This window comes from Roseococcus thiosulfatophilus, assembly GCF_017311575.1.
Taxonomy (GTDB): Bacteria; Pseudomonadota; Alphaproteobacteria; order Acetobacterales; family Acetobacteraceae; genus Roseococcus; species Roseococcus thiosulfatophilus.
On sequence record NZ_JAFFQY010000003.1, the window covers coordinates 1 to 110,932 of the forward strand.

The window sequence follows — 110,932 nt, forward strand, 5'->3', positions numbered from 1 at the left end:
ACCTGTTCCGCGAGCTGGGCGACAAGGTGGAGGTGTTCGACTTCGAGAAGTACAACTTCGTCACCCCCATCATGAAGCCCGACGCGATGGACCGCGCCACGCTGCTGGACCGCGTGATGCACAACTACCGCCGCTTCTACATGCGCAAATCCTTCCTCAGCTACCCCTGGGTGCGCGACAAGGTGCGGCGCAACTACCTGCTGGGCTGCCTGAAGGCCTTCCTGAAATCGGGCTTCGAGCGGAAGTTCTATGACCTTGGCCGCGTGGGCTACTGGGGCCCGCAGTCAAAGAAGAAGGTGGATTTCCACTTCGACGCCACCCGGCAGATGACCGAGGAGGCGCGCGACTGGAAGCAGGCGCCCAGCCGCCGGCGCGCGGCACCCGCGGACATCAAGGCCTGCGGTGGCGGCGCCGAGCAGATGACCGAAGCCCAGATGGAGGGCACGGCCCCGCCGCGCATGAAGCTGTGAACGGCCAGGTCGGGCCCAACGCGATCACGCGCGTCGCCGAGGCGCTGCGCGCGCACCGTGGCGAACGTGTCTGCCGTGAGGTCTTTGCCCGCGCCGGGCTGACACATCACCTGGAGCATCCGCCCTCGCGCATGGTGGACGAGGCGGATGTCGCGGCGCTGCAAGCCGCGCTGCGCGAGGCCCTGGGCGACGCCCACGCCGCCCGCATCGCGCGCGAGGCCGGCAGGCTGACCGGCGACTACCTGCTGGCGCATCGCATCCCCCGCCCGGTGCAATGGCTGATCCGTGCCTTGCCCGCGCGCCTGGGCGCGCGGCTGCTGCTGGCCAGCATCGCGCGCCACGGCTGGACCTTCGCGGGCTCGGGACGGATGCGCGTCACGCCGGGCAATCCGGCGCGGCTGGAGATCGCGGGCTGCCCGCTCTGCCGCGGCGCGCGCAGCGCGCATCCGGTGTGCGACCTCTATGCCGTCACCCTCGAACGGCTGTTCCACCGCCTGGTGGACCCGGGCACGGTGGTGCGCGAAACCGAGTGCGAGGCCATGGGCGCCCCGGGCTGCCGCTTCATTATTGCCTGGACGGCGGAGCGCGCCGTCGCGAGCTACCACGGGCCAGGGCTGGAGGCAGGCTAGGGCGCCCGGCGCCGCCTCAGCTGTTCGGCCCGCGGCCCAGGTTCACCGGCTGCCAGCGTTGCAGCTTGGTGGTCTGCAGCACGGCGGGGTTCACGCAGCTCATCGGCCACTTGTTCTGCGCGACGAGGGCGAGTTCCGCGCCCACGCGGCGCTTGCGTGCCTCGTCGAAGCGGGCGCTGGCCGAGGCGGTGTGCGCCGAGAGAATGACGTTCTCCATCTTCAGCAGCGGGTTGTTGTGGCTGGGGGGCTCGACCTCCAGCACGTCGAGGCCGGCATAGGCGATCCAGCCCTGTTCCAGCGCCTTGATCAGCGCGGCCTCGTCCACGGTCGGCCCGCGGCCGACATTGAGGAAGATGGCGCTGGGCTTCATCTGCTTGAAATGGCGCTCCGTCAGCATGCCGGTGCATTCGGGGCGTGCCGGGGCGTGCATCGAGACGAAGTCCGAGCGCGACATCACCTCATCGAGCGTCGCGGGCACAACGCCGTTCTCGATCATCACCGTCTCGTCCAGGAACGGGTCATAGGCGATCATGTTCAGGCCGAAGGGCTTCGCGCGCTTGGCGACCGCACGTGCCACGCGGCCGAAGCTGACGAAGCCCAGCGTCTGGCCCATCAGGCGCGGGATCTGCAGCAGGGCCGGGCGCCCTTCCTTCCAGCGATGCTCGCGCACCATGCGATCCTGCTCGATGGTGCGGCGGAAGGTGGAGAGCAGCAGCATCATGCAATGGTCGGCCACCTCCTCGATGAAGGTGTCGGGCACGTTGGTGACCGGGATGCCGCGGGCGGTGGCGGCCTTCACGTCCACGCTGTCCACGCCGACCGAGCCCAGCGAGATCACCTTGCACTTGTCCAGCGCGTTGATGATCTCGGCGGTGAAGGGAATGCCCTTGGCGTAGATGGCGTCCGCGTCGCGGGCGGCGGCGATGAAGGCCGCGGTGTCGGTGGGGGCCTCCACGATCTCGGCGTCGATGTTGGCGAGGTTCAGCGCCTCCATCTCATAGTCGTAGCCGCCGCCGGCCACGGTGAAGCTGGCGCCGGCCGGCGTCACGATGCGGAACTTTGCCATGTCGTTTCCTCCTGATGGGCGAAGCGAAGCATGCGGCCGCACGGCTCACAAGCCGGGTTGCCGCGGCAGCCCGTTCCGTCAGACTGCCGCCCAAGGTTCCACAGCAAAGGGAGAGGAACGATGGCGCAGCTCAAGGGAAAGATCGCCTGGGTCACGGGTGCCGGCACCGGCATTGGCGAGGCGGGCGCGCATGCGCTGGCGGCCGAAGGGGCCGTGGTGGTGCTGACGGGGCGCACCGCCTCCAAGCTGGAAGCCGTGGCCAAGGCCATCGCGGCCAAGGGCGGCACGGCCGAGGTCAGGGCCTGTGACATGGCCGATGCGGCGGCCGTGCAGGCGGTGGCGGATGCCGTCCTGGCCGCGCATGGACGCATCGACATCCTGGTGAACAATGCCGGGCTGAACATCACGGAACGCGCCTGGTCGCGGCTGACGCCGGCGGGCGTGAAGGAGCTGGTGGACGGCAACCTGATGTCGGCCTTCCACGGCACGCTGGCCGTGCTGCCCGCCATGCGCAAGCAGCAGGATGGCTTGATCATCCACACCGCCTCCATGGCCGGCCGCTTCGTGAGCCCCTTGAGCGGCCCGGGCTACACCGCCTGCAAGCATGGTGTGGTGGCGATGAGCCACAGCATCAACATGGAGGAATGCGCCAACGGCATCCGCAGCACCGTGGTCTGCCCGGGCGAGGTGCGGACGCCCATCATGGACAAGCGCCCCAACAAGCTGTCGGAGCAGGAGCTGTCCGAGATGGTGCAGCCGGAGGATTGCGGACGCCTCATCGCCTTCATCGCCGCCACGCCCCCGCATGTCTGCCTGAACGAGATCCTGATCACGCCCACCCGCAACCGCGGCTACCTGGCGGCGATGCAGCGCAAGCTGTGATGGCACGGTCCATGCATTGACGCGCCCTGTCGGCAGGAGGGCCGGGTTTTCCGCCCCTCCTGCCCAGGCGCGCGGCAGCCACCGCCCATGCGGGCGGCAACGCCGCGCCAGAACAGGGAGAGTGGGCATGGACCGCAGACAATTCCTCCAGACCGGGGCCGCCTTGGCGGGCAGCGCCGGCTTCGCCGCGCCGGCACTCAGCCAGGGCGCCGCCGCGCGCACGCTGCGCTTCGTGCCGCAGGCGAACCTCGCGAATTTCGACCCGATCTGGGGCACGCAATATGTCGTGCGCAACGCCTCCGCCATGGTGTGGGACACGCTCTATGGCGTGGACGACACGCTGACGCCGCGGCCGCAGATGGTGGAGGGCCACACCACCTCGCAGGATGGGCTGACCTGGACCTTCACCCTGCGCCCCAACCTGCGCTTCCATGACAATGAGCCGGTGCTGGCGCGCGACGTGGTGGCCTCCATCACGCGCTGGATGCCGCGCGACCCGATGGGCCAGATGATCCGCGCCATCCAGAACGAGCTGGTGGCGGTGGATGACCGCACCTTCCGCTGGGTGCTGCGCAGCCCCTATCCGAAGCTGCTCTATGCGCTGGGCAAGACCAACACGCCCATCTGCTTCATCATGCCCGAGCGCATCGCGCGCACGGACCCCTTCCAGCAGATCGGCGAATATGTGGGCTCCGGCCCCATGCGCTTCATCCGCAATGAATGGGTGCCCGGCGCGCGCTCGGTGTTCCAGAAGTTCGACGGCTATGTGCCGCGCGACAATGGCGGCACCTGGCTCTCGGCGTCGAAGCGCATGATGGTGGACCGCGTCGAGTGGATCGTGATGCCCGACCCGGCGACGGCGGCCTCGGCGTTGCAGAACAACGAGATCGATTGGTGGGAAAACCCCATCACCGACCTGGTGCCGCTGCTGCGCCGCAACCGCCGCGTGCAGGTGGATATCGCGGACCCGCTGGGCAATATCGGCTCCTTCCGGATGAACCACCTGCACAAGCCCTTCAACTCGCAGAAGGTGCGCCAGGCCATCCTGATGGCGATGAGCCAGGAGGACTACATGACCGCGCTGGTCGGCAGTGACAGCGCCCTGTGGAAGCCGCTGCCCGGCTTCTTCACCCCCGGCACCCCCGGCTACACCGAGGCGGGCGGCGACATCCTGAAGGGTCGGCGCGACATTGACGCCGCCAAACGGCTGCTGGCCGAGGGCGGCTATGCCGGCGAGCCGGTCACCTGCATCGTGGCGCAGGACCAGCCCATCACGAAGGCGCAGGGCGACGTGACCGCCGACCTGCTGCGGCGCCTGGGCATGAACGTGGATTTCGTGGCAACCGACTGGGGCACCACCGGCCAGCGCCGCGCCATGCGCAACCCGCCCGGCCAGGGCGGCTGGAGCATGTTCCACACCTGGCATGCGGGCGCCGATTGCGTGAACCCCGCCGCCTACAACGCGCTGCGCGCCACGGGTGAGCGCGCCTGGTTCGGCTGGCCCGACTCGGCCGAGGTCGAGGCGGGTGTGGACGAGTGGTTCGCCGCCCCTGACGCGGCCGCCGAGAAGGCCGCGATGGACAAGGTGAACGCGGCCGCCATCCGTGACGTGGTCTATGCGCCGACCGGCTTCTTCCTGGGCTACACCGCCTGGCGGAGCAACGTCACCGGCATCCAGAAGGGCCCGCTGCCCTTCTTCTGGGGCGTGTCGAAGAGCTGATGGGGGAGGGGGAGGGGCCTCGGCTCCTCCCCGCGAACCTCAGCGCCCGACAGCGTAACCCTGCATCCCGCGCGGATTGGCGCCGGCGAAGATCTGGCCATCCGCCTCCAGCCGCGCGCCGGTGAGGCGCCCCTCGCTCCATTCGCCACCCATCTCAGCCGCGTGGCCGCGGGCCTTCAGCGCGTCCAGGACCTCCGGCGCGAAGCGGCCTTCCAGCACCAGCTTCCCGGGCTTGGCGCCGCGCGGCCAGAAGCTGCTGACCCAATGCTCGGAGTGGAAGGAGGGCAGATCAATGGCCTCCTGGATGTTGAAGCCATGCGCCAGCATCCGCGCCAGCATGATGGGCTGCCACTGGTCCTGCTGCTCGCCGCCCGGGGTGCCGAAGCTCATCCAGGGCTTGCCATCGCGCAGCACCATGGAGGGCGAGAGGGTGGTGCGCGGCCGCTTGCCGGGCTTGAGGCCGTTGGGCAGCTCCGCATCCAGCCAGAACATCTGGCAGCGCGTACCGAGGCAGAAACCGAGCTCCGGCACGGCCGGCGAGGATTGCAGCCAGCCGGCGGAGGGCGTGGCGCTCACGAAATTGCCCCAGCGGTCAATGATGTCCACATGGCAGGTGTCCCCGCCCGAGGCGCCGAGGCGGGAGACGGTGGGCTCGCCCGTGCCGGCGGCGGCGGTCATCTCCGCGGCGCGGCGGATGGCGGCGGCGTAGTCCACGCCCTGTGCGGCGCGGCCATCGGGCGTGCCGGGGCGGAACTCCATCGAGGCCTCGCGGCCGATCAGCTTGCGGCGCTCGGCGGCATAGGCGTCGGACAGCAGGGTGGCGAGCGGCACGTCCACGAAGGCCGGGTCGCCGTAGAAGCCTTCCCGGTCGGCGAAGGCGAGCTTCATGGCCTCGGTGACGGTGTGGACGAATTCCTCGCCCACCGGGTCCATGGCCGAAAGGTCATAGCCGTCCAGCAGGGCCAGCGTCTGGAGCATGGCCGGGCCCTGGCTCCAGGGGCCGCATTTCAGCACGGTGTGGCCGCGGAACTCGCGGGTGGTGGGGGCCTCCACGCCCGCGCGCCAGTTCGCCATGTCCTGCCCGGTCAGCACGCCGGCATGGCGCTCGCCCGAGGTGTCCATCATGGGCGTGCGGACGAAGCGGTCGATGGCCTCGGCGACGAAGCCGCCATACCAGGCGTCGCGGGCGGCCTCGATCTCCTGCTCGCGGGTGCGGCCGGGGGCCTCGGCCTCGCGCACCAGCCGGGCATAGGTCTCGGCCAGCACGGGGTTGGACCAGAGCTTGCCGGGCTGCGGCCCGCCATCGCGCAGCCACAGCGCGGCGGAGGTCTTCCATTCCGCCTCGAAGAGCGGCTTCACGGTGGCCAGCGTCTGGATCACGCGCGGGACCATATGCGCGCCGCGCGCGGCGTAGCCGATGGCATACTCCAGCACGTCGCGCAGGCGCCAGGTGCCGTGTTCCAGCAGCATGCGCGCCCAGGCGTCGAAGGCGCCGGGGACGGGGGCGGCGAGGAAGCCCGTGCCCGGCATGATGGGCTGGCCAAGCTGGTCGCGCATCAGCGCCACGTTCAGCCCGCCGGGGGCGGGGCCCTGGCCGCAGATCACCTGCTGCGCGCCCAGCTTCGCGCTGTGCAGGATGATGGGGCAGTCGCCGCCCGGCCCGTTCAGATGTGGCTCCACGATCTGCAAGGTGAAGCCGGCGGCGGCGGCGGCGTCGAAGGCGTTGCCGCCGCGTTCCAGCACGCTCATCCCCACCTGCGAGGCGATCCAGTGGGTGCTGGCCACCGCACCGAAGGTGGCGGCGATTTCCGGGCGGGTGGTGAACATGGCTGGCCTCCTTGGCGTTGTGGGGATAGGGACGCCTGCGGCGCAATTCGTCAATCCGGGGACGGTCTGATGTGGGTGGCGGTGGTGGGGCCCTCCGGGGCGGGCAAGGACACCTTGCTGGCGGCGGCGCGGGCGACGCTGGCGGGCGATACGCGGTTCCATTTCGCGCGCCGCGTCATCTCCCGCCCCGAGGGGCTGGGGGAGGAGGGGCATGAGGCGCTGGACGAGGCGGGCTTCGCCACGGCCGACCTCGCGGTGCGCTGGCGCGCGCACGGGCTGCACTACGGCATCCGCACCGAGGAGACCCGCCGCGCGCCGGTGACGGTGATGAGCCTCTCGCGTGCCGTGCTGGAGGAGGTGGCGTCCCGCGCGCCGCTCACCGTCATCGAGGTGACGGCGCCGGCCGCCGTGCTGGCCGCGCGCCTCGCGGCCCGGGGGCGGGAGGGCGAGGCCGAGATCGCGGCCCGCCTCGCGCGGGAGGTGCCGCTGCCGCCGGGGCTCAGGGTGGTGCGCGTGGTCAATGACGGCAGCGTGAAACAGGGCGCCGACAGGCTGGTTTCAGCCCTGGAGGCTTGCGTTCCGGCGGGAATTCGGCCATGAGCCCCGCGCCGGTGGAATGGTTCCGCCGGTAATCCACACGCGGCGCCCCTTCCGGAATGGTGTTCCCACCATGGCAGGGTCCGGTCCCGGAGCGATCCGGGGTTCGCGCCGCGGAGGCCCAACCGGACTGAACAGGAAGGAGATCGCCATGGCGATGCCCGAAGTTTCCCTGCGCCAACTGCTCGAAGCGGGCGTGCATTTCGGCCACCACACGCGGCGCTGGAACCCGCGGATGGCCCCCTACATCTTCGGCGTGCGCAACCAGGTCCATATCCTGGACCTTCAGCAGACCGTCCCGATGCTGGAGCGTGCGCTCCGCGTGGTGCGCGACACGGTGGCCGGCGGCGGCCGCGTGCTCTTCGTGGGTACCAAGAAGAGTGCGGCGGAATACGTGGCCGAGGCCGCGACGCGCTGCGGCCAGTACTACGTGAACCACCGCTGGCTGGGCGGCATGCTCACCAACTGGAAGACGATCACGGGCAGCATCAAGCGCCTGAAGGAATTGGACGGCCGCCTCTCCGGCGACATCCAGGGTCTCACCAAGAAGGAGATCCTGATGCTGACCCGCGACAAGGAGAAGCTGGACCGCGCACTGGGCGGCATCCGCGAGATGGGCGGCCTGCCGGACCTCATCTTCGTCATTGACGTGGTGAAGGAGAAGCTGGCCATCGAGGAAGCCAACACGCTTGGCATCCCGGTCGTCGGCGTGGTGGACAGCAACGCGGACCCCGTGGGCGTGACCTACCCCATTCCGGGCAATGACGACGCGATCCGCGCGATCAACCTCTATTGCGACCTGGTGGCGGGCGCGGTGTTCGACGGCATCTCGGCCGAGATGCAGGCCTCGGGCGCCGACCTGGGCGCCATGGCGGCCCCGATGCCCGAAGAGGTGGCGGTGCCGGCCGAGGAAGCCCCGGCGGCCCAGGCCTGATCCAGCAAGATCAAGGAACCTAATCATGGCTGAAATCACCGCCGCGATGGTGCGGGAACTGCGCGACGCCACCGGCGCCGGCATGATGGATTGCAAGAAGGCCCTGGTCGAGGCGGGCGGCGACATGGAAGCCGCCATCGACTGGCTGCGGAAGAAGGGTCTCTCGGCCGCCGCCAAGAAGTCCGGCCGCGTCGCCGCCGAAGGGCTGGTGGGCGTGGCCTCGGACGGCCAGGTGGCCGCCATGGTCGAGGTGAATGCCGAGACCGACTTCGTGGCGCGCAACGAGGCTTTCCAGGCCTTCGTGGAGAACGTGGCCAAGCTGGCGCTGACGGTCGGCGAGGATGTGGCGGCGCTGCAGGCGGCGCCCTATCCCGGCACCGGCCACACCACCCAGGACGAGCTGACCAAGATGATCGCCACCATCGGCGAGAACATGACCATCCGCCGCGCGCGGGTGCTCAAGGTCGGCCAGGGCGCGGTCGCGACCTATGTCCACAACGCAGTGAAGCCGGGTCTGGGCAAGATCGGCGTGCTGGTGGCGCTGGAGGGTGCCGGCGAGGCCGATGCCATCCTGACGCTGGGCCGCCAGATGGGCATGCATGTGGCCGCCACCCGGCCGGATGCGCTGGACATCTCCGCCGTGGACCCCGCCGCGCTGGAGCGCGAGAAGGCGGTGCTGACCGAGCAGGCCCAGGCCTCCGGCAAGCCCCCCGCTGTCATCGAGAAGATGGTCGAAGGCCGCATCCGCAAGTTCTACGAGGAAGTGGTGCTGCTCGAGCAGGTCTGGGTGCATGACGGCGAGAGCCGCGTGAAGGCCGTGGTCCAGAAGGCCGGCCTGACCTGCACGGGCTTCGCCCGCTTCCAGCTCGGCGAGGGCATCGAGAAGCAGGTGACGGACTTCGCGGCCGAGGTCGCGGCCCAGGCGGGCGTCTGACACCCGCCATATGGTGAGGGCGGGGCGCGCGGCTTGCCGCGCCCCTGACCCCTGCTAAACTCCGCCGGCCTGCACGGCCGGCGGGCCGTTCACGGCCGGCCCACCCGCGCCGCTTCCCACTGCGCCTTCAACAAGAGCGGAACACCCATGAGCGAAACGCCCGTCTACAAGCGTGTGCTGCTGAAGGTGTCCGGCGAGGCGCTGATGGGGGACCGCAACTACGGCCTCGACACCGGCACGCTGAAGGCCATCGCGAACGACATCAAGGGCGTGGTGGAGCTGGGCGTGCAGGTCGCGCTGGTCATCGGCGGCGGCAATATCTTCCGCGGCATCGCGGGTGCCGCGACGGGCATGGACCGCGCCCAGGCCGATTACATGGGCATGCTGGCGACGGTCATGAACGCGCTGGGCATGCAGTCGGCGCTGGAGCAGATCGGCGTGCAGACGCGGGTGCAGAGCGCCATCCCCATGGCCTCCATCTGCGAGCCCTATATCCGCCGGCGTGCCATCCGGCACATGGAGAAGGGAAGGGTGGTGATCTTCGCCGCCGGCACGGGCAACCCCTTCTTCACCACCGACACCGCGGCGGCCCTGCGCGCGGCCGAGATGGGCTGCAACGCCCTTCTGAAGGGCACGCAGGTGGACGGCGTCTATGACAGCGACCCGCGCCGCAACCCGGACGCCCAGCGCTTCACCACGCTGAGCTACCTGGAGATGCTCTCCCGCGACCTGGCCGTGATGGACGCGGCCGCGATTTCCGTGGCGCGGGAGAACCATCTTCCCATCGTCGTCTTCAACATCCATGAACCCGGTGCCTTCACCGAGGTGATGCTCGGCCACGGCCGCTTCACCACCGTGACCGACACCCCCTGACCGCGAGGCGAACCCATGGCGGCCCCACCCCCCGACCTCAAGACGCTCAAGGCTGATCTCGTCCGCCGCATGGACGGCGCGATGGAGACGCTCAAGAAGGAATTCACCGGGCTGCGCACCGGCCGTGCCTCGCCCTCGCTGCTGGAGCCCATCCGCATCGAGGCCTACGGCAGCAACCAGCCGCTGAGCCAGCTCGGCACCGTTTCGGTGGGCGGGCCCTCCATGCTGTCGGTCCAGGTCTGGGACCGTTCGGTGGTGAAGGCGGTCGAGATCGGCATCCGCGATTCGGGCCTGGGCCTGAACCCGCAGACCGAAGGCCAGACCATCCGCGTGAACCTGCCTCCGCTGACGGAACAGCGCCGCAACGAACTGGCCAAGACCGCGGCCAAGTATGCGGAAGGCGCGAAAGTGGCCGTGCGCGGCGTGCGCCGCGACGGCATGGAGCAGATCCAGGGCTGGAAGAAGAAGTCCGAGATCGGCGAGGATGACGCCAAGCGCTGGTCCGACGAGGTCCAGAAGCTGACCGACGAATATGTGAAGAAGATCGAGCAGGTCACCGCCGAGAAGGAAAAGGACATCAAGACCGTCTGATGTCCTCCTTGCCCGCCACCGCGGCGGGCGTGGGCGCCCCGCCGCCCCGCCACGTCGCCGTCATCATGGACGGCAACCGGCGCTGGGCCCAGGCACGGGGGCTGCCCGTCGCGCTCGGCCACCGGGCGGGCGCGGACGCGGCACGGCGCACCATCGAGGCGGCCATCCGCTCGGGCGTGTCCTGGCTGACCCTTTTCGCCTTCTCCTCCGAGAACTGGGCGCGGCCGGCCGATGAGGTGCAGGAACTGACCGGCCTGCTGCGCCACTATCTGCGGGCCGAGGTGGGGCACCTCACCAAGGAAGGCGTGCGCCTGCGCGTGATCGGCGACCGCGAGCGATTCGGTGCCGAGACCCGCGCCGCCATTCTCCAGGCCGAGGAACGCACGGCGGGCGGCGCGCGGCTGAACCTGACGGTGGCCCTTTCCTATGGCGCGCGGGCCGAGATCCTGGCCGCAGCGCGGGCGGTGGCGGCCGCCGCCCAAGCGGGCCAGCTGGACCCCGCCACGCTGGATGAGACGGGCTTCGGCGCCAGGCTCTTCACGGCGGGCATGCCCGACCCCGACCTCATCATCCGCACCTCGGGCGAGCAGCGCATCTCGAACTTCCTGCTGTGGCAGGCCGCCTATGCGGAACTGGTCTTCCTGCCCGTGCTCTGGCCCGATTTCGGCGCGGAGCATTTCGACGCGGCCCTGGCCGATTTCGCCGCCCGGGAGCGCCGGTTCGGCGCCAGGGTGGGCTGAGGCCATGGGCAAGGCGCACCGGCCAGGCTGACAGGAATGCAACGCTGGGGAGATCTGCGGAAGCGGGCGCTGACGGCGGCGCTGCTCGGGCCTGCCGCGCTGGCCTGCATGTGGCTGGGCGCCGAGTGGTGGGCCGGCCTCATGGCCATCTGCGTGGCCGGCATGGCCTGGGAGTGGGTGCGGCTCTGCGGGGGCTCCACCCGCGTCATGCCGGGCATGCTGGTGCCGGGCGTGGTTCTGCTGGCCGGGCTATTGGCCGTGCTGGGCCTTTCGCTCTGGGGGCTGCTGGTGCTGGCGGCCGGCGCCTATGGGGCGCAATGGGTTGCCCGGCACCCGCTCGGGCGCGTGCCGCCGCTCTGGCTCGGCTTCGGGGTGGTCTATATCGGTCTGGCGGGCATCGCGCTGATCGAGCTGCGGGCCGATGACCGGGTGGGCCGCGACAACGTCATCTTCCTCTTCCTGGTGGTCTGGGCCTCGGACATCTCGGCCTATCTGGCGGGGCGGGCCTTTGGCGGGCCGCGCCTTGTGCCGTCCATCTCGCCGAACAAGACCTGGTCCGGGGCGCTGGGGGGGCTCGGTGGCGCCATGCTGGTGGGGCTGCTGGCGGCCATGGTCTTCACCTCCGAGTTCTCGGTGGCGCATGTGCTTCTGGTGGCGGCGGTGCTGGGCCTCGCCGCCCAGGCGGGGGATCTTTTGGAAAGCTGGATCAAGCGCCGATTTGGGGTAAAGGATTCCTCGGGCCTGATCCCCGGCCATGGCGGGCTGCTGGACAGGCTGGACGGCGTGCTGGCCGCGGCCCCGGTGGGCGCCCTGATCGGGGTGCTGCTGGGCGCCGGCGTGCATCTTTGGAGGTAGTCTTGGGTCCATCGCGCCGCATCACCGTGCTGGGGAGCACCGGCTCCATCGGGCGCAGCACCATGGCCTTGCTGGAGGCCGCCCCCCCGGGCCGCTTCGCCGTGGAGGCGCTGGTCGCGGGCCGGGACGTGGCCACGCTCGCCGCCCAGGCGCGCCGGCATGGCGCGCGGCTGGCCGTGGTGGCGGACCCCGAGTGCGGCCCCGCCCTGGCCGAGGCGCTGGCCGGCAGTGGAATCGAGACCGTGTGCGGCCCGGAGGCGGTGATTGATGCCGCCGCCCGCCCGGCCGACTGGACCATGGCCGCCATCGTGGGCGCGGTGGGGCTGGGCAGCACCATGGCCGCGCTGGCCCGGGGCGGCACGCTGGCCCTGGCCAACAAGGAGAGCCTGGTCTGCGCCGGCCCCCTGGTGCTGGAGGCGGCGCGGGCCGGCGGCGCCACCCTGCTGCCCGTGGATTCCGAGCACAACGCCATCTTCCAGGCGCTGATGAGCCGTGGCGGGGATGGCTTTGCCGCCGTCGAGAAGATCATCCTGACCGCCTCGGGCGGCCCCTTCCGCCAGGCGAGCCTCGCGCAGATGGCCCAGGCCACGCCCGAGCAGGCGGTGCGCCACCCCGTCTGGTCCATGGGCGCCAAGATCAGCGTGGACAGCGCCACCATGTTCAACAAGGGGCTGGAGCTGATCGAGGCCGCGCGCCTGTTCCCGGTGCGCCCGGAGCAGCTGGAGGTGCTGGTCCACCCGCAATCGGCCGTGCATGGGCTGGTGCAATACGCCGATGGCTCGCTCATCGCGCAGCTCGGCACGCCCGACATGCGCACCCCCATCGCCCATTGCCTGGCCTGGCCCGACCGGATGGCAGTGGATGTGGGTCGGCTCGACCTCGCGGCGCTGTCCAGGCTGGAATTCGAGGCGCCGGACCCGGTGCGCTTTCCCGCCCTGCGCCTCGCCCGCGCGGCGCTGGCCGCCGGCGGGGGCGCGCCCTGCGTGCTGAACGCGGCCAATGAGGTGGGGGTGGCGCTGTTCCTGGCGCGACGCCTGGGCTTCCTCGACATCGCGGCCGTGGTGGAGGAGACGCTGTCCGCGCTGGGCGGGCAGCCCGTGGATGATTTGGCCTCCGTGCTGGAACTGGATGCGGCGGCGCGCGCCCGCGCGACCGACATCGCCGCCCACCGCGCGGCCGCCTGAGGAACCGAAATGTTGGATTTCCTGCCCGAGACGCTGCGGACCATCCTGGCCTTCCTGGTGGTGCTGGGCGTGCTGATCTTCTTCCACGAACTGGGCCATTACCTCGCCGCGCGCTGGCGGAAGGTGCATGTGGACGTGTTCAGCATCGGCTTCGGCCGGGCGCTGGCCCGCTGGACCGACCGGCAGGGGACCGAATGGCGCCTGGCCTGGATTCCGCTGGGTGGCTACGTGAAGCTGCATGGGCATATTCCCTCCGAGGAACTGCCGCCCGAGTCGCGCATTGCCGAGCGCCCGGGCCAGACCTTCCATGACAAGCCCGTTCGGGACCGCGCCATCATCGTCGCCGCCGGGCCGGTGGCGAACTTCGTGCTGGCCGCCGTGCTCTTCGCGGGGCTCTACGCCACCTTCGGGGCGCCGCGCGACATGACGACGGTGGCCGCGGTAGGCCCCGGCTCGCCCGCCGAAATCGCCGGCCTGCAGCCCGGCGACGCCATCATCGCCCTGGATGGCGAGCGGGTGGTCCGCTTCGACCAGGTGCAGCGCCACATCCAGCCGCGGGCGGGCCAGCAGGTCCGCGTGACGGTGCAGCGTGACGGGCGTGAGCTGGACCTCGTCGCCACGCCCGTGCCGCGACCCGGGAGCGAGGCCGAACCCGTGGGCATCTTGGGCGTGCAGGGCGGGCAGGGGCGCTTCGAGCGCCTGGACCCGCTGAGCGCCCTGGGCGCCGGGGTGGTCCAGACCTACGACATGAGTGTCGCGACGCTGACCGGCATCTGGGAGATGATCACCGGCACCCGCAGCGCGCGCGACATGGGCGGGCCCATCCGCATCGCGGAGGTTTCGGGCCAGGCGGCCACGCTCGGAATCGTGCCGTTGATCAACCTGATGGCGCTCCTGTCCATCAGCCTCGCGCTGCTGAACCTTTTCCCCATTCCGCTGCTGGATGGCGGGCACCTCATGTTCTATGCCGCCGAGGCCATCCGCGGCCGACCGCTGCCGGCCCGGGCCCAGGAATATGGCTTCCGGCTGGGCTTCGCCCTGCTCATCTCGCTGTTCGTCTTCGTCACCTTCAACGACATCGCCCACGGCTCCATCGGCCGCTGGATCGGTGGCCTGCTGGGGTGAGGGGGGCGGATTTCCCCCTGGGGTGGCGGCACGCCGCCGCCCCGTCTATGTTCGCGCCTGTTCCGTTCCAGAACGAAGGGATGGCTTTTCCTTGAGCCTCACGCTCCGCGTCCTGCTTCTCGCCAGCGCCACGCTCGTGGCCCTGCCGCAACCCTTCGCGGAGGCCCAGCCGCGCGCGGGCGCGCCGCGCGCCGCCCAGTCCGGGGATGTCGTCACCTCCGTGGTGGTCCGCGGCAACCAGCGCATCGAGGCGGACACCATCCGCAGCTACATGCTGGTCCAGCCCGGCGACGTCTATGAGGCCGACCGGGCGGACCGCAGCCTGCGGGCGCTGTTCGCCACGGGCCTGTTCCGAGACGTCCGCATCGGCCGCGACGGCGCGACGCTGGTGGTGGAGGTGGTCGAGAACCCCATCGTCAACCGCGTCGCCTTCGAGGGCAACCGCCGCATCTCCGACGACGTGCTGCGCCAGGCGACCCAGCTGCGTGAGCGCGCGGTGCTGACGCCCCAGCTGGTTCAGCTCGACCGCCAGGCGATCCTGGACACCTATGCCCGGCGCGGCCGCTTCGGCGCGGTGGTGGAGCCGAAGCTGATCGAGCTCGACCAGAACCGGGTGAACCTGGTCTTCGAGATCACGGAGGGCCCGACGGCGCTGGTCGCGCGTGTCAACTTCGTGGGGAACACGGGCTTCTCGGACGCGCGGCTGCGCGACGTGGTGGCAACGAAGGAGCAGGCCTTCTACCGCATCCTTTCCACCTCCGACAGCTTCGACCCTGAGCGCCTGGCCTTTGACCGGGAGCTGCTGCGCCGCTACTACCTGCGCAACGGCTACCCCGACGTGCAGATCGGCCCCGCGACGGCGGAGCTGGCACCGGACCGCAGCGGCTTCTTCATCACCTTCACCATCAATGAAGGGCCGCGCTACACCTTCGGCGACATCGACATCACCTCCGCCTTCCCGGACCTTGATCCGGCCACGCTGCGCCGCTTCCTGGAGGTGGCGCCCGGCGGCACCTATGACGGCGACGCGGTGGAACGGACCTCGCAGGCGCTGTCGGACGCGGCCAATCTGCGCGGCTTCCCCTTCGTCGAGGTCCAGCCGCAGATCACGCGCGACACCGAGGCACGGCGGGCGAACATCACCTTCGCGCTGACCGAAGGCCCGCGCGTCTACATCGAGCGCATCGACATCAGCGGCAACACCCGCACCCAGGACCGGGTGATCCGCCGCGAGTTCCGCCTGGCCGAGGGCGATGCCTTCAACGCCGCGCAGATCCGCCGCTCGCGCGACCGCATCCGCAACCTGGGCTATTTCGGCGACATCACGATCAACAACGCGCCGGGTTCCGCACCCGACCGGACGATCGTGGACACCCGCGTGGTCGAGCGTGCGACGGGCGAGATCAGCCTGGGCGGCGGCTTCTCGACCGATGCGGGCTTCCTGGCCGATTTCGGCATCCGCGAGCGGAACCTGGGCGGCACCGGCATTGACGCGCGCATCAACACCACCATCGCGCAGCGCCGCAGCCAGGTGGACCTGTCGGTCACCGACCCCTCCTTCCTCGACCGCAACCTCGCGGTCGGCGGCGATCTCTTCTACATCCAGCGCGACCTGCGAAGCGTCTCGGGCTTCGACGAGCGCCGGGCGGGTGTGTCGCTGCGCGCGGGCTATGAATTCAACGAACGTCTGCGGCAGTCCTGGTCCTACAGCGTGGTGCAGCGCCAGATCTCGAACATCCAGCCTGGCTCCTCGCGCTTCGTGCTCGAGCAGGCGGGGACGACGATCCTCAGTCAGGTGAGCCAGACGCTGACCTATGACGTGCGCGACAACCCCCTCGACACCCGGCGCGGATATGTAATCCGGCTGGGCAATGACGTGGCGGGTCTGGGGGGCGATGTGGCCTACCTCCGCACGCGGCTGGACGGGGCGCTCTTCCTGCCGCTGGAGCAGCTGCTGGGCGACCCGGACTTCGTGCTCAGCATCTCCGGCAGCTTCGGCATCCTGAACGGCTTCGACCGCGGCCGACGGGACCGCATCGTGGACCGCTTCTTCCTGGGTGGCGAGAACCTGCGCGGCTTTGCCGTGGCGGGCGCCGGCCCGCGCGACATCGCCTCGCGCGACGCGCTGGGCGGGCGCCTGATGTGGACGCAGTCCACGGAGCTGCGCTTCCCGCTGCCCGTGCCTTCGGAGATCGGCCTCGTCGGCCGGGCCTTCGTGGATGTGGGCTCGCTGTCGCGCACCGTGACCGGCCCTGGCATCGGCGACGATGCCACGCCCCGTGTGGGCGCGGGCGTGGGCGTGTCCTGGCGCAGCCCCTTCGGTCTGATCAACATTGACGTCGCCCAGGCGATCGCCAAGCAGAGCTACGACGAGACACAGGTTGTGCGTTTCGGCTTTGGCACCCGCTTCTGAGCGCGAGGATAGGCATTTGCGTATGAACCTGTTTCGCATTCACCCCGCCCCCGTGATGGGCGCGGTCGTCCTGGGTTTGGTCGCCGGGCTGGGCTCCGCCCCTGCGGTGGCGCAGCAGCAGCAGTGGTTCGTCCCGCAGCAGGGCCAGGCGCCCGCCCAGCAGCAGCGCCCCCCCGCGCAGCGCCCGGCCGCCCAGCCGGCCCGGCCCGCGGCCACGCAGCAGCCCACGGCCGTCATCGGGATCGTGGACATTCCCGAGGTGCAGCGCGTCTCCACCGCCTTCAACCAGGTGCGCGAGGAGATCGAGCGCCGCCGCAACCGCCTGAACGAGGACCTGCAGCGCGAGCAGACCAACTGGCGCGAGGCGCAGCAGCAGCTCGCCACCCAGCGCGCCCAGCTCAGCGCCGACCAGATTCGCGCCCGCGAGCGTGAGCTGCAGGAGCGCATCACCGACAGCCAGCGCATCTTCCGCAACCGCAGCCAGCACATCGAGGTGGCGGCCCAGCAGGCCCTGGTGCAGATCGAGGAATCGCTGGCCAACATCGTGCGGCAGGTGGCGCAGGCGCGGAATGTGAACATGGTCTTGCCGCGGCCGCTGGTCATCATGAACGACCCGGCCTTCGACCTGACGGACGAGGTGGCGCAGCAGTTCAACCGCGCCACCCGCGAGGTGCAGATTCCGCCCGAGAATGACGGCAGCAGCCCGCCGGCCACGCCCAGTGGCGCGGCGCCCGCGGCCCCGCCGGCGGCACCGGCCGCCCGCCCGGCGACGCCGCCGGCCCAGCCCCCCCGCCGCTGAGGGCGGCCCCGTGCGCCATGGCGGCTGACCCTCGCTTCTTCCCGCAGGCGGGGCCCCAGCGCCTCGAAGACCTCCTTGCGGCGCTGGACGAGCCTTGCAGTGCTTCCGGGGCGGCGGACCTCGTCCTCACGGGCGTGGCGCCGCTGGCCGAGGCCGAGCGCGGGCAGCTTTCCTATTGTGACGGGGCGCGGAACATCGCCGCCCTGCGGCGGACCGCCGCCGGCGCCGTCTTCGTCCAGGAAGCCCAGCGCGGCGCCGTGCCCGAGGGGTGCCTGGCCCTGGTGGTGCGACACCCGGCGCTGGCCTTCTCGCGCGCCGTCGCCCTGTTCCATCCGCCGCCACGGCCCCAGGCGGGCATCCATCCGACGGCCGTGATCGGGGCCGGGGCCGAGATCGGCGCGGGAACCCATGTCGGCCCTTATGCCGTGATCGGCGAGGGCGCGCGTCTCGGGCCGGATTGCGTCATCGGCCCTCATGCGGTGGTGGGCGAAGGCGTGGTGCTGGGGGAGGGCTGCCGGCTGCATGCCCACAGCAGCATCAGCCATGCCATCTGCGGGCGGGGGGTCGTGCTCCACCCCGGGGCGCGGGTGGGCCAGGAGGGGTTCGGCTTCGTGCCCACCCCGGAGGGCCGTTTCGTGACCATGCCCCAGCTTGGCCTCGTGCGGCTGGAGGATGGGGTCGAGATCGGCGCCAATGCCTGCGTGGACCGTGGCAGCCACGCCGACACGGTGATCGGCGCCGGAACCCGGCTGGATAACCTGGTGCAGGTGGGCCACAACGTCCGCATGGGGCCGGGCTGCGTGCTCGTCTCGCAATCGGGTGTTTCGGGCTCTACGACGCTGGGGCGGTATGTGACGCTGGCGGGGCAGGCGGGACTGACGGGGCATCTCACCATCGGCGACGGGGCGCGCATCGGCGCCCAGGCCGGGGTCATGCGGGATGTGCCGGCGGGCGCTGACATGCTGGGCAGCCCCGCCATGCCGGTGAAGGAGGCCATGCGGGCCATGATGATGATGAAGCGGCTTGCCGCGCAGCAGCGCGCCGCGGCCAGGGACGGGGAGAAGGATTAGGCGGATGGACCAACAGGACGCACCACCAGCCACCATCGGTGCCTATGGCATCATGGAGGTGATGCAGGCCATCCCGCATCGCTTCCCCTTCCTGATGATCGACCGGGTGGTGGACATCCGGCCCGACCACTCGGCCGTGGGCATCAAGAACGTCTCGATCAACGAACATCATTTCCAGGGACACTTCCCCAGCGAGCCGGTGATGCCGGGCGTGCTCATCATCGAGAGCATGGCGCAGACCGCGGCCGTTCTGGTGGTGGCCACCCTGGGCGAGGAGTTCAAGGGCAAGCTCGTCTACTTCATGTCGGTCGAGGGCGCGAAGTTCCGCCGCCCCGTCGTGCCGGGCGACCAACTCTTCATCCATGTCACGAAGGCGCAGCGCCGCATGAACGTCTGGAAGTTCGCCGCCCAGGCGAAGGTGGATGGCGTGGTCGTCGCCGAGGCCACCTACGCCGCCATGATCCGGGACCGGTGATCCGCGTGGATGGAATTTCCCCCACCGCGCTGATCCATGCCTCGGCCTTGGTGGCGCCCGGTGCCGTGATCGGCGCGGGGTGCCGCATCGGGCCCTTCTGCACCGTCGGGCCCGATGTCGTGCTCGAGGAGGGCGTGGAGCTTCTCTCCCATGTCGTGATCGAGGGCCGCACGCGCATCGGCGCGGGCACCCGCCTCTCGGCCTTCGCCTCGGTGGGCCTCGCGCCCCAGGACCTGAAGTACAAGAACGAGCCCACGGGCGTCGTGGTGGGCGCCCGCTGCCAGATCCGCGAGCATGTCACCATCCACCGCGGCAGCGTGGGCGGCGAGGGCATCACGCGCGTGGGCGATGACTGCATGCTCATGGCCTGCTCCCATGTCGGGCATGACTGCCAGGTGGCGGACCGCGTCATCCTCGCCAACAACGTCATGCTGGGCGGCCATGTGCGGCTGGGCGAGCAATGCTTCCTGGGCGGGGGGGCCGCCATCCACCAGATGGTCCGGGTGGGGCGCCACGCCATGGTGGGCGGTCTCGCGGGCGTCACCAATGACGTGCCGCCCTTCGCCAATGTCTTCGGCCTGCCCGCGCGGCTGGTGGGGCTGAACGCGGTCGGGCTGCGCCGCCGTGGTTTCTCGCGCGACAATCTGCACGCCCTTCGCGCCGCCTTCCGCATGCTGTTCCGCGAGCCCGGCATCTTCGCCGAGCGCATGGAGCTGGCGGCGCAGCGCTTCGCTGGCGATGCGCTGGTGGAGGAGGTGCTGTCCTTCCTTCAGGCGCGCGACCGTCGGCGCGAATTGATCCGTCCCGGCCGCATGGCCGCCGAAATCGCGCCGGAGGAAGAGGAGGCATGAAGCTCGGCATCATCGCGGGGGGCGGGCCCTATCCCCGTCGTGTGGCCGATGCCTGGGTGAAGAAGGGCGGCGAGGTCTTCATCGTCTGCATCCGCGACTTCGCGGACCCCAAGCTCTTCGATGGCTACCCCTTCATGGTCGAGCGCGTGGGCGCGGCCGGCAACATCATCAGCCGCCTGCGGGCCGAGGGGGTTACCAAGCTCTCCCTCAGCGGGCGTGCGCGCCGGCCCTCGATCCTGTCGCTGCTGCCCGATGCCTGGACGGCCAAGGCCATCGCACGCGTGGGCCGCAGCGCCTTCAGCGGCGATGACACCCTGCTGCGCGCCGCCATGAACGTGCTGCGCGAGGAGGGGTTCGAGATCATCGGCCCCATGCACATCCTGGGCGGCATCCTGGCCGAGGCAGGTCTCGTGGCGGGGCCGGAGCCCGATGCGATGGCGCGGCAGGACATCGCGCGCGGCATCGCCGTCCTTTCCGCCCTGTCCCCGCAGGATGTGGGACAGGCCGTGGTGGTGCAACAGGGGCTGGTGCTGGGCGTGGAGGCCATCGAGGGCACGGACGCCCTGCTGGCCCGCGCGGGCGAGCAGCGGCGCGATGGCCCCGGCGGCGTGCTGGTGAAGCTGCCCAAGATCGGACAGGAGATGCGCGTGGACGCGCCCGTGATCGGCCCCGTCACCGTGGCCGGCGCGGTGGCCGCCGGGCTGCGCGGCATCGCCATCGAGGCGCTGGGCACCGTCATCGCCGACAAGCCCGAGACCCTGCAGGCCGCCGCCGATGCGGGACTCTTCATCTACGCCGTCGAGTCCCAGCGTTTCACCCCCTGACCGGAGAACACCCCATGGCTGGCTTCAGCTACCTGCACACCATGCTGCGCGTGGGCGACCTCGACCGCAGCGTGGCCTTCTACACCACCCATCTCGGCATGAAGGAGCTGCGCCGGCGCGACGTGCCGGATGGGAAGTACACCCTCGTCTTCCTCGGCTATGAGGGCGGCGGCACCGAGCTGGAGCTGACCTACAACTACGGCGTGGACAGCTACGAGATGGGCAAGGCCTTCGGGCACCTCGCCATCGGCGTCCCTGACATCTACGCCACCTGCGAGAAGATGCGCGCGGCCGGCGTGACGATCGCGCGCGAGCCGGGGCCGGTGAAGTTCGGCACCACCCTCATCGCCTTCATCGACGACCCGGACGGCTACAAGATCGAGCTGATCCAGCGCGGCAGCCTCTGAGGCGCCAGGGCGGGATGCGTTGAGGTGGAATCACCGAAAACGCTGAATCCGTCCCTCAATATCGGCTGGAGCAGGCTGCGCGAACGCAGCATGCTCCGGGCGCGGGCCTAGGCCACGCCCGCGCCGCCCCGCCTCAGTCGAGGCGGACGTTGCCGGCGCGCGCCACCTCGCGCCATTTCACGATCTCGGCGCGCACGAAGGCCGCGAATTCCTCCGGCGTGCCTGGATCCGCCACCGTGCCGAGGTTGAGCAGCCGCTGAACCACATCGGGCTCGGCCAGTGCCGCGCGCACATCGGCCGAGATCTTGGCCACGATCTCGGGGGGCGTCCCGGCGGGCGCCACCAGCCCCGACCAGCCCGCCGCCTGGTAGCCGGGCGAGATGGTCTCCGCGATGGTGGGCGTCTCCGGCAATTGCGGCACCCGGCCCGCCACCGTCACCGCCAGCGGGATGGCGCGGCCGCCGCGGATATGCGGCAGGGCGGAGGCCACGCTGTCCATCATCAGCGGCACCACGCCCGCGATCAGGTCCGTGATGCCAGGGCCGGAGCCGCGGTAGTGGACGATGGAAAAGCGCAGGTCGGTCCGCATCTGCAGCAGCTCGATCGCCATGTGCTGGCTGGTGGCGGGGCCGGCGCTGGCGATGTTGATGTCGCCCGGGCGGGCGCGGACCATCTCGGCCATGGCGCGTACGTCGCGCGCGGCGAAGCTCGGATGCGCCACCAGCATCAGTGGCACCATGGCGATGTTGCTGATGGGGGCGAAGTCGCGCTCGGCGTCATAGGGCACGCGGGCCAGCACGGAGGGGTTCACCCCCAGCGTGCCCGAGGTGCCGGCCGTCAGCGTGTAGCCATCGGGCGCGGCGCGCGCGCCGGCCTCCAGCCCCGGCGCGCCGGCGCCGCCGGCACGGTTCTCCACCACCACGGGCTGTCCCCAGCGCGCGGAAAGCTTGTCGGCCACGAGGCGCGTCACGGTGTCGGCCGCCTGGCCGGGCGGGAAGGGGACGATGATGCGCACCGGCCGGGCGGGCCAGCCCGCGGCCGCACCTGGGGCCTGACTCTGGGCCTGGACATGCAGAGGCGCGAGGGCGGCGGGGACGGCCAGCAGGCCGCGTCGGGACAAGTTCATGTTTCCTCCTGAGAAGCCTCTTGGGCGCTTCGCCGGGAAAAGCTAGCCTGGAAGTCGGAGATTGGGGGAGGGGTGCATGCTGGCCAACAGCTACGACATCGCTGTATTGCCAGGCGATGGCATAGGCGTCGAAGTCATGGATGCGACGCTCGACCTGCTGCGCGTCGTGGACCAGCGCTATGGCGTGGGCCTCAGCTTCTCGATGCAGCGGGCCGGCGCCTTCGCGTACAAGGAAACCGGCACCGACCTCTCGGACGAAACCTTCGAACGCACGGCACGGGCGGATGCCATCCTGCTGGGGGCCATGGGCTGGCCTGGCATCCGTCACGCCGATGGCACCGAACTCTCGCCGCAGATCACGCTCCGGCAGCGGCTGAACCTCTATGGCGGGGTGCGGCCCATCCGCGCCATTCCGGGCGTGCCGCTTCCCCTCTCCGACCCGCGTGCGGCGAAGATCGACTTCGTGATCCTGCGCGAGAGCACGGAGGGCCTCTTCTTCTCCAAGGACCAGGGCATGGTCAGCAGCGACTGGGCGGAGGAGACGCTGCGGCTCACGCGCCCCACCACCGAGCGCCTGGCGCGCATGGCCTTCCGCCTGGCCGACCACCGCGCGGGGCAGTTGGGCCGTCCGGGACGTGTCACGCTGGTGGACAAGGCCAATGTGTTCCGCGCCTTCGCCTGGATGCGGACCGTCTTTGCCAAGGTGGCCGAGAGCTACCCGCATGTGGGGCATGACGCGCATTACGTGGATGCGATGGCGCTCGACCTCGTGCGCCGCCCCTGGGATTTCGACGTGCTGCCCATGGAGAACATGTTCGGCGATATCCTCTCCGACCTTGGCGCGGGGCTGGTGGGGGGCATGGGCTTCGCGCCCTCGGCCGATCTGGGCGATACCCATGGCCTGTTCCAGCCGAGCCACGGCACGGCGCCCGACATCGCGGGCAAGGGCATCGCGAACCCCACGGCCTGCTTCCTCTCCGCCGCCATGATGCTGGAGTGGCTGTCAGTGCGCGGCGGCGGCCAGCGGCTGTCCGATGCCGCGCTGGGCATCCGCGCCGCGGTGGACGCGGCCTTCGCGGAAGGGCTTCGCACCGCCGATGTCGGCGGCAGCGCGGGCACCGTGCAGGTGACCCGCGCGGTGATCACCGCGCTTCGCTCAGCCCCCTGATCACCATCTGGGCCACGGCCTCGCCCAGGCAGCCATTCAGCCGTTCCAGCGCCGCGGCCCGGTCGCCGCGGGCCACGCGCTCGAGGTCGAGCGCGCCGGTCTCCACCCAGTGGCGCATGAGGTCGTAGCGCGGGAAGAGCGCGGCGCCGGCGGAGGCGGCCAGCAGCCGCAGCTTTTCGCGATAGGGCTCGACATTGGCATTGGCCCGCAGGAAGCGGGAATATTGCTGGTCCATCACGATGAGGTCGGCACCGGCGCGGCGGATGGCCTCGAGCCCCTCGCGCATCACCTCCGTCATCTCGTGCGGGTCCATGCCGCGGGACAGTTCGACCGTGCCGGCCTGCCAGATGACCAGGGCGGGGGTCTCCTGGCGGAGCGCGTCCTTCAGGCGCTGGAGGTTGTCCGTCACCGAGGCGCCGCGCGACCCACGCACCAGCACGTTGATCCGCGCCTCGCTGTAGCGGCGGCCCAGCGCGGTCTCCAGGCGGGAAGGCCAGGTCGTGGCGGCCTCGGCCGTGCCGGCCTGCACCACCGACGCCGAGCCGATCACGAGGATGCGCAGCGCGCCGAGTTCCAGGGCACGCGATGCCGCCTGGAGGGGGCGCGCCTCCTCCACCATGTCGTGCGGCACGGCGCAGCCGCGCGGCACGGCGGCGGCCGGGGGGGCCAGCAGGGCGAGGGCGAGGCCGGCGAGCGCAACGGGCCGCGCCAGGAGGCGGAGGGCGGGTAGCACGAGGCGGATCATGCCTTTTCGGCTCCGGCAGGCAAGGGGGAAGTCGGGGCCTGGCGCGGCGCGCGCTCGACGGTGCGGTTCCACTCGGACACCACGGCGACGCCCAGCAGGGCCATGAAGCAGGCGACGTTGACGACGAGCTGCACCTCCCACCCATCCCAGGCCTCGATGGCGAGGCGCGCGAGGAAGGAGAGCAGGATGCCCACGCAGAAGACGGGCAGGCTATGCTGTCCCATCTTCTGAAAGGGGCGGGCGAGGCGGGAGCGCACCAGCGCCCCGTCCCGCCCCACGAATTGGCCGATGAGGTAGGCCAGCGCCAGGATGGAGGCGAGGCGCCAGGGGTGCAGCGACTGCTTGTCCACGCGCGAGAGCCATTCGGCCGCCCAGACGGGCAGGTGGCTGTAGAAGTGGTTGTAGCCAACCATGGCGGCCAGGCTCGCGCCCAGCACCAGCAGGGCGGCCGCGGTCAGCCAGGGGCTGCGCGGCGGCAGGCCCACGGTCGGCGCGCCGCGCACCGACTGGCCCAGCATGAAGCCGATGAAGAACAGGAGCTGCCAGGCCAGCGGGTTGAAGAACCAGGTGCCTTCCTCCCAGCGGGGCAGGTTGTAGCCCGCCGCGCGCACGCCCACCCACAGCACGACCGACAGCCCCAGCAGCAGCCATGGCCAGCCCCGCAGCAGCAGCACCGGGATGAAGAGCGCGAGGATGACGATGTAGAGCGGCAGGATGTCCAGGAAGTGCGGCTGGAAGCGCAGGAGCAGCGCCTCCAGCAGGGCGCGGTAGGGCTGCTCGGCGAAGGGGTCGAGCGCCAGTTCGTCCAGGAAGGCCGCGCGATCCAGCGCCGCGGCCGAGAAGCCCACCTGCGCCGCGAAGACCACCAGCAGGAAGATGTGCGCGACATAGAGCTTGCCCACCCGCTGCGCCACCGAAGCGGCCGCCGGCAGCCAGCCCTGGCGATCGGCCTTGCCGGCATAGGCGAAGGCGGCGGCATAGCCCGCCAGCAGCACGAAGGCCTCGGTCGCGTCGGCGAGCGCGAAGTTGCGCAGCGTCCAGTCGCCCGCCGCGTTGCCGGGGGTGTGGTTGACCATGATCATCCACAGCGCGAGGCCGCGGCAGATATCGGCCCGCGGGTCGCGCGGGACGGGCGTGCGAAGCTGCGTGGCGTCGGTCATGGAGTGCCGCTATAGTGGAGGAATGCTTCAGCGCCTGGTGCTGCCACTGATCCTGGCAGCCGGTTTCCTGGCGGGCCCGCCCGCCGCTCCGGCCCAAGCCGCGCCGCCCTCCGCGGTGCCGGCCGAGTGCCCGCGCCCGCGCCTCGCCTTGCCGCCGATGCCGGTGGATTTGCGCGACGGGACGCTGGTGATCGTGGCATTGGGCTCATCCTCCACCGAGGGCGCGGGGGCCTCGGGGCCGCACGCGGCCTATCCCTACCGGTTGGAGGCCATGCTGCGCCGCGCCCTGCCGGGCGTGGCGCTGCGCGTGATCAATGCCGGGCGCTCCGGCGAGACCTCGGAGGACATGCTGGCGCGGCTCGACCGGGATGTGCTGGCGCATGAACCTGATCTGGTGATCTGGCAGGCCGGGGGCAATGAGGTGTTGCGCGGCCGCACCGCGGAATCCTTCCTGGATGTCATGCGGACGGGCCTCGCCCGGCTGCGCGCCGCGGGGGTGGGCGTGGTACTGATGGACAACCAACGCGCGCCGCGCCTCGATTCCGTGCCGCTCAGCGCGCGTATTGACCGCGCCATGGAGATCCTGTCGGCCGAGACGGGCGTGCCGCTCTTCGCCCGTTCGCGCCTCATGCGCGCCTGGCGCGCGGAGGGGGTTGCGCCCGGCGATGTGCTCGCCCCCGACCAGCTGCACCACAATGACCGGGGCTATGCCTGCCTGGCCGAGGCCCTCGCCAAGGCCCTGGTGGACGCCGCCCTGCCCGCACCCAGCCGCGACTTCGCGGCCCGTTGAGGACCCTGCTTCGAACATGACCGCCCTTGCCCCTCTCGCCCGCATTCATTCCCCGCCGCGCAACGCCATGCAATCGGGCCGCGCCAATACCGGGGGCTGGCTGCTGGAATATGCGCCGACGCCCCAGGCGCTGGACCCGCTGATGGGCTGGGTGGGGCGCGGCGACACGCGCAACCAGGTGCGGCTGCGCTTCCCGACGCTGGAGGCCGCGGTGGCCTTCGCCGAGGCGCGAGGCATCAGTTACGAGGTGGCGCCGCCGCCGGCGGAGCGGCCCATCAAGCCCAAGGTCTATGCGGACAATTTCCGCTATGGCCGGACGGAGAACTGGTCGCACTGAGCGATTGCCTCGGGGGATTGCCCCGGCTTCGCGCCCTTAGCTCAGTTGGATAGAGCAGGAGCCTTCTAAGCTTCAGGCCGGTGGTTCGAATCCACCAGGGCGCGCCATTCCCTCGGGTCCGCGCGGCGTGCCAGAAGGCGCGCACGGCCCGCCGCCGTGGCGCGGACGCACAATTCCCCCGCCACCCGTTCCACGGCGACCAGCCCATACTCCGTCGCATCCTCCCACACGGTCAGCCGCGGGCAGGAGGTGCGCCAGGCCTCGATGACCTCCGCATAAGGGCGCGGTGACAGGACCGCCGCCACCAGGTCCAGGATCAAGGCCTCCTTCGGATCCTCCATCAGATCTCTCCTCACAGCCACGCATGCGGCTCCCCGCCAGCTTATCTCCAGGGCAACCGCACGGCACGAAGGTTCAGTTCTGGCCGCCGGATTAAATCCAGGTGCGGTGAAGTTGGCCCGGCATCCTTTCCCCCCACCACTGCGTTGATGCCTTGTGACGATTGAACACCGTCTCCTTCGGGAGATGCTCACCGGGGCGGCACTTACCCCCGGCAAACAGGCAACAACATCAGCAGGAAAGGGGCCGTCATGCCCGACAAGGATCGCATCAAGGGTGCCGCCAACCAGGCCAAGGGCGCCGTCAAGGAAGGCGTCGGCAAGCTGGTCGGCGACCCGAAGCTCCAGGCCGAGGGCAAGGCCGACAAGGCCACCGGCAAGGTGCAGAGCGCCGTGGGTGGCGCCAAGGACGCCGCGCGCGACGTCGTGAAGGACTGATCCCGCCCTCCGCCCCAATTTCAAGAGCGGAATAAATTGCAGCGGGCGGCACCTCCGCCCGCTGCACGCGCTTAACCTGTAGGCGCCGCCACACCCCCCTCCATCAATTCGCCACCTTTGCCCCGGCCAATGCGGTGCCCGGAGCATCGCGTGACCCCCACCCCCCAAAGCCCCGCCTACACCACCCTTGCCGGCGTGCTCGCCGCCCTGGCCGGGGCCGCCACCATCATCGTGCTGTTCGGCTGGCACGTGGTGCCGCCGTACAACCAGCACTGGATCCTGAGCGGCATGATCGGCCCCGATCCGGTGCAATACTGGCTGGGCTGGAACTTTTTCCGCGAGGCGCCCTGGTCCTGGCCGCCCGGGTTGAACCCGCGCTACGGCATGGAACTGGCCTCTTCCATCTTCTACGCGGATTCCATCCCGCTGCTGGCCTTCCTGTTCAAGGCGATCCAGCCGTTGTGGGAGGTGCCGCAATATTGGGGCATCTGGCTGCTGGCCTGCGGGGCATTGCAAGCCTGGCTCGGCTGGCGGCTGGTCGGGCTGGCGACCTCGGACCCCATCGCGCGGCTCGCGGGCGCGCTGCTCTTCGTTATCCAGCCCATGATGCTGAACCGGCTGGGCGGGCATTTCGCGCTGGGCGCGCATTGGCTGCTGCTCTGGGGGCTGCTGCTGGCGCTGACGCCGGGCGGGCGCTGGCGGGTGCCGGGCTGGGCGCTGCTGGTGCTGGCCGCCTCCCTCATCCATTCCTACCTGCTGCCCATGGTGCTCGCCTTCTGGACGGCCGACCTCTGGCGCCGTCGGGGCGCGGGGTGGCGGCTGGTGGCCGAGATCGTCCTGGTTCCGGGTGTGGGACTGGTGGGGCTCTGGGCCGCGGGCTTCTTCGTGCTCGACACGGGCTTCGCCGGCACGCGCGAACGCTTCGGCGAAATGCAGATGGACCTGCTCGCCCCCGTCAACGCCACCGTATGGGGCTGGCTGCTGCCCGCCCTGCCGGACACGGGACATGTCGAGGTCAATGGCAGCTATGCGGGGCTGGGCGCGCTGATCCTCTCAGGGTTCGCGCTCTTCGTGCGGCCGGTGCGGAAACATTGGCCGCTGGTGGTCGTGCTGGGTATGATGCTGGCCTTCGCCATCACGCACAGGCCGAGCTTCGCGGGCCACCAGGTCACGCTGCTTCCCCTGCCGGATCGGCTGGTGGAGATGGCCTCCGCCCTGCGCGCCTCCGAACGCTTCTACTGGCCCGTGGCCTATGCGCTGATGGTGGCGGGTGCCGTGGGGCTGGTGCGGCTGGCGGGACCTCCGCTCGCGGGGTTGATCATGGCGGCGCTGGTGGTGGTGCAGGTGGTGGACCTGCAGCCCGGCTTCCGGCGCCTGGCTTCCTATTTCCCGCCTGACGCGCCGCAGATGGCCGCCCAGCTCCAGCACCCCTTCTGGCTGGCGGCCGCCGGGGAGTATGGCGCCATCCGCGCCGTGCCGGCGGCGAACCAGGGGCCCTACTGGGAACCCATCGCCGTCTTCGCCGCCCAGCGCCGCATGGTGACCGACGCGGTCTATCTCGCCCGCAGCGACGAGGCGGTGAAGGAGCGGCTCCGGGCGGAGATCCTGTCGCGCCTGGCCGAGGGCCGGCCCGAGCCCGGCACCATCTATGTGCTGCGCGATGCGGAGAGCCTCGCCGCCGCCCGCGCCGGCCAGCGCGCTGGGCGCGACGCGCTGTTCTTCCTGGACGGCATCCATGTCCTGGCGCCCGACTGGGCCGACACCAGATAAGGGCGTAACCGGCGGGCGGTGCCGCGCGAAACCGTATCACCGTCGCCCTGAGCCAGGAGCCTTACCATGCTGATCCGACGCCGCCGCGGCTGGGAGCTGCCAGAGACCGCCGCCACCCCCGAGCATTGGGTGCTGAACCGCCGCGCCCTGATGGGGGCGGGGGCGGCGCTGATGCCCGGCGCGGCCCTGGCCCAGCGCGTCGCCGACCTGCCGGCCGGCCCGCCGCTGCCCGCCCACTCGCGCAATGAGCGCTATGTGGCCGGCCGTGACCTGAGCCCGGAGCGCGAGGTCACCAGCTACAACAATTTCTACGAATTCGGCACGAGCAAGAGCATCGCCCGCGCCGCCCAGCGCATGCAGACCCGCCCCTGGACCCTGAAGGTGGAAGGCTTGGTCGCCCGTCCGCGCGAATTCGACCTGGACGACCTGATCCGCCAGATGCCGATCGAGGAGCGCGTCTACCGGCTGCGCTGCGTCGAGGCCTGGGCGCTGACCGCCCCCTGGACCGGCTTCGAGATGTCGCACCTGCTGCGCCTGGTCGAACCCCAGGCCGGCGCACGCTACGTCACCTTCGAGACGGCGAGCATCCCCAACGTCATGCCGGGGCTGCGGCAGAGCTGGTATCCCTGGCCGCATGTGGAGGCCTGCACCATCGAGGAAGCGGCCAATGAGCTGAGCTTCTTGCCCATCGGCCTCTTCGGCCGGCCGCTGCCGCAGCAGAATGGCGGGCCGCTGCGGGTGCTGTTTCCGTGGAAATACGGGTTCAAGTCCGGCAAGTCGCTCACGCGCATCACCTTCACGGCGGAACGGCCGCGCACCTTCTGGCCCACCATCCAGGGGTCGGAATACGGGTTCTGGGCCAATGTGAACCCTGAGGTGCCCCACCCCCGCTGGAGCCAGGCCACCGAGCGCCTGCTGGGCAGCGGCGAGCGCGTGCCCACGCAGCTCTTCAACGGCTATGGGGAGTTCGTGGCCGGGCTCTACACCAACCTCGGCCGCGAACGCCTCTGGGCCTGAGGCGCGTCAGACGGGGGCCGCGCCGCGGGCCACGCGCACCCGCTCGGCGAAGCGCGGCTTCACCTCGGGGTTGACGATGCGCGGCGGCATGCGGCCCGCCGCCAGTTCCCCGAAGGCCAGCGCCGCGATCTTCGTGATGTTGGCGCGGCTCTCATGCGTGACGCCTGCGGTGTGCTGGCTCGCCATCACGGCCGGGTGGTGCAGCAGGGGGTGGCTGGGCGGGGGCGGCTCCACCTCCCACACATCAAGGCCGGCCGAGGCCACATGCCCCGATTGCAGCGCCTCCAGCAGCGCATCCTCGTCATGGATGGAGCCGCGCGCGGTGGTCACGAACACCACGCCCTTCTTCATGGCCGCGAACTGCGCGCGGCCGATCAGCCCGCGGGTCGCGGGCGTCAGCGGGCAATGCAGGCTGACCACGTCGGCGCGGGCCAGGAGTTCGTCCATCTCCACCTTGGTGGCGCCCCGCGCGGCCAGGATCTCGGCGTCCACGAAGGGGTCGCAGGCCAGCACCTCGCAGCCGAAGGCGGCGCGCACGATCTCGGCCACGCGGCCGCCCACATGGCCGCAGCCCACCAGGCCCACCACGCGGCCGCGCAGCTCGCGCCCCATCAGCCGCGCACGGTCCTGCGCCTGGCCGGCCTTCATCGCGGCATGGGCCTCGGGCACGCGCTTGAGGCAGCCCAGCATGAGGCCCACCGCATGCTCGGCCACACCTTCCGCATTGCCGCCGGCCTGGTTCACCAGAGCCACGCCGGCCGCGGTGCAGGCGTCGGGGTCGCAGGTGTCGTAGCCCGCGCCGGTGCTCGCCACCATCAGCAGGTTCGGCAGCCGGGCCAGCAGCGCCTCGGTCACGTGCAGGTGGCGCGGCAACTCGTCGCGCGAGGCCATGGCGTAGTAGCCATGACAGGAGGAGAGGATCTGCACCGCCTCGCCGATATCCGCCTCCAGCGGCACCCGGACCACCTCCAGCGCCGGGTCGGCCGCGCAGGTGTCGAAGAAGTTCTGGTGCGGCACATAGCCGACATAGCCGATGCGAAAGGTCATGGTGCGGTGCGTCTCTCCCTCGTGGCGCAGACTGCCCAGGGGGGCGGCGCTTGCAAAGGGGGGCGGCTGCCATAGGCTGGACCCGCCACGGTGGGGAAGACAGATGACAGGGGGGAAGGGGCCGCTCGCGGGCATCCGCGTGCTGGACATGACGACGGTGCTGCTCGGCCCCTATGCCACGCAGCTCATGGCCGAGATGGGCGCCGAGGTCATCAAGCTCGAGGCCCCGGAGGGCGACGTGATCCGCCTGATCGGCCCCATGCGGAACCAGGGCATGGGCTGCATGTATCTGACGCTCAATCGCGGCAAGCGCTCGCTCTGCCTGGACCTGAAGCGCGAGGAGGCACGGCAGGCCGCGCGGGAGGTGGCGCGGGGCTGCGACGTGGTGGTGACGAACATCCGCCCCGCCGCCATGAAGCGTCTGGGCATGGACGCGGCCAGCCTGCGCGCGGCCGATCCGCGCCTGGTCTACGCCGCCATCGTGGGCTTCGGCCAGGCGGGGCCCTACGGCAAGCTGCCCGCCTATGACGATCTGATCCAGGGGCTGGCCGCGCTGCCGCACCTGACCCAGCGCCAGGGCTCGGACACGCCGCGCTATACCCCGCTGGCGCTGGCCGACCGTGTGACCGGGCTGCACACGCTGACCGCCGTGCTGGCCGCGCTGGTGGAACGCGGCCGCACCGGCGTGGGGCAGGAGGTGGAGGTGCCGATGTTCGAGGTGATGGCGAGCCTCGTCCTCGGCGACCACCTCACCGGGCTGACCTACGACCCGCCGCTGGACGCGGGCGGCTACCCGCGCCTGCTCAGCCGCGACCGCCGGCCTTACGCGACGAAGGACGGCTATCTCTGCGCCATGATCTACAATGACGCGCAGTGGCGCCGCTTCTTCGCGGCCATCGGCCAGCCCGAGCGCTTCGACAACGACCCGCGCATGGCCAGCCACACCACGCGCACCCACCACATTGACGCCATCTATGCCGAGCTGGGCGAGATCCTCGCCACCCGCACCACGGCGGAATGGCTGGAGGTGCTGGGCCAGGCCGACGTCCCCTGCGCGCCTGCCCACACGCTGGAGAGCCTGCGCGCCGACCCGCACCTCAATGCCGTGGGCTTCTTCCAGGAGGAGCAGCATCCGACGGAGGGCAGGCTGGTCCGTATGGCCGCGCCGGTGCGCTTCTCGGCGCATGGCGACATTCCCCGCGCGCCCACGCGCCGCCTGGGCGAGGATGGGCCGGACATCCTGCGCGAGGCGGGGCTCGATGCGGCGCGCATCGCGGCGCTGGCGGAGAGCGGGGCGATGGTGATGCCCCGCTGATCGGTCAAAGCCGCGCCAGCACCCGGTCCACGAAGGCGCGCGCGCTGCCGAGATAGTTTTTCCGGCTCGCACAGAGCGGCCACGGCGGCGGCGTCTAGCTGGCTGGCCACCGCCTCCTCCTGCATCAGCGCCTCGGCCAGCGGGATGCCATGCGCGATGGCCTGGTCGCAGGCACGGTTCACGACGTGGTGCGCCTCGCCACGGCCCAGCACGGGGGCGAGGCCCATCATCACCTGCTCGCCCGCGATCAGCCCGCCTGTGGAGGCGAGGTTCTGGCGCATGCGCGCGGGGTCCACGACCAGCCCTTCCGAGAGGAAGCGCGCCTGGGCCAGGGCGCCATGGGTCAGCACCATGGCCTGGCCCAGCACCAGCGGCTCGGTCTGCCAGGGGCCGGTGCCGCGCTCCAGGTCCTGCGCCATGGCGGAGAGCATCTGCCCCACCAGCGCATGCACCCCGCGCGACTGCGCCAGGATGTATTCGCAGCTTATCGGGTTGCGCTTCTGCGGCATGGTGCTGCTGCCGCCGCGGCCGGTGACGTGCGGCTCGTTCACCTCGGCCACCTCGGTCTGCATCATGAGCATGATGTCGGTCGCGATCTTGGACAGCGTGCCGCAGAGCAGGCCGCAGAAGGTGACGACTTCCGCCAGCCCGTCGCGCGCCACATGCCAGGTGATGTCGGCCGGGTGCAGCCCGAGTTCGCGCGCCAGCTCCTCATGCACGGCCAGCCCCTGCTCGCCCAGCGAGGCCAGCGTGCCGGCCGCACCGCCGAATTGCAGCCGCAGCGCGCGGGGTTCGAGCTGGTCCAGCCGCTCCTGCATCGTGATCAGCGGCGAAAGCCAGATGGCCACCTTGTAGCCGAAGGTGACGGGCAGGGCGTGCTGGAGATGGGTGCGCCCGGCCATCACCGTGCCGGCATGGGCGCGGGCCATGCGCGCGAAGCCCTGGATGGTGCCGGCGAGTTCCGTGCGGAGCAGCTTCAGCGCCTCACGCAATTGCAGCACCACGGCGCTGTCCATGATGTCCTGGGTGGTGGCGCCCCAATGGGTCCATCGCCCCGCTTCCGGCCCCGCCAGCGCCGAGAGCTGCTTGACCAGGCCCACCACCGGATAACCCGTGTTGCGCGTGGCGGCGGCGAGTGCCGGCAGGTCCAGGCTTTCCGCGCGCGCGGCGGCGGTGATGGCCGCGGCGGCCTCCGCCGGCACGATGCCCAGCCGCGCCTGGGCGCGGGCCAGCGCGGCCTCCACATCCAGCATGGATTGCAGGAAGCGCGTCTCGCTCATCACGGCGCGCATGGCGTCGGTGCCGTAGAGCGCGCCCAGGACGGGCGAATCGGCGGGGTTCACGGTCATGGCGGTGGTCCGGAAGGGCGGGTGGGAAGGGTCGGTTGAGCCTATGTCAAAAGCCGCACCAGCCAAAGGCTCAGCCCCGGAAAGGCGACGCACAGCAGCAGCCGCATCAGGTCCGCGCCTACATAGGGCAGCACGCCGCGATAGGTGTCGAGGATGGGCACGTTCCGCGCGATGGCGCTGATGACGAAGACGTTCAGCCCGATGGGCGGCGAGGTCAGCCCGATGCCCACCACCACCAGCACCAATATGCCGAACCAGATGGCCGTCTCCTCCGTGGTCAGGCCGAAGTCGAGCGCCGTCACCACGGGGAAGAAGATGGGGAGCGTGAGCAGGATCATCGCCAGCTCATCCATCACGGCACCCAGCACCAGGTAGGTCAGCAGGAGCACGGCGAGAACCGCATAGGGGGCGAAGCCCTGCTCGCTCACCCAGAGGCCCAGCAAATCCGGCGCCTGGGTGAGGGCGAGGAAGGCGTTGAAGATCTCGGCCCCCAGCAGGATCGCGAAGATCATGGCCGTGGTCTCGGCCGCGGCCAGGATGGCGGCGCGGATTTCGACCAGCGGCAATGAGCGGCGCGCGAGCCCCACCGCCAGCACGGCGATGCAGCCCACAGCGGCACTCTCGGTCGGCGTGAAGACGCCGCCATAGAGCCCGCCCACCACCAGCACCGCGATGCCCAGCACCGGCAGCACACGGCGGAAGGCGGCGCGGCGCTCGGCGGCATCGAGCGGCGGAGCGGGTGAGCCGAGGCCCGGGTTCAGCCGCATCCGCAGCCAGATCACGGCGAGGTAGGAGAGGGTGGCCAGCAGCCCGGGGACCAGCGCCGCCATGAAAAGCTTGGCCACGTTCTGCTCGGTGCTGATGGCATAGACCACCAGGATCACCGAGGGCGGGATCAATATGCCCAGCGTGCCGCCCGCCGCGATGGTGCCGGTGGCGAAGCCGGGTGCCGTGCCATGGCGCAGCAATTCGGGCAGGGCCGCGCGGCCGAAGGTGGCGGTGGTCGCGACGGAACTGCCGCAGACCGCGCCGAAGGCGGCACTCGCGCCGATGACGCTCATGGCGAGCCCGCCGGGCCTGCGCCCCAGCAGCGCGTTGGCGGCGGCGAAGAGGTCCCGCGCCAGCCCGCCGCGCTCGGCCAACGCGCCCATCAGGATGAACAGCGGGATGATCGAGAGGGTGTAGTTGGCAAACAGGTGATAGGGCGTTGTCTTGAGGTAGTTCAGCAGCGCCGCGGCATCGAGCACATGCACATAGCCCGCCGCCCCCACCAGCAGCAGCGCGAGCGCGATGGGGGCGCGCAGCACGATCAACCCCATCAGCGCCGCGAAGCCCGTCGCGGCCAGCACGAATTCCGGCGCCATTCAGCGCTCGCCCCGCAGCAGCCGCGGCAGCCAGACCAGCGCAACCAGCCCCGCCAGCGCGAAGCACAGCGCGCCCACGCCCACCGCCCACCAGAACGGCAGGGCCAGCAGGCCGATGGTGCGCATGTTGTTGGCCCAGGTCTCGTAGGCACCCTGGGCCATGCGCTCCGCGATCACCAGCAGCACCACGGCCCAGGCCAGCGTCCAGAAGGCGTCCAGCGCGCCGGTCGCGCGGCGGGGAAGCCATTGCGTGAAGGTGTCCACCAGGATGTTCGCCCGCGTGGCGCTGCCATGCGCCAGCGCGCAGAGCACCGCCAGCCCGCCACCGATGGACACCAGCTCGAAATCCCCGCGGATGGGCTGGCCGGTCAGCCAGCGCAGCAGCACCGAGATCACCGTCAGCAGGGCCGCGGCCAGCAGCACCAGGCCGCCCAGCAGGGCGACCCCGCCCGCAAGCCGCGCGACCACGCCCGGCAAGGCCTCAGGCGACCCCTTGGCCGTATTGCGCGATCAAGGCGCGGGCGCGTTCCAGCAGGGCGCCGCCCTGGATGTTGCGCTCGCTCATGGCGCGCACCCAGGCGTCAATGACGGGCTGGGTGGCGGCGGCCCAGCGGCGCGTCTCGGCCTCGTCGAGTTCCACGATGCTGTTGTTGGCGCGGCGGCGAACCATGGTCTCCACGCTCGGCCCCTGCTCGTCCCAGACGCGGGCGGCCATGGTGGCGGCGGCCTGGCCGGAATTGGCGTCCACCACGGCCTTCAGGTCGGCGGGCAGGGCGTCATACTTCGCGCGGTTCATCGCGAGCACGAAGCTCGCCGTGTAGAAGGTGGGGCTGCCGGCGAATTGCGTGTGGTTGCGCAGCGTCTCATGCAGGCGGATGGCGGGCACCACCTCCCAGGGCACCACGGCGCCATCAATCACGCCCTGGGCCAGGGCCTCGGGCACCTGCGGGATGGGCATGCCGATGGGGGCGGCGCCCAGCGCCCGCAGCGCCTCGCCGGCCTGGCGCGTGGGGAAGCGCAGCTTCAGGCCGGCCATGTCCTCCATGCGGTTCACCGCGCGGCGCGCATGGATCACCCCCGCGTCATGCGCCCAGGCGCAAAGGATGCGCGTGTCCCGGAACTCGCTGGCAAACACCTCGTCATGCAGCTGCTGCACCACGCGGGCATTCACGCTGGCGCGCTTGTGGGCGACGAAGGGCAGCTCGATCACCTCGATGGAGGGGAAGCGGCCGGGCGTGTTGCCGGGCAGGGTCCAGATGATGTCCGCCACCCCGTCGCGCGCCTGGTCGTAGAGCTGCGGCGGCGCGCCGCCCAGCTGCATGGCCGGGAAGATCTGGATGCGGAGGCGGTTGTTGCTCTCCTGCTGCACCTTCTGCGCCCAGGGCTGCAGGAAATGGCGGTGCACGTTGGAGACGGCGGGCAGGAAGTGATGCAGCCGCAACGTCACCTCCTGGGCGGAGGCGCGGCCCGCGGCGAGAACGGCGGGGGCGCCCAGCAACAGGGCGCGTCGGGGCGAGGACAGGCGCGGCAACGAGACCGTCATGACGTGTTCTTCCCTGGATAGTTTCTCTCGAAACTTTCTATCCGGCTTCACGGGCCGCTTCAACCGGCAACTGGACGCCGCCCCGCTTCGGGCGGAAGCTGGTCGGATGGGGATACGGGACGCCAAGGCCACGCCGCGCTGGCTGATGTTGGCACCCTTCCTGTTCGTGACCCTGTGGTCGGGCGGCTTCACCGCGATCGCGGTCAGCCTGCCGCATGTGGAGCCGCTGACCTTGCAGGTGCTGCGCTACGCCGCCGTGGTGGCGCTGCTGGCGCCGCTCTGGCTGGTGCTGCGCCCGCCGCTGCCGGGGCGCGCCACCTTCTGGCATCTGGCGCGGATGGGGCTGCTGGTGCAGTTCGCCTATTTCGCCTCCATGAACCTCGCCATGAAGGCGGGCATGGGGGCGGGGACCATCGCGCTGCTGATCGGGCTTCAGCCGGTGGCGGTGGCCGTGCTGGCGCCGCGCGTCACGGGCGACCCGCCGCCGGATGCGCGGGGCTGGGCGGGCCTGGGGCTTGGTGTCGTGGGGGCCGCGCTGGTGATCCTGTCTGGGTCCGGCCTCGCCGCCAGCGGCTGGGTGGGGCTGTTCTTCGCCATGCTGGCCCTGGCCACCATGACGGCGGGCGCGCTGCTGGAGCGACGGGGTGGGAAGGGGACGCATCTCGTCACCGCCAACCTGGTCATGTGCGCGGTGGCGCTGCTGGCCACCCTGCCGCTCGCCTTCCTGCTGGAGAGCATGCGGGTGGACTGGGCGCCGGGCCTCTTCGCGGGGCTGGCTTACCTGGTGCTGGTGAATTCCCTCATCTCGCTCTCGCTGCTCTTCGCCATGTTGCGTCATGGGGAGGCCGCGCGCGCCTCCTCCGTCTTCTTCCTGGTGCCGCCGCTCGCCGCGCTCATCGCCTGGGGGGTGATGGGCGAGGTGATGGCGCCCCAGGCGCTGCTGGGCACCGCCGTCGCGGTACTGGGTGTCGCCTTGGTCGTCAGGCGGCGTTGACCGCGCGTGGCCCCGGGGCCAGCCTTGCACGAAACCCCTCGGGAGTGCGTCCCATGCCCCATGCCGGCCTGAACTTCGGCATCTTCCTCGCCCCCTTCCACCGGCTGGGCGACAACCCCACCCTGGCGCTGGGCCGGGACCTCGACCTGCTCGTGGCCCTCGACCAGCTGGGTTACGACGAGGCCTGGATCGGCGAGCACCATTCCGCCGGCTGGGAGACGATCGCGAGCCCCGAGCTGATGATCGCGGCCGCGGCCGAGCGCACGAAGCACATCCGCCTCGGTTCCGGCGTCACCTCGCTGCCCTACCACCACCCCTTCCTGGTGGCGCAGCGCTTCGTCCAGCTCGACCACATGACGCGCGGCCGCACCATGCTGGGCTGCGGGCCGGGCGCGCTGGTCAGCGACGCCTACATGATGGGCATCGAGGCCAGGACGCAGCGGCCGCGCATGGAGGAATCGCTCGCCGCCATCATGGCGCTGCTGGCCTGCGAGGGGCCGGTCACCATGAAGACCGATTGGTTCGAGCTGCGCGAGGCCAGGCTGCACCTTGCACCCTACACAAACCCGCGCTTTCCCATCGCCGTCGCCTCCTCGACCACGCCCGCCGGCGCGCTGGCGGCGGCGAAGCATGGGCTGGGGTTGATCTCGCTGGGTGCCGGCCTGCCAGGTGGCCCGCAGAAGCTGGCCGAGCAGTGGCGCATGGCCGAGGCCGAGGCCGCGAAGCACGGACAGACCATGGACCGCCGCAACTGGCGCCTCGTCGTCAACATGCATTGCGCCGATGATGACGAACGCGCCTTCGCCGATGTCCGCGTGGGCGAGCGCCTGGAGACCGAGACCTATTTCGGCGAGACGCTCGGCCGCCCGCCCACGCGCAGCGAGGACCCTCTGCGCGATGGATTGAAGGCCGGAACGACGCTGGTGGGCTCGCCCGACACCGTGGCCCAGGGCATCCAGCGCCTGCTCGACTTTACCGAGGGCGGCGCGGGCGGGATCCTGTTCCGCGCCCATGAATGGGCCGACCGGCGCCAGACCCTGCACAGCTTCGAGCTGTTTGCCCGCTGGGTGATGCCGCGCTTCCAGGGCTCGCTGCGCATGCCGGCCGAGAGCCGCCAATGGTGCCACGACAACCGCGAGGGCATCTTCGCCCCCAACCTCCAGGCGCTGAAGCAGGCCTTCGTGGACGCCGGGCAGTCGGTGCCGGAGATGGATCGCCTCAAGCTGCGGGAGCGCACGCCGGGCTGAACGCCCGGCCGATCTATTCGTGCAGATCCTCGAGCGGCAGGGAGATGCGGCAGACCAGCCCCTCCGGGGCGAAATCCACCTCCGCCCCGCCGGAGGGCGTGTATTGCAGGCTGCGCGTGATCACGGTCTGGCCGAAGCCGCGGTGCTTGGGCGGCGTGACGGGCGGGCCGCCGCTTTCGCGCCATTCCACGATGAAGCGCTCCCCCTCCGCATGGCCGCGGACGGAGAGCTTGCCCCCAGGCACCGACAGGGCCCCATACTTCGTGGCATTGGTGGCGAGTTCGTGGATGACGAGGCCGAGCGCGATGGCCGCGCGCGGCGCCAGTGACTTGCCGAGGTCCTGGATGGTGAAGCGCCCCGCCGCCCCGGCCGTGTAGGGCGCCAGCTCGCTGCGGACCACGTCGGCGATGGTGAGGTTGGTCCAGGAATTCTCGGCCAGCAGGCTGTGCGTCGCGGCCAGCGCCTGGATGCGCCCGGTGAAGGCCTGCTGGAAGCCCTCCAGCGTGTCCTCGTGGTGCAGCGTCCGGCTGGCGATGGACAGCACAAGGGCGAGCGTGTTCTTCACCCGGTGGTCCAGCTCGCGCATCATCAGCAGTTGCTGCTTTTCCGCGGCCTTGCGCTGCGACAGGTCCACCATCGTGATGACGCAGCCATTGATCACGTCGTGGCCCACCTGCAGGGGGGCGGCGCTGACCAGGTAGTCCTTCACCTTGGGCGCTTTGGGTGCATGCGCCTCCACCCCCTGCACCGAGGCGCCGTCCACCACCATCCGCACGATGTCCTCGGCCTGCAGCAGGCCGGTGGCATCGGGGAAGATCAGCGGGATGGCGTCCGCGAACGGCAGGCCCAGAAGATCGCCCCCGAAGGAGAGCTCCGCCGCGGCGTTGGCATGGGTGATGAGGCCCTCGCGGTCGCACACCACGACGGCCTCGTTGGCGGAGGCGATGACGGCATGGGCCGCGCGCTCGCTCTGCTCGGCGGCTTCCGCGCGCACGCGCTCGGACACGTCGGTGAAGGTGATGGCGAAGCCGTGGGTGGTGGAGAGGCGCAAGGGCGTGGCGGTGAGGATGTAATGGACCTGCTCGCCCAGCCGGTCGAAGCTCACCTCCTCCGAGGCCACGCCGAGGGCGGCGCGCGGCATGATCCGCTCCACCGCCGAGGCCACCTCGTCGGGCGCGATGTCGGTGAAGCTGCTGCCCTGCACCGAATTCTGCGTGAAACCGAGGACGGCGGTCAGCCGCGCATTGGCGTAGAGGATGCGCCCCGTGCCATCGATGGCGGCGGCACCCACATGCATCGCTTCCATGAAGACGTGGTAGGCCTCGGCACCCCCACCGATGTCGAAGACCTGCGAGACGTTCTGCTGCTCCACCACCAGCGCGTCCACATCGCCATCGCGGATGGCGCGCAGCGTCTCCTCCGCCTCCGCGAGGCGCCGGCGAAGTTCGGCGACTTCGTCGAGGCTCATTCGCCCTGCACCTTCAGCGCCACCAGCACCTTCTCCACGTCGGAGAGGTCGCCGATCACCTTGCGGATGGGCACCGGCAGCTCCCGCACCAGGGTCGGGATGGCAACGATGCTGTGCTCCTTCGCGAGCTTCGGGTTCTGCCGCAGGTCAATGACCTCGATCTCGTATTGACCGGCCAGGGGGCCCGCCACCATCGCCTTGAGGTTGGCGATGGCCGCGATGGATTTCGGGGTCTGGCCGGCCACGTAGAGGGTCAGCTTCCTGGGGGGCGGCGTGTCGTTCATCTCGTCTTCCCGTCGCCGCGGCGACTCATCTGCATGACGGCGGCATCGTCCGCCGCCCGTCGCTGGTAATCGGTCTCGGCGGAGGCGGCGCTGGCCATCTCCGCCTCATATCCCGCGAGCTCGGCCTGCAGGGCCTCGATCTGCGCGGCCGCCTTGCGGCGGCGGATATCAATCTGGAGGCGCGCGCGCTCGACCTGCGCCAGGCGCTCGGCCTCCGCGCGGCGCACGCGTACCTCTTCGGCCCGCCGCGCCGAGCCGGTGACGGCGCCGCCCTCGCCCAGATAGGGGGGCAGCAACTGGATGCCCTGGTCGTTCATCACGAATTCGCGCACCTGGTTGGAATGCGCGGTTCCCCGCGCCTTGAGCAGATAGAGTTCCCGGTTGAACTCCCCACTGACCTCTCGGTTGAGCATCAGTACCCAGCCATCCATCAGCGAGGACAGCCCGACGTCGGTGGCGTAGTCGCCACTCTGCGTGTGCATCAGATGGGTGAAGACGCCTGTAATACCACTGCTCTTGAGGAAGTCCACCACCCGCAGCAGCATGGACTGCACCTCCAGCGGATCGCCGCTTTCCATGAAGGCGGAGATGGGGTCCAGCACCACCACCTGCGGCCGGAACTTCTGCACCTCCCGCAGCATGATCGCGAGGTGCATCTCCAGGCTGTAGAAGGTGGGCCGGGCGGAGATGAAGCGGATCAGCCCGTGTTCCAGGTAAGGCGTCAGATCGAGGCCGATGGAGCGCATGTTGCGGATGATCTGCCGCTCCGCCTCCTCGAAGGAGAAATAGATGGCGCGCTCCCCGCGCGCGGCGGCGGCATGCAGGAAGCTGGCCGCCAGGGAGGATTTCCCCGCCCCCGCGACGCCCGAGACCAGGATGGAGGAGCCGCGGTGGAAGCCCCCGCCCTGGATCATCGCGTCCAGGTCCACGACGCCCGAGGCGATGCGCTCTTCGAAGACCTGGTGGTTCAGGCCAAGCGAGCTGACGGGCAGCACCGAGAACCCGTCGCGGTCGATCAGGAAGGGGTATTCATTCGTGCCATGCGCCGTGCCGCGATATTTCACGATCCGCATGCGCCGCGTGGAAATCTGGTTGTGCACGCGATGATCCAGCAGGATCACGCAGTCGGAGACGTATTCCTCCAGCCCCTGCCGCGTCAGCGTGCCATCGCCACGCTCGGCGGTGATGACGGTGGTCAGCCCACGATCCTTCAGCCAGTCGAACAGCCGCCGCAGCTCGGCGCGCAGCACCGCCTGGTTGGTGAAGGCGGAGAAGAGGCTCTCGATGGTGTCGAGGACGACGCGCTTGGCCCCCACCGCGTCAATGGCCATTTCCAGGCGCAGGAAGAGGCCTTCCAGGTCATATTCGCCGATCTCCGCCAATTCGGCGGGGTTGATGGCGATGTGCTCCATCGCCAAGCGTCCCTCGGCGATGAGGCGATCCATGTCGAAGCCCAGCGAGGCCACGTTGGCGATGATGTCGGCCGGACGTTCCTCGAAGGTGACGAAGACGCCGGGTTCGTCGTAATCCCGCGCGCCATGCACCAGGAAGGTGGTGGCGAAGAGCGTCTTGCCGCAGCCGGCGGAGCCGCAAACCAGCGAGGGGCGTCCCTTCGGCAGCCCGCCCAGGGTCAGGTCGTCAAATCCCTCGATCCCCGTCAGGGATTTGGGAAGGCTAGGCAGGGCGTGCATCAAGAATCCCATCCGTGATGGAGCAGTGAACAAGGGATGTGCGGGCGCGGTCGGACCATCGCCAGGGTGGCCTGAGCGGGGCCATCGCCCCGCCGGCAGTCTCGCAGGGCGGCCTCTTGCCGCACACTCATGGCGGGATTGGGGCGAGCCCGGTATGGCAGGCCCGGCCGTTTCATGCCGGAAGGCGAATGGTCAGCTCCAGCAGGCGGAAGCTGTGTGTCTTGCCATGGCCGTCGAGGTTCAGGCTGCCGTTCACGCCGCCCTCCAGCACCTCGTCCACCACGAAGTTGAAGGCGTGCAGATTGGGCAGGTCATACCGGGTGCAGCCGGTGGCCCCGCGGTGGCGGAACAGGTCCAGCACGCGCGCCTCCGTCACCTGCGCCGCGATCAGCTCGTAATGGGCGGGGTCGTAGGGGATCAGCGACATGTTCAGTCGGTTGCCCTTGTCGCCCGCGCGGCTGTGCGCGATGGCGTGCAGCGGAACCTCCCTCATGCCGCGATCTCCTTTGCGGTCCGGGTGGTGACGCGCGTCGGCACACGCTCGCGCAGCACAAGATGGCTGCGGGTCAGGATGCGCGGCGTCACCCGCCACCGCGCGCCGCCCGTGCCGGCCGTGCCGCAGCAGAGCAGGGCCAGCACCTCGCGCGAGGCCTGGTCGGCGTCATCGCGGGTGCGCGCCTCGACGGCCAGGCGGATGCGGATGTCCTGTGGTTCCGGGCCGACATATCCGCGCCACAGGCTGCCCCCGTCATCATCATGCACGGACGCGACGCCGATCAGGTCCACCCGCGCCCGCACATCGAGGCCGCGGAGCTTCATCCGTCGCAGCAGCACATCGGCCGTGGCGCGGGCGCGGGCCAGCGCATTGGGGCCGGCGACGCTGACCTCGCCCTCGCCGAGCCAGCTTCCCTCGAAGCTCGCCGTCACCTTCAGCGTGTCGGGGCGGGGCGCGCCGCGCAGGCCGTGCACGGCCACGCGGTCCCGCCCCACCTGCTCCAGCCGGCATTGCGTGATGTCCAGCACCACGTCGGGGGTGATGTAATGGGCTGGGTCGTGCAGCTCATACAGAAGCTGTTCCTTCACCGTGCGCAGGTCCACGATGCCGCCGGTGCCCTCGGGCTTGGTGATGACGAGGCCGCCGGCCTCCGTCACCTCCGCGATGGGAAACCCGATATTGGCAGGGTCGGGAATGTCCTTGAAGCCCGGGTCCCAGAAGACGCCGCCCGTGACCTGGCTGCCGCATTCCAGCAGGTGGCCGGTGGCCGCGCCCAGCGCCAGGCGCTCCCAATCATCGAAGCGCCAGCCGAAATGATGGGCGAGGGGGGCGATGGCGAGTGCGGGGTCGCTGGTCCGGCCGGCCACCACCACGTCGGCGCCCTGGGCCAGCGCCTCCACCAGCGGCTCGGCGCCGATATAGGCGTTGGCGGCGATGAGCGACCACGCTCCCATGTCCAGCCCCGCGTCGGCCTCGTGCACGGGCAACTGCCCGCCGGCGACCGCCGGCGTCACCTCGTCGCCTTCCACCAGGCCGATCCGCAGGTCCGGCAGCCCCTTGGCCAAGGCGAGCCTTGCCACCGCCAGCGCGGCGGCGGGCGGGTTGGCCGCGCCCCAGTTGCCCAGCAGCGGGATGCGGTGGGCATGGGCATCCACCAGGATGGGGTCCAGCAGCCGCTCCAGCATGGGCTCGTAGCCGCGGGTGGGGTTGGCGCGCTTCTCCAGATGGGCCAGCGCGACCGTGCGCTCGCCGAGCGTTTCGAAGAACATCGCGGCCGGGCCGCCGCGCGCGATCAGGCTGCGCAGCACGGGGATGGGGGCGTCCACGCGGTCGCCCGAGAAGCCCGCGCCATTGCCGAGGTGAAAAGTATTCATCCCGCGCAGTTCGACACCGCGCGCGCGCCCGGTCAACCGGCCGAGCGCACCCGCCGCACGGCGTCCTGCCATTCGGCGTGGCGCTGCGCGGCCTCCTCGCGGGCCATGCCGGGCTGGAAGCGGCGGTCGAGCCGCCAATGGGTGGCGGCGCCGCCGGGCGGGGCCAGCAGCCCGGCCTGCACCCCGGCGAGGTAGGCCGCGCCCAGCGCGGTGGTTTCCTGCACCACCGGCCGGTCCACCGGGGCGCCGAGGATGTCGGCCAGGAACTGCATGGTCCAGTCGCTGGCCGCCATGCCGCCATCCACCCGCAGCACCGTCTGGCCCATTTCAGGCCAGTCGCGGCGCATGGCCTCCAGCAGATCGGCGGTCTGCAGTGCCACGGATTCCAGGGCGGCGCGGCAGATCTCGGCGCGGCCCGAGGCGCGGGTCAGGCCCAGGATGGCGCCGCGCGCCGCCGCATCCCACCAGGGCGCGCCGAGGCCCGTGAAGGCCGGCACCAGCGTGACCCGCTCGGCCGGGTTGGCCTGGGCGGCGAGTTCGCCCGCCTCGCGCGCCTCGCGGATGATGCCCAGCCCGTCGCGCAGCCATTGCACGGCGGCCCCGGCCACGAAGATGGAGCCCTCCAGCGCGTAGTGCCGCCGGCCGCCCATCTGCCAGGCGATGGTGGTCAGCAGGCGGTTCCGCGACGGCACGGGGGCTTCGCCCGTCACCAGCAGGGCGAAGCAGCCCGTGCCATAGGTGGACTTGATCATGCCAGGCGCGAAGCAGGCCTGGCCAAGGGTCGCCGCCTGCTGGTCGCCCGCCATGCCCAGGATGGGAATGGAGCCACCCAGCAGGGTGGTCTCGCCGAAGGGGGCGGCATTGTCGCGCACCTCCGGCAGCAGCGCCGCGGGGATGCGGAACAGGTCCAACAGTTCCGGGTCCCAGGCGCCGGTGTGGATGTCCAGCAGCAGGGTGCGCGCGGCGTTGCTCGCATCGGTGGCGTGGACGCGGCCCTCGGTCAGGCGGAACAGCAGCCAGGAATCGATGGTGCCGAAGCAGAGTTCGCCCCGCTCGGCAGCTGTCCGGGCGCCGGCGATATTGTCCAGCATCCAGCCGAGCTTGGTGGCCGCGAAATAGGGGTCCAGCAGCAGGCCGGTGCGGGCGGTGACCTGCGCCTCATGGTCCGCCGCGCGCAGCGCCTCGCAGGCGGGGGCGGTGCGCCGGTCCTGCCAGACGATGGCGCGGCCGACCGGCCGGCCCGTCCGCCGTTCCCACAGCACGGTGGTTTCGCGCTGGTTGGTGATGCCGATCCCCGCGACATCGGCGGGTGTGCCGCCCGCGCGCGCCAGCGCCTCGCGCAGCACGGTGAGGCTGTGGGCGAAGATCTCCTCCGCATCGTGCTCGACCCAGCCCGGGGTGGGGAAGTGCTGCGGCAGGGGAATTTGCGCCATGGCACGGGGCGCCAGCGCCGTGTCGAAGGCGATGGCGCGGGTGGAGGTGGTGCCCTGGTCGAGCGCGAGCAACAGCGTCATGGCGCCAAGTATGCCCCCGCCGCGCCCAGGTGGAAGCCCCGCGCCACCAGGTCACCTTGCCGTCTCATGGGATGGCACGCTATGGTTGCAGCCCCGGAAACACCAGACAGAAGGCTTTGCGCCAATGCGCGTTTCGAACATGGTCCTGGGCGCCGCCGCCCTCGGCGTCGCGGTCCTCGCGGCGCCCGTCCTGGCGCAGAACTTCAATCTGCCCCCCGCCTTCGGCACGCTGAACCTGAACGCCGGGTTCATGCCCGACCCGCAGAATGTGGAGCTTGTCGCCGGCGGCAACATTCCCGCCGACCGCCTGGGCCGCGACTGCGCCGGCACCATCGCGCAGGCCCCGGACGTGCGGCTCAACTACAACGCGGGCGGTTTCCCGCTCTACATCTTCGCGACGTCCAACCGCGACACGACGCTGGTGGTGAACCTGCCGGACGGGTCCTGGATCTGCAATGACGACTTCGACGGCCTGAACCCCGGCATCGTGCTGCAGCGCCCCGCCTCGGGCCAGTATGACATCTGGGTGGGCGTCTTCGAGGGCGGCACGGCGCCCGCGCGCCTGGGCATCTCGGAAATCCCGCCCCGGCGCTGAGCCCGGCAGGGGAGTGACGAAAGGGGGGCGCCGGGCGATGCTCGGCGCCTCTTTTCATTCTGAGGTGCCGCCCATGCCCATCATCAACCGCATCGCCGATTTCCACGCCGAGATGACCGCCTGGCGGCAGGACATCCATGCCCACCCGGAGCTGTGCTACGAGGAACACCGCACCAGCGAAATCGTGGCCACCAAGCTCGCGGAATGGGGCATCGAGGTGCATCGCGGGCTGGGTGCGACGGGTGTCGTGGGTGTGCTTCGCAACGGGTCGGGCGGGCGCGCCATTGGCCTGCGCGCCGACATGGACGCGCTGCCGATGCCGGAGGAGACAGGGCTGCCCTATGCCTCGACCGTGCCGGGCAAGATGCATGCCTGCGGCCATGACGGGCACACCACCATGCTGCTGGGTGCGGCCAAGTATCTCGCCGAGACGCGCAATTTCGACGGCACGGTCGTCTTCATTTTCCAGCCGGCCGAGGAGGGTGGCGCGGGCGCGAAGCGCATGCTGGAGGACGGCCTGCTCGACCGATTCCCCTTCGACACCGTCTATGGCGTCCACAACGCCTCCAACCTGCCGCTGGGCGAGGCGGCCGTGGTGGCGGGGCCCGTGCTGGCCGCGGCCGATGGCGTCACCATCCATGTGCGTGGGCGCGGCGGCCATGCGGCCCGGCCGCATATCGGCATCGACCCCGTGCTGGTGGGCGCGCAGATCGTGGTGAACCTGCAGGCGCTGGTGGCCCGCCGCGTGGATCCGCTGGACAGCGCCGTGCTGAGCCTCTGCCAGTTCCACGCCGGGACCGCGAGCAATGTGATCCCCGACACGGCCGAGATCCGCGGCACCGTGCGCACGCTGAAAGCCGAGACGCGGGCGGAGATGGAGCGCCTCATCACCCAGATCGCGACCGGGGTGGGGGCCATGCACGATGCCGAGGTGACGGTGACCTACCGCCGCGGCTACCCCCCCACCGTGAACCACGCGAACGAGGCCGAACGCGCGGCCAAGGCCGTGGGCCAGGTGCTGGGCGGCGACCGCGTGATCCGCAACCGCCCGCCCGCCATGGGTGCGGAGGACTTCGCCTATTTCCTGCTGGAGCGCCCCGGCTGCTTCGTCCATCTGGGCCAGCGCGACGGCGAGCGGGGCAAGAGCCCCGCCCACACCACGACCTACGACTTCAATGACGACCTGCTGCCGATCGGCGCCAGCTTCTTCTCGCGCATGGTGGAGCAGGAGCTGCCGCGGACTTAGGCCCGCGACACGCGCAGCACCTCGCCATCCTCGTGCTCGGTCAGCAGCCAGACCGAGCCGTCGCGATGGATGCGGACATCACGGATGCGGCGGTCGAGGTCCCGCAGCATCCATTCCTCCGCGACGACCCGTCCATTTGCCATCCGGGTGCGGACCAGGGCCCGGGCCTCCAGGCCGCCATGCAGCAGCGCGCCACGCCATTCGGGGAACATGTCGCCGCGATAGACCACGAGGCCCGACGGCGCGACGGTGCGCTCGAAGATGTGGAAGGCGCTCTCCATGCCCTCGCGCCGCGTGCCTTCTCCGACCGGCGCGCCGGAATAGTCGCGCCCGCCCGTCAGGTGCGGCCAGCCGTAGTTCCGGCCGGCCCGAATGAGATGGATCTCATCGCCGCGCTGCGGCCCATGGTCATTGACCCAGAGCTGGTGGGATTCGGGGTCGAAGGCCATGCCCTGCACGTTCCGCAGGCCCATGGCATAGATGTGGTCGTCCTTCTCGGAATCGTTCAGGAAGGGATTGCCCGGGGCCGGGTCGCCATCGGTGGTCATGCGGACGATGGAGCCCGCATGGTCCCTGCCATTCTGCGCACGACCCATGTTGCGGCGGTCACCGATGGACAGCAGCAGGCTGCCATCCCGCGGGTCGAAGGCGAGGCGCCCACCGAAATGCAGGCCGCTGCCATCGGGGTTGTTCATCATGAAGATGTTGCGGACATCCTCGAGGCGCGGGTTGTCGCCCTCGGTCAGCCGCGCGCGGGTCACGGCGGTGCCGGCGCCCTGTTCCGTCCAGCGGGAGTGGCTGAGGAAGATGGTGCGGTTCTCGGTGAAGTCCGGATGGAGGGCGATGTCGAACATGCCACCCTGGCTGCGGTTGGTGGGGCCCGGGTAGCGATAGACCTCGGGTGCTCCCTGCAGCGGTTCGGACAGCGAACCATTGCGGCGTCCCACGCGGACCGCGCCCTTGTTGCGCTCGGTCACCAGGAAGCGGTCACCCTCCAGGAAGGCGAGGCCCCAGGGGTGCTCTACGCGCGCGATACGTTCCACCTGCACCTCGCCGACCTCCGTGGTCAGGGTGCGGCGTTCGGCCCGGGCCGAGGGGGCGAGAAACGCGGCCATCAGCCCCCCTCCGAGCAGGGCGCGCCCCAGGGGGCGGCGGGCGATGGGCAAGGTCGTGCGGGCGTTCGAGTGGCGCATGCGGCGGCCTCCTTCGCGAAGGGTTAAGCCGTCGTAACGCCATCTTCAGAAAGGGGTTGCGCCCGGGAAGGAGCCGGGCGCCGGTTCTCAACCCAGGGCGCGCAGGCCCTGCGCCAGATCCGCCTTCAGGTCTTCCACATCCTCGAGGCCGATATGGATGCGCACCGTCTGCCCGCCGAAATCTCCGGTGCCGGCGCTGCGGGTGATGAAGCCCGTGGTGGGGATGGCCAGGCTTTCATACCCGCCCCAGCTGGCGCCGATCCCGAACAGGGATAGCCCGTCCACGAAGCGCAGCATGTCCTCATGGGAATAGCGCGCATCCAGCACGATGCCGAAGAGCGAGCAGGCGCCGGTGAAGTCGCGCTTGAAGATCGCGTGCTGCGGGTGGGAAGGGAGCGCCGGGTGCAGCACCTTCTGGATTTGCGGCTGCTGTTCCAGCCAGGCGGCGATCTCCAGCGCGGCCGCGGCCTGGGTCTTGAGGCGCACCGCCATGGTGCGGACGCCGCGCAGGGCCAGCCAGCAATCGTCGGGGCTCGCGTAATGGCCCATGGCGGAGGCGGCGGAGCGCACCGCGACATGGTCCTCCTCGGTGTTGACCGTGACGCTGCCCAGCAGGATGTCGCTGTGCCCGCCCACATACTTGGTCAGCGCCTGGATGGAGACATCCACCCCATGCGCGAAGGGCTGGAAGGTGTGGATGCCCCAGGTGTTGTCCATCATCACCTTCGCACCCGCCGCATGGGCGGCGCGGGCGATGGCCGGGATGTCCTGCACCTCAAAGGTGTGGCTGCCGGGGCTTTCCGTATAGACCACCTTGGTGTTGGGGCGGATCAGGGCGCGCATGCCCGCCTCGTCCACGCAGGGGTCGTAGAAGGTGGTCTCGATGCCCCAGCCCTGCATGAGGCCGGTGGCCAGGTTGCGCGCCGGGCCATAGACGCTGTCGGGCATCAGGCAGTGGTCGCCGGCCTTCAGGTAGGCCAGCAGCGGCACGGCCACGGCGGCCAGCCCGGTGCCCACGATGGTGCAGCGGCTGCCGCCCTCGATCTCCGCGATCACGTCCTCCAGCGCGTAGTGGGTGGGCCCCCCCTGCGTGCCATAGGTCATGTGCTGGTCGTAGCGCTTGGACGCGGCCGCCATGCGCGAGGCCGCATCCGGGAACAGCACCGTGGAGCCGCGATGCACCGCCGGGTTCACGAAGCCATGGATGCGCACGCCCGCGCGCCCGGCATGGCTCATGCGGGTGGAGAAGCCGTGGCGGCGGCGATGGTCGTCGGGCATCAGGAAGAGACCTTCTGTGTTTCGGGGCGGCTCGCCCATTCGGTCCAGGAGCCGTCATAGACGGCGGGTTCGGGCAGGCCCGCGCGCACGGCGCCGAGCGCCAGGACGCAGGCGGTGACGCCGGTGCCGCAGCTCGTCACCAGGGGCTTGCCGCCATCGGCGCCGGCGGCGGCGAAGCGGGCGCGGAGTGCGTCGGGCGGCAGCATGGTGCCATCGGCGGCCAGCAGCTCGTTGAAGGGCAGGTTGGCCGCACCCGGCATGTGGCCGGAGGGCAGGCCGGCGCGGGGCTCGGGCGCGGTGCCGGCGAAGCGGCCGGCGGCGCGGGCGTCCAGCACCAGCGCCGAGCCATCCTCCAGCAGGCGCTTCACATCGCCGATGCCGGCCACGCGGCGGGCCATGAAATCGGCCACATAGGTCGCGGGCGCGGGGGTGGCGGGCGCGCCGGAGGCGGTGGCCCGGCCCTCGCGCAGCCATTTGGGCAGGCCGCCATCCAGCACCGCCACCTTCTCATGGCCGAAGAGGCGCATCAGCCACCAGCCGCGCGGCGCGGACTGCATGCCTTTCTGGTCATAGAACACCACGCGGGAGGCGCGGGTCACGCCCATGGCGCCCAGCAGCTTCTCGAAGCGGGCGGCGGTCGGGATCATGTGCGGCAGCGGGTTCTCGGTGTCCGCCACCTCGTCCATGTCGAAGAAATGCGCGCCGGGGATATGCGCCTCGGCGAACTTGGTGCGGCCGTCGAAGGGCTCGTTCGGCAGGTATTTCGTGATGTCGAAGATCACCAGGTCCGGCTGGCCCAGATGGGCCGCCAGCCATTCGGTGTTGACGATCGCGTCCATGTCAGTTCTCCACCAGGGCGAGGCTGATCCGGCGGTTCTGCCGGCCCTTGTTTTCCAGTTTCAGGACTTCGAGGCGCCCGATCTCGGCGGTGCTGCGCACATGCGTGCCGCCGCAGGGCTGCAGGTCCACCGGGGCTGTTTGGGAGCCGATCCGCACGAGGCGGATGCGGCCCGCGCCGCGTGGCGGCTGCACGGAGAGGGTGCGAACGAGGCCGGGGTTCGCCTCCAATTCCGCCTCCGTGATCCATTCCTCCGTGATGGGATGGCCTTCTGTCACCAGCGCGTTCAGCCGTTCCGTCAGCCATTCCTTCGCGGGGGGCTCGGCCAGGTCGAAGTCGAGGCGGGATTTCTCGGCGCCGACCTGCCCGCCCGTCACACCGGCGCCCGGGATCAGGCTGCACAACAGATGCATGGCGCTGTGCATCCGCATGTGCCGGTGGCGGCGCGCCCAGTCGAGCACCAGCGTGACCTGGGTGCCCGGGGCGGGCAGGGGGGCGCCGTCCGCCAGCTTGTGCAGGATGGCGTCACCCTCGCCCTTCACGGCCTCGGTGATGGCGGCATCGCCGCCGTCCCAGCAGAGCTTGCCGCTATCCCCCGGCTGGCCGCCGGCGCGCGGGTAGAAGATGCTGCGGTCCAGCACCAGCCCTTCGGGCCCGGCGGAGACGACATGCGCCGCCGCCTCCTGGGCATAGGCGTTGTGGCGGAAGAGGGCCTCGGTCATGCGGTGGTCCAGTCCTGGCGCAGCCGCACGCGGTGCTGGCGCAGCCAGTGAAGGCACAGCGCGGCGGTGGCGTTGGTGATGGTGTTGGCGTCCAGCCGGGCCAGCGCCTCCTCGGCCGGCAGCACGAGCAGGCGAATATCCTCGCCCTCCGCCGCCAACCCGTGCGTGGCGCTCGCGCCGGGTGCGGGCAGGCGGGCGCGGCCGCAATAGAGGTGCATCATCTCGTCGCAGCCACCCTGCATCAGGAAGAAGCGGCCGATCTTCTCGATGCGGTCGGGGTCGAGGCCCGCCTCCTCCTGGGTTTCACGCCGCGCGGCCTCGGCGGGGTCCTCGCCCGCTTCCAGCAGGCCGGCCACGCATTCCGTCTCGATGGGCGGATAGCCCGCGGCCAGGATGGGCAGCCGGAATTGCTCGATCAGCGCGACACGGTCCGCCCAGGGGTCATAGGGCAGCAGGGCCACGCCCTGGCCACGCCGCCACAACTCCCAGGTCAATTCGCGCGAGGGCGTGCCGTCGAAGCGCGTGTAGGTGAACACCACCCGTTGCAGCGGAAAGCGCCCCGACCAGACGAGCTCATCCGCGCGGACGTCGAGGCCGGGATGGGCGGGAATGGGCGGGGCCTTGGGGTGTCGGGCGGTCATGCGGCGCGAAGCCTAGATCAGTTCGGCCAGCGCCGAAATCGGGGGCGGTGAATTGCGCGTCGCACCATCGCTTCGCCCGAATCGGGGCCTATCCAAACCATCCCGCCAGGTTCACACCAGACCACAATGATGCCCGATCCTTCCCTCGCGCTCCGTGCCGCGCGCCGCCGCGCCATCATGGCCATCCTGGCCGCGGCCCTGCTCTTCGCCGTGGCGGCGGCCTTCGTGAAGACGCTGGGCGGGGCCATTCCGCTGGCGCAACTCGTCCTCTTCCGCAGCCTTTTCGCCTTGCCGGTGTTGCTGCCCATGTTGCCGGCGGCGGGCGGGTGGAAGGTGCTGCGAACGCGCCACCCCCTCGGCCATGCCGCGCGTGTCTTCTGGGGGCTGCTGGGCATGATCACCGCCTTCTACGGCTACACCACCCTGCCGCTCGCCAACGTCACCGCGCTGGGCTTCACCATGCCGCTGTTCCTGACGCTTCTGGCCGTGCCGCTGCTGGGTGAGCGCGTGGGCTGGCGGCGGGGCCTGGCCGTTCTGGTCGGCTTCCTGGGGGTGCTGTTCATGGTCAGCCCCGGTGATACGGAGGCCGCCGACCTCTGGCCCAGCCTGGTCGTCCTCTTCGGTGCCTTCGCCTGGGCCATGGCCATGATCAGCATCCGCCGCCTGGGCGAGAAGGGGGAGCCGGGTGTGGCCATCGTGCTGTGGTTCGCCATCGGCTGCTCGATCCTGGCGCTGGCCGCCAGCATCCCGGTCTGGGTCTGGCCCAGCCCGACCCAATGGGCCTTCCTGCTGGGCATCGGCATCGCATCCGCCTTCGCGCAGCTGCTGATGACGGAAGCCTATCGCAAGGGCGAGCCCACCCTGGTGGCCCCCTTCGAATATTCCGGCATCGTCTGGACCACCCTGCTCGGCGCCGTCATCTGGGCCGAGGCGCCCGATGGCTGGGACGCGCTGGGCATCCTGATCCTGGTGGGGTCGGGCCTCTACATCTGGCGGCGCGAAGTCCAGCTGGGGATCAAGCGATGAGCCGCCGCCTCGCATGGGTGCTGGCGCTGCTGGCCATCCCGCCGCTGGTGCTGGGGCTGCGCTGGTTCTCCTTCCTGCCCTCCGTGATGGATTGGGATGAGAGCCTCTATCTGCTCCAGGCGCGGGAATGGGCGCGGGGCGTCTGGCCGCTTTCGGGCGTGTGGGACATGCACCCGGTGGGCGCGCCCGCCATGATCCTGATCGCCTTCACCCTCCTGGGCGAGAGCATCACCACCGTCCGCCTGCTGGGCGCGATCTGCGTCATGGCCACCTGCTACGCACTGATCGCGCTGGTGCGCGCGGCCGGGGGGCCACGGTCGCTCGGGCTGGGGGCGGCCCTTCTCTACGCGGGCCACAGCGTGGTGCTGGGCGGGCTGACGACCAACACCGAGATCCTCTTCGCGCCCATGGTGGTCGGCGCCTTCGCGCTGGCGCTGTGGCGGGGGCCGGAATGGCCGCGGCTGCTGGGCATGGGCGTGCTGATCGGCCTGGCGCTGACCATCAAGCCGGTGGTGACGCCCGAGGGCTGCCTCGCCTTCGCGCTGCTGGCCTGGCCCACCCTCCAGGCCCGGCGCTGGGGGCGGCTTTTCGCCATGGCGGGCGCCTATCTGGCCCTCTGCCTGCTGCCCACGCTGCTGGTGGCGGGCCTCTATGCCCTGCGCGGCGAATTCGCCGACTGGCTGGAAAGTTCCATCCTCGCGCCCTTCCAGTATGCGTCCGAAGGCGCCCCGGCCGAGGTGGTGCGGCACCGTGTCAGCCTGATCCTGCTCGAGATGCACTGGCTCTTCGTGCTGCCCATCCCGGCCCTGCTGCTGCTGCGCCATCTCTCGCTGGTGCTACGCCAACTGACCTGGTTCGGCTTCGCCTGGTTCGCGGTCGCGGTGCTGGCGGTGGCGGTGCCGGGCCACTATTTCGACCACTACTTCCTCATTCTTCTGCCGCCGCTCGTCCTGCTCTCGGCGGTGGGCATCTTCGGTGCCGCGACCTATGCGTCGCCGGTGCGGGGGCCGCTTCTGGCGGGCGGCGTGGTGGTGGCGATGATGCTGGACCCCTTCCTCTTCGACCTAAGGAAGCGGATCATGCCGGGTCTCCACCTGGGCCTGCCCGACACCCCCACCCGCATCGCGGACGCCATCCGCGCCGAGATGCGCCCCGGCGACGTGGTCTTCGTCGCCAACTCCCAGCCCGTGATCTACTTCCTCACCGGCTCGCCCCTGCCCACGCGCTTTCCCTTCCCGGCCCATCTGACGGGCGCCTTCGGGGATCTGGCGGGCGTGAACATGGATGCCGAGCTGGCCCGCGTGCTGGCCACCCGCCCGCGCTTCATCGTGCAGGACATCCAGCACTGGTATGGGGTGCGCCCCGAGGCGCGGGCCTTGATCGCGGCCTCGCTCGATGCGGAGTATGAGCCGATGGCCCCCTTCGGCAATCCGCACGGCCCGGTCATGATCCACCGCCTGCGGGAGGGCAATTGATGGAAGATTTCCTCTTCACCCTCTCGAAGCTGTTCTGGCTCTTCGCGCGGCCCAACACCTTCGCGCTCTTCCTGGTCTGCCTCGGCGTGGGCCTGCTCATCGCCCGGCGGCGCTTCGGGCGCTGGCCGGCCCTGCTGGGCCTCTCCTGGTATGTGGCGGTGCTGCTGACGCCGCTGGCCGCCTGGATCACCCTGCCGCTGGAAGACCGTTTCCCCCGCCCCGAGCTGCCCGCGCGGGTGGACGGCGTGGTCATCCTGGGCGGCGCGGTAGAACAGGCGCTGACCGAGGCGCGCGGCATCCCCGCGCTCAACGGCGCGGCCGAGCGCATGACCGAGGCGGTGGCGCTCGCCCGGCTGCGGCCCGAGGCGCGCATCGTCTTCACCGGCGGCTCGGCCGCCCTGGCTCCCGGCCAGATGAGCGAGGCCGATGTGGCGCGCGCCCTCTTCGCCTCGCTCGGCCTGGAGGGGGAGCGGGTGATCTTCGAGGAACGTTCGCGCAACACCTGGGAGAATGCGGAACTCACCTACGCCCAGGTGAACCCCGCCCCCGGCGAAACCTGGCTGCTGGTCACCTCGGCCAGCCACATGCCGCGCTCCATGGGCACCTTCCGCCGGGCGGGGTGGGACATCATCGCCTGGCCCGTGAACTACTCCACCCGTCCGGGCGGCGCGGGCTGGTTCGACCCGCCCTTCTCCTTCCGGCTGGGGCAGGCGGAATGGGCGGCGCGGGAATATGTGGGGCTGCTGGCCTATTGGCTGCTGGGGCGCACCAGCGCGCTGTTTCCGGCACCCTGAGCAACTCCAGGTGACGGCGGGCAGCCGAGCGTCCATGCTGACCACCGCGTCAGCATGAGGCCGGATTGATGTTCCATCCCTTCGTCACCGACTTCTTCAGCGATTTCGTCACGCTGCTGGTCGTGCTGAACCCGGTGGCGAAGCTGCCCATCTTCCTCGCCCAGACCGCGGCGCTGGACAGCAAGACACGCAACCGCGTGGCGATGTGGGCCATCGTCATCTCCTTCGGCGTGCTGATGTTCTTCCTGGTGGCGGGGCAGTTCCTGTTGCAGGGGCTTGGGGTGGGGCTGACCGCCTTCCGCATGGCGGGCTCGCTGGTGCTGCTGCTCTTCGCCCTGTCCATGATCTTCGACAGCGCGCCACCGCCCCCGCCGGGCGCGACCGACACGACGCCGCTGGAGCGTGCGATCTTCCCGATCGCCATGCCCGCCCTCGCGGGGCCCGGGACCATGCTGACGGTCGTGGTGCTGACGGACAATGACCGCTTCGACTGGGTCCACCAGCTCGACACCGCGATCGCCCTGGTCGTGGCGCTGGCGGTCTGCTTCGTCGTGATGCGCTTCGCCACGCTGCTGGTCCAGGTGCTGCGCCGCGCCGGCATCAGCATCCTCTCGCGCGTCATGGGGCTGATCCTGGCCGCGCTGGCGGTGGAAGGCATGCTGGCCTCGACGCGCAGTTTCATCCATAGCCTGTGATTGTGGGGCCCGCATCGCGACCGAATCGGTCCGGGCCATGTTCTATTCGTGAAATGTGCCCTGCTATGCAATTGATCCACGGTCGCGGATGACGACCAACTTCCTCACGGACTTCATCACCCTGCTGGTGGTGCTGAACCCCTTGGGCAAGCTGCCGATCTTCCTGGCCACGACGGTGGGGCTGGAGCGAGCGGTGCGAAACCGCGTGGCGTTTCACGCCGTGCTCATCTCCCTGGGCATCCTGATCTTCTTTTTGGTGGCGGGGCAGGTGCTGCTGCAGGCGCTGGGCGTGGGGCTCAACACCTTCCGGCTGGCGGGTTCGCTGGTGCTGCTGCTCTTCGCGCTCGCCATGATCTTCGACACGGTGCAGACGCCGCCCCCCACCCAGCCCGACGTCTCGCCGACCGAGCGCGCGGTGTTCCCGCTGGCCATGCCCTCCATCGCGGGGCCGGGCACGATGCTGACCGTGGTGGTGCTGACCGACAAGGACCGCTTCAACTGGGCCGAGCAGGGCAGCACGGCGCTGGCCCTCGTGCTGGTGCTGGTGCTGGTCTACCTGGTCATGCGCTTCGCCACGCCGCTGGTGCAGTTCCTGCGGCGAGCGGGCATCAGCATCCTCTCGCGCGTCATGGGGCTGATCCTGGCGGCGGTGGCGATGGAGGGGATGGTCGTCTCCGTCCTCGCCATCCTGAGGCAGCTATAGGTCCAGGATGCGCTCCGGCGCGGCGCGGCCGCGCAGCAGGTCCCAGAGGCCGATCATGTTGCCGCGGAAGCGTCCCCAACGGTCCACCTCGGGCTCCGGCCGGGCGCTGCGCAGCAGGTTGATCAGGCAATGCCGCGCCGCCGAGGGCAGGGCATGGTTCCAGGGAAAGCTGCCCTTCCGCGCGAGGTAGATGGGGTTCACCACCTGGCTGTAGCCCAGCCGCACCCCCGGCACGCGCCCCGACTTGGCGCCCAGATGCACGCCCCGTGCCCCGGCCAGGCGCAGGATATTGCCGTGCGGCAGCAGCCGGCGCGTGAGGTCTATGTCCTCATACCAGGCATAGAGGGGCAGGCGTTCGTCGAAGCGCAGCCCGTGTTCGCGCATGGGCGCGAGGCGCACGGCCATGTTGCAGCCATAGCCGTTGAAATGCGGCTGGACGGCCAGAGTGTCGGCGGGCGGCGTGTCGGCGGCCAGGAGTGCCCGGCCCTCCGCGACCGTGAGGCCCGGCCCCTTGGCGCCATCGGCGATGACGGTCCCGGTCGCGACCGCGCAGTCGGGATGCGCCGCCATCACCCCCTCCAGCACCGCGAGCCAGCCGGGGGCGGGCAGGAAGTCGTCGTCGAGATAAAGCAGCAGGTCGCAATCCGGCACCGCGTCCAGGATGCGGTTGCGCTGGCGCGGCAGGCCGCCAGGGTTCTGCGCCAGGAATTCCACGCCGGGGAAGCGGGCGGGCAGGTCGGCCACATCCTCGGGCGTGACGTGGCAGACCAGCACCCGGTCGGGCGCGCGGGTCTGGCGATCGAGTTCGGCCAGCACCTCGCCCAGGATGGCGGGGCGGCCGCGCGTCGCGATACCGATCGCGATCTTCATGGCGCGGGTTCCAGGGGCGCGGGCCAGGGCAGGGGGCTGGCCAGCATGCCCTGGGCGCGGCCGAGCAGGCTGGCCAGGTAATAGCGCGCGTGCAGCACCCGCCCACGCGCCAGTGAGACAAGCGCCCCACCCAGCGGCCGATAGAGGAAGGCCGCCCGCACCGAAAACGGCACAGGATGGCGCCGCAGCGCGAAGCCGAGGCCAAGCCCGTAACGCTGCGCCCGCGCCACCGCCTCTTGTGTCAGGCGCTTGTCGGGGTGGATCACGCGCAGGGCGGGGTCGTAGCGGGCCTCCATGCCCGCGGCCAGAGCGCGGCACACCAGGTCATTGCCTTCCGCGCTGCCGAAGCGGGCGCCGGGGCCCATGCCCTCGTCGAAGCCGCCGAGACGCAGCGCCGCACCGCGCCGGAGCCAGAGGTTGAACTCGATCACGCTGGTCCAGACATTGGCGAGCGTGATCGGCCCCGCCTTGTCATTCCAGCGGCCGGAGCCAAGGCCGCCCTCGGGTGCCGCCGCCGGCCCTGTCAGGGCGGCCAGCGCCGGGTCCATGTCGAAGGCGGCTCGCACATGGGCCAGGGTGCCGGGGGGCATCAGGCAGTCATCATCGGGGAAGGCCACGAGGTCGCCGCGCGCGTGGCGGAGCCCCAGGTTGCGCGCCGCATTGGCGTGGGGGCGGGGCGCGCGCAGGTGGCGCAGGCTCAGGCGCGGCGCCCAATCGGCCACCAATACATCAAGGCGCGCATCCGGGTTCTGGTCCACCAGGATCACCTCGAAGGTGGCGTCCTGCATGGCGAGGCTGTCGAACAGCGCCCCGATCTCCTCCACCCGGCCCAGCGTGGCCACCACCAGCGAAATCATGCCAGCGCCCCCGCCACCGCCGCGCGCAGCCCCGCGCGGAATTGCGGGATGCCGAAGCGCTCGGCATTGGCGCGGCAGGCCTGGGGCGTGAAGCGCGCCTCTTGCGCCACGAAGGCGCGGATGGCGGCGGCGAGGCTTTCCGGCGTCTGCTCCGCGAAGGTGAGGCCGGTGGCATCAGTGACGATGTCGCGCGCCCCGCCACGGCCGAAGACGATGAGCGGCGCGCCGCAGGCCTGGGCCTCGACCATGCCGATGCCGAAATCCTCCTCGGCCGGGAAGACGAAGGCGCGGGCGGATTGCAGCAGGGCGACCAGCTCCGCCTGGGGCACGCGGCCGCGGATTTCGATATTGGGCGCGCCACCCGCGGCCTGGCGCACGAGCGGCGCCGAGGGCCCGTCACCCGCGATGACGAGCTTGAACTCCGGCAAGGCGCGGAAGGCCTCGGCCACCAGCTCGAAGCGCTTGTAGGCGACCTGCCGCCCGGCCACGACGAAATGCGGGCGGGGGCCGGTGGCGAGCGGAAAGCCCTCGATGTCCACGGGTGGGTGCAGCACCTCCGCCTCCCGCCGCCAGACCTTGGCTATGCGCCGCTGGATATAGCTGGAATTGGCCAGGATCAGGTCGGGGCGGGCGGCACTCGCCTGGTCCCACATCCGCATCCGGTGCAGCAGCCAGCGCGTGTAGACGGATTTCACACCGCGCGTCAGGCCCGACTGTTCCAGATATTGCCCCTGCAAGTCCCAGGCATAGCGCATGGGTGAATGCACATAGCTGACATGGGTGGTGCCCGGCCCCGTGATCACGCCCTTGGCGACGGCGTGGGAGGAGGACAGCACCAGGTCATAGCCACGCAGGTCGAACTGCTCGACGGCCAGCGGCATGAGCTGGAGGTAGTTGCGGAAGCGCTTCCGCGCCATGGGCAGGCGCTGGAGGAAGCTGGTGCGCGGCGTCTTGCCTTGCAGGAAGCCGCGTTCGTGCTCGGGCAGGAAATCCACCAGGGCGAAGAGGTCGGCGTCCGGATAGCAGGCGATCATCTGCTCCAGCACGCGCTCGCTGCCGGCGTAGTTGTCCAGCCATTCGTGGATGATGGCGGTCTTCATGCGTCGAGAAATCCCAGCAGCCGCCGCGCGGCCGCCTCCCAGGAGAAATGCGCGGCGCGGGCGCGGCCGGCGGCGATGAGGGCCTCCCGCCGCGCGGCGTCGGTGGCGAGGGTGGCGATGGCCTCGCCCAAAGCGTCCGGCGCGTCGGGGTCGAACCAGAGGGCGGCGTCGCCGCAGACCTCCGGCACGGCGCCCGCGCGGGCGGCGATGACGGGGCAGCCGCACCACATGGCCTCCAGCGGCGGCAGGCCGAAGCCCTCATAGCGCGAGGGAAAGAGGAGGGTCAGCGCGTTCTCATACAGCGCGCGCAACTCGGCGTCGGAGACGCGGCCCAGGGCGCGAACCTCGCCGCCGGTGTCGGCCTCGCCGGTGCGGAAGACGGCGGCGTCCTTGGCGCCGGCCACGGCCAGGACGAGCCCCTGCGCCGCCATGGCCCGCCGCACGATACCCAGGTTCTTGTGCGCGGCCCCCGTGCCGATGACGAGCGCGTAGCGGCCGGGCTCCAGCCCATGCCGCGCCAGCACGCCGGGGTCGGCGGTCTCGCGCAGGATGTGCTCGCCGCCCTCCAGGGTCACGCCGATGTCCGCTTGGGGAATGCCCAGCGCGGCCGCGATCCGCCCGGCCGAGAACTCGGAAACGCTCAGGATGCGCGCCCCGCGCCGCGCCAGCCCGCGCTGCATGACGCGATACCAGAGGCGGAACTTCCACCCGTAGCTCTCCGGCGTGTCGAAGACGCCGGCGTCATGGATCACGACGGCCTGCCGTCGCCCGGCCAGCAACGGCCCAGTATTGCCCAGGTTCAGCAGCAGGCCCTGGGCGGCGCGGGGCAGATCCCATTGCTCCCAGGCCTGCCCGCCGCGGCTTCCCACCACGCGGGGCGCGAGGTGCGGGAAGGCGTCCAGCCCGCTCGCCCCCGGCGGGGCCAGGAGCGTCATGGGCGGGGCCTCGCCCCGCGCGGCCAGCGCATCGAGCGCGGAGGTGATCTCGCGCGCATAGCGCTGCACGCCGGTCAGGCCCTGGGTGAGGAAACGTCCGTTCAGCGTGATCATGGGCGGAGCACCTGGCGCAGCGCCCAAGGGCGACGCAGAAGGGGGGCGAGGGCGCGGCGTTCCTCGGTCGGCAGGCGCGTGACCGCCAGAACCAGCGCCAGCGCGAATCCCAGCCCCGCCACCAGCGCGGACCATGGCCCCTCGGGCGCCAGCGCCGTCGCGGCCAGCGCCGCCGCGGCCGCCGCCAGGGCCGGGAGCAGGGCGCGAGGCGCCTCCGCAGCGGCCGGGTAGAGGCGGGCGGCGAAGAACAGCTTGCCCCCCGCATCGGCCGCGGCCCGCAGCGCCCAGGCCAGCGCCGCGCCCTGGATGCCGAAACCCAGCAGCAGCGCGGCGGAGAGCGGCAGGAAGACCACGATCTGCGCCAGCATGAACTTGGCGGTCACGTCCGGTCTTCCGATCGCGTCCAACAGCGCCCCGGGGGCGTAGGCGAGGCAGGAGAAGAAGATGCCCCCCGCCAGGATCCGCAGCACCATGGCACTCTCCGCCGCGAAGCCCGCGCCGAGCCACAGCCGCAACGCCGTCTCGGCGAAGCCGGCCAGGATCAGGCAGGGCGGCAGGGTCAGCAGCATGATCATCAGCGCGCCGCGCCGCAGCAGGCCGGCCGTGGCCTCGGGCAGCAGGCGGAAGGCCGAGGCCATGGCCGGCAACAATGCCTGCGCCACCGCCACGGGAATGATCCACATGCGCAGCACGAGGTCGAGCGGCGTCGCGTAATAGGCCACCGCCGCCAGCGTCAGCACCGCGCCCACGAGGAAGCGGTCGGCATAGATCAGCGCTTGGTTCATCATGGAGGAGGCCGTCATCCACCCCCCGATCCGCAGCAGCGGCAGCACCAGCAAGGGCGAGCCGAGGGAGAGGCGCGGCAGCAGCCCGCGGCACAGCCAAGCGTAGGAAATGGTGTTGGCCAGCCGGCAGGCCACCAGCGCCAGCATGACGCCGACCAGGCTTTGCCACACCAGCAGCACCAGCACGGGCCCCAGGTAATACATCGCCGCCACGGGAATGGTGACGAGGTTGGCCGCCCGGAACCGCTGATGCGCCGCCAGCACCCCCCACAGCGCCGCATTCACCACCACCAGCGGCGCGGCCACGGCGAGGATGCGGAAGGCGGCCAGCGCCTCGGCCTGGAGGGATTCGGGCACGTTCAGCGCGGAGCCCATCAGCCAGGGCAAAGCGGCCCAGAGGGCGGCGGCCCCAAGGGCCGCGAAGCCCGCCAGCGCCGCCATGGCGGTGCCGACCAGCCGGCCCGTCTCGGCCTCGGCGTGGGGGGTGTCGGCCGTCATGCGTTCGGAAAGCGCCCGGGTCAGGGCGGGGCCCACGCCCAGGTCAAAGATGCCGAAGACGCCGACCAAAGCGAGGGCCAGGGTAAACAGCCCCCAGCGCTCCAGCCCCATCTGTCCCACCAGAACCGGCGTCAGCACCAGGGCCAGCAGCAGGGGCAGGCCGCGGCCCAGCCCGTTCCAGACCATGCCGGACAAGAGCCGGCCCGCCCCGGCGCGGTCGCGCGCGGTGTCACTCATCGAACAGGAACCCGGAGATGGCGGGGGCGAAGCTTAGCTCAGCAGGCGCCGCGGCGCGACAGGACGGCGAAGGGCGTCCGCAGCAGGATGCTGATGTCATTCCACAGCGAGGGGGTGGCCACATAGGCCACGTCCAGCGCCACGCGCTGGGCGTAGCTGGTGTCCGACCGGCCGGAGACCTGCCACAGGCCGGTGATGCCGGGGCGCACGCTGATGTAATGCGCGGCGGCCGCGCCGTAGAACTGGTCCAGCTCGGACTGGATGACGGGGCGGGGGCCCACCAGGCTCATCTCGCCGCGCAGGACGTTGATGAGCTGGGGCAGCTCGTCCAGCGAGGTGGCGCGAAGGAAGCGGCCCACGCGGGTTACGCGCGGGTCCTGGCGCAGCTTGCGGGTGGCGTCCCATTCGGCCCGCGCCTCGGCGTCACTGGCCAGCAGCGCGTCGAGCCGCGCCTGGCTGTCCACCACCATGGAGCGGAACTTCAGGCAGCCGAAGCCCTCGCCACCACGGCCCACGCGGCGGTGGGCATAGAAGGCGGGGCCGCCATCGCCGCGCACCAGCCAGGCCAGCACGAGCATGACGGGGGCGAGCAGCAGCAGCAGCGTGCCGGCACCCAGGACATCGAGGGCGCGCTTCAGGAAGGGCCGCGCCCCGCTGCGCCAGGCGGCGTGCGGGGGGGCCAGCACCATGGAGGGTGCAGCATAGCCGGCGCCCATCACGCTCTCGCGCGCGGAGGGGTCGCGTTGCAGGGACGAGAATGCGTCCAGGCCGGGCATATCGAACCTTCCGTAACTGGGCCGGGGGGGGTGGCCCGTCAGGGTTGCCGTGGCGGTGGAAGAGACCGTCCCTTCCTGACCACCATGCTGTTATCCGGTTGATCGCAGGCGGCTTTTGGACCCACCCAAGGCAACATTGTGGCGCGTCCGAAATCCCTCGCAGAGGGCGGGAGAGCGATCAGCGAAGGGCCAAATCCGCACGACGCGGACTGAGATTCCAAAGCAGCCGCCGCTCGGAATTTACTGATTGGAAAGGGTTCACTGTCGCGCTTCAGGGGCAGCCTCGCGGGTCGCTCCGCCATGTTGGGCATGGCTGACCCGCTCCAGCTGAAGGTCAACCTGGCGAAGCAGTCTTGCGCTTTCCGAAAATCTGAAATTGCGGACGCTTCATCGGGGCGCAATCAAGGCAGCGCTGCCACAATTGCCTCCCGACGTCTCAGCCCGTCTGCTGCCCCGCGAAGGGGCGCTCGGCCGGCGCCAGGCGGGAGCGCAGGTGGCGCTCCACGATGTAGAGGGGCCGGTGCTTCGTCTCGTTGAAGATGCGGCCGAGATATTCGCCGATGATGCCCAGCATCATCATCTGCACCCCGCCCATGAACAGCACCACGGCCATCAGGCTCGGATAGCCCGCCACCTCATTGCCGAAGAGCAGCGTGCGGACCAGAAGCTGCGCAATGTAGAGCCCCGCCAGCACCGCCACCGCCAGCCCCACATAGGAGGCGAGCTTCAGCGGCCCCAGGGTGAAGCTGGTGATGCCCTCGAGCGAGAGGTTCCACAGCTTCCACCAGTTCCACTTGGTGGTGCCCGCCGCCCGGGGCGCGCGCGCATAGGGCACGGCCACCGAGGGGAAGCCCACCCAGGCGAAGAGGCCCTTCATGAAACGGTGCTGCTCCCGCAATTGCAGCAGCGCGTCCAGCGCGCGGCGGGACATGAAGCGGAAGTCGCCGGTGTCGGGGGGCAGGGTCACGCGGCCGCCCACACGCTGCATCAGGTGGTAGAAGCCGGCGGCGGTGGCGCGCTTCAGCCAGCCCTCGCCGTGGCGGGCGCTGCGCTGGGCATAGGCCACGTCGAAGCCGCGGCGCCAGGCGGCCAGCAATTCAGGGATGACCTCGGGCGGGTCCTGGAGATCGGCGTCAATCACCACCACGCCCTCGCTGCCGCGCGCGTGGTCGAGACCCGCGGTGAGCGCGATCTCCTTGCCGAAATTGCGCGAGAGGTTGACCACGGCCACGCGCGGATCGGTCGCGGCCAGGTCCAGCATCAGCCCGAGCGTGGCATCGCGCGAGCCGTCATTCACATAGACCACCTCCCAGGGCAGGTCCTGCGCCGAGAGCACGGCGCCGAGGCGGCGGTGGAATTCGGGCAGCACCTCCTGCTCATTGTAGCAGGGCACGACCACGGACAGCGCCGGGCGCGGTGGGTCCAGGGGCAGGGCGTCGGGCATGGTGGCAAGCCTCGCCGCCCTTAATGGTTTTTCCGCGGCAGAAACCGCTACCCGTTTTTCGCGCGGGCCAACCAATGCGCCGCGATGTCCCGCCGCCGCGCCACCCAGATGCCGGGCGTGCGCGCCACATGGGCCAGCACCGCCTCCAGCCCCGCCATGCGCCCGGGCCGGCCGATGATTCGCAGATGCAGGCCGATGGACAGCATCTTGGGCGCCCGCGCGCCCTCGGCCAGCAGCCAGTCCACCGCGCCGATGCAGTACTGTGAGAAGTCCGTGGCCTGGACGAAGCCGCCGCCGGGCGAGAAGCGCATGTCATTGGTGTCGAAGGCGTAGGGCAGGATGACATGGCCGGGTGCATGTAGCCGCGGCAGGTCGTCGTCATAGGCGTCGCTGTCGTAGAGGAAGCCCCCTTCCTCCCGCAGCAGCCGCCGCGTGTTGGGCGAGGAGGCCGAGCGCGTGTGCCAGCCCACCGGCCGTTCCCCGGTCGCATCGCGGATGGCCGCGACGGTGGCGGCGATGACCTCCCGCTCCGTGGCCTCGTCCATGTTGGCGTGGCTTTCCCAGCGCCAGCCATGGGCGCTGACCTCATGGCCGGCGGCGTGCGGCGCGGCGGCCAGATGCGGGTTGGCGGCCACGGCGCGGCCGCAGGAGGAGAAGGTCGCCTTCATCCCGTGCCGATCGAAGGCATCCAGGATTCGCCACAGCCCCGCCCGCGCGCCATAGGCGTAATGCGTCTCCATGCAGGGGTCGGGCACGCCCACCACCTCCTCGCGGATTTCATGCACGCTTTCATTGCGCGCGTCGCCGCTGGCAAGGCTCAGCTCCGCGCCCTCCTCCACATTCACCACGAAGGAGAGGGCAAGCCGCGCCCCCCCCGGCCAGTTCGGGTCGGGCGGCTGGTTCGCATGGCCGACAAGGTCGCGGCTTGTCGGGGGCATTCCGCCGGGAATGGGCATGGGGCATCCTTCGCAGGGGCAGGAGACGGGTTTAGGTTCGCGCAAAGAACAGGAGAAGCCCCATGCTCACCGCCCAGGCCAAAGGCGTCTGCGTCATTTGCCCCACGCCCTTCCTGCCCGATGGCGCGCTGGACGAACGCAGCGCCGCCAGCATGACCGAGGCCTATGTGGCCGCCGGCGCCACAGGCCTGACCATCCTGGGCGTGATGGGCGAGGCGCCCAAGCTGGATGCGGAGGAATCGCTGCGCCTGGTGCGGATCGTGCTGAAGCACGCGGCGGGCCTGCCCGTGATCGTGGGGGTTTCGGCCCCCGGCTACGCGCCGATGCGGACGCTGGCCCAACGCTCCATGGAGGCGGGAGCCGCCGGCGTGATGATCGCGCCGCCGATGGGGCTGCGCGGGGATGAGGCCATCATCTCCTGGATGCAGGGCGCGTCGGAGGCCGTAGCGCCGGCGCCCTGGTGCCTGCAGGATTTTCCGCAGCTGACCAATGTGCTGATGACGGCCAAGATGATCGCCACCCTGGCGAAGGCCGATCCGCGCCTCGTGATGCTCAAGGCCGAGGACTGGCCGGGCCTCGACAAGATCAGCGCGCTGGTTTCCATGATGAAGGCGGGCGAGATGCCGCGCATCGCCATCTATGGCGGCAATGGCGGCCAATACCTGCCCGAGGAAACCCTGCGCGGCGCCGATGGCATGATGACCGGCTACGCCTTCCCCGAGATGCTGGTGCGCGTGCGCAACCTGCTGCTGGAGGGCAAGCGCGACGAGGCCATGGACGCCTTCGAGGCCCACCTGCCGCTGATCCGCACCGAGCTGCAGCCGGGGCTGGGTCTTGCGGTGCGGAAATACATCCTGGCGCGGCGCGGCATCATCGCGCACCCGAACCTGCGCGCCCCGGGGCCCAAGCTGTCCGATGCCACGCGGGCGGAGGTGGACTACCAGCTGGCCCGCCTGGCGCGGCGCGACCCCACGGCGCTGAAGCTCGCCGCCGAATGAGCGAACTGGCCGGCCGCATCGCGCTGGTCACGGGCGCGCAGCAGGGCATCGGCGCCGCCATCGCCCGCGCGCTGGCCGCGGCGGGGGCGGATGTGGCGGTGAACTGGCTCGATGCGGAACCGCTGGACCTCGCCGCCGAAATCCGGGCCATGGGGCGGCGCTGCGCGCTGCTGCAGGGCAGCGTGGCGACCGTGCCGGAGGTGCGGGCGTTGCACGCCGCGGCCGTGGAAGCGCTGGGCGTGCCGGACATCCTGGTGAACAATGCCGGCATCTTCCCCCGCTGCGACTTCCTGGCGATGGAGGAAGCCGAGTGGGACGCCGTGCTGGACATCAACGTGAAGGCCGGCGCCTTCCTCACGCAAGCCTTCGCCCGCGCGCTGGCGGGGCGGCCCGGGGCGGTGGTGAACCTGTCCTCCTCGGCCGTGCGGGGTGATCCGCGCGGGGTGCACTACACCACCAGCAAGAACGGCGTGGTGGGGCTGACGCGGGCCACGGCGCTGGCCCTGGCACCCGCCATCCGCGTAAACGCCATCGCGCCCGGCCTGACCGACACCGCCCAGCCGCGCTTCGGCATGACGGAGGAGGAGATCGCGGCCCGCAGCGCCACCTTCCCCGTGGGCCGCATTGGCAGGCCCGAGGAAATCGCGGATCTCGCCGTCTTCCTGGCCGGCCCGAAGGCGGGCTTCATCACGGGGCAGGTCTATCACATCAACGGGGGCATGTATCTCGCATGAGCCGGTTCGAGGGCGTCTTTCCCTATCTGGTCTCGCCCATCGGCGCCGATGGCGCCGTGCTGGAGGCGCCGCTGCGCGACCTGGTCGAGCACCTGATCGGCGCGGGCGTGCATGGGCTGACGCCGCTCGGCTCCACCGGGGAATTCGCCTATCTGAGCCACGCCCAGCGGCGCGAGATCGTGCGGATCGTGGTCAGTCAGGCGCGCGGACGGGTGCCGGTGGTGGCGGGTGTCGCGGCCACCACCACGGCCGATGCGGTGGCCCAGGCGCGCGATTACGAAAGGCTGGGCGCGGACGGCATCCTGGGCGTGATGGAGGCCTATTTCCCCATCCCCGAAGCCGGTGTCGTCGCCTATTTCACCGCGCTGGCCGATGCCACCGGCCTGCCGCTGGTGCTCTACACCAACCCGAATTTCCAGCGCAGCGACCTGTCGCTGCCGGCCATCACGAAGCTGTCCCACCATCCGCGCATCGTGGCCATCAAGGATGCCAGCACAAATACGGGCCGCCTGCTCTCCATCATGAATGCGGTGGAGGGGCGGATGGATGTGTTCAGCGCCTCCGCCCACATCCCCGCCGCCGTCATGCTGATCGGCGGGGTGGGCTGGATGGCGGGGCCGGCCTGCGTGATCCCGCGCGAGAGCGTGCGGCTCTACGAACTCTGCCGCGCCGGGAACTGGGCGGAGGCGCTGCCGCTGCAACGCCGCCTCTGGCGCTTCAACGAACTCTTCGCGCAATACGCCCTGGCCGCCTGCATCAAGGGCGCGTTGCAGATCCAGGGCTTCGCGGTGGGCGACCCGCTGCCGCCCCAGGCCCCGCTGAGCGAGGCGGGCCGCGCCGCCGTGGCCGAGGCCCTGTCTTCCCTTGGCTGACGAGGACGAGGACGACGAAGGCCCGCCCGGCCTTCCCTCCGGCACCCCCTTCTACATGACGCCCGCGGGCCACGCGGCGCTGACGCGCGAACTGCATGAGCTGTGGCATGGCGAGCGCCCCAAGGTGGTCGAGGTCGTCTCCTGGGCCGCGGGCCTGGGCGACCGCAGCGAGAACGCCGACTACCAATATGGCAAGCGCCGCCTGCAGCAGATTGACAGCCGCGTGCGCTTCCTCCGCCGCCGGCTGGAGCGCGCGGAGGTGGTGGATGCCGCGAAGCAGACACGGCGCGACAAGATCTTCTTCGGCGCCACCGTCACCTATGCCCGCATGGACGACAGCGAGGTGACGGTCACCATCGTGGGCATGGAGGAGGCGGACGCGACGCAGGGCCGTATCTCCTGGGTTTCGCCCGTGGCGCGGGCATTGCTGGGCAAGACCGTCGGCGATGTCGTGAAGCTGCGGACCCCTGCCGGCTTGGAGGAGATCGAGGTGGTCGCCATCGCCTATCCGCCCGCGCCATGAGCAAGGCGCTCGTCATCGCCATCCTGGGCACCACCCAGACGCTCGCCTGGGCCGGCAGCTACTACATTCCCGCGATCCTGGCTGGGCGCATGGCCGATGACCTGGGGGTGAACGCCTCCACCATCTTCGTCGCCTTCTCCTGCGCCCTGCTGCTGACGGCCTTTCTGGGGCCGCGCGTGGGCCGCGCCATTGACCAGCATGGCGGGCGCGCGGTGCTGATCGCCTCCAACCTGGTGCTGGCCACGGGGCTTGGGGTGCTGGCCATGGCGCAGGGGCCGGTGATGCTGTTCCTGGGCTTCGGCGTGCTCGGCATCGGCATGGCGATGGGCCTGTACGACGCGGGCTTTGCCGCGCTGGCCCGCATCTATGGGCGTGACGCGCGGGGGGCCATCACGGGCATCACCCTCATCGCGGGCTTCGCCAGCACGGTGGGCTGGCCCGTCACGGCCTGGATGCAGGCGGAGTTCGGCTGGCGCGGCGCCTGCGCGGGCTGGGCGCTGGTCATGCTGCTGCTCGCCCTGCCGCTGAACGCGCTGCTGCCGCGCGGCACGGTGAGGGCACCCGAGGCGCAGCCCGCAGCCCCGCCCGACGCCGAGACGGCGCGCCGCACCCGCCGCGCCGCCTGGCTGATGGCCTTCATCTTCGTCTCGGGCGGGTTTTCGGCCTCGGCCCTGGCCGCGCATCTGCCGGGGCTGCTGGTGGCGGCGGGTGCCACGCCCGCGGCCGCCATCGCCGCCGGCGCGCTGATGGGGCCGGCGCAGGTCGCCGCGCGTGTCTTCGAGTTCACCCTGCTGCGGCGGGCGCACCCGCTGCTCTCGGCGCGGATCGCGCTGACCACCCACCCGCTGGGCGCCGTGCTGTTGCTGATCTTCGGCGGGCCGCTGGCCGCGCCCTTCGTGCTGCTGCACGGGGCGGGGAATGGCATCCAGACCATCGTGCGCGGCACCTTGCCGCTCGCGATCTTCGGGGCGGCCCGCTATGGCGCGCGGCAGGGGCTGGTGGTGGCGCCGGCCCGATTCATGGGGGCGCTGGCGCCGGCGCTGTTCGGCTTCGTGGTCGAGGGCTATGGCGCCCACGCGCTCTGGCTGACCATCGCGCTCTCGGTGATGGCCTTCATTGCCCTGTTCTTCCTTCACGTCGCGCCAGAATCGAAAGAAGTGCGGCGTTGAATTCCTCCGCCGCCTCATAGGCCACCCAATGGCCGGCGGCGGGGATGACGGCCTCCAGCATCGAAGGGTCGCGCGCGCGGATCACGTCCAGCCGCGCGGCCACGTTCGGGAAGGCCACCGCGTCGAACTCGCCCCAGATGCCGTTGAGCGGCGCGGTCACGCGCTCCAGCGCATCCTTCAGCGACGTGCCGGAGGCGAAGCCCCGGCTGCGCAGCCGCGCATGGTTGGTGTGCCAGTCCTGGATGGCGAGCGCGGTGGCATCAATCTTCGCCGGGTCGTGGAACATGAGGCGCTTCAAATTTTCACGGTTGGCCTCGACCCGCGCCGCCCCCTGCTTGTCGCGCACCTTCAGCAATTCCAGCGGGGGGCGCGCGAGGCCGAGCGAGGCCGCGCCCACCAGCGTCAGCGTGCGGATATGTTCCCCCTCCAGCGCCGCCAACTGCCCGCTGACATTGGCGCCGAAGGAGAAGCCCGTCAGGTGGTAGCGCCGCTCAGCGCCCAGCAGTTGCGCCAGCCCATCGCGCAGCGGCAGGGCGGCCGATTGCGGCGTGGCCTCGCCGGGGGGCATGGCGCTCTCGCCCAGGCCCGGGATATCGGCCGCCAGCACGCGGTAATGGCGCGAGAGCGGCCCCACATTGCGCGCCCAATGCCGCCAACTGCCCGAGCCGCCATGCAGCAGCACCAGCGGCGTGCCCTCGCCCCAGCTGCGCCAGACCACATGGCCATCGCCGCAGGGGGTCTCATGGCGGGTGGCGGCGTGGTCGAGTTCGATGATGTCGGGCGTCATGCGGGGGTACTCCGTCCGCGCCGCGCCTCGACGCGCGCGATCCAGCTGGTGGAGAGGAAGATCACGGCGGCACCGGCCAGCGTGGTCGTGGTCGGGATTTCCGAGAAGGCCAGGTAGCCCAGGCAGGCGGCCCAGATCAGGTCCAGGAACTTCACCGGCTGCGCGGCCGAGATGTCGGCGATGCGATAGGCCATGGTCAGCATCCAGTGGCCCAGGCTGCCCAGCGCCCCGCAGAGCAGCACGATGCCCCATTGCATGAGGCTCGGCCATTCCCAGAGCCAGACCGCCACGGGCAGGGTGAAGACGGCCACCGTCAGCGACTGCCAGGCGACGATCACCTGCGGCGTGTCATGCCGCGTCAGCGCCTTGGCGATGAGGAAGGAGGCCGCGAACAGGGGGGCGGAGGCCAGCATCAGCAGCGCATGATGCCCGCCCGTGCCGGTGAAGCTGGGTGCGACCACCACCAGCACCCCCAGGAAGCCCAGCAGGGCGGCGGCCCAGCGCTGCCAGAACATGCGCTCCTTCAGAAACAGGACGGCACCCAGCATGATGAAGATGGGCCCGGTGAAGCCGATGGCGGTCAGCGTCGCGAAGGGGATGTGCGGCAAGGCCGAGAACCAGAAGAACAGCGCCGCCGTATGCGCCACCCCCCGCCAGAGCTGCCCGCCCATGGCCCGCGGCACATAGGCGGCGAGGCCCGCCTGGATGATCCAGGGGATCATCACCACCAGCCCCGCCCCATAGCGCAGGAACTGCACCTGGAAGGGGGGAAGCTCGCTCGCCAGCACACGCAGGTTCAGGTTCAGCAGGGCGAAGGTGAAGCCCGCCCCCGCCGCCAGGATCATGCCGTTTAGGGTGGGCGTCATGCGGGAAGGGGCGGCGAAACCATGGGGTTGAGCGTGGCGCGACGGGCGGCCTTGCGGAAGCCCCCGCGGTGCCTACCATCTGTGTCACCCTTGCATGGATGACAGCGATGCCGGACACCAACCTGCCCTTCGACCCGACGCGCTTGAAATTCGGCATCGGCCAGCCCGTGCCGCGGCAGGAGGACCCGAAGCTGCTGCAGGGGCAGGGGCGCTACACCGATGACGTGGCGCTGCCCGGCCAACTCTACGCCTGGGTGTTCCGCAGCCCCTATGCCCATGCGAAGGTGCTCTCACTCGACGTGAGCACGGCGCGCGAGGCGCCGGGCGTCCATGCCGTGATCACGGCGGACGACCTGGCCGAGTATGGCCCCATGACCTGCGCCATGCCGTTGAAGAACGCCGATGGCAGCCCGTTGCGCACCACGCACCGCCCGGCGCTCGCCTCCGACCGGTTGCGCTTCGTGGGCGACCCCATCGCGGTGGTGGTGGCCGAGACGCGGGCCCAGGCGCGCGACGCGGCCGAACTCATCATGCTGGACGTGGACATGCTGCCGGCCGTGACCGAGGCCTCAGCTGCCGCCGGTCCGGATGCGCCGCTGCTCTATGACGACATTCCCGGCAATTGCGTTCTGGACTTCGCCTTCGGCGACGCCGCCCAGGTGGCCGAGGCCTTCGCCGCTGCGGCGCACGTCCAGAAGCTCTCCATCCGCAACAGCCGCATCGTCGTGGCGGCGATGGAGCCGCGCAGCGCCATCGGCGAATACGACGCGGCCGAGGGACGTTTCATCCTGCATGTCGGCTGCCAGGGCGTGTTCGGCCTGCGCAACCAGCTGGCCGACGACATCCTGAAGATGCCGCGCGAGAAGGTGCGCGTGCTGACCGGCAATGTCGGCGGCAGCTTCGGCATGAAGGCCAATGCCTACCCCGAATACCTGCCGCTGCTGCACGCGACAAAGCAGCTCGGCCGGCCCGTGAAATGGACCGATGACCGCAGCGGCGCCTTCCAATCCGACCAGCACGGCCGCGACCACGAGGTGGTGGCGGAACTCGCGCTGGACGCGGAGGGCAAGTTCCTCGCCGTGCGGCTGACCAGCTACGCGAATATGGGCGCCTACTTGTCCACCGTGGCGCCGCTGATGGGCACGGGCAATTTCGTGAAGAACGTGCAGTCCAACTACACCATGCCGCTGATCGAGGTGCGGACGCGGAGCCTGCTGACGAACACCACCCCCGTCTCGGCCTATCGCGGCGCCGGCCGGCCCGAGGGCAATTACTTCATGGAGCGGCTGATCGAGGAAGCCGCGCGCGAAATGGGCAAGGACCCTGTCGCGATCCGCCGGCTGAACCACATCCGGCCGGACCAGTTCCCCTACAAGGCGCCCACCGGCAGCGTCTATGACGGGGGCGAGTTCTCCGCGATCCTGGAGGACGCGCTGAAGGCCGCCGACTTCGCCAATTTCGAGACGCGCCGCGCGGAGTCCAAGGCGCGGGGCATGCTGCGGGGCATCGGCGTGGGCAACTTCCTCGAATGCACCGCGCCGCCCACGAAGGAACAGGGCGGCATCCGCTTCGAGAAGGACGGCACCGTTACCATCATCACCGGCACGCTGGACTATGGGCAGGGCCATTGGTCGGCCTTCGCCCAGGTGCTGCACCAGAAGCTGGGCGTACCCTTCGAGGCCATCCGCCTCAAGCAGGGCGACAGCGATGAGCTGGTGGCGGGCGGCGGCACGGGTGGCTCCAAATCGCTGATGGCCTCCGGCGCCGCCATCGTCGAAGCCTCGGCGCTGGTGGTGGAAAAGGGCAAGCTCGCCGCCGCGCATGTGCTGGAGACGGCGCCGGCCGACATCGAGTTCGAATGGGGCCGCTTCGTCGTGGCCGGCACCGACCGCGCCATCGGCATCATGGAGCTGGCCGAGAAGCTGCGCGAAAGCCACAGCTTGCCCAGCGAGGTGCCCGCCAGCCTGGACGTGACGCATGTCTTCGACCAGGCGCCCCAGGCGTACCCGAACGGCTGCCATGTCTGCGAGCTGGAGGTGGACCCCGACACGGGCCACGTCACCTTCCTGAACTATGTGGCGGTGAACGACTTCGGCGTGATCGTGAACCCGCTGCTGGTGGCGGGCCAGGCGCATGGCGGCATCGTCCAGGGCATCGGCCAGGCGCTGCATGAGCGCGTGGCCTATAGCGAGGAGGGCCAGCTTCTCTCGGCCAGCTTCATGGATTACGGCCTGCCCCGCGCCGAGGACCTGCCGCCCTTCCAGCTCTCCTCGCGCGAGGTGCCGTGCACCACCAACCCGCTGGGCGCCAAGGGCTGCGGCGAGGCGGGCTGCGCCGGCAGCCTGCCCGCCGTGATGAATGCGCTGGTGGACGCGCTGAGGCCCGTGGGGGTGAACCACCTGGACATGCCCGCCACGCCGGAGGTGATCTGGCGGGCCATCCACGAGGTCTAACGGCGCCGCCGGCTTACGCCCCTGGACCCATCAGGGGCATCAGCCCAGGAAGCGTCGCGCGAGTTCCGCATAGTCGGCCTCGCGCATCGCCGCTTCGCGCAGCGCCTTGGGGGCCGTCCCGCCCACCTGCGCGGGCGGTGTGCCCTCTCGCAGCGCCTTCAGCGTGGCGTGGATGGCCTGGATGGCCGCCTGGAAGGGCAGATGCCCTTGCAGCGCGATCCGCACGCCGCGGCTGGCCAGGTAGGCGCGGTCGCTGATCTCGTCGGACAGCGTACCGAGCACCAGGGGCAGCTTGGCTTCGGCCGCCAGCGCGTCCAGCTCCGCGCGCTTCGTCACGCCGGTCAGGAAGATGCCATCAGTGCCCGTGTGGTTGTAGGCGCGCACCCGCGCCAGCGCGTCCTCCAGCCCCGTGATGGAGACCGCCCCCGTGCGCGCGAAGATGACCAGCGAGGCATCGTCGCGCGCCGCCACCGCCGCGCGCATCTTGGCCACGCCCTCGTCGAGCGGAATCAGCACGGGCTTCTCCGTGCCGAAGGGGCGGGGCAGGGCGGTGTCCTCGATGGAGAGCGCGGCGACCCCCGCCACCTCCAGCTCCTCCACCGTGCGCATCACGTTCAGCGCGTTGCCATAGCCATGGTCCGCATCCACCACCAGCGGCAGGCGGGACGCCGCGCGGTTGATGCGCCGTGCCTGTTCCGCGAATTCCGTGAGCGTCAGCAGGATGATGTCGGGCGCGCCCAGCACGGCAAGGCTGCCCGTGCTGCCCGCGAACATGCCGAGTTCATAGCCCAGATCCTCGGCGATCCGCGCCGCCACCGGCTCATGCACCGAGGCGGGATGAACGCAGTCATGCCCCTCCAGCACAGCCCTCGCCGCCGCGCGCCGCTCACTCCACCGCATTGCATGTCTCCTGACCTTGTCCGGTCATCTTGCCCCGCCTAGCGTCATCCTGAAACGGGAGGTGCTCCATGAGCGAGAGGCTGAATTCCAACGAGTTGGATGGCGGCAAATATCTGGTCCTGCATGAATTCGTGAAGGCAGCGAAGCAGAAGCTGAACGCGAACATCTGGGACTACCTGATCGGCGGCACCGAGACCGAGACGACGCTGGCCCGCAACCGCATGGCGATCGACACGGTCGCGCTGCGGCCGCGCGTGCTGAACGATGTCTCGCGCGTGGACACGGGCGTGGATTTCTTCGGCCACCGGATTCGCCTGCCGGTGTTCCTCGCCCCCGTGGGGTCGCTGGAAAGCTTCGAACCCGGCGGCGGCGCCAGCGTGGCGAAGGGTGCCGGCGACTACGGCGTGCCCTACATGCTCAGCAGCGTGAGCAAGCCGGGCCTGGAGGAGACGGCGGCCGCCGGGCGCGGGCCGCGCGTCTTCCAGCTCTATGTCCGCGGCGGCGACGACTTCGTGGACGATTACGCGAAGCGCGCCATCGCCGCCGGCTACGACGCCTTCTGCATGACGGTGGACACCGCCCATTACAGCCGGCGCGAGCGCGACATGGCCAAGCGCTTCGTCAAGACCTGGCGCGCCGCCAACACGGGCATGGACCACCAGGCCGCACTGTCCTGGCGCGAGGTCGCGCGCTTCAAGGAGAAGCACAAGATCCCGCTGATCCTGAAGGGCATCGGCACCGGCGAGGACGCCGCCATCGCCTGCGAGCATGGGGTGGACGTGATCTACGTCTCCAACCATGGCGGGCGGCAGCTGGATGGCGGGCGCGGCTCGCTCGACGTGCTGCCCGAGGTGGTGGAGGCCGTGGCCGGCCGCGCCAAGATCATGGTGGATGGCAGCTTCAGCCGAGGCACGGACTTGGTGAAGGCCGTGGCCCTGGGCGCGGATTGGGTGGGGCTGGGGCGCCTCTACCTCTACGGGCTGGCGGCGGAGGGCGCCTCGGGTGTCAGCCGCGTGCTGGAAATCCTGGAGGACGAGACGACCAAGGCGCTCGGCCTGACGGGCGTGAACGGCTTCGGCGAGTTGACGCGCAAGCATGTGCATCTGGGCGCGCCGCCGGTGGTGTTCCCCAACGTCCACAGCGCATTCCCGCTGTTGCGCGAAGGATACTGAAACCTTGCTGCGCGGCTGATCACGCGGCCCCGGTGCAACCCACCGGGGCCGATCAGACGCGATGGCTTCAGCCGTTCAGCTTCATCAGCCCGTCCACCGCCACGCACCCATCGGCGCGGCAGACCAGCGGGTTGATCTCGGCCTCCTCCAGCCGGTCGCCGGCGGCCGCGGCGAAGGCCGAGAAGCGGGCGATGGCATCGGCCACCGCCGCCACATCCACCTTGGCCGCACCACGGAACCCGTCCAGCAGCGGCCAGGCCTTGAGGCGCTTGAGCATGGCCATGGCACCCTCGGGCGAGACGGGCGCCACTTCCAGCGCGACATCCTTCCACAGCTCCGCCTGCACGCCGCCCAGGCCCACGAGCACCATGACGCCGAACTGCGGATCACGCCGCGCGCCGAGGATGAGCTCGACGCCCCGCGCCTCCATGCGCTGGACCAGCACGCCATCCACCCGCGCGCCCGGTGCGTGCTTCGCCGCGCCATCCTTGATGCGTGCGAAGGCGGCGGTGATGGCGCCGGAATCGCCCAGGTTGAGCTGCACGCCACCCACCTCGGTCTTGTGGGCGATGTCGGGGCTGTCCACCTTCAGCACCACCGGATAGCCCAGGCTCTGGGCGGCCTTCACCGCCTCATCCGCCGTGGCGGCGCGGAGTTCGCGCACCACGGGCAGGCCAGCCTCGGCGAAGGCGGTCTTGGCGGCGGCTTCCATCAGTGTGGCGGCGCCAGCGGGCAGCTTCGCGGCGGCCGCTGCCGCCGCGGCATCAGGCGTGGCCGGCGCCGGCTTGGGGTCATGGTGATGGAACCACAAGCGCAGCGCATTCATCATCCGCCGCATCGAGCGGAAGAGCACCAGGTTGGGCGAGACATCGGCCGCCTCGGCGCCCGGCCCCTCCAGGCTTTCCGGCACCCAGGCGATGCAGATGGGCTTGCCGGTCGCGGCCGCCATCGGCTGCATCGTCTTCATGCGGGCCGGCGTCGCACCGGGGGCAGGGTTGTGATAGACCACCGGGAAGACGACGGTCGCATACTGGTCGTCATTCAGCATCGCCAGCATGCAATCCTCGAAGTACTTGGGATTGGTGGCGACCTGGGCGGTCATGTCGCAGGGGTTGCGCGGGCTGCCGAAATCCGGAAGCGTGGCGCGGAAGATGGCCTCCGTCGCCGGCGCGGGCTGGGGCAGGGCAAGGCCCGCGAACTCGGCATGGTCGGCCGCCATGATGCCAGCGCCGCCCGATGGCGTGAGAATTCCCACGCCGCGCGCCTTGGGCGGACCGGCTTTTGCGAAGAAGCCGGCCGTCTCCAGCAGGGCGTCGAAATCCTCGACCTCCAGCATGCCCGCGCGTTCGAAGCCCGCACTCCAGGCCGCCGTGCTGCCCGCCAGGCTGCCCGTGTGCGACATGGCGGCCTTGGCGCCGATCTCGCCGCGACCGAGCTTCAGGACGACGATCGGCTTGCCGGCCTTGCGCGCCAATTCGCCTAGTCCAAAGAGGCGCCGCGCATCGCGCAGCCCTTCCACGGCCAGCGCGATGGAGCGGCATTCGGGCATGGAGAGCTGGAAGGCCACGAGGTCACAGACATCGAGGTCGGTGGCATTGCCCGCGGTGGCCATATGGCACATGGCGAAGCCGCGCTCGGCCGCCTGCATCAGCGCATAGCCGAGCGCGCCCGACTGGCTGACGACGCCCACGCCGCCGGCGGGTGCGGTCATCTTGAAGTAGTCGGGCATGAAGGTGGCGCCCGCGCGCTGCGTGTGGTCGCAGAAGCCCAGGCAATTGGCGCCGAGCAGCGGGAAGCCCAGGGCGCGCGCGGTGTCGCGCAGCTCCTGTTCCTCGACCGCGCGCTCGGGCAGGTCCGTCTCGCCATAGCCGGAGGCGTAGAGCACCGCACCGCCGCCGCCCTTCTTCGCCAGCGCCTGCACGGCGGCCATCACGCCGGTGCGGGGCAGGGCGATGACGGCCGAATCGGGCGCGCCCGGAAGTTCGTCCACCGAGGCGTAGCAGGGGCGGCCATGCAGTTCCTGCCCTGCATATTTCGGGTTCACGCACCACACCGGCCCGTCGAAATTCGCCATGTTCTGCACGGTGCGCGCGCCGAAGCCCGTGGCCTCGCCGGAGACGCCGATCACGGCCATGCTGCGGGGGGCGAGAAGGCGTTTCAGGCTGCGCGGGTCGCGCAGGGGCTCGATGTCCGGCATGGCGGTTTCCTCAACTGCTGTTGGCCGTATTCCGAAGCGAAATCATGCGCTCGGCAACCCCCCGGCGCGCCTGTCGGGCGGCAGATTGACGCCTTGGGCAAATCCGCCCGAGGCGACCCGTCGCTAAAGCATCCCCATGCTGCGCGGCAGCCACAGCGCGATGCCCGGCAACGCGATGACCAGCGCCAGCGCCGCCAGCATGGCCAGCACCATCCAGCTCACCCAAGGGATGGTGGTCTGCATGGAGACGCCCGCGATGCGGCAACTCACCATCATGTTCACCGCCATGGGCGGCGTGAACTGCCCTATCGCGATCTTCATGGTGAGGATGATGCCGAACCAGGTCGGGTCCCACCCGAAATGCCGCGCGATGGGCAGCAGCAGCGGCAGCAGGATGAGGAAGATGGAGATGCCGTCCAGGAACATCCCCACCACGATCACCAGCACCACCAGCAGTGCCAGCGTGCCGTATTCGCCCAGGCCCAGGATCGCCTCCACCACCGGCTGCACCATGCCCAGCGTGGAGGTGGCCCAGGCGAAGACGGTGGCGAGTGCGACCACCATGAGGATGACGGCCGAAATCTCGCCCGCCTCTACCAGGATTTCGTAGAGGTCGCGCAGCGTCAGGCTGCGATAGATCACGAAGCCCACGAACAGCCCGTAGAAGACGGCCATGACCGCGGCCTCGGTCGGCGTGAAGGCGCCGATGCGCATGCCGCCCAGGATGACCACGGGCGCCATCAACCCCCAGAAGGCCTCGCGGAAGGCGCGCCACACGGAAAGCCCGCCCCGGTCGGGGTTGCGCCCGCCGAAATCCCGCAACCAGGAAATCAGCAGGATGGGCACCAGGATCGCCACGCCCGCCAGCAGGCCCGGAAACAGCCCCGCCATGAAGATGGCCGGCACCGAGACGCCGGGCACCATCACCGCATAGATGATGAAGGCGATGGAGGGCGGGATCAGGATGTCCACCGCCGCCGCCGCCCCCACCACGCTCGCGATGAAGGGGCGCGGATATCCGTCCCGCACCATGCCATCCGTCATCACCTTGCCCACCGCCGCCGCCGTGGCGGGGCCGGAGCCCGAGATGCCGCCCATCACCATCGCCACCAGCACCGAGACGGAAGCGAGCGCCCCGCGCCCCGCCCCCACCAGCGTGGTGGCAAAGCGCACGAGGCGCAGCGCCACCCCCGCGCGGTCGAAGACGCAACCCACCAGGATGAACATGGGCAGCGCGATCAGCGGGTATTTCGCGATGCCGGCATAGACGTTGGTGGGCATGGCCATCATCGCCTGGTCCGACAGCACGATGGCCGCGGCACCGGCGAGTCCGAGTGCCACCCCGATCGGCACGCCCCCCAGCAGCATCACCAGGAAGGCCGCGAAGAGGATGCCGCCCGTCACGCGTCCTCGCCCCGCAGCAGCCGCCAGATGCGCCCGGCCGCGCGCCCCATCACCAGCAGCGCCAGCAGGGGCAGCCAAACCGAATACAGCCATTGCGGGTGGCCGAGCCCGGGCGAGAGCGCCTCGAAGCGATACTCGTCCCAGGCCATCCACCCGCCATACCAGGCGAGCAGCGCGAAGCAGAAGAACAGCAGCGCCATGCCCGCGATCTCGGCCCGGCGCTGCCCGCGCGGCGAGAGCTTGCCCGTCAGCCAGTCAATGCGGATATGCCGCCCCGTGGCGGTGGCGAGAGCCGTGCCGACCAGCGTCACGATCACGATCAGCGCCACCGAGTATTCCTCGGTGAAGGCGAGCGAGACATCGGTCAGATAGCGCGTGACCACGTTGGCCAGCGTGATCAGCGCCATGGCCCCCATGCCGGCCGCCAACAGCACCCGCTCCAGCGAGAGCGGCAGGCGGGTGCGCGGTTCCTCCATCAGGACAGCGCGCGGATGGCGGCCTCGGCCTTTTGCACCAGCCCGGTGCCGATGCGGCTGGCCCAGCGCTCGTGCACGGGGCGCAGCGCCTGGGCGAAGGCGCGCTTCTCCTCCACGCTCAGCACGGTCACCTCCACGTTGCGGCGGCGCAGTTCCTGGAGTGCCGCGTCATCCGTGCCGGGGATGCCGAGGCCCGCGCGGGCCAGGCGGATGTTGTTCGCCGCGGCCTCGCGCGCGCAGTCGCGCAGCAGCGCCTGGTCCTCGGCGTTGAAACTGTTCCAGACGGATTTGGAGACGCCGAAGATCAGCGCGTCGTTCACATAGTTCCAGATGGTCATGTGGCGCTGCGCCAGCGTGTCCATGCGGAAGGCGAGGAAGAGGTTGACCGGGTTCTCCTGGCCATCCACCGCGCCGGAGCTCAGCGCCGGCTGCAGGTCCGCGAAGGACATCTGCAGCGGGTTGGCGCCCATGCCGGTGAAGATGTCGTTGAAGATGGCGCCGGCGGCGAAGCGGATCTTGAGGCCCCGCAGATCGGCCGGCGTGCGGATGGCGCGGCGGGAATTGCTGATCTCGCGGAAGCCGTTCTCGCCGAAGGCCAGGCCCACCACGTCGCGGCCATCCATCACCTGCATGATGTCGCGACCGACCTCGCCATTGATCAGCGCGTCGAAGGCGCGGTGGTCGGGCATCAGGAAGGGCAGCTGGAAGACGCCGGCCTCGCGCACCTGGGGCGCAATGTTGATGGTGCTGAACACGCACATGTCGATGACGCCCTGGCGCATGGCCAGCAATTCGCGCGTCTGGTCGCCGCCCACGAGCTGGCTGCCCGGATAGACGCGCACATTGATGCGCCCGCCGCTGCGTTGCGTCACCAGTTCGGCCCATTGGAAGGCGCCCTCGGCGAAGGGGATGGGGCGGTTGCCCACCACCGAGAGCTTGTATTCGGGCCGGTAGGTCTGGGCGGCCGCGATGGCGGGGGCGGCCAGCGCGGAGGCCAGCAGCAGGCTGCGACGGGTGGTCATTCGGGCGGTCCCTCCAGGACGGGTGCGGCTTGCGCCGTCTGTGTCCCCGCAGAATGATGAACCAAAGGGCGCGCGGCAAGCGCCCAGGCGAGGGAGAGGGTCATGGCGGGTCTGGTGGCGGTGACGGGTGGCGCTTCTGGAATCGGGGCGGCGGTGGCCGAGGCGGTGCGGGCGGCGGGCGGCCGCGCCGCGGTGGCCGACCTCAACGCGGGCGAGGGCGCGACGCGCCTCGACGTGACCGATGATGCCGCCGTCGCCGCCTGGATGGAGGGGCTCGCGGGCCTCACGGGCCTGGTCTGTGCCGCCGGCATCTCGGCCAATACGCCAAGCCTGACGGCCGCCCCCGCCAGCTTCCGGCGCGTGCTGGAGGTGAACGTCACCGGCAGCTTCCTCGCGGCCCAGGCGGCGGCGCGGCGGATGGAGAAGGGCGGTTCCATCGTCTTCATCGCCTCGGTCTCGGGCCTCGTCGGCATGGCCGACCGCGTGGCCTATTCGGCCTCCAAGGCCGCGGTCATCAACATGGCGGCGGCCATGGCGGTGGACCTCGCCCCGCGCGGCATCCGCGTGAACGCCATCTGCCCCGGCCCTGTCGAGACGCCCATGGTGCGCGAATTGCACGATCCCGCGACCCGCGCCGCCTGGCATGCCCGCGTGCCGCTGCGTCGCTATGCGGAACCCGAAGAGATCGCGCAGATGGCGTTGTTTCTGCTCGACCCCGCGCGCAGCGGCTACGTCACGGGCCAGGCCATCGCGGTGGATGGCGGCTTTTCGACGGCCGGGCTGATGCCGTGATCCCCGCGGCCAATCTCGGGCGGCTGTTGACCTGGACAGCGCGGCGCCTGCCTGATGCGCCGGCTCTGCGCTGGCGCGACCGCGTCTGGTCGTGGGCCGAACTCGACGAAAGGGTGGACCGCCTGGCCGCCGCCCTGCGTGCCCAGGGGGTGGCCCCGGGCGACCGCGTGCTGGTCCATTCGCGCAACTCCAATGTGATGTTCGAGGCGGTCTGGGCCTGCTGGAAGGCTGGCGCCGTCTTCGTCCCCACCAATGTCCGCCTGACGCCGGCCGAGGCGGCCTATCTGGGTGCCGCCTCGGGCGCGGTCGCCATGCTGCGCGACCACGGCTTCGCCGCCCATGCCGATGCGGTGCGCGAGGCAAGCCCCGCCTGCCGCCTGGTCCTGGCCGTGGGCGATGCGCGGCCGGACGAGCAAGATGTCGAGGCGTTGATCGCCGACACGCCCCGCCCGCCCGCCGACCATGAGGCGGATGTGGCGCCGGACCACCCCGCCTGGTTCTTCTTCACCTCCGGCACCACCGGCCGGCCCAAGGCCGCGGTGCTGACCCATGGGCAGATGGGCTTCGTGGTGAACAACCACCTGGCCGACCTGATGCCGGGTCTCACGGAGCATGATGTCTCGCTGGTCGTGGCCCCGCTAAGCCATGGCGCGGGCATCCATGCGCTGGCCCAGGTGGCGCGCGGCGCCTGCTCCATCCTGCTGCCCGGCGAGCGGATGGACGCAAGCGAGGCCTGGCGGCTCATCGCGGCGCATGGCGTCACCAACATGTTCACCGTGCCCACCATCCTGAACATGCTGGTGGCCAATCCCGACGCCGCGCCGCACGCGCTGCGCCACGTGATCTATGCGGGGGCGCCCATGTACCGCGCCGACCAGAAGCGCGCGCTGGAACGGCTCGGCCCCTGCCTCGTGCAGTATTTCGGCATGGGCGAGGTGACGGGCAACAGCACCGTGCTGCGCCCGGACCAGCACAGCCTGGACGATGCCGACCCGCGCGCGGGAAGCTGCGGGGTGGCACGCACGGGGATGGACCTCGCCATCCTGGACGCCAACGGCCGGCGCCTGCCGCCAGGCGAGACGGGCGAGATCTGCGTGCGCGGCCCCGCGGTCTTCGCGGGCTATCACGACAATCCCGAGGCCAATGCCGCCGCCTTCCGAGATGGCTGGTTCCACACTGGCGACCTGGGGCATCTCGATGCCCAGGGCTTCCTCTTCATCACCGGCCGGGCGTCGGACATGTTCATCTCGGGCGGATCGAACGTCTATCCGCGCGAGGTGGAGGAGGCGCTGCTGACCCACCCGCAGGTGCTGGAATGCGCCGTGGTCGGCATCCCGGACGCGAAATGGGGCGAGGTGGGCGTGGCCTGCGTGGTGCCGCGCGGGGCCGCCCCCGACCCCGCGGCGCTGCTGGCGCACCTCGCGCCCCTGCTTGCGCGCTACAAGCACCCGCACCGCTTCGTGTTCTGGGACGAACTGCCGAAGTCGGCCTATGGCAAGGTGCCGAAGTCGCTGCTGCGTGGGAAGCTCGAAGCCCCTTAACGCGCCTCCCTGCGCCACCCCATCACCGCCACCCCCAGCAGCAGCGCCAGAGCGAGCCAGGGCGGCAGCAGCGGCATGGCGGCGATGCCCGTCACCGTGTGGTCCTCGCGCTGGCGCAGGCCGATCCAGCCCGAGCCCGCCGCATCCCGCCCCGCCGCCACCCGGCGGATGTCGGGAATGGCCGGTCCGCCGCCCACATAGCGGGCGGCCCCGCCGGTGGCCGAAACCACCGGCCGCATCAGCGCGGGGTCGGCGCGAAGATCCGCGAATTCCGGCGGGTTGGCGGGCATGGCGGCGGCGAAGGCCTGGCGCCGCCCATCGCTGACCTGCCATAGCCCGGGCTGGTCGGCCGGGGCCTCGCCCACGGCGCGGCCGCTGCCGGCCTCGCCGGAAAGCGCAAGCCGGCTCGTCGTGCCGTCCGGGGCCGTGACCGTCACCTCCGGCGGCGCCGCGCCTTCCACGCTGCGGCGCTGGACCAGGAGGCGGCCCTCCTCGATGCGGGCGGTCAGCGCCTCCTCCTCCAGCTCGGGCTCGCGCATCAGCCAATGGGCCACGCGGCGCAGCAATTCCTGCTGCGGCCCGCCGCCATCATAGCCGCGCGACCAGAGCCAGATGTGGTCCGACAGCATCAGCGCCACGCGGCCCTGGCCCACCCGGTCCAGCACCAGCAGCGGCGCGCCCTGGGCGCCCTCCATCACGGTGGTGCCGGCCCGCGCCTCCGTGCGGATGGTGCGGTACCAGCGGCCCCAGGCGGCCTGGGTGCCTTCGTCGGGATTGGCGCCGGTCAGCCCCTCGGTCACGGGATGGCGCGCGCCGGGCAGCGTCACCCGCGGGCGAAAGGGCTGCTCGGCGATGGCCTGGGCGGGGCTGAGCGGCCGTGCCGGCAGCACCGCCCCCAAGGGCGTGTTGGCGAGGCTGGTGCCCCCCACATATTCAGGCCCCACCGACAGCAGCAGCGCGCCCCCCTGGCGCACATATTCCGCGATGTTGCGCATGTAGCTGGGCGGGAGGATGCCGCGATTGGCGAAGCGGTCGAAGATGACCAGGTCGAATTCGCGCAGCTTCACCTGGAACAGCTCGCGCACCGGAAAGGCGATGAGCGCGAGTTCGTTCAGCGGCGTCAGATCGTCCTTCTCCGGTGGGCGGAGAATGGTGAAATGCACCAGATCCACGCCCGGATCGGCCTTCAGCAGCCGCCGCCAGGTGCGCTGCCCGGCATGGGGTTCGCCACTGACCAGCAGCACGCGCAGCCGGTCGCGCACGCCATTGATGGTGACGACGACGCGGTTGTTCACGTCGCTCACCTCGTCGGGCCGCGCCTCGGCCATGATGTCGATGACCGAGGGGCCTGCGCGCTCGATGGGCACGGAGATGCGGTGCTCCTGCCCCACCGGCACGCTCTGCGTCACGGGCGCCGCACCGTCGCGGCGCAGGGTCAGGCGCGTGCTGCCCTCGGGGCGGGGGTCGCCCAGGTCCTCCACGATGAGGCGCAGCTCCACCTCGCGGCCCACGATGCCGAAGCCGGGCGCCTCGATCAGGCGGATGCGCCGGTCCACCTCGCCCGCGCGGCCGGGCATCAGGACATGGACGGGCACGCCCTCGCCGGCGGACCATTGCGCATCGGTGGGCGCGTCATGCACCTGCCCGTCCGACAGCATGATGACGCCCGCGAGCCGCGCGGCCGGCACATCGGCGAGCGCGCGGTCGAGGGCCGCGAAGCCGCGCGTGCCCTGGGTGCCACCCTCCTCGATCTCGGCCACGCGCAGTTCCACGTCGCGCAGCCGCGCGATGCGGGCCTCGATGGCGGCGCGCGCGGCCTCCAGCGCATCGGGCCGCCCGCGCACCGTCGCCATGCTGGCCGATCGGTCCAGCAGTAGCAGGGCGATGTCAGGCCGTGTTTCGCGCGTCTGCTCGACAAGGCGCGGTCCCGAGAGCGCCGCGATGAGCAGGGCAAAGGCGGCGGCCCGCCACCACACGCCCCGCGCCCCGCGCCAGAAGGCCGGCACCAGCACCAGCAGCGCAAGCGCGGCCAGCGCCCCGATCAGCCAGAGCGGCAGGACGGGGGCGAGGTCGAAGGTCAGCGCGGTTCCGGTCAATTGCCGAGCCTTTCCAGGATGGCGGGCACATGGACCTGGTCGCCCTTGTAGTTGCCCGTCAGCGCGTAGATCACGAGGTTGGCCCCGAACCGGTAGGCCAGGGTGCGCTGCCGTGCGCCCCCCGGCACGGCCGCATGGATATTCTGCCCGCCCGCATCCACCGCCCAGGCGCCCGCCCAGTCATGCCCGCCGATCACCACGGGGCTTACGCTGTCATTGGCGCGGTCCTGCTCGCGACTGACCCAGACGGTGCCGCCGGTGAAGCGGCCGGGCAGGTCGGCCAGCAGATAGAAGGCGCGGCGCAGCACATGGTCCTCGGGCACCGGGGCGAGGGGCGGGATGGCGAGGCCCTGCGTGACGCGCCGCAGCGCCGCCCGCGCGCCGGGGGCGAAGCCTTCGCCCGAGCCCTCGTCGCGCGTGTCGAAGAGGATGATGCCGCCCTGGCGCATGAAGGTGTTCAGCGCCTCGACGGCCGCGGCATCGAGCGCCGCGGCATCCGGCCGCACAGTGAAATAGAGCAGGGGGAAGAAGCTGAGGTCGTCCCGCCCCGGCACCACCCCCACGGGCTCGGCCAGGGCGGCCGCGGTGCGGCGGTTCACGAAATCCGACAGGCCGGCGAGGCCCTGGTGCATGATCTGGTCCGTGCCGGCATCGCCGGTGACGACATAGGCGAGGCGCGTGACCAGCGCGTGCTCCCCGGGCTCGGCCGGCTGGGCCTGGGCGGCGCCGGGCAGCAGCAGGGCCAGCGCCAGACCTGCCGCCCGCACGGGCCCCAGCAGCCCGCGCAGCCGCAGCGAGGCCAGCAGGTCCACCATCAGTAGCACCAGTGCCGCCGCCAGCAGCCAGGGGCCGAGATCCTGCTCGGGCGGAATGCCCGCGATGGAGCGCAGCGTGGTCCCGGCGGGTGGCGCGGCGTGCAGCACAGGGGCGGGCAGGGTGGCGCCGAGGTTCAGCGCGCGCCGGAAGCCCTCCGGCCCCTGGGTGCCATACCAGCCGGGCGGGTGCCGGGCGGAGGGAATGGGGTCATCCCCGGGTGCCAAGGGCTGGGCGCCGGGGGGCGGGGTGGCGAGGCGCCCGAAGCCGTCCAAAGCCTCCAGCGGCGCCAGCATGCCCTCGCCCTCCTGCCCCGAGACGCCGGCCGAGAGCGCCACCAACCGCCGCAACATTTGCACAAAGAGGCCCGAGAGCGGCAGGTCCGACCATTCGGCGGTGGCGGTGACGTGGAACAGGACGATGCGCCCCTCGCCGCGCGATTCCGCCGTGACCAGCGGCGTGCCATCCGCCAGCCGCGCCCAGATGCGCTCCGCCAGCCGTGCCGAGGGCTCGGCCAGGACCTGGCGCGAGATGCTGACTTCGGCCGGCACGGGCAGGCCGGCAAAAGGCGAGCCTTCCGGGAAGGCGGCCAGGCGCTGGGGCTGCTCCCAGGAGAGCGCGCCGCCCAATTGCCGCTCCGCGCGCAGGGGCACGGGCAGAAGGGTGTCGGGCCGTTCCGCCAGGCGGGCGCCGGCGAAGCGGATCAGCGTGCCGCCCTCGTTCACGAAGCGCGTCAGCGCATCCAGCTCGGCGCCCGGCGCGATGGGCCGGTCGGCCAGGATCAGCACGGAGAGGGGGCGGGCCAGCAGGCGTTCGGCCGTGTCGCGGCGCAACTCGGCATAGGGGGCCAGCGCCCGTTCCAGGTAGAACAGATCCCCGATCAGGGGCGTGTCGGCCGTTTCCTCCGCGCCGGGCAGCAGGCCCACGGGGCGCCGGCGGAAGCGCTCGTCCAGCAGGACCACCGCACCCGGCCCGGCCTCGCCCGCCAGGTCGAGGCGGAAGACGCGGTTGCGGATTTCGGTGGGCAATTCCAGCACCGCCTCGCCCTCGGTGGCGCCGGCGGCGAGGCGGAATTCGGCCTGGGCCAGGGCGCGCCCATCCTGGCCGCGGGCGATGACCTGCGCCTCGCTCGGCGCACCCACGGGGGATTGGCGCAGCGTGACGCGCAGGCTGTCGCCCTCGGTGCGCGGCGGGCTGAGCAGCCGCACCGGGCGGCCATCGGCGCGGGCCAGGGTCAGCGGGCCGAGGGTGGCGAGGCGCGCCATCAGCGCCTCCGCCGCCGGGTCCGCGCGGTGGGAGAGGCCGTCGGAGAGATAGATCGGCGTCACCGCCCCTGGCGCCTGGGCGCGCCAGGCGTCGAGGGCGGCGAGCGCCGCCGCCCGGTCCGGCGCCCAGGCGCGCGGGCGCAGCGCGGCGAGGCGCGGCGCCAGATCCTCGGCCGGCATGGGCCCGATGACACGGGGCGGCTGCGCGCCCTCGCCCGGGGTGGTGGCGAGCAGGGCGGTGGGCCTTCCCTCGCGCCCCGCGCGGTCCAACTCCGACTGCGCGATGGCAATTCGCAGCGGCCAGTCGGGCCCGGAGGCCCAGCCATCATCCACCACCAGCAGCAGCGTGCCCGAACCCTGCGCCGCGCCGCCCGGCCCCCAGACCGGCCTCGCCAGGCCGAGGATGAGCAGGGCGGCTGCCAGCAGCCGCAGCAGCAGCACCCACCAGGGGGTGCGGGCCGGCGTTTCCTCGGTCAGCGGCAGGTCGCGCAGCAGGATGGCGGCGGGGAAGGCCTGGCGGCGCGGCTGCGGCGGGGTGACGCGCAGCAGCCACCACAGCACCGGCAGGGCGGGCAGGGCCAGCAGCAGCCAGGGGGCGGCGAAGCTGATCATGGCGTGGACCCCATGGCCTGCCACAGCGCGAGCAGTGCGGCCTGTGGCGGATGGTCGGTGCGGTGGGTGAGGAAGCCCCAGCCCGCCGCGCGCGCCATGGCGGCCAGGGCCGCGCGGTGCGACGCGAGACGCTCGGCATAGAGGCCGCGCACATTCTCCACGCGCGGAACCACCAGCGGCGCCTCGCCCTCCAGCCCCTCGAAGACCACGCGGCCGTGGTAGGGGAGGGTCTCCTCGGCCGGGTCCAGCACTTGCACCATCTGCCCGCGCAACGGCCGGGCGCCGAAGGAGGAAATCGCCGCCTGCACCTGCGGCAGCGGCTGCAGGAAATCGCCGAACATGACCAGGCGCGCGTGGCGGGGCAGGGTGGCGTCCGCCTCGGGCGCCGCCATGCCCGGGCGCAGCAGCGCCGCTGCCAGGGCGGGCAGCGCGGCCCGCCCCATGAAGGCGCGGCCCTGGCCGGGCAGCAGCCGCACCCGCTCGCCGCCGCGCAGCAGCAGCGAGGCGAGCGCCAGCAGCAGCAGATCCGCGCGCTGCGCCTTCGGCGCCAGCCGCTTGTCGGAGCGCCATTCCATCGAGGCGGTGGGGTCGCGCCAGAGCAGCACGGTCTGCGCGGCCTCCCACTCCGTCTCGCGCACATAGAGCCGGTCGGAGCGCGCACTCTGCCGCCAATCCACGCGCGAGGCGGCATCGCCCGCCGTATAGGGGCGGAACTGCCAGAAGGCATCGCCATGGCCGGCACGGCGGCGTCCGTGGACGCCCTGCATCACGGTGCTGGCCACGCGGTCGGCCTCGACCACCAAGGCGGGCAGGCGGGCGGCCGCCGCCTCCGCGGCCGCGGCGGTGAGGCGGGGCGCCGCCTCAGCCAATGGAGGCCTTCAGCGCGGCGATGACCTCGGAAAGCTTCACCCCATCGGCCCGCGCCGAGAAGGACAGCGCCATGCGGTGCCGCAGCACGGGTTCGGCGAGCGCCAGCACATCCTCGACACTGGGCGAAAGCCGGCCATCCAGCACGGCGCGCGCGCGGGTGGCCAGCATCAGCGCCTGGGCGGCGCGGGGGCCGGGGCCCCAGGCCAGGTTCTCGCGCACCTCGCGCAGCCCGTCCTCGGAGGGGCGGGCGCCGCGCACCAGCTTCAGGATGGCGTCCACCACCTGCTCGCCCACAGGGATGCGGCGGATGAGGGATTGGGCGGCGACCAGCTCGGCGCCCGTCAGCACGGGGACGGGCTTCGCCTCCGCGGCGCCGGTGGTGGCGAGCAGCATGGCGCGCTCGGCGGCCTCGTCCGGGTAGACGACCTCCACCTCCAGCAGGAAGCGGTCGAGCTGCGCCTCGGGCAGGGGGTAGGTGCCTTCCTGCTCGATCGGGTTCTGGGTCGCGAGCACATGGAAGGGCTCGGGCAGGGGCAGGATACGGCCGCCGATGGCCACCTTCCGCTCCTGCATGGCCTGGAGCAGCGCCGATTGGGTGCGCGGGCTGGCGCGGTTGATCTCGTCCGCCATCAGCAGCTGGCAGAAGATGGGGCCGGGCAGGAAGCGGAAGGCGCGCTTGCCTTGCGCGTCCTCCTCCAGCACCTCGCTGCCCAGGATGTCGGCGGGCATGAGGTCCGGCGTGAACTGCACCCGCCGCTCGCCCAGGCCCATGACGGTGCCCAGCGTCTCGACGAGCTTCGTCTTGCCGAGTCCCGGCACGCCCACCAGCAGCACATGCCCGCCGGAGAGCAGGGTGATCAGCGTCTGCTCGACCACATCCTCCTGCCCGAAGATGACCCGGCCCACGGATTCCCGGGCCATTTGCAGCCGGGCGCCGAGGGTTTCGATCTCGGCCAGCAGGGAATCTGCGTCGGACACTTCACCCATGCGGTTACGGTTCCCATATTGCTGTTGAGGAGAGATTGGGGATGCAGTGCCTCGGCGCCAGCCCTTTTTCCCTCCTTCGCGACGATGACCACTCATGCTTTGCACGTCAGGGAAGCCTATGCCGCCGGAACGTCGGAACAAAGCTCCGAATGGAGGCACACGGGAGGGAACGGTTCCGGAATGGGCCCGTGGACCGACCCAGGGCACGACGCTGACGGGCGCGAGCAGCCCGCCGTCCCGCCCCAAACACGACTGCGGCGACCTCGACATGCGGATCGCGCGGGACGGGACCTGGTTCTACAAGGGCAGCCCCATCGGCCGTAAGGAGTTGGTCTGTCTCTTCGCCTCGGTGCTCAAGCGCGAACCCGATGGCTCCTATCTCCTCGAGACCCCGGTCGAACGCGGCCGCATCACCGTCGAGGACGCCCCCTTCGTCGCCGTCGAGATGGTCTGGCGCCATTGCGATTGCGGCACCGGCCTCGCCCCCCAGCAATGCCTGACCTTCCGCACCAATTGCGATGAGGTGGTCACGGCGGGGCGCAAGCATCCCATCCGCATCCAGCTCGACCGCCGCACGCGGGAGCCCCGGCCCTACGTCACCATCCGCCCCGGGCTCGAGGCCAAGATCAACCGCGCCGTCTTCTATGAGATGGTGGCGCTGGCCGTGACGGAGCGCATGGACGGGCGCGAGATCATGGGTGTCTGGAGCGAGGGGGTCTTCTTCCCCATCGACGAGGTCACCGCCCTCGACATGGCCGCGGAGTGAGCCCAGGCGAACTGCGCGACCGCCTCACCCGTCCCGGAGTGTTCGAGGCGGCGCCAGCCATCCCGGCCGACCAACCCGATGCCGCCACGCGGCTCTGCGCCGTGCTGGTGCCGCTGGTGCTGCATGACCACGGCCCTTCCGTGTTGCTGACGCGGCGGGCCGCGCATCTTTCCTCCCATCCCGGCCAGGTGAGCTTCCCCGGCGGCCGCATCGAGCCGGGCGAGACGCCCGAGCAGGCCGCGCTGCGCGAGGCGATGGAGGAGGTGGGGCTGGACCCCCGCTGGCCCGAACTGGCCGGGCGCATGCCCGTGCAGCGCACCCTCACGGGGTTCGAGATCACGCCCGTCATCGGCCTGCTGCGGCCGGGCTTCTCCCTGCAACCAGACCCGGGCGAGGTGGCCCTGGCCTTCGAATTGCCGCTGGCCACCGTGCTCGACCCCGCCGCCCCGCGCCGCGAACGCGCGGAATGGAAAGGACAGTTGCGCGAATACTGGGTCTGGCCACATGAGCAGGAGTTCATCTGGGGCGCCACCGCCACCATCCTCGTCGAACTCGCGCGGGCCTTGAGGGGGCAGGGCTGAGCGACCGCCCGCGCGCCACTTCTCCAGGGGTTTCCATTCATGGGCGTTGTATTCGGACTGATCCTGTTCCTGTTGCCCTTCGGCATCTACGCGCTCTGGTGGTATCTCGCGGGCCAGCAGGAGGGCATCACGCCCCCGCCGCTCGTGCTGGGGCTGGCGGGCATCGCGGTGGTGATGACGGTGGGGCTGGCCTTCTATTATGGCCTGTCGCGCAGCATCGACCGTGACGAGGATTATGTGCCCGCCCGCATCGAGGGCAGCACCCCGCCCCCGGTGCAGCGCCAGCGCTGATCCCGTGACCGCCCCCGCTTTCCTGGCCGACCCCGCGCCGCGCGCCATCTTCGCGGCGCTGCCAGGGGCGCGCGCGGTGGGGGGCTGCGTGCGCGACCACCTGGCCGGACTGCCGGTGCACGACATCGACATGGCCGCGCCCTTCCCGCCGGAGGAGATCACCCGCCGCCTCAAGGCCGCGGGCTTGCACGTCTTCGAGACGGGGCTCGCGCATGGCACCGTCACCGCCGTGCTGAATCGCGCGCCCATCGAGGTGACCTCGCTGCGGCGTGACGTCGTGACCGATGGCCGCCATGCCGAGGTCGCCTGGACCACCGACTGGAACGAGGATGCCGCCCGGCGGGACTTCACCATCAACGCCATGTCCATGGAGGGCGATGGCACGCTGCACGACCCCTTCGACGGCGTGGCGGATCTTGCCGCGCGGCGGGTGCGCTTCGTGGGCGATGCGGCGACCCGGCTGGCGGAGGACTATCTCCGCGCCCTGCGCTTCTTCCGCTTCCAGGCCCGCTATGGCGGCCCGGTGCCCGATGCCGAGGCATTGGCCGCCATCCGCGCCGCCGTGCCCGGCCTGGCCCGCCTTTCCGCCGAGCGGGTCTGGAGCGAGATCAAGCGCCTGCTGGCCGCGCCCGACCCGCGCGCCGCCCTCACGCTGATGGCAAAAAGCGGCGTGCTGCCCGCCATCCTGCCCGAGGCCGGCGCGCCCGCGCGGCTCGATGCCGCCATGGCGCGGGGAGAGGGGGATGTGCTGCTGCGCCTAGCCCTGCTGCTGCCGGTGGGCACGGACATCGCGGCCCTGGCGCGCCGGCTGAAATTCTCGGGCGAGGAGGCGGCGCGGCTGCGGGCCCTGCACGCCACCGGCGCCGTGCCCGCCGACCCGTCGGACCCTCGCGCCCGCCGGCGCTTCGCGGCCGAGGTGGCGGCGCGCGGCCATGCGCGGCCCGGGGAGGTGGCCCTGGTGGCCGCCGCGCAGGGGCGCGGCGACCTTGCCCCCCTGTTCGACCTCGGGCCGGGGCCGGAATTTCCGCTCCAGGGCCGGGATGCGCTGGCGCTGGGCGTGCCGCCCGGCCCGCGCGTCGGCGCCCTGCTGGCCGCGACCCGCGCCTGGTGGCTGGAGGGTGGGGCCGAGGCCGATCGCGCGGCCTGCCTGGACCACCTTCGCGGCATGCTTTAGCCCGGGGCGATGCCTGTAACCCCCTTGGCCGAAGCGGCCTCGCTGCCCCTCATCCGCCGCCTCTGGCGGGACCATCTGGTGCATGAGCGCCGGCGCTTCTTCCTGGCCATGGTCTTCACCCTGGGGCTGGCGGCGAGCACGGCGATCTATCCCATCATCATCCAGCAGGCCTTCGACCTCTTCACCGCGGGGCGGACCGAGGCGCTGGTCTGGCTGCCCCTGGTCATCATCCTGGCCACCTCGCTGCGGGCGGCCTTCATGTATCTCCAGCAGGTCAACCTGCACGGGGCGGCGCTGGGCACCATCGAGCACATCCAGAACGGGCTGTTCGGCGCGCTGACCCGCGCGGACTACGCCACCATCGCCGCCGAGGCGCCGGCGCGGCAGGCCATGCGCTTCACCACCGACGCCGCCGCCATCCGCGAGGCCATCGCGCGCAGCCTGAACGGTGCCGGGGATGCGCTGACCATTGTGGGGCTGGTGGCCTCGATGCTTTGGCTGGATTGGCAATTGGCGCTGATGGCGGCGCTTCTCTATCCCATCGCGGCCTGGCCCATCGCCGTCATCGGCAAGCGGGTGCGGCGGGCGGCGCGGGGCATGCAGGACCGGGCGGGCGACACCTCGGCCCTGCTGAACGAGAGTTTCGCGGCCGCCCGCGTGGTCCGCACCTACCGGCTGGAGGCGCAGGAGGAAGGGCGCGCCCGCCAGGCCTTCGCGGCGCTGCGCGAGAGCCTGCTGCGCATCGTCCGCGCCCGCGCGCGCGTGGACCCCATCCTGGAAGTGCTGGGCGGGCTGACGGTCGCCCTGGTCCTGCTGGTGGTGGGCTGGCGGGTGACCACGGGGCAGGGGACGATCGGCGAGTTCACGGGCTTCGTGGCCGCCGTACTGATCGCGGCGCGCCCGGTGCGCGCGCTGGGCAGCCTGAACGCCGCCTTGCAGGAGGGGCTGGCCGGCCTCAACCGCGTCTTCGGCGTGATGGACACGCCGCGCCGCGTGACCGACGCGCCCGAGGCGCGCCCGCTGCCCGCGGGGCGCGGTGCCCTGCGCTTCGAGGGGGTGGGCTTCCACTACCCGGGCAGCGAGATCCCGGCCATCGAGCGGCTGGATTTCCTGGCCGAGCCCGGGCAGACCGTCGCGCTGGTCGGGCCGTCCGGCGCGGGGAAATCCACCGCCATCGCCCTGCTTCCGCGGCTGCATGACGCGACGGCCGGGCGCATCCTGCTGGATGGGGCGGATGTGCGGGAGGTGACGCTGGCCTCGCTGCGCGACGCCATCGCCTTCGTGGGGCAGGAGGCGGTGATCTTCGACGACACGGCGCTGGCCAACATCGCCTGCGGCCGGCCTAGCGCCACCCGCGCGGAGGTCGAGGAAGCCGCGCGCGCCGCCCAGGCCCATGCTTTCCTCGAAGCCTTGCCGCAGGGCTACGATACGGTGCTGGGCCCCGGCGGCGGGCGGTTGTCTGGCGGGCAGCGCCAGCGCGTGAGCCTGGCCCGCGCACTGCTGCGCGACCCGCGCGTGCTGCTGCTGGACGAGGCCACCAGCGCGCTGGACGCGGAGAACGAGGCCGCGGTGCAGGAGGCGCTGGCCCGGCTGCGCCAAGGGCGCACCACGCTGGTCATCGCGCATCGCCTGGCCACCGTGCAGAACGCCGACCGTATCGTGGTGATGAGCGAGGGGCGCGACGTGGAGCAGGGTACCCATGCCGAACTGATGGCGGCGGGCGGGGTTTATGCGCGGCTGGTGCGGACCCAGGCCTTCACCGCCGAATGACCCTTTGCGCGGCCGATTCACGGCGCCGGCAGAACGCCGCCGCCGATCGGACGCGTCAGGCCGTCGCCAGCAGCACCACCCCCGTCGCGATGAGGAAGATGGCGGCCAGCTTCTGCGCCCCCAGCGGCTCCTGGAAGAAATACCAGCCGATGGCCGCGATCACGACATAGCTCGCGGCCGTGCAGGGCAGGGCCACGCTCATCGGGATGCGGCGCAGCGCCAGGATGTAGAGCAGGGCGCCGGCGCCATAGAAGCCGATGCCCAGGATGGTCTGCCAGCGCAGCAATTGCAGGAAGAAGGACATCTGCGCCGCCGCGTCCGCGCCGGCCTTCAGCAGCACCTGCCCCACCAGCGACGAGGAAATGGCCGCGGCCAGGGCCGCCCAGTAGAAGCTCATTCCGCGCGGACCGGGGCGCGTGCCTGGATGACCTCGCGCACCACCCCCTGCGGCTTGCCATTCGCTGAGAGGAAGGCCCGGCCGACATACTCACCCAGTAGCCCCAGCATCATGAATTGCGCGCCGGAGACCAGCAGAATCAGCACCATGGTCGAGGCCCAGCCCGAGGGCGTGTAGAAGAACAGCGCCTCGATCACCACCACCAGCGCCAGCAGGAAGCCGAGCGCCCCCATGGCCACACCCGCCATGGTGGCGAAGCGCAGCGGCAGGATGGAGAAGTTGGTGGCGAGGTTCAGCCACAGCCGCACCAGCCGCCGCATGGTGTAGTTGGAGCGGCCCTCGGCGCGCGGGTAATGCGCCACCTCGATGGAGGCGATGCGCTGCGTCACCTGCATGATGAGGCCGTCAATGTAGGGGTAGGGGCCGGTGTATTTCACGACCTCCCTGGCCACCAGGGCACTCATGCAGCGGAAGGAGGAGAGGTAGAGGTCCTTGGGCTTGTCCAGCAGGGAATCCGCCACCTTGTTGGCGAATTTGGAGCCGAGGTTGCGCCAGCCCTCGTGCTCCTTCTTCGCGTAGCGCGTGTAGACCACGTCCCAGCCGCCCAGCCGCGCATGGTCGTAGAGGCGGATCACCTCCTCCGGCGGGTTCTGCAGATCGTCGTCCATGTTGATGATGTAGGCGCCGCGGGCATGGCGCAGCCCTGTCAGCACCGCATTGTGCTCGCCGAAATTGCGTGCGTGCTCGACATAGGTCAGCGGCACGGTGGCGGTCTCGGCGAGGCGCCGGCAGACATCGCCGCTGTCATCGGGGCTGCCGTCATTCACCAGGACGATCTCGATGCCGCCCGCGGGCTTCAGGGCGGAGAGGGCCTCCACCAGCTTTCCCACCGTGGCGGCGCCACGATAGACGGGAACGACGATGGAAAGCCCCACGGGGTATTGGGTCTCGGTCATGGAACGGGTCCGGGCTTGCGGGCGGTGGCGAGGATGGACCCCCCGGCGGGGAAGCGCAGCCCCGCGCGAAGCATCGCGGATTCCAACGCGCAGATGCCGCTGAGGCTGCGATCGAGCCAGGGGGGGAAGGGCTTCACGTCGGAGGCGGCGTGGTCGTCGCGCTTCACCAGGCGCCGTTGCAGCAGCATCAGCGGCAGCAGCAGGCTGTTCCAGTGGCGGGGCGAAATCTCGGCAAGGCCCGCGGCGGCGAGCTTGCCCGCCACCTCACCCCGCGCATAGCGGCGCGCATTGTGGACCCGTGCGTCATGGGCCGAGCGCAGCCATTCGTGCGCGGGAAGGTTCAGCACCATCAGGCCGCCAGGCCGCAGCACGCGGGCGAATTCCGTGAGCGCCGCGGCTTCGTCCACGGCCGCGTGGCAGAGCACGTCCAGGCTGACCACCGCGTCGAAGCTGCCATCGGGAAAGGGCAGGGCGTTGACGGAGCCGGCGGCGATGGCCGCACCCGCCTTGGTGGCGGCGCGGCGGGCCGCCTCGGGCGCGTATTCGACGCCGAAGAGGGGCGCGGCGGGGCGGGCGGCGCGCAGCTTGGCCAGCAGCCCGCCGGTGCCGCAGCCGGCGTCCAGGATACGCGCATCGGCGGGCAGCGCGGCCAGCGCGGCCAGGGCATGGCCGTGCAGGCTGCGATACCACCACATGCGGTCCTCGACCGCATCCATCAGCGCGTATTCGGTTTGCTCCACGCTGCCCTTCTGTGCCCGGATCGTGGCGAACACCAGCCCCCATCATGGCAGGGGCAGGGCGGCGTTTCCCACTGATGGACAGTTGAGGGCGCAAGGGCGAAGACTGGCGTCGGACGCGCAAGGCGGGGACATGGCGCAGCAGCATGATGGGGGCCGGGTGAGGGCCTACGGAACGGCGGGTGCCGCGCTTGCGTAACGACCCCATTCCCGGCCGCTCCACCAGCGGCGAGGCGGCGGTGCGCGGCATCGCACTGGCGAGCCTCGGCTACTTCATCATCACCGGCGCCGATGCCGCGGTGAAATACGCCCTGCCCGAGATTGGCGTGGCGGGGGCCATGCTCTGGCGCGGGGTGGTGGGGGCAGCAGCCGTGGCCCTCATCGCGCGCGGCCGAGGGCTCTGGCCGCGCAACACGCGGCTCGTGCTCGGGCGGTCCTTCCTGCACTGCTCCGTCTCGGCGCTGTGGTATGTGGTTTGGCTGGCGGGGCTGGGCCTCGCGGATTCCTATGCCGTGGCGGCCGCCGCGCCCCTGCTGATGACACTGCTGGCCATTCCCATGCTGGGCGAGGCGGTGGGCTGGCGGCGCTGGATCTCCTGCCTGCTCGGCTTCTCTGGCGTGCTGTTCATGCTGCAGCCCGGCGGGGACCTGTGGCGGTGGGAGGTGGCGGTGCTGCTGGTCGCGGTGGTGGGGGTCGCGGTCAGCCGCATCTGGACGCGCACGCTGGCCAGCACGGATACGGCGGCCACCATCGCCTTCTGGCTGATGCTGATGCACATTCCGCTCGGCCTCGCGCTGCTGCCGGTGACGGCGCTGTGGCCGGAGGGGCGGGCGCCCAACCTCTTCCCCTCCTGGCCGCTGCTGCTGCTGCTGGTGTTCTTCGGCGTGTCCAACGCGGTGGCGCACCTGCTCTTCGCCCGGCCTATGCGCTGACGCGGGTGGCCTCGCTGGCGCCGCTGGAATACACCCCGCTGCTCTGGGGCCTGGTGCTCGGCTTCGTGATCTTCGCGGAGGTTCCGGCCTGGACCACCCTGGCCGGGGCCGCCGTGGTCATCGCCGCCGGCATCTACAACCTGCACCGCGAGCGCGTGCGCCGCGCCGAGGAAAGGGCGAGACATGGCGCTGCGTCATGATGCGAGGCGCGGGGCGCTGCTCATGCTGGGGGCCACCGCCCTGTTCACCCTGATGGGGGCGCTGGTGAAGCTGGTGGGTGACCGCATCCACTTCCTCGAGATCATGTTCTTCCGCAGCGTGCTGGCGCTGCCGGTGGTGCTGCTGATCGTGGCGCGGCTGGGCCAGGGGGTGCGGCTTCGCACCCAGCGCCTGCCGCAGCATGTGGGCCGCGCCGTGACGGGCACCATGGCGATGAGCTGCGCCTTCTTCTCGCTGACCGTGCTGCCGCTGGCCGAGCAGACGGCACTGACCTTCACCACGCCACTCTTCGTCACGCTGCTGGCCATCCCCTTCCTGGGCGAGCGCGTGGGCATCCATCGGTTCAGCGCGGTGCTGCTGGGCTTCGGCGGCATCCTCGTCATCGCGCTGGGGCAGGGGGCCTTCCAAGGCAGCATTAACCCCTGGATCGCGCTGGGCATGTCCATCGCGGTGCTGCACGGCGTGTTTTCCGCCATGACGACGCTGCTGGTCCGCAGCCTGTCCGCCACCGAAAGCTCCACCACCATCGTCACCTGGCAGTCCATCCTCATGACATGCTTCACGGGGCTGGCGCTTCCCTTCGTCTGGGTGACCCCCACGCCCTGGGAATTCCTGCTGCTGCTGGGGGTGGGCCTGGTGGGCGGCATCGCGCAGGTGATGCTGACGGAGGCCTATGCGTCCGCGCAGGTCTCCTCCCTCGGCGCCTATTCCTACACGGGCATTCTCTGGGCGGTGCTGCTGGGCTGGATCTTCTTCGGCGACACGCCCGGCATCGCGACCTTCGTCGGCGCCGGATTGATCGTGCTGGCCGCCCTCTACATCATGCAGCGCGAAATGCGCCGAGGAGTGAAGCGTTGAACGTCCCCTTCCTGCGAGACGACCCCCTCGAATACGGTGCGGTCGAGCACATCGCCCCCGGTGTGCGGCGGCTGCTGTGCAACAACCCCTCGGCCTTCACCTTCCGCGGCACCAACACCTACCTGATCGGCGGTGGCAAGTCGGTCGCGGTGCTGGACCCGGGGCCGGAGGATGCGGCGCATCTGCAGGCCATCCTGGCCGCGACCAGCGGTGAGACGATCACGCATGTCATCGTCTCGCACACCCACCGGGACCATTCGCCGGGTGCCCGCGCGCTGCAAGCCGCGACGGGCGCGCCGAGCTACGCCCATGGCCCGCACGCGACGCCGCCGCATGACGGGCAGGAAGGGGGCGACCATGACTTCATGCCCGATGTCCGCGTGCCCGATGGCGGCGCGATCGAGGGCGCGGACTGGCGCCTGACCGCGCTGTTCACGCCCGGCCATTGCGGCAACCATCTGTGCTTCGCGCTGGAGGGCACCGGCATCCTGTTCAGCGCCGACCATGTCATGTCCTGGTCCACCAGCGTGGTCAGCCCGCCCGATGGCGACATGCGCGCCTATCGCGACAGCCTGGCGAAGCTGCGCGCGCGCGATGGGCAGGACCGGCTCTACCTGCCCGGCCATGGGCCGAAGCTGCCCGACCCCATGCCCTTCCTCGATGCGTTGAACCTGCATCGGCAGAAGCGCGAGGCGCGCGTCGTGGCGGCCCTGCGCGAGCACGGCCCGGCGACGGCGGAAACGCTGATCGGCCCGGTCTATGGCCCGCTCGATCCGCGCCTCGTGCGTGCGGCGGGGCGGAGCCTGCTGGCGCAACTCATCATGCTGGAAGGCGAGGGCGCGGCCATCCGCGAGGGTGAGCTATGGCGCCTCGCTTGAGGGCCATTTGCGTTCCGCGGAGAAGCGGTCGCGGCCCTTGATGGCCATCAGCGCGCGGGCGTCGCGCGCTGGCTGGTCCATGGACAGCCAGGCCTGGAATTCCTCCAGGATCATCGCCGTGATCCGCATCACGGGCTGACCGGCGAGACCGGTGAGCGGGAAGAAGCGCAGCTCCTCCAGCTCGCCCGAGCCGCGCAGCTCGCCGTGCGCCGCGCTGGCGGGGGCCACCAGGAAGCGCGCATGGAAGCGGATGGGCCGGCCGGCCGGCGTGATGGCGCGGCTGAGATAGTCCATGCAGCCGAGGTCGGGCGCGACGCGGCCGCCTCGCATCTCGCCCAGCACCAGCGCGGTTTCCTCGTGCAACTCGCGCGCGGCGGCCACGGCCAGCGCACGGGCGAGGCTGGCCGGCGAGGAGAGCCGCAGCATGGCCAGCGTGGGGGCGCGCAGTTCTGTGAGGGCAGGCGCCTTGTAGTCGGTGCGGTCCACCCGACCCCCCGGAAAGACCAGCACGCCCGGCATGAAGCGCAGCGCATGGTGGCGCCGGCCCATCAGCACCTCGGGGCCGGAGGGACCGTCGCGCCACAGAACGAGGCTGGCGGCGTGGCGGGGATGGACCCGGCGGCGGGTGACGCCGGCCGCATCGGCGCTACCGGGGTTGTCGGCGGTGGGGTCAGTCAAGGGCGAAGCCGCGCGAGCGCAGCCAGGCCCGGAAGCCCGCGCGCTCCGGCACCGAGAGCTGGCGGGCGACGTTCTCGGTCCAGGTGCAGCCCTCGGGCGCCGGGCCATGGACTTCCGGATAGCGCGGCTTGGCGCGTTCGCGCCGCGCGTCATAGGCGGACAGCGCCTGCGCCTCACCGGACGCATCATAGCGTTCGCGGTGGATGGTAACGGAGGGCGGCAGGCGGGCGGAGGGTTCGTTGCGCGCCTCGGGCACGCCGAGCGTGAGCCCCGCGATAGGGAAGACGCCCTTGGGCAGGCCGAGCAGCGGCCCGACCTTCTCCATGTGGTTCCGCACGTAGGAGATGGGGCAGGTGCCCAGCCCCGCGGCATCGGCGGCCGCGATGGTCATCCCCATGGCGAGCGCGGCATCCACCGTCGCGTTCAGCACGGTGTCCAGGTTGTCATTGGCATGCTCGCGCCCCGCGCGGTCACAGATGTCGCGGCCACGGCGTACATCGGCGCAGAAGACGAGGAAGACCGGCGCCTGCTTGATCCAGGGCATGGTGCCGATCCAGTCCGCGATGGCCGCGATCTTGGCGGGGTCGCGCAGCACCACGACTGACCATTGCTGCATGTCGCTCTTGGAGGGGGCCGAGGATGCGGCGGCCAGCACCGTGTCCAGCAGCGCGTCGGAGACGGGCTCCGCGCGGTAGCGGCGCGTGACGCGACGGTCCAGCAGGGCGCCCAGCGCGTCTGGGATGTCGGCCGGCGGGTCGAAGGGGAGGTGGCCGTAGCGCGCCTCGATCAGCGGTTTCGGGTCCATGCTCACCTCCTCACGATCCAGGCATCGGCGACGGTCACGCCGCTCTCATGGATCATCAGCGGGTTGATCTCGGCCTCCGCGATGCCCTCCATGGCGGCGAGGCGCGAGACGGCGACGATGGCGTGGGCCAAAGCCTCCACATCGCCGCGCGGCAGGCCACGCCAGCCCTCGATGACGCGCAGCGCGCGCACATCCGCGATCATGCCGCGGGCCTCGTCGAGGTGCAGCGGCGCGAGGCGAAGTGCCACGTCGCGGTGCAGTTCCGCCAGCACGCCGCCCGCGCCCAGCAGGACCACCGGGCCGACCTCCGGATCGCGACGGAAGCCCAGGATGACCTCGGCCAGCCCCTTGGCCATGGGCTGCGCCAGGAAACCGGTGATCCGCGCCTGCGGTGCCGCCTTCTCCACCCGCGCGCGCATGTTCAGCATGGCCGAACGCAGCGCCGCCTCATCGGGGATGTTGAGCGCGACGCCGCCCACCTCGGTCTTGTGCGCGAGATCCGGCGAGAGGATTTTCAGCGCCACCGGATAGCGCAACCCTTCGGGTGGCGTGTCGGTGAAGCGGGCGTAGTCGGTTTGCAGGCCAAGGGCGGCGAAGACCTCGCGCGCATCCGCCTCGTCCGGCCGTTCGGACAATGCCACTTCGGGCGCGGCCATGTGCGGGGCCGCGAGCGGCGCGCGCCAGTCGAGGAAGGCGCGCATCGCGTCCGCTAGGCTTTCCGGCGTGCGGAAGGCGGGAATGCCGGCCTCGGCCAGCAGGCGCAGCGAGGCATCGGCCTGGGGCACGAGAAAGGCGGCGACGGGCTTCGCATCGCCCACCGCATCCCGCCCGCGCACGATGCCGGCCACGGCATCATGTGGCCGGAACTGCGCGGAGGAGCCGATGACGGGCACCACCACATCCGTGTCCCGCGCGGCGGCGAGCGCCACGATGGCGGCCTCCACCCGGTCGGGCTTGGTGCCGGCCAGCGTCATGTCCAGCAGCCGGCCATGCGGGTGCATGTCCACCGCGTGCAGCTTCGCGGTGGCGTGGGCGTCGGGAATGCGTGCCTCGATGCCGGCCACGCCCAGCGCGTCCACCGCCATGGCGCCGCCGCCGCCGGTGGTGGTCATCACCGAGACGGCGCGGTGGGTGGACACATGCGGCTTGCGCCCCAGGACCAGCGCGGGAAGCTCCAGAAAACTCTCCAGCATGGTGGCGCGCAGGATGCCATGCGCACGGAAGAAGGCCTCGGCCGCCATGTCGCTGCCGGCCAGGGCGCCGGTGTGGCTGGTGGCCAGCTCCGCGCCATAGGGCGAACGGCCGAGCTTGTAGGCAATGATGGGTTTTCCCGCGCGGTGTGCTTTCCAGGCGGCGTGCGCATAGTGCTGCGGCTGGCGGATGGCCTCCAGGAACAGCATCACCGCGTCCACGCCAGGCTCGTCCACCAGCATGGCGGCGATTTCGCCGGCGGTGAGGTCCGCCTCGTTGCCGGTGGCGATGAGGTACGAGAACCCCATGCCCCGCGCGGCCCCGCGCCCCATGATGGCGCCCAGCATGGAGCCGGACTGGCTGACGAGGGCGAGGCGCCCGGCGGGCAGCGTCTCGGCTTCGAGTGCGGCGTTCACACTGGCCGCGATGCGGGCCGGGATGTTGATGATGCCCATGGAATTGGGGCCGAGCAGGCGCAGCCCCGCCGCTTTCGCCGCGGCCACGCAGCGGTCCTGCAGGGCCTGGCCTTCCGGGCCTGCTTCCGCGAAGCCATCGGCCAGGATGCAGGCCACCTTGGCGCCCTTGGCGGCGACGGCGGCAAGCTGCGCCTCCACCTGCTGCGTGCCGAGCAGGATATAGGCGAAGTCAATTTCGCCGGGGATGTCTTCCACACGCGCGAAGGCGGGTTCGCCCAGGATCTCGGTGGCGCGGGGATTCACCGGGAAAAGCTCACCTTGGTAGCCGTGCCGGCGCAGATAGATCTGCGCCCGCGCGGTCAGGCGGGACGGGTCGCCGGAGGCGCCCACCAGGGCGATCCGGCGGGGCTCCAGCAATCCCCTCATTTCGGCGGACGCTGTGAGAATGTCTGCCCGAACACGCCTTCGGCGATGCGGTTCTTCATCACCTCCAGGCTGCCGCCCGCGATCATCCAGCCGCGGGTGCGGCGCACGCAGTATTCGATGAGCAGATCCTTCGAATAGCCCGTGCCGCCCATCACCTGCATGGATTCATTGGAGGCAAGCCAGCCCGCCTGGTTGCAGGCGTATTTGGCGATGGCCACCTCCTGCGCGTCCGGCAGGCCGCGCCCGGCATTCACCGCCGCGCGGTACAGCAGCAGCCGCGCGGCATCGAGCGCCACCCGCATCTCCGCGAACTTCCACTGCAGGCCCTGGAACTCCATCAGCGGCCGGCCGAACTGCTTGCGCGTCATGGCGTGGTCGCGCGCCGCCGTGAAGCAGTATTCGCCCAGCGCCAGCGCCCGCGTCGTGTTGCCCACGCGCTCCACGTTGAAGCCGCCGATCTGCTTCTTGAAGCCGCCGGGGCCGAGCAGCACCATCTCGGGCGGAATGTAGACGTTGTCGAAGTAGAGGGCGCACCACTCCTCGTCATTCATGTAGAGGCTGGGCTGGCCGAGGCTGAACCCCTCCATGCCGCGCTCCACCAGCACGGAGCCGATGCCGCCCACGCCCGGCCCGAAGCGGCAATAGACGACAAAGACGTTCGCCTCCGCGCTGTTGGTGGTGAAGACCTTCTGGCCGTTGAGGCGGAAGCCCTCGCCATCGGGCGTGCAATGGGTCTTGAGGTCGGTCAGCGCGGAACCCGCATCGGGCTCGGTCATGCCGACCGCCGCCACCGCCTCACCGGCCAGCAGCGGCTTGAAGAACCGCTCCTTCTGATAGGGCGAGGCGTATTCCGCGAAGGTGCGGAAGGCGCCGAAATTGCCGGCCTGCAGCACGTCGGCGCTGCGCGGGCAGACCTGCGCGATCTGCTCCATGGCCAGCACCGCGTCGAAGACGGTGCCGCCGGCCCCGCCATCGTCTTCGGGCAGCATGATGCCGAACAAGCCCTGTTCGGCCATCAGCTTCGCGACATCCCACGGAAAGCCCACCGTATGGGCGCGTTCCACCGCGCCCTTGGCGAGGTGGCGCTCGGCGAAGCCGCGCACCACCTCCTGGAAGGCCTTCTGCTCCTCGTTGAGCTCGAAGTTCACGTCACACGGGGTCCCAGCTGAACACGTCGCCCGAGCGCTCCATGGGCACGAAGTTCGCACGGAAGGCCGGCAGGGCGACTTCCGCGATCTTCTCGGGCGTCCAGCCGCTTTCGCTGTGGACCGAGCGGATGGGGCGGTTCTGGCTGAACAGGAACAGTTCATGCATGCGCGGGGCGAAGATCTGGCCCGTCACTTCCTTGGCCGCGTCCGAGGCCAGGAACACCGCCAGCGGCGCGTTCTTCTCCGGGCCCATCCGCATGATGCGCTCCACGCGCGCCTTCTGCTCCGGCGTCTCCGCGGGAATGGAGCTGGTCATGCGCGACCAGGCGAAGGGGGCGAGGCAGTTGGAGCGGACGTTGTAGCGCTTCATGTCCAGCGCGATGGACTTCGACAGCGCCACGATGCCGAGCTTGGCGGCGGAGTAGTTCGCCTGCCCGAAATTGCCGATCAGCCCCGAGGTCGAGGTGATGTGGACGAAGCTGCCGCTTTCCTGCTTGCGGAAATGCTCGGCCGCGGCGCGGCTCATGAAGAAGCTGCCGTTGAGGTGGACGTTGATGACGGACAGCCACTCCTCCGGCGTCATCCGGTGGAAGATCTGGTCGCGCAGGATGCCGGCATTGTTCACCACGATGTCAACGCGGCCAAAGGCGTCAATGGCGGTCTGGACGATCTTCTTCGCATTCTCCCATTCGGAGACGCTGTCGGTGTTGATGACGGCCTGGCCGCCCTTCTGTTCGATGATGGCCTTGGTCTGCTCGGCCGGGCTGGTCGAGAAGCCCTCGCCGCCCAAAGAGGCGCCGATGTCGTTGATGACGACCTTGGCGCCGGCTTCCGCCATCGCGATCGCGATCTCGCGCCCGATGCCGCCGCCCGAGCCCGTGACGATGGCGACCTTGTCCTTGAGCATCATATGGCCATTCCTCCTGCCTGTGTTCGGGCCGGAGGCTAGAACGCCATGCGCCACGCGGGAAGGTGGGGGCCGCGCCTTGCGCTATGCGACGGGTGTCGGGAAGGTTACAGGTCCGGCGCGAACACAACCTGCCGGGGGCGCGCGATGTATGATGTGTGGTGGCTGGTGGCCCTGGCGGCCGCCATGGTGGCGACGGGGGTCGTCTCCGGCACGCTGGCGGGGCTGCTGGGCGTGGGCGGCGGCATCGTCATCGTGCCGCTGCTGTTCAACGTCTTTCCCTTCTTCGACATCCCCGATTCCATCCAGATGAAGCTCGCGGTGGGCACCTCGCTCGCCACCATCATCCCCACCTCCATCGTCTCGGCGCGCAAGCACCGCGCCACGGGCGCGATGGACGAGACGCTGCTGCGCTCCATCTGGCTGCCGATGATGCTGGGTGTCGCCATCGGCACGGCCCTTGCCGTGCATGTGCGTGGCGAGGGGCTGACGGCCGTCTTCGCCGTGGTCGCGCTGCTGGTGGCGCTGAATATGGGCTTCACGGGCGTGGATTTCCGCGTGGCGGAGAAGGTGCCGGAAGGCCCGCCCCGCGCCGCGCTCGGCATGGGCATCGGCAGCGTGAGCGCGATGATGGGCATCGGCGGCGGCACGCTGGGCGTGCCCATCCTGTCCATGTTCGGCCACCCCATCCGCGCGGCGGTGGCCACCTCCAGTGTCTTCGGGCTGATCATCTCGGTGCCGGCCACCATCGGCTTCATCTGGGGTGGCTGGAATGACCCGAACCTGCCGCCATTCTCGCTCGGCTATGTCAGCCTGATCGGCTTCGCGCTGATCGTGCCGAGTTCCATCATCGCGACACCCTGGGGCGTGAAGCTGGCCCATACCATCAAGCCGATCTGGCTGAAGCGGGCCTTCGCGGTCTTCCTGGCCGTGACCAGCATCCGGATGTTCTACAGCCTCTTCACCTGAGGCCGCGCGCCTCAGACGTGGAAGCTTTCGCCGCAGCCGCAGCGGCCCTTCTCGTTGGGGTTCACGAAGACGAAGCCGGCGCTCATCGGCTTCACCTCGTAGTCCATGGTGGTGCCGAGGAGGTAGAGCGTCGCCTTGCGGTCCACCAGGATGGTGACGCCCTTGTCCGTCACCCGCTCATCGCCCGGGCCCTGGCTGTCCACGAAGCTCAAATCATAGGCCATGCCGGAGCAGCCCTTGGTCTTCACGCCGATGCGCAGCAGCTTGCCGGCCTCGGCCTTCTCATAGAGGCGGGTCAGGCGTTCGGCAGCCGCTTCGGAGAGGGACATCAGGGGCGGCAATTCCCGCTTCACGCGCGGGGCTTCGGTGGTGGTGCTCATGACGGCACTCCCTTCATCAGAACATGTTCAGCGCGAGGCGCGCATCCTCGCTCATCCGCGACTGGTCCCAGGGCGGGTCCCACACGATCTCGACCTGGCAATCGGTGACGCCGGGCATCTGGCGGATGGCTTCCTCGGCCATGGAGGGCAGTTCCTGCGCGGAGGGGCAGGAGGGGGTGGTCAAGGTCATCTCGACCTTCACGCGCCCGCCCTCCTCCAACTCGATCGCGTAGACGAGGCCGAGTTCGTAGATGTCCACGGGAATCTCGGGGTCGAAGACGGTCTTCAGCGCCTCGATGACGCCCTCTTCCGTCACGGCCGGCAGGGTCTCGCCCTCGGGGGTCCAGCTTCCATGGCTGGCGGCCTGGTCATTCACTGCTCGCCTCCTTCGATCCATCCAGCGCGGCGTCGAGCGCGTGCCACGCGAGCGTGGCGCACTTCACCCGGCTGGGAAATTCATGCACGCCCGAGAGGGCGGAAAGCCGCTCCAGGGCCGGCGTGCTGTCATCCCGCGCGCCGGTCTTGGCCATTTCACGCAGCCGGGCACCCATGGCGCGGGCCGCATCGGGCGTCAGGCCCGGCACCAGTTCCGTGAGCAGCGAGGCGCTGGCCTGGCTGATGGCGCAGCCGCGGCCGATGAAGCTGGCCTTGCTGATATGGCCATCCGCCAGCGCCAGGAAAAGCTCCACCCGGTCGCCGCACATCGGGTTGTCGCCGCGGGCGGAGGCGTCGAAGACCTCCATGCGGAAATGGTTCCGCGGCTTGCGGCCGTGGTCGAGGATGACCTCCTGGTAGAGGTCCCGCAATTCCTCGAACCCGGCCGCCTGCCCCGTCATGCGAAGAACTTCCGCGCGGCGACCAGCGCCTCGGCCAGCGCGTCAATTTCTTCAGCCGTGGTGTAGAGGCCGAACGAGGCGCGGGAGGTCCCGCCTTCCAGCCCGAAGCGCGCATGCAGCGGCTCGGCGCAGTGGCGCCCCGCCCGCACGCAGATGCCGCGCCGGTCGAGGAAGGTGGACAGGTCATGCGGGTGCGCCACGTCCAGCGAGAAGGCGAAGACGCCGCCCCGGTCCTGCGCCGAGCCCAGCAGGGTCAGGCCGGGCACCTGGGCGAGGGTGGCGGAGGCGTGCTCGACCAGCGCGCGCTCATGCGCCTCGATGGCCTCCATGCCGATGGTGTTCACATACTCGATGGCCGCCAGAAGCCCCGCGGCCTCGATGATCGCAGGCGTGCCGGGTTCGAAGCGGGCGGGCGGCGCGGCCCAGGTGGAGTGTTCGAGGGTGACGGTCTCGATCATATCGCCGCCGCCCTGGAAGGGAGGCATGGCGTCCAGCAATTCGCGCTTGCCATAGAGCACGCCGATGCCCGTGGGCCCGTACAGCTTGTGCCCTGTGAAGGCATAGAAGTCGGCGTCAATCGCACGCACGTCCACCGCACGGTGCACCGCGGCCTGGCTGCCGTCGAACATGACGCGCGCCCCGGCTTCATGCGCCATGCGCGCGATGCGGGCGGCGGGCGTCACCGTGCCCAGCACATTCGACATGTGCGTGACGGAAACGAGCCCGACATCGCCCTGCGCGAGGTGCCGGGCGTAGTCGTCCAGGTCCAGTTCCCCCGCATCGGTCACGCGGATGAAGCGCAGCCCAATGCCCAGGCCCGCATCGCGCAGCATCTGCCACGGCACCAGGTTGGCGTGGTGCTCCATCTCCGACACCAGCACCACCTGGCCGCGCTTCAGCAGCGCGCGGCCGAAGCTGTGTGCCACGAGGTTGAAGGCCTCGGTGGAGTTGCGGGTGAAGACGATTTCCTCGGGCGTCGCGGCGCCGAGGAAGCGCTGTGCCGCCTCGCGCGCCGCCTCGAAATTGGCGGTGGCGACCTCGCTCAGGTGGTAGGCGCCGCGGTGGACATTGGCATAGGCCGTCTCCATGCAGCGCGTCATCGCCTCGATCACGGCGCGCGGCTTCTGGGCCGAGGCGCCGCTGTCGAGGAACACCAGCTTCTTGCCGCGCACCTGCGTGGACAGGATCGGGAAATCCTCGCGGATGCGCGCCACGTCCAGCCGGGCGGGAAGGGCGTCCATCACACCGCTTCTTTCTGCCACCAGCCTGAGATGGCCTCGGAGAGCGCCTCCTGCGCCAGCGGGTTGGTCACGCCCTCGATGGCCTCGGTGAGGAAGGCCTCCACCAGCATGGCGCGGGCGATGCTGGCCGGGATGCCGCGGGCGCGCAGGTAGAAGAGCTGCGCCTCGTCCAGTGCGCCCACGGTCGCGCCATGGCTGCACTTCACGTCGTCCGCATAGATCTCGAGCTGCGGCTTCGCGTTGATCTCGGCATCGTCCGAAAGCAGCAGCGCCTGGTTCATCTGATAGCCATCGGTGCGTTGCGCCGCCTGGCGCACCAGGATCTTGCCCTGGAACACGCCGCGCGAACGCCCGGCCAGCACCGTCTTGTAGGTCTGCCGGCTGGGGCAGTCGGGGGCGGCGTGGTCGAGGAAGGTGGTGGTGTCCGCGTGCTGGCCTTCGGCCACCAGCTGCGCGCCGTTCATGTGGCAGGCGGCCTTGGGGCCTTGCAGCGCCACATGGATCTCGTTGCGCACCAGGCGCCCGCCGGCGTTCAGGGTGAAGTTGTCATAGGTGCCGCCCGCCTGCACCGTGGCCAGCACGGTGGAAAGTTGGAAGCCCGCGCGACCCTCGCGCTGGATACGGATGTGGCTGAGCGTGGCACCCTCCGCCACCGCGATCTCATAGACCGGGTTGTGCAGGTAGGTGGCCTCCGCCTCGCCCAGGCTCGTGTCGATCAGCGTGAGCTTGGCGCCCTCGCCGAGCCGGATCAGGTGGCGCGGATGGAAGGCGATGGCACGGCCGGCATGGGTGGCAAAGGAGAGCAGTTCCATCTCCCCCGCATCCACGCCCGCCGGCACGTCCAGCACCAACCCATCCTCGAACAGCATGGTGTTCAGCGCCACGATCGGCAGATTCTGCGCAAGAGCGCCCAGCCGGCCTTCCGTGGCCTCCAACGCCTCCGACAGCGGCGCCGCCCCCGGGGGCAGGAGCGACAGCGCGGGCGCGAAGCGGCCATCCACGAACACCGCGCGGTGCGCGGCGCGCGTGGGCGGCAGGGCAGGGGCCTCGTCGGCCAGCGTCAGCGCCTCGGTGAAGCCGAGCTGCGCCAGCACCCCGAGATCCGTGTAGTGCCAGGCCTCAATCCGCCGTCCGGGCAGGCCCTGGGCGCGGAAACTCTCGGCCGCCTCGGCGCGCAGCTTTGCCACCCAGGGCGTGCGGCCGCCAGGCAGGCGTTCGCGCAGCCCCTCGAAGCGGCCCAGGAAGGAAGCGGCACCGGTCACCATGGTGTTCATGCCGCCACCTTCGCGTAGCCCTCCGCCTCCAGCTCCAGGGCGAGTTCGGGGCCACCCGTCTTCACAATGCGCCCGCCCATCAGGACATGCACGCGGTCGGGCGTGATGTGGTCCAGCAGGCGTTGGTAATGGGTGATGACGAGCGCCGAGAACTCCGGGCCACGCATGGCGTTCACGCCATCCGCCACGACCTTGAGCGCGTCAATATCGAGGCCGCTGTCCGTCTCGTCGAGGATGGCGAGCTTGGGCTCCAGCATCGCCATCTGCAGCACCTCGTTGCGCTTCTTCTCGCCGCCGGAGAAGCCGACGTTCACGTTGCGCTTCAGCATGTCCTCGCTCATCTGCAGCGCCTTGATCTTGGCGCGCGAGAGCTTGAGGAACTGCATGGCGTCCACCTCCACCTCTCCGCGCGCGCGGCGGATGGCGTTCAGCGCGGTGCGGAGGAAATTGGCATTGCCCACGCCGGGCAGTTCCACCGGATACTGGAAGGCCAGGAAGACGCCGGCGGCCGCGCGTTCCTCAGGTTCCATCGCCAGCAGATCAATGCCGTTGAAGGTGGCGGTGCCGCCCGTGATCTCATAGCCCTCGCGCCCCGAGAGCACGTAGGAGAGGGTGGACTTGCCCGAGCCGTTCGGGCCCATGATGGCGTGCACCTCGCCCGCCGGCACCTCCAGCGTGATGCCCTTCAGGATCTCCTTGCCGTCGATTTCGGCGGTCAGGTTCTCGATCTTCAACATGGTCAGCCAACGCTCCCTTCGAGCGAAATCGCGAGCAGCTTCTGCGCTTCCACCGCGAATTCCATGGGCAGTTCCTTCAGCACCTCGCGGCAGAAGCCGTTTACGATGAGGCCCACGGCCTCCTCCTGGTTCAGCCCGCGGGCGCGGCAGTAGAAAAGCTGGTCCTCGGCGATGCGGCTGGTGGTCGCCTCATGCTCG

Annotated in this window: 108 protein-coding genes, 1 tRNA gene and 2 pseudogenes (1 of these 111 cut by a window edge); 56 read left to right on the top strand and 55 right to left on the bottom strand. The window is 70.7% G+C overall.

The features are described from left to right. Together JTN19_RS01685 and bchJ are read left to right on the top strand one after the other, a co-directional pair. Positions 1–470, top strand: a pseudogene (locus JTN19_RS01685) (hypothetical protein); the annotation flags it as partial. Then, positions 467–1,099, top strand: coding sequence for a bacteriochlorophyll 4-vinyl reductase (gene bchJ / locus JTN19_RS01690; RefSeq protein ID WP_206929593.1), 633 nt, complete (start codon positions 467–469; stop codon positions 1,097–1,099). The pseudogene JTN19_RS01685 and the gene bchJ, both read left to right, overlap by 4 nt. Positions 1,100–1,115: 16 nt before the next feature. Here bchJ and JTN19_RS01695 read toward each other — a convergent pair whose 3' ends face one another. Then, positions 1,116–2,165: a C-terminal binding protein gene (locus JTN19_RS01695; RefSeq protein WP_206929594.1), complete on the bottom strand. Its 1,050-nt coding sequence runs from the start codon at positions 2,163–2,165 to the stop codon at positions 1,116–1,118. A gap of 120 nt (positions 2,166–2,285) precedes the next feature. Here JTN19_RS01695 and JTN19_RS01700 point away from each other — a divergent pair, with 120 nt between their 5' ends. Next, a complete protein-coding gene (locus tag JTN19_RS01700) occupies positions 2,286–3,047 on the top strand; it encodes an SDR family oxidoreductase (RefSeq protein ID WP_206929596.1) in 762 nt (253 codons plus the stop codon). A gap of 127 nt (positions 3,048–3,174) precedes the next feature. Then, a complete protein-coding gene (locus JTN19_RS01705) occupies positions 3,175–4,767 on the top strand; it encodes an ABC transporter substrate-binding protein (protein ID WP_206929598.1) in 1,593 nt (530 codons plus the stop codon). A 39-nt stretch (positions 4,768–4,806) separates the two neighbouring features. On the opposite strand, the gene JTN19_RS01710 is transcribed toward JTN19_RS01705, so the two are convergent. After that, positions 4,807–6,594, bottom strand: a complete 1,788-nt coding sequence (locus JTN19_RS01710; RefSeq protein WP_206929600.1) for a gamma-glutamyltransferase family protein — start codon at positions 6,592–6,594, stop codon at positions 4,807–4,809. 69 nt (positions 6,595–6,663) lie between these two features. Between JTN19_RS01710 and JTN19_RS01715 the strand changes: the two genes are divergently transcribed. The 16 genes from JTN19_RS01715 (at position 6,664) to gloA (ending at position 21,266) form a co-directional block, all read left to right on the top strand. Beyond that, positions 6,664–7,194, top strand: a complete 531-nt coding sequence (locus JTN19_RS01715) for a phosphonate metabolism protein/1,5-bisphosphokinase (PRPP-forming) PhnN (RefSeq protein WP_206929602.1) — start codon at positions 6,664–6,666, stop codon at positions 7,192–7,194. A 148-nt stretch (positions 7,195–7,342) separates the two neighbouring features. Beyond that, complete coding sequence (gene rpsB / locus JTN19_RS01720; protein ID WP_184383194.1) at positions 7,343–8,125, top strand: 30S ribosomal protein S2; 783 nt, start codon at positions 7,343–7,345, stop codon at positions 8,123–8,125. A 25-nt stretch (positions 8,126–8,150) separates the two neighbouring features. After that, on the top strand, positions 8,151–9,059 hold the full coding sequence (gene tsf, locus JTN19_RS01725; RefSeq protein WP_206929603.1) for a translation elongation factor Ts: 909 nt from the start codon (positions 8,151–8,153) through the stop codon (positions 9,057–9,059). A 147-nt stretch (positions 9,060–9,206) separates the two neighbouring features. After that, a complete protein-coding gene (gene pyrH, locus JTN19_RS01730) occupies positions 9,207–9,932 on the top strand; it encodes a UMP kinase (protein WP_206929605.1) in 726 nt (241 codons plus the stop codon). 15 nt (positions 9,933–9,947) lie between these two features. After that, a complete protein-coding gene (gene frr / locus JTN19_RS01735; protein ID WP_206929607.1) occupies positions 9,948–10,523 on the top strand; it encodes a ribosome recycling factor in 576 nt (191 codons plus the stop codon). Next, on the top strand, positions 10,523–11,263 hold the full coding sequence (uppS, locus tag JTN19_RS01740; protein WP_191085078.1) for a polyprenyl diphosphate synthase: 741 nt from the start codon (positions 10,523–10,525) through the stop codon (positions 11,261–11,263). The genes frr and uppS overlap by 1 nt, the downstream gene beginning before the upstream one ends. Positions 11,264–11,299: 36 nt before the next feature. Beyond that, positions 11,300–12,118: a phosphatidate cytidylyltransferase gene (locus JTN19_RS01745; RefSeq protein ID WP_206929615.1), complete on the top strand. Its 819-nt coding sequence runs from the start codon at positions 11,300–11,302 to the stop codon at positions 12,116–12,118. A 2-nt stretch (positions 12,119–12,120) separates the two neighbouring features. Next, on the top strand, positions 12,121–13,302 hold the full coding sequence (dxr, locus tag JTN19_RS01750) for a 1-deoxy-D-xylulose-5-phosphate reductoisomerase (protein WP_206929617.1): 1,182 nt from the start codon (positions 12,121–12,123) through the stop codon (positions 13,300–13,302). A gap of 9 nt (positions 13,303–13,311) precedes the next feature. Next, positions 13,312–14,427, top strand: coding sequence for an RIP metalloprotease RseP (rseP, locus tag JTN19_RS01755; RefSeq protein WP_242530773.1), 1,116 nt, complete (start codon positions 13,312–13,314; stop codon positions 14,425–14,427). A 91-nt stretch (positions 14,428–14,518) separates the two neighbouring features. Further along, positions 14,519–16,840, top strand: a complete 2,322-nt coding sequence (gene bamA, locus JTN19_RS01760) for an outer membrane protein assembly factor BamA (RefSeq protein ID WP_242530774.1) — start codon at positions 14,519–14,521, stop codon at positions 16,838–16,840. Between the two features lie 22 nt (positions 16,841–16,862). Next, on the top strand, positions 16,863–17,639 hold the full coding sequence (locus JTN19_RS01765) for an OmpH family outer membrane protein (RefSeq protein WP_242530775.1): 777 nt from the start codon (positions 16,863–16,865) through the stop codon (positions 17,637–17,639). Positions 17,640–17,656: 17 nt separating this feature from the next. After that, on the top strand, positions 17,657–18,709 hold the full coding sequence (gene lpxD / locus JTN19_RS01770; RefSeq protein ID WP_206929621.1) for a UDP-3-O-(3-hydroxymyristoyl)glucosamine N-acyltransferase: 1,053 nt from the start codon (positions 17,657–17,659) through the stop codon (positions 18,707–18,709). A gap of 4 nt (positions 18,710–18,713) precedes the next feature. Then, positions 18,714–19,184: a 3-hydroxyacyl-ACP dehydratase FabZ gene (gene fabZ / locus JTN19_RS01775; RefSeq protein WP_206929631.1), complete on the top strand. Its 471-nt coding sequence runs from the start codon at positions 18,714–18,716 to the stop codon at positions 19,182–19,184. After that, positions 19,181–20,035 carry an acyl-ACP--UDP-N-acetylglucosamine O-acyltransferase gene (lpxA, locus tag JTN19_RS01780; protein WP_340643255.1) on the top strand — a complete coding sequence of 285 codons (855 nt, stop codon included), beginning with the start codon at positions 19,181–19,183 and terminating at the stop codon, positions 20,033–20,035. Before fabZ ends, lpxA begins: the two co-directional genes overlap by 4 nt. Then, positions 20,032–20,859: an LpxI family protein gene (locus JTN19_RS01785; protein ID WP_206929639.1), complete on the top strand. Its 828-nt coding sequence runs from the start codon at positions 20,032–20,034 to the stop codon at positions 20,857–20,859. Before lpxA ends, JTN19_RS01785 begins: the two co-directional genes overlap by 4 nt. Before the next feature lie 14 nt (positions 20,860–20,873). Continuing rightward, on the top strand, positions 20,874–21,266 hold the full coding sequence (gene gloA, locus JTN19_RS01790; protein WP_206929641.1) for a lactoylglutathione lyase: 393 nt from the start codon (positions 20,874–20,876) through the stop codon (positions 21,264–21,266). Between the two features lie 133 nt (positions 21,267–21,399). Here gloA and JTN19_RS01795 read toward each other — a convergent pair whose 3' ends face one another. Further along, complete coding sequence (locus JTN19_RS01795) at positions 21,400–22,392, bottom strand: Bug family tripartite tricarboxylate transporter substrate binding protein (protein WP_206929643.1); 993 nt, start codon at positions 22,390–22,392, stop codon at positions 21,400–21,402. A 76-nt stretch (positions 22,393–22,468) separates the two neighbouring features. Between JTN19_RS01795 and JTN19_RS01800 the strand changes: the two genes are divergently transcribed. Further along, positions 22,469–23,560: an isocitrate/isopropylmalate dehydrogenase family protein gene (locus JTN19_RS01800; protein WP_206929646.1), complete on the top strand. Its 1,092-nt coding sequence runs from the start codon at positions 22,469–22,471 to the stop codon at positions 23,558–23,560. Here the strand turns inward: JTN19_RS01800 and JTN19_RS01805 are convergent. Beyond that, complete coding sequence (locus tag JTN19_RS01805) at positions 23,535–24,305, bottom strand: SGNH/GDSL hydrolase family protein (RefSeq protein ID WP_206929648.1); 771 nt, start codon at positions 24,303–24,305, stop codon at positions 23,535–23,537. The two genes, JTN19_RS01800 and JTN19_RS01805, sit on opposite strands and share 26 nt — an antisense overlap. Continuing rightward, positions 24,302–25,465 (bottom strand): OpgC family protein, encoded by a 1,164-nt coding sequence (locus JTN19_RS01810; RefSeq protein ID WP_206929650.1) that lies wholly within the window; start codon positions 25,463–25,465, stop codon positions 24,302–24,304. The genes JTN19_RS01805 and JTN19_RS01810 overlap by 4 nt, the downstream gene beginning before the upstream one ends. Before the next feature lie 22 nt (positions 25,466–25,487). Here JTN19_RS01810 and JTN19_RS01815 point away from each other — a divergent pair, with 22 nt between their 5' ends. From JTN19_RS01815 to msrP, 6 genes are all read left to right on the top strand, one after another. After that, on the top strand, positions 25,488–26,255 hold the full coding sequence (locus JTN19_RS01815; RefSeq protein ID WP_206929652.1) for an SGNH/GDSL hydrolase family protein: 768 nt from the start codon (positions 25,488–25,490) through the stop codon (positions 26,253–26,255). 16 nt (positions 26,256–26,271) lie between these two features. Continuing rightward, positions 26,272–26,592 carry an ETC complex I subunit gene (locus tag JTN19_RS01820; RefSeq protein ID WP_206929654.1) on the top strand — a complete coding sequence of 107 codons (321 nt, stop codon included), beginning with the start codon at positions 26,272–26,274 and terminating at the stop codon, positions 26,590–26,592. 30 nt (positions 26,593–26,622) lie between these two features. Beyond that, positions 26,623–26,699 (top strand) — tRNA-Arg (locus tag JTN19_RS01825). 483 nt (positions 26,700–27,182) lie between these two features. Next, positions 27,183–27,368 (top strand): CsbD family protein, encoded by a 186-nt coding sequence (locus tag JTN19_RS01830; RefSeq protein WP_206929656.1) that lies wholly within the window; start codon positions 27,183–27,185, stop codon positions 27,366–27,368. Between the two features lie 150 nt (positions 27,369–27,518). Continuing rightward, a complete protein-coding gene (locus JTN19_RS01835; protein WP_206929658.1) occupies positions 27,519–29,138 on the top strand; it encodes a DUF6311 domain-containing protein in 1,620 nt (539 codons plus the stop codon). Between the two features lie 66 nt (positions 29,139–29,204). Continuing rightward, positions 29,205–30,155, top strand: coding sequence for a protein-methionine-sulfoxide reductase catalytic subunit MsrP (gene msrP, locus JTN19_RS01840; RefSeq protein WP_206929665.1), 951 nt, complete (start codon positions 29,205–29,207; stop codon positions 30,153–30,155). Positions 30,156–30,161: 6 nt separating this feature from the next. On the opposite strand, the gene JTN19_RS01845 is transcribed toward msrP, so the two are convergent. Then, complete coding sequence (locus tag JTN19_RS01845; RefSeq protein ID WP_206929667.1) at positions 30,162–31,202, bottom strand: NAD(P)-dependent oxidoreductase; 1,041 nt, start codon at positions 31,200–31,202, stop codon at positions 30,162–30,164. A gap of 103 nt (positions 31,203–31,305) precedes the next feature. Between JTN19_RS01845 and JTN19_RS01850 the strand changes: the two genes are divergently transcribed. Then, positions 31,306–32,517, top strand: coding sequence for a CaiB/BaiF CoA transferase family protein (locus JTN19_RS01850; protein WP_206929669.1), 1,212 nt, complete (start codon positions 31,306–31,308; stop codon positions 32,515–32,517). A gap of 113 nt (positions 32,518–32,630) precedes the next feature. Here JTN19_RS01850 and JTN19_RS01855 read toward each other — a convergent pair. From JTN19_RS01855 to JTN19_RS01870, 4 genes and pseudogenes are all read right to left on the bottom strand, one after another. Continuing rightward, positions 32,631–33,866: pseudogene (locus JTN19_RS01855) on the bottom strand (class-II fumarase/aspartase family protein); the annotation flags it as partial. 41 nt (positions 33,867–33,907) lie between these two features. Further along, positions 33,908–35,230 (bottom strand): TRAP transporter large permease, encoded by a 1,323-nt coding sequence (locus JTN19_RS01860; RefSeq protein ID WP_206929671.1) that lies wholly within the window; start codon positions 35,228–35,230, stop codon positions 33,908–33,910. Beyond that, the gene (locus JTN19_RS01865) at positions 35,231–35,698 is read right to left on the bottom strand and encodes a TRAP transporter small permease (protein WP_340643261.1); all 468 of its coding nucleotides are present in this window, start codon (positions 35,696–35,698) and stop codon (positions 35,231–35,233) included. 13 nt (positions 35,699–35,711) lie between these two features. Next, positions 35,712–36,773, bottom strand: a complete 1,062-nt coding sequence (locus JTN19_RS01870) for a TRAP transporter substrate-binding protein (protein ID WP_206929675.1) — start codon at positions 36,771–36,773, stop codon at positions 35,712–35,714. 106 nt (positions 36,774–36,879) lie between these two features. Here JTN19_RS01870 and JTN19_RS01875 point away from each other — a divergent pair, with 106 nt between their 5' ends. Further along, complete coding sequence (locus JTN19_RS01875; RefSeq protein ID WP_206929677.1) at positions 36,880–37,767, top strand: DMT family transporter; 888 nt, start codon at positions 36,880–36,882, stop codon at positions 37,765–37,767. A 53-nt stretch (positions 37,768–37,820) separates the two neighbouring features. Beyond that, positions 37,821–39,014, top strand: coding sequence for an LLM class flavin-dependent oxidoreductase (locus tag JTN19_RS01880; protein ID WP_206929679.1), 1,194 nt, complete (start codon positions 37,821–37,823; stop codon positions 39,012–39,014). Positions 39,015–39,027: 13 nt separating this feature from the next. Here JTN19_RS01880 and JTN19_RS01885 read toward each other — a convergent pair whose 3' ends face one another. From JTN19_RS01885 to glpK, 6 genes are all read right to left on the bottom strand, one after another. After that, on the bottom strand, positions 39,028–40,482 hold the full coding sequence (locus JTN19_RS01885) for a sensor histidine kinase (RefSeq protein WP_206929688.1): 1,455 nt from the start codon (positions 40,480–40,482) through the stop codon (positions 39,028–39,030). Continuing rightward, a complete protein-coding gene (locus JTN19_RS01890) occupies positions 40,479–40,766 on the bottom strand; it encodes a circadian clock KaiB family protein (RefSeq protein ID WP_206929690.1) in 288 nt (95 codons plus the stop codon). Before JTN19_RS01890 ends, JTN19_RS01885 begins: the two co-directional genes overlap by 4 nt. Continuing rightward, a complete protein-coding gene (gene kaiC, locus JTN19_RS01895; protein ID WP_206929692.1) occupies positions 40,763–42,457 on the bottom strand; it encodes a circadian clock protein KaiC in 1,695 nt (564 codons plus the stop codon). Before kaiC ends, JTN19_RS01890 begins: the two co-directional genes overlap by 4 nt. A 172-nt stretch (positions 42,458–42,629) precedes the next feature. Beyond that, entirely contained in the window at positions 42,630–42,950 is a 321-nt protein-coding gene (locus tag JTN19_RS01900; protein WP_206929694.1) for an AtuA-related protein, read from the bottom strand. Continuing rightward, positions 42,947–44,326, bottom strand: coding sequence for an acyclic terpene utilization AtuA family protein (locus tag JTN19_RS01905; RefSeq protein ID WP_206929697.1), 1,380 nt, complete (start codon positions 44,324–44,326; stop codon positions 42,947–42,949). The genes JTN19_RS01900 and JTN19_RS01905 overlap by 4 nt, the downstream gene beginning before the upstream one ends. Before the next feature lie 32 nt (positions 44,327–44,358). Further along, positions 44,359–45,840 carry a glycerol kinase GlpK gene (gene glpK, locus JTN19_RS01910; protein ID WP_206929706.1) on the bottom strand — a complete coding sequence of 494 codons (1,482 nt, stop codon included), beginning with the start codon at positions 45,838–45,840 and terminating at the stop codon, positions 44,359–44,361. 124 nt (positions 45,841–45,964) lie between these two features. Between glpK and JTN19_RS01915 the strand changes: the two genes are divergently transcribed. Together JTN19_RS01915 and JTN19_RS01920 are read left to right on the top strand one after the other, a co-directional pair. Next, on the top strand, positions 45,965–46,435 hold the full coding sequence (locus JTN19_RS01915; protein WP_206929714.1) for a hypothetical protein: 471 nt from the start codon (positions 45,965–45,967) through the stop codon (positions 46,433–46,435). A 73-nt stretch (positions 46,436–46,508) separates the two neighbouring features. Beyond that, on the top strand, positions 46,509–47,681 hold the full coding sequence (locus JTN19_RS01920) for a M20 aminoacylase family protein (protein ID WP_206929717.1): 1,173 nt from the start codon (positions 46,509–46,511) through the stop codon (positions 47,679–47,681). Here JTN19_RS01920 and JTN19_RS01925 read toward each other — a convergent pair. The 5 genes from JTN19_RS01925 to JTN19_RS01945 all read right to left on the bottom strand — a co-directional run bounded on the left by JTN19_RS01925 (position 47,678) and on the right by JTN19_RS01945 (position 52,353). Beyond that, a complete protein-coding gene (locus JTN19_RS01925; protein ID WP_206929719.1) occupies positions 47,678–48,874 on the bottom strand; it encodes a PQQ-dependent sugar dehydrogenase in 1,197 nt (398 codons plus the stop codon). The two genes, JTN19_RS01920 and JTN19_RS01925, sit on opposite strands and share 4 nt — an antisense overlap. Positions 48,875–48,961: 87 nt before the next feature. Beyond that, a complete protein-coding gene (gene metC / locus JTN19_RS01930; RefSeq protein ID WP_206929722.1) occupies positions 48,962–50,152 on the bottom strand; it encodes a cystathionine beta-lyase in 1,191 nt (396 codons plus the stop codon). Next, positions 50,152–50,991: a sulfurtransferase gene (locus JTN19_RS01935; protein WP_206929724.1), complete on the bottom strand. Its 840-nt coding sequence runs from the start codon at positions 50,989–50,991 to the stop codon at positions 50,152–50,154. The genes metC and JTN19_RS01935 overlap by 1 nt, the downstream gene beginning before the upstream one ends. Position 50,992: 1 nt before the next feature. Further along, positions 50,993–51,712: an alanyl-tRNA editing protein gene (locus tag JTN19_RS01940; protein ID WP_206929726.1), complete on the bottom strand. Its 720-nt coding sequence runs from the start codon at positions 51,710–51,712 to the stop codon at positions 50,993–50,995. Next, positions 51,709–52,353 (bottom strand): NUDIX domain-containing protein, encoded by a 645-nt coding sequence (locus JTN19_RS01945; protein ID WP_206929729.1) that lies wholly within the window; start codon positions 52,351–52,353, stop codon positions 51,709–51,711. The genes JTN19_RS01940 and JTN19_RS01945 overlap by 4 nt, the downstream gene beginning before the upstream one ends. A 129-nt stretch (positions 52,354–52,482) precedes the next feature. Between JTN19_RS01945 and JTN19_RS01950 the strand changes: the two genes are divergently transcribed. From JTN19_RS01950 to JTN19_RS01970, 5 genes are all read left to right on the top strand, one after another. After that, entirely contained in the window at positions 52,483–53,379 is an 897-nt protein-coding gene (locus tag JTN19_RS01950) for a DMT family transporter (protein ID WP_242530777.1), read from the top strand. Beyond that, positions 53,376–54,854, top strand: coding sequence for an ArnT family glycosyltransferase (locus JTN19_RS01955; protein WP_206929732.1), 1,479 nt, complete (start codon positions 53,376–53,378; stop codon positions 54,852–54,854). The genes JTN19_RS01950 and JTN19_RS01955 overlap by 4 nt, the downstream gene beginning before the upstream one ends. Further along, positions 54,854–55,648, top strand: a complete 795-nt coding sequence (locus JTN19_RS01960) for a YdcF family protein (RefSeq protein WP_206929734.1) — start codon at positions 54,854–54,856, stop codon at positions 55,646–55,648. Before JTN19_RS01955 ends, JTN19_RS01960 begins: the two co-directional genes overlap by 1 nt. A 68-nt stretch (positions 55,649–55,716) precedes the next feature. Next, a complete protein-coding gene (locus JTN19_RS01965) occupies positions 55,717–56,343 on the top strand; it encodes a MarC family protein (protein WP_206929743.1) in 627 nt (208 codons plus the stop codon). Positions 56,344–56,431: 88 nt separating this feature from the next. Then, positions 56,432–57,046, top strand: coding sequence for a MarC family protein (locus JTN19_RS01970; protein WP_206929745.1), 615 nt, complete (start codon positions 56,432–56,434; stop codon positions 57,044–57,046). Here JTN19_RS01970 and JTN19_RS01975 read toward each other — a convergent pair. The 8 genes from JTN19_RS01975 to JTN19_RS02010 all read right to left on the bottom strand — a co-directional run bounded on the left by JTN19_RS01975 (position 57,041) and on the right by JTN19_RS02010 (position 65,600). Further along, on the bottom strand, positions 57,041–57,916 hold the full coding sequence (locus tag JTN19_RS01975; RefSeq protein WP_206929756.1) for a glycosyltransferase family 2 protein: 876 nt from the start codon (positions 57,914–57,916) through the stop codon (positions 57,041–57,043). The genes JTN19_RS01970 and JTN19_RS01975 overlap by 6 nt on opposite strands. Beyond that, positions 57,913–58,773, bottom strand: coding sequence for a glycosyltransferase family 2 protein (locus JTN19_RS01980; RefSeq protein WP_206929758.1), 861 nt, complete (start codon positions 58,771–58,773; stop codon positions 57,913–57,915). The genes JTN19_RS01975 and JTN19_RS01980 overlap by 4 nt, the downstream gene beginning before the upstream one ends. Continuing rightward, positions 58,770–59,873 (bottom strand): glycosyltransferase, encoded by a 1,104-nt coding sequence (locus tag JTN19_RS01985; RefSeq protein WP_206929760.1) that lies wholly within the window; start codon positions 59,871–59,873, stop codon positions 58,770–58,772. Before JTN19_RS01985 ends, JTN19_RS01980 begins: the two co-directional genes overlap by 4 nt. Continuing rightward, complete coding sequence (locus JTN19_RS01990) at positions 59,870–60,922, bottom strand: glycosyltransferase family 4 protein (protein WP_206929761.1); 1,053 nt, start codon at positions 60,920–60,922, stop codon at positions 59,870–59,872. Before JTN19_RS01990 ends, JTN19_RS01985 begins: the two co-directional genes overlap by 4 nt. Further along, positions 60,919–62,442, bottom strand: coding sequence for a flippase (locus tag JTN19_RS01995; protein ID WP_206929763.1), 1,524 nt, complete (start codon positions 62,440–62,442; stop codon positions 60,919–60,921). The genes JTN19_RS01990 and JTN19_RS01995 overlap by 4 nt, the downstream gene beginning before the upstream one ends. Before the next feature lie 38 nt (positions 62,443–62,480). Next, complete coding sequence (locus JTN19_RS02000; RefSeq protein ID WP_206929765.1) at positions 62,481–63,218, bottom strand: sugar transferase; 738 nt, start codon at positions 63,216–63,218, stop codon at positions 62,481–62,483. Between the two features lie 436 nt (positions 63,219–63,654). Further along, on the bottom strand, positions 63,655–64,662 hold the full coding sequence (locus JTN19_RS02005; RefSeq protein ID WP_206929767.1) for a glycosyltransferase family 2 protein: 1,008 nt from the start codon (positions 64,660–64,662) through the stop codon (positions 63,655–63,657). Between the two features lie 47 nt (positions 64,663–64,709). After that, entirely contained in the window at positions 64,710–65,600 is an 891-nt protein-coding gene (locus JTN19_RS02010; protein ID WP_242530778.1) for a polysaccharide deacetylase family protein, read from the bottom strand. A gap of 80 nt (positions 65,601–65,680) precedes the next feature. Between JTN19_RS02010 and JTN19_RS02015 the strand changes: the two genes are divergently transcribed. The 5 genes from JTN19_RS02015 to JTN19_RS02035 are packed head-to-tail and all read left to right on the top strand — an operon-like array spanning position 65,681 to position 69,914. Next, on the top strand, positions 65,681–66,616 hold the full coding sequence (locus JTN19_RS02015; protein ID WP_206929780.1) for a dihydrodipicolinate synthase family protein: 936 nt from the start codon (positions 65,681–65,683) through the stop codon (positions 66,614–66,616). After that, entirely contained in the window at positions 66,613–67,350 is a 738-nt protein-coding gene (locus JTN19_RS02020; protein WP_206929782.1) for an SDR family NAD(P)-dependent oxidoreductase, read from the top strand. The genes JTN19_RS02015 and JTN19_RS02020 overlap by 4 nt, the downstream gene beginning before the upstream one ends. Beyond that, the gene (locus JTN19_RS02025) at positions 67,347–68,222 is read left to right on the top strand and encodes a dihydrodipicolinate synthase family protein (protein ID WP_206929784.1); all 876 of its coding nucleotides are present in this window, start codon (positions 67,347–67,349) and stop codon (positions 68,220–68,222) included. The genes JTN19_RS02020 and JTN19_RS02025 overlap by 4 nt, the downstream gene beginning before the upstream one ends. Before the next feature lie 55 nt (positions 68,223–68,277). Then, complete coding sequence (greB, locus tag JTN19_RS02030; protein WP_206929995.1) at positions 68,278–68,745, top strand: transcription elongation factor GreB; 468 nt, start codon at positions 68,278–68,280, stop codon at positions 68,743–68,745. After that, the gene (locus tag JTN19_RS02035; RefSeq protein WP_206929785.1) at positions 68,742–69,914 is read left to right on the top strand and encodes an MFS transporter; all 1,173 of its coding nucleotides are present in this window, start codon (positions 68,742–68,744) and stop codon (positions 69,912–69,914) included. The genes greB and JTN19_RS02035 overlap by 4 nt, the downstream gene beginning before the upstream one ends. Here JTN19_RS02035 and JTN19_RS02040 read toward each other — a convergent pair. Together JTN19_RS02040 and JTN19_RS02045 are read right to left on the bottom strand one after the other, a co-directional pair. After that, on the bottom strand, positions 69,859–70,701 hold the full coding sequence (locus tag JTN19_RS02040; protein WP_206929787.1) for an alpha/beta fold hydrolase: 843 nt from the start codon (positions 70,699–70,701) through the stop codon (positions 69,859–69,861). The two genes, JTN19_RS02035 and JTN19_RS02040, sit on opposite strands and share 56 nt — an antisense overlap. After that, on the bottom strand, positions 70,698–71,567 hold the full coding sequence (locus JTN19_RS02045) for a DMT family transporter (protein WP_206929789.1): 870 nt from the start codon (positions 71,565–71,567) through the stop codon (positions 70,698–70,700). Before JTN19_RS02045 ends, JTN19_RS02040 begins: the two co-directional genes overlap by 4 nt. Before the next feature lie 107 nt (positions 71,568–71,674). Here JTN19_RS02045 and JTN19_RS02050 point away from each other — a divergent pair, with 107 nt between their 5' ends. Beyond that, the gene (locus JTN19_RS02050; protein ID WP_206929791.1) at positions 71,675–74,020 is read left to right on the top strand and encodes a xanthine dehydrogenase family protein molybdopterin-binding subunit; all 2,346 of its coding nucleotides are present in this window, start codon (positions 71,675–71,677) and stop codon (positions 74,018–74,020) included. A 39-nt stretch (positions 74,021–74,059) separates the two neighbouring features. Here JTN19_RS02050 and JTN19_RS02055 read toward each other — a convergent pair whose 3' ends face one another. Continuing rightward, complete coding sequence (locus JTN19_RS02055; protein WP_206929793.1) at positions 74,060–74,920, bottom strand: isocitrate lyase/PEP mutase family protein; 861 nt, start codon at positions 74,918–74,920, stop codon at positions 74,060–74,062. A gap of 68 nt (positions 74,921–74,988) precedes the next feature. Between JTN19_RS02055 and JTN19_RS02060 the strand changes: the two genes are divergently transcribed. Beyond that, positions 74,989–76,092 (top strand): alpha-hydroxy acid oxidase, encoded by a 1,104-nt coding sequence (locus JTN19_RS02060; protein WP_206929796.1) that lies wholly within the window; start codon positions 74,989–74,991, stop codon positions 76,090–76,092. Between the two features lie 67 nt (positions 76,093–76,159). Here the strand turns inward: JTN19_RS02060 and JTN19_RS02065 are convergent, their stop codons facing one another. The 4 genes from JTN19_RS02065 to dctP form a co-directional block, all read right to left on the bottom strand. Beyond that, positions 76,160–78,289 (bottom strand): acetate--CoA ligase family protein, encoded by a 2,130-nt coding sequence (locus JTN19_RS02065; protein ID WP_206929798.1) that lies wholly within the window; start codon positions 78,287–78,289, stop codon positions 76,160–76,162. Positions 78,290–78,412: 123 nt separating this feature from the next. Then, positions 78,413–79,693 carry a TRAP transporter large permease subunit gene (locus JTN19_RS02070; RefSeq protein WP_206929800.1) on the bottom strand — a complete coding sequence of 427 codons (1,281 nt, stop codon included), beginning with the start codon at positions 79,691–79,693 and terminating at the stop codon, positions 78,413–78,415. Next, the gene (locus tag JTN19_RS02075) at positions 79,690–80,169 is read right to left on the bottom strand and encodes a TRAP transporter small permease (RefSeq protein WP_206929802.1); all 480 of its coding nucleotides are present in this window, start codon (positions 80,167–80,169) and stop codon (positions 79,690–79,692) included. The genes JTN19_RS02070 and JTN19_RS02075 overlap by 4 nt, the downstream gene beginning before the upstream one ends. After that, entirely contained in the window at positions 80,169–81,191 is a 1,023-nt protein-coding gene (dctP, locus tag JTN19_RS02080; RefSeq protein WP_206929818.1) for a TRAP transporter substrate-binding protein DctP, read from the bottom strand. The genes JTN19_RS02075 and dctP overlap by 1 nt, the downstream gene beginning before the upstream one ends. 102 nt (positions 81,192–81,293) lie before the next feature. Here dctP and JTN19_RS02085 point away from each other — a divergent pair, with 102 nt between their 5' ends. After that, on the top strand, positions 81,294–81,983 hold the full coding sequence (locus JTN19_RS02085; protein WP_206929820.1) for an SDR family NAD(P)-dependent oxidoreductase: 690 nt from the start codon (positions 81,294–81,296) through the stop codon (positions 81,981–81,983). Beyond that, positions 81,980–83,524 carry an acyl-CoA synthetase gene (locus tag JTN19_RS02090; protein WP_206929829.1) on the top strand — a complete coding sequence of 515 codons (1,545 nt, stop codon included), beginning with the start codon at positions 81,980–81,982 and terminating at the stop codon, positions 83,522–83,524. The genes JTN19_RS02085 and JTN19_RS02090 overlap by 4 nt, the downstream gene beginning before the upstream one ends. On the opposite strand, the gene JTN19_RS02095 is transcribed toward JTN19_RS02090, so the two are convergent. Genes JTN19_RS02095 through JTN19_RS02110 form a run of 4 tightly spaced genes read right to left on the bottom strand, consistent with a single transcriptional unit; the run spans position 83,521 to position 90,167 of the window. Further along, positions 83,521–85,620, bottom strand: coding sequence for a hypothetical protein (locus JTN19_RS02095; protein ID WP_206929831.1), 2,100 nt, complete (start codon positions 85,618–85,620; stop codon positions 83,521–83,523). The two genes, JTN19_RS02090 and JTN19_RS02095, sit on opposite strands and share 4 nt — an antisense overlap. After that, positions 85,617–88,310: a DUF4159 domain-containing protein gene (locus JTN19_RS02100; RefSeq protein ID WP_242530781.1), complete on the bottom strand. Its 2,694-nt coding sequence runs from the start codon at positions 88,308–88,310 to the stop codon at positions 85,617–85,619. Before JTN19_RS02100 ends, JTN19_RS02095 begins: the two co-directional genes overlap by 4 nt. After that, positions 88,307–89,179, bottom strand: coding sequence for a DUF58 domain-containing protein (locus JTN19_RS02105; protein WP_242530782.1), 873 nt, complete (start codon positions 89,177–89,179; stop codon positions 88,307–88,309). The genes JTN19_RS02100 and JTN19_RS02105 overlap by 4 nt, the downstream gene beginning before the upstream one ends. Beyond that, a complete protein-coding gene (locus tag JTN19_RS02110; protein WP_206929833.1) occupies positions 89,172–90,167 on the bottom strand; it encodes an AAA family ATPase in 996 nt (331 codons plus the stop codon). Before JTN19_RS02110 ends, JTN19_RS02105 begins: the two co-directional genes overlap by 8 nt. Positions 90,168–90,378: 211 nt before the next feature. Between JTN19_RS02110 and JTN19_RS02115 the strand changes: the two genes are divergently transcribed. Genes JTN19_RS02115 through JTN19_RS02135 form a run of 5 tightly spaced genes read left to right on the top strand, consistent with a single transcriptional unit; the run spans position 90,379 to position 94,749 of the window. Then, complete coding sequence (locus tag JTN19_RS02115; protein WP_340643262.1) at positions 90,379–90,933, top strand: DUF1285 domain-containing protein; 555 nt, start codon at positions 90,379–90,381, stop codon at positions 90,931–90,933. Continuing rightward, positions 90,930–91,514, top strand: a complete 585-nt coding sequence (locus JTN19_RS02120) for a CoA pyrophosphatase (RefSeq protein ID WP_340643256.1) — start codon at positions 90,930–90,932, stop codon at positions 91,512–91,514. The genes JTN19_RS02115 and JTN19_RS02120 overlap by 4 nt, the downstream gene beginning before the upstream one ends. Positions 91,515–91,553: 39 nt before the next feature. Continuing rightward, positions 91,554–91,805, top strand: coding sequence for a hypothetical protein (locus JTN19_RS02125; RefSeq protein WP_184383122.1), 252 nt, complete (start codon positions 91,554–91,556; stop codon positions 91,803–91,805). A 4-nt stretch (positions 91,806–91,809) separates the two neighbouring features. Beyond that, complete coding sequence (locus JTN19_RS20305; RefSeq protein ID WP_340643257.1) at positions 91,810–92,979, top strand: CCA tRNA nucleotidyltransferase; 1,170 nt, start codon at positions 91,810–91,812, stop codon at positions 92,977–92,979. A 9-nt stretch (positions 92,980–92,988) separates the two neighbouring features. Continuing rightward, positions 92,989–94,749 carry an ABC transporter ATP-binding protein gene (locus tag JTN19_RS02135; protein ID WP_206929836.1) on the top strand — a complete coding sequence of 587 codons (1,761 nt, stop codon included), beginning with the start codon at positions 92,989–92,991 and terminating at the stop codon, positions 94,747–94,749. 55 nt (positions 94,750–94,804) lie between these two features. On the opposite strand, the gene JTN19_RS02140 is transcribed toward JTN19_RS02135, so the two are convergent. The 3 genes from JTN19_RS02140 to JTN19_RS02150 are packed head-to-tail and all read right to left on the bottom strand — an operon-like array spanning position 94,805 to position 96,875. Next, entirely contained in the window at positions 94,805–95,146 is a 342-nt protein-coding gene (locus JTN19_RS02140; RefSeq protein ID WP_206929838.1) for a DMT family transporter, read from the bottom strand. Further along, positions 95,143–96,102: a glycosyltransferase family 2 protein gene (locus JTN19_RS02145; protein ID WP_206929840.1), complete on the bottom strand. Its 960-nt coding sequence runs from the start codon at positions 96,100–96,102 to the stop codon at positions 95,143–95,145. Before JTN19_RS02145 ends, JTN19_RS02140 begins: the two co-directional genes overlap by 4 nt. Then, complete coding sequence (locus JTN19_RS02150; RefSeq protein WP_340643258.1) at positions 96,099–96,875, bottom strand: class I SAM-dependent methyltransferase; 777 nt, start codon at positions 96,873–96,875, stop codon at positions 96,099–96,101. The genes JTN19_RS02145 and JTN19_RS02150 overlap by 4 nt, the downstream gene beginning before the upstream one ends. Positions 96,876–97,021: 146 nt before the next feature. Here JTN19_RS02150 and JTN19_RS02155 point away from each other — a divergent pair, with 146 nt between their 5' ends. The 4 genes from JTN19_RS02155 to JTN19_RS02165 are packed head-to-tail and all read left to right on the top strand — an operon-like array spanning position 97,022 to position 99,726. After that, a complete protein-coding gene (locus tag JTN19_RS02155; protein ID WP_242530783.1) occupies positions 97,022–97,771 on the top strand; it encodes a DMT family transporter in 750 nt (249 codons plus the stop codon). Between the two features lie 5 nt (positions 97,772–97,776). After that, positions 97,777–97,971: a hypothetical protein gene (locus tag JTN19_RS19975; protein WP_242530784.1), complete on the top strand. Its 195-nt coding sequence runs from the start codon at positions 97,777–97,779 to the stop codon at positions 97,969–97,971. Continuing rightward, a complete protein-coding gene (locus tag JTN19_RS02160; protein ID WP_206929842.1) occupies positions 97,955–98,848 on the top strand; it encodes a DMT family transporter in 894 nt (297 codons plus the stop codon). Before JTN19_RS19975 ends, JTN19_RS02160 begins: the two co-directional genes overlap by 17 nt. Continuing rightward, entirely contained in the window at positions 98,845–99,726 is an 882-nt protein-coding gene (locus tag JTN19_RS02165; protein ID WP_206929852.1) for an MBL fold metallo-hydrolase, read from the top strand. The genes JTN19_RS02160 and JTN19_RS02165 overlap by 4 nt, the downstream gene beginning before the upstream one ends. On the opposite strand, the gene JTN19_RS02170 is transcribed toward JTN19_RS02165, so the two are convergent. From JTN19_RS02170 to JTN19_RS02190, 5 genes are read right to left on the bottom strand one after another with little or no spacing between them, the layout of a single operon-like run. Continuing rightward, on the bottom strand, positions 99,709–100,404 hold the full coding sequence (locus JTN19_RS02170) for an NUDIX hydrolase (RefSeq protein ID WP_242530785.1): 696 nt from the start codon (positions 100,402–100,404) through the stop codon (positions 99,709–99,711). The two genes, JTN19_RS02165 and JTN19_RS02170, sit on opposite strands and share 18 nt — an antisense overlap. After that, complete coding sequence (locus tag JTN19_RS02175; RefSeq protein WP_206929863.1) at positions 100,397–101,209, bottom strand: nitroreductase family protein; 813 nt, start codon at positions 101,207–101,209, stop codon at positions 100,397–100,399. Before JTN19_RS02175 ends, JTN19_RS02170 begins: the two co-directional genes overlap by 8 nt. A gap of 2 nt (positions 101,210–101,211) precedes the next feature. Further along, the gene (locus JTN19_RS02180) at positions 101,212–103,233 is read right to left on the bottom strand and encodes an acetate--CoA ligase family protein (protein ID WP_206929872.1); all 2,022 of its coding nucleotides are present in this window, start codon (positions 103,231–103,233) and stop codon (positions 101,212–101,214) included. A gap of 5 nt (positions 103,234–103,238) precedes the next feature. Continuing rightward, positions 103,239–104,390, bottom strand: a complete 1,152-nt coding sequence (locus JTN19_RS02185; RefSeq protein WP_206929874.1) for an acyl-CoA dehydrogenase family protein — start codon at positions 104,388–104,390, stop codon at positions 103,239–103,241. Between the two features lies 1 nt (position 104,391). After that, positions 104,392–105,300, bottom strand: a complete 909-nt coding sequence (locus JTN19_RS02190) for an SDR family NAD(P)-dependent oxidoreductase (RefSeq protein ID WP_206929876.1) — start codon at positions 105,298–105,300, stop codon at positions 104,392–104,394. Positions 105,301–105,444: 144 nt separating this feature from the next. On the opposite strand from JTN19_RS02190, the gene JTN19_RS02195 reads away from it, so the two are divergent. After that, the gene (locus tag JTN19_RS02195; RefSeq protein WP_206929878.1) at positions 105,445–106,266 is read left to right on the top strand and encodes a sulfite exporter TauE/SafE family protein; all 822 of its coding nucleotides are present in this window, start codon (positions 105,445–105,447) and stop codon (positions 106,264–106,266) included. Between the two features lie 11 nt (positions 106,267–106,277). On the opposite strand, the gene JTN19_RS02200 is transcribed toward JTN19_RS02195, so the two are convergent. The 7 genes in view from JTN19_RS02200 to sufB are tightly spaced (at most 16 nt apart) and all read right to left on the bottom strand, a layout consistent with a single transcriptional unit that may run on beyond the window. Continuing rightward, positions 106,278–106,646: a HesB/IscA family protein gene (locus JTN19_RS02200; protein ID WP_206929887.1), complete on the bottom strand. Its 369-nt coding sequence runs from the start codon at positions 106,644–106,646 to the stop codon at positions 106,278–106,280. Positions 106,647–106,662: 16 nt separating this feature from the next. After that, positions 106,663–107,043, bottom strand: a complete 381-nt coding sequence (locus JTN19_RS02205) for an SUF system Fe-S cluster assembly protein (RefSeq protein ID WP_206929895.1) — start codon at positions 107,041–107,043, stop codon at positions 106,663–106,665. After that, complete coding sequence (gene sufU, locus JTN19_RS02210; RefSeq protein WP_206929897.1) at positions 107,015–107,482, bottom strand: Fe-S cluster assembly sulfur transfer protein SufU; 468 nt, start codon at positions 107,480–107,482, stop codon at positions 107,015–107,017. The genes JTN19_RS02205 and sufU overlap by 29 nt, the downstream gene beginning before the upstream one ends. Then, positions 107,479–108,723 (bottom strand): aminotransferase class V-fold PLP-dependent enzyme, encoded by a 1,245-nt coding sequence (locus JTN19_RS02215; RefSeq protein ID WP_206929899.1) that lies wholly within the window; start codon positions 108,721–108,723, stop codon positions 107,479–107,481. The genes sufU and JTN19_RS02215 overlap by 4 nt, the downstream gene beginning before the upstream one ends. Beyond that, the gene (gene sufD / locus JTN19_RS02220; RefSeq protein ID WP_206929901.1) at positions 108,723–109,997 is read right to left on the bottom strand and encodes a Fe-S cluster assembly protein SufD; all 1,275 of its coding nucleotides are present in this window, start codon (positions 109,995–109,997) and stop codon (positions 108,723–108,725) included. The genes JTN19_RS02215 and sufD overlap by 1 nt, the downstream gene beginning before the upstream one ends. Beyond that, positions 109,994–110,734 (bottom strand): Fe-S cluster assembly ATPase SufC, encoded by a 741-nt coding sequence (sufC, locus tag JTN19_RS02225; protein ID WP_206929903.1) that lies wholly within the window; start codon positions 110,732–110,734, stop codon positions 109,994–109,996. The genes sufD and sufC overlap by 4 nt, the downstream gene beginning before the upstream one ends. 2 nt (positions 110,735–110,736) lie before the next feature. Further along, positions 110,737–110,932: the 3' end of a Fe-S cluster assembly protein SufB gene (gene sufB / locus JTN19_RS02230; RefSeq protein ID WP_206929906.1), read on the bottom strand. The gene runs 1,259 nt beyond the window's last position; only the last 196 of its 1,455 coding nucleotides appear in the window; its start codon lies off the right edge, out of view; its stop codon occupies positions 110,737–110,739.

Bases quoted from the DNA above. Each gene is read 5' to 3' on its own strand.
- JTN19_RS01695 (WP_206929594.1), bottom strand. From the start codon at position 2,165: ATGGCAAAGTTCCGCATCGTGACGCCGGCCGGCGCCAGCTTCACCGTG.
- JTN19_RS01700 (WP_206929596.1), top strand. From the start codon at position 2,286: ATGGCGCAGCTCAAGGGAAAGATCGCCTGGGTCACGGGTGCCGGCACC.
- JTN19_RS01705 (WP_206929598.1), top strand. From the start codon at position 3,175: ATGGACCGCAGACAATTCCTCCAGACCGGGGCCGCCTTGGCGGGCAGC.
- JTN19_RS01710 (WP_206929600.1), bottom strand. From the start codon at position 6,594: ATGTTCACCACCCGCCCGGAAATCGCCGCCACCTTCGGTGCGGTGGCC.
- JTN19_RS01715 (WP_206929602.1), top strand. From the start codon at position 6,664: ATGTGGGTGGCGGTGGTGGGGCCCTCCGGGGCGGGCAAGGACACCTTG.
- rpsB (WP_184383194.1), top strand. From the start codon at position 7,343: ATGGCGATGCCCGAAGTTTCCCTGCGCCAACTGCTCGAAGCGGGCGTG.
- tsf (WP_206929603.1), top strand. From the start codon at position 8,151: ATGGCTGAAATCACCGCCGCGATGGTGCGGGAACTGCGCGACGCCACC.
- pyrH (WP_206929605.1), top strand. From the start codon at position 9,207: ATGAGCGAAACGCCCGTCTACAAGCGTGTGCTGCTGAAGGTGTCCGGC.
- frr (WP_206929607.1), top strand. From the start codon at position 9,948: ATGGCGGCCCCACCCCCCGACCTCAAGACGCTCAAGGCTGATCTCGTC.
- uppS (WP_191085078.1), top strand. From the start codon at position 10,523: ATGTCCTCCTTGCCCGCCACCGCGGCGGGCGTGGGCGCCCCGCCGCCC.
- JTN19_RS01745 (WP_206929615.1), top strand. From the start codon at position 11,300: ATGCAACGCTGGGGAGATCTGCGGAAGCGGGCGCTGACGGCGGCGCTG.
- rseP (WP_242530773.1), top strand. From the start codon at position 13,312: ATGTTGGATTTCCTGCCCGAGACGCTGCGGACCATCCTGGCCTTCCTG.
- JTN19_RS01765 (WP_242530775.1), top strand. From the start codon at position 16,863: ATGAACCTGTTTCGCATTCACCCCGCCCCCGTGATGGGCGCGGTCGTC.
- lpxD (WP_206929621.1), top strand. From the start codon at position 17,657: ATGGCGGCTGACCCTCGCTTCTTCCCGCAGGCGGGGCCCCAGCGCCTC.
- fabZ (WP_206929631.1), top strand. From the start codon at position 18,714: ATGGACCAACAGGACGCACCACCAGCCACCATCGGTGCCTATGGCATC.
- JTN19_RS01785 (WP_206929639.1), top strand. From the start codon at position 20,032: ATGAAGCTCGGCATCATCGCGGGGGGCGGGCCCTATCCCCGTCGTGTG.
- gloA (WP_206929641.1), top strand. From the start codon at position 20,874: ATGGCTGGCTTCAGCTACCTGCACACCATGCTGCGCGTGGGCGACCTC.
- JTN19_RS01795 (WP_206929643.1), bottom strand. From the start codon at position 22,392: ATGAACTTGTCCCGACGCGGCCTGCTGGCCGTCCCCGCCGCCCTCGCG.
- JTN19_RS01800 (WP_206929646.1), top strand. From the start codon at position 22,469: ATGCTGGCCAACAGCTACGACATCGCTGTATTGCCAGGCGATGGCATA.
- JTN19_RS01805 (WP_206929648.1), bottom strand. From the start codon at position 24,305: ATGATCCGCCTCGTGCTACCCGCCCTCCGCCTCCTGGCGCGGCCCGTT.
- JTN19_RS01810 (WP_206929650.1), bottom strand. From the start codon at position 25,465: ATGACCGACGCCACGCAGCTTCGCACGCCCGTCCCGCGCGACCCGCGG.
- JTN19_RS01815 (WP_206929652.1), top strand. From the start codon at position 25,488: ATGCTTCAGCGCCTGGTGCTGCCACTGATCCTGGCAGCCGGTTTCCTG.
- JTN19_RS01820 (WP_206929654.1), top strand. From the start codon at position 26,272: ATGACCGCCCTTGCCCCTCTCGCCCGCATTCATTCCCCGCCGCGCAAC.
- JTN19_RS01830 (WP_206929656.1), top strand. From the start codon at position 27,183: ATGCCCGACAAGGATCGCATCAAGGGTGCCGCCAACCAGGCCAAGGGC.
- msrP (WP_206929665.1), top strand. From the start codon at position 29,205: ATGCTGATCCGACGCCGCCGCGGCTGGGAGCTGCCAGAGACCGCCGCC.
- JTN19_RS01845 (WP_206929667.1), bottom strand. From the start codon at position 31,202: ATGACCTTTCGCATCGGCTATGTCGGCTATGTGCCGCACCAGAACTTC.
- JTN19_RS01850 (WP_206929669.1), top strand. From the start codon at position 31,306: ATGACAGGGGGGAAGGGGCCGCTCGCGGGCATCCGCGTGCTGGACATG.
- JTN19_RS01860 (WP_206929671.1), bottom strand. From the start codon at position 35,230: ATGGCGCCGGAATTCGTGCTGGCCGCGACGGGCTTCGCGGCGCTGATG.
- JTN19_RS01870 (WP_206929675.1), bottom strand. From the start codon at position 36,773: ATGACGGTCTCGTTGCCGCGCCTGTCCTCGCCCCGACGCGCCCTGTTG.
- JTN19_RS01875 (WP_206929677.1), top strand. From the start codon at position 36,880: ATGGGGATACGGGACGCCAAGGCCACGCCGCGCTGGCTGATGTTGGCA.
- JTN19_RS01880 (WP_206929679.1), top strand. From the start codon at position 37,821: ATGCCCCATGCCGGCCTGAACTTCGGCATCTTCCTCGCCCCCTTCCAC.
- JTN19_RS01885 (WP_206929688.1), bottom strand. From the start codon at position 40,482: ATGAGCCTCGACGAAGTCGCCGAACTTCGCCGGCGCCTCGCGGAGGCG.
- JTN19_RS01890 (WP_206929690.1), bottom strand. From the start codon at position 40,766: ATGAACGACACGCCGCCCCCCAGGAAGCTGACCCTCTACGTGGCCGGC.
- kaiC (WP_206929692.1), bottom strand. From the start codon at position 42,457: ATGCACGCCCTGCCTAGCCTTCCCAAATCCCTGACGGGGATCGAGGGA.
- JTN19_RS01900 (WP_206929694.1), bottom strand. From the start codon at position 42,950: ATGAGGGAGGTTCCGCTGCACGCCATCGCGCACAGCCGCGCGGGCGAC.
- JTN19_RS01905 (WP_206929697.1), bottom strand. From the start codon at position 44,326: ATGAATACTTTTCACCTCGGCAATGGCGCGGGCTTCTCGGGCGACCGC.
- glpK (WP_206929706.1), bottom strand. From the start codon at position 45,840: ATGACGCTGTTGCTCGCGCTCGACCAGGGCACCACCTCCACCCGCGCC.
- JTN19_RS01915 (WP_206929714.1), top strand. From the start codon at position 45,965: ATGCGCGTTTCGAACATGGTCCTGGGCGCCGCCGCCCTCGGCGTCGCG.
- JTN19_RS01920 (WP_206929717.1), top strand. From the start codon at position 46,509: ATGCCCATCATCAACCGCATCGCCGATTTCCACGCCGAGATGACCGCC.
- JTN19_RS01925 (WP_206929719.1), bottom strand. From the start codon at position 48,874: ATGCGCCACTCGAACGCCCGCACGACCTTGCCCATCGCCCGCCGCCCC.
- metC (WP_206929722.1), bottom strand. From the start codon at position 50,152: ATGCCCGACGACCATCGCCGCCGCCACGGCTTCTCCACCCGCATGAGC.
- JTN19_RS01935 (WP_206929724.1), bottom strand. From the start codon at position 50,991: ATGGACGCGATCGTCAACACCGAATGGCTGGCGGCCCATCTGGGCCAG.
- JTN19_RS01940 (WP_206929726.1), bottom strand. From the start codon at position 51,712: ATGACCGAGGCCCTCTTCCGCCACAACGCCTATGCCCAGGAGGCGGCG.
- JTN19_RS01945 (WP_206929729.1), bottom strand. From the start codon at position 52,353: ATGACCGCCCGACACCCCAAGGCCCCGCCCATTCCCGCCCATCCCGGC.
- JTN19_RS01950 (WP_242530777.1), top strand. From the start codon at position 52,483: ATGCCCGATCCTTCCCTCGCGCTCCGTGCCGCGCGCCGCCGCGCCATC.
- JTN19_RS01955 (WP_206929732.1), top strand. From the start codon at position 53,376: ATGAGCCGCCGCCTCGCATGGGTGCTGGCGCTGCTGGCCATCCCGCCG.
- JTN19_RS01960 (WP_206929734.1), top strand. From the start codon at position 54,854: ATGGAAGATTTCCTCTTCACCCTCTCGAAGCTGTTCTGGCTCTTCGCG.
- JTN19_RS01965 (WP_206929743.1), top strand. From the start codon at position 55,717: ATGTTCCATCCCTTCGTCACCGACTTCTTCAGCGATTTCGTCACGCTG.
- JTN19_RS01970 (WP_206929745.1), top strand. From the start codon at position 56,432: ATGACGACCAACTTCCTCACGGACTTCATCACCCTGCTGGTGGTGCTG.
- JTN19_RS01975 (WP_206929756.1), bottom strand. From the start codon at position 57,916: ATGAAGATCGCGATCGGTATCGCGACGCGCGGCCGCCCCGCCATCCTG.
- JTN19_RS01980 (WP_206929758.1), bottom strand. From the start codon at position 58,773: ATGATTTCGCTGGTGGTGGCCACGCTGGGCCGGGTGGAGGAGATCGGG.
- JTN19_RS01985 (WP_206929760.1), bottom strand. From the start codon at position 59,873: ATGAAGACCGCCATCATCCACGAATGGCTGGACAACTACGCCGGCAGC.
- JTN19_RS01990 (WP_206929761.1), bottom strand. From the start codon at position 60,922: ATGATCACGCTGAACGGACGTTTCCTCACCCAGGGCCTGACCGGCGTG.
- JTN19_RS01995 (WP_206929763.1), bottom strand. From the start codon at position 62,442: ATGAGTGACACCGCGCGCGACCGCGCCGGGGCGGGCCGGCTCTTGTCC.
- JTN19_RS02000 (WP_206929765.1), bottom strand. From the start codon at position 63,218: ATGCCCGGCCTGGACGCATTCTCGTCCCTGCAACGCGACCCCTCCGCG.
- JTN19_RS02005 (WP_206929767.1), bottom strand. From the start codon at position 64,662: ATGCCCGACGCCCTGCCCCTGGACCCACCGCGCCCGGCGCTGTCCGTG.
- JTN19_RS02010 (WP_242530778.1), bottom strand. From the start codon at position 65,600: ATGCCCCCGACAAGCCGCGACCTTGTCGGCCATGCGAACCAGCCGCCC.
- JTN19_RS02015 (WP_206929780.1), top strand. From the start codon at position 65,681: ATGCTCACCGCCCAGGCCAAAGGCGTCTGCGTCATTTGCCCCACGCCC.
- JTN19_RS02020 (WP_206929782.1), top strand. From the start codon at position 66,613: ATGAGCGAACTGGCCGGCCGCATCGCGCTGGTCACGGGCGCGCAGCAG.
- JTN19_RS02025 (WP_206929784.1), top strand. From the start codon at position 67,347: ATGAGCCGGTTCGAGGGCGTCTTTCCCTATCTGGTCTCGCCCATCGGC.
- greB (WP_206929995.1), top strand. From the start codon at position 68,278: ATGACGCCCGCGGGCCACGCGGCGCTGACGCGCGAACTGCATGAGCTG.
- JTN19_RS02035 (WP_206929785.1), top strand. From the start codon at position 68,742: ATGAGCAAGGCGCTCGTCATCGCCATCCTGGGCACCACCCAGACGCTC.
- JTN19_RS02040 (WP_206929787.1), bottom strand. From the start codon at position 70,701: ATGACGCCCGACATCATCGAACTCGACCACGCCGCCACCCGCCATGAG.
- JTN19_RS02045 (WP_206929789.1), bottom strand. From the start codon at position 71,567: ATGACGCCCACCCTAAACGGCATGATCCTGGCGGCGGGGGCGGGCTTC.
- JTN19_RS02050 (WP_206929791.1), top strand. From the start codon at position 71,675: ATGCCGGACACCAACCTGCCCTTCGACCCGACGCGCTTGAAATTCGGC.
- JTN19_RS02055 (WP_206929793.1), bottom strand. From the start codon at position 74,920: ATGCGGTGGAGTGAGCGGCGCGCGGCGGCGAGGGCTGTGCTGGAGGGG.
- JTN19_RS02060 (WP_206929796.1), top strand. From the start codon at position 74,989: ATGAGCGAGAGGCTGAATTCCAACGAGTTGGATGGCGGCAAATATCTG.
- JTN19_RS02065 (WP_206929798.1), bottom strand. From the start codon at position 78,289: ATGCCGGACATCGAGCCCCTGCGCGACCCGCGCAGCCTGAAACGCCTT.
- JTN19_RS02075 (WP_206929802.1), bottom strand. From the start codon at position 80,169: ATGGAGGAACCGCGCACCCGCCTGCCGCTCTCGCTGGAGCGGGTGCTG.
- dctP (WP_206929818.1), bottom strand. From the start codon at position 81,191: ATGACCACCCGTCGCAGCCTGCTGCTGGCCTCCGCGCTGGCCGCCCCC.
- JTN19_RS02085 (WP_206929820.1), top strand. From the start codon at position 81,294: ATGGCGGGTCTGGTGGCGGTGACGGGTGGCGCTTCTGGAATCGGGGCG.
- JTN19_RS02100 (WP_242530781.1), bottom strand. From the start codon at position 88,310: ATGATCAGCTTCGCCGCCCCCTGGCTGCTGCTGGCCCTGCCCGCCCTG.
- JTN19_RS02110 (WP_206929833.1), bottom strand. From the start codon at position 90,167: ATGGGTGAAGTGTCCGACGCAGATTCCCTGCTGGCCGAGATCGAAACC.
- JTN19_RS02125 (WP_184383122.1), top strand. From the start codon at position 91,554: ATGGGCGTTGTATTCGGACTGATCCTGTTCCTGTTGCCCTTCGGCATC.
- JTN19_RS02135 (WP_206929836.1), top strand. From the start codon at position 92,989: ATGCCTGTAACCCCCTTGGCCGAAGCGGCCTCGCTGCCCCTCATCCGC.
- JTN19_RS02140 (WP_206929838.1), bottom strand. From the start codon at position 95,146: ATGAGCTTCTACTGGGCGGCCCTGGCCGCGGCCATTTCCTCGTCGCTG.
- JTN19_RS02145 (WP_206929840.1), bottom strand. From the start codon at position 96,102: ATGACCGAGACCCAATACCCCGTGGGGCTTTCCATCGTCGTTCCCGTC.
- JTN19_RS02160 (WP_206929842.1), top strand. From the start codon at position 97,955: ATGGCGCTGCGTCATGATGCGAGGCGCGGGGCGCTGCTCATGCTGGGG.
- JTN19_RS02175 (WP_206929863.1), bottom strand. From the start codon at position 101,209: ATGGACCCGAAACCGCTGATCGAGGCGCGCTACGGCCACCTCCCCTTC.
- JTN19_RS02190 (WP_206929876.1), bottom strand. From the start codon at position 105,300: ATGATGCTCAAGGACAAGGTCGCCATCGTCACGGGCTCGGGCGGCGGC.
- JTN19_RS02195 (WP_206929878.1), top strand. From the start codon at position 105,445: ATGTATGATGTGTGGTGGCTGGTGGCCCTGGCGGCCGCCATGGTGGCG.
- JTN19_RS02200 (WP_206929887.1), bottom strand. From the start codon at position 106,646: ATGAGCACCACCACCGAAGCCCCGCGCGTGAAGCGGGAATTGCCGCCC.
- JTN19_RS02205 (WP_206929895.1), bottom strand. From the start codon at position 107,043: ATGGATCGAAGGAGGCGAGCAGTGAATGACCAGGCCGCCAGCCATGGA.
- sufU (WP_206929897.1), bottom strand. From the start codon at position 107,482: ATGACGGGGCAGGCGGCCGGGTTCGAGGAATTGCGGGACCTCTACCAG.
- JTN19_RS02215 (WP_206929899.1), bottom strand. From the start codon at position 108,723: ATGGACGCCCTTCCCGCCCGGCTGGACGTGGCGCGCATCCGCGAGGAT.
- sufD (WP_206929901.1), bottom strand. From the start codon at position 109,997: ATGAACACCATGGTGACCGGTGCCGCTTCCTTCCTGGGCCGCTTCGAG.
- sufC (WP_206929903.1), bottom strand. From the start codon at position 110,734: ATGTTGAAGATCGAGAACCTGACCGCCGAAATCGACGGCAAGGAGATC.